Source organism: Ruegeria sp. AB8, assembly GCF_056542605.1.
Window position 1 is genome coordinate 1 of the sequence record NZ_JBQGAB010000016.1, and the last position, 112,128, is coordinate 112,128.

Annotated in this window: 113 protein-coding genes, 3 tRNA genes and 1 riboswitch (1 of these 117 only partly in view); of the genes, 54 read left to right on the plus strand and 62 right to left on the minus strand. The window is 58.5% G+C overall.

Features of this window, described 5'->3' with window-relative positions; translation table 11 throughout:
* The 5 genes from glyA to ACR0CG_RS16425 form a co-directional block, all read right to left on the minus strand.
* On the minus strand, positions 1-751 hold a 751-nt coding region (gene glyA, locus ACR0CG_RS16405), incomplete at its 3' end, for a serine hydroxymethyltransferase (protein WP_480526309.1).
* A gap of 62 nt (positions 752-813) precedes the next feature.
* Complete coding sequence (locus tag ACR0CG_RS16410) at positions 814-1,785, minus strand: 2-hydroxyacid dehydrogenase (protein WP_480526311.1); 972 nt, start codon at positions 1,783-1,785, stop codon at positions 814-816.
* The gene (gene sucD / locus ACR0CG_RS16415) at positions 1,785-2,675 is read right to left on the minus strand and encodes a succinate--CoA ligase subunit alpha (RefSeq protein ID WP_170616669.1); all 891 of its coding nucleotides are present in this window, start codon (positions 2,673-2,675) and stop codon (positions 1,785-1,787) included. The genes ACR0CG_RS16410 and sucD overlap by 1 nt, the downstream gene beginning before the upstream one ends.
* Complete coding sequence (locus tag ACR0CG_RS16420; RefSeq protein ID WP_170677652.1) at positions 2,675-3,871, minus strand: malate--CoA ligase subunit beta; 1,197 nt, start codon at positions 3,869-3,871, stop codon at positions 2,675-2,677. The genes sucD and ACR0CG_RS16420 overlap by 1 nt, the downstream gene beginning before the upstream one ends.
* A gap of 28 nt (positions 3,872-3,899) precedes the next feature.
* Complete coding sequence (locus ACR0CG_RS16425) at positions 3,900-5,141, minus strand: pyridoxal-phosphate-dependent aminotransferase family protein (protein ID WP_480526314.1); 1,242 nt, start codon at positions 5,139-5,141, stop codon at positions 3,900-3,902.
* 221 nt (positions 5,142-5,362) lie between these two features.
* On the opposite strand from ACR0CG_RS16425, the gene ACR0CG_RS16430 reads away from it, so the two are divergent.
* Positions 5,363-5,992: a response regulator transcription factor gene (locus ACR0CG_RS16430; protein ID WP_321253760.1), complete on the plus strand. Its 630-nt coding sequence runs from the start codon at positions 5,363-5,365 to the stop codon at positions 5,990-5,992.
* A gap of 154 nt (positions 5,993-6,146) precedes the next feature.
* Here the strand turns inward: ACR0CG_RS16430 and ACR0CG_RS16435 are convergent, their stop codons facing one another.
* Together ACR0CG_RS16435 and ACR0CG_RS16440 are read right to left on the minus strand one after the other, a co-directional pair.
* On the minus strand, positions 6,147-8,615 hold the full coding sequence (locus tag ACR0CG_RS16435; protein WP_480526316.1) for a GcvT family protein: 2,469 nt from the start codon (positions 8,613-8,615) through the stop codon (positions 6,147-6,149).
* 134 nt (positions 8,616-8,749) lie between these two features.
* Positions 8,750-10,270, minus strand: a complete 1,521-nt coding sequence (locus tag ACR0CG_RS16440; protein ID WP_480526318.1) for a trimethylamine methyltransferase family protein — start codon at positions 10,268-10,270, stop codon at positions 8,750-8,752.
* 94 nt (positions 10,271-10,364) lie between these two features.
* Between ACR0CG_RS16440 and ACR0CG_RS16445 the strand changes: the two genes are divergently transcribed.
* Positions 10,365-11,273, plus strand: coding sequence for a LysR substrate-binding domain-containing protein (locus ACR0CG_RS16445; RefSeq protein ID WP_480526320.1), 909 nt, complete (start codon positions 10,365-10,367; stop codon positions 11,271-11,273).
* A 184-nt stretch (positions 11,274-11,457) separates the two neighbouring features.
* Entirely contained in the window at positions 11,458-12,861 is a 1,404-nt protein-coding gene (locus ACR0CG_RS16450; RefSeq protein WP_480526322.1) for an MATE family efflux transporter, read from the plus strand.
* A gap of 9 nt (positions 12,862-12,870) precedes the next feature.
* Here the strand turns inward: ACR0CG_RS16450 and ACR0CG_RS16455 are convergent, their stop codons facing one another.
* The 14 genes from ACR0CG_RS16455 to ACR0CG_RS16520 form a co-directional block, all read right to left on the minus strand.
* Complete coding sequence (locus tag ACR0CG_RS16455; protein ID WP_170616656.1) at positions 12,871-13,968, minus strand: M56 family metallopeptidase; 1,098 nt, start codon at positions 13,966-13,968, stop codon at positions 12,871-12,873.
* Positions 13,955-14,350, minus strand: a complete 396-nt coding sequence (locus ACR0CG_RS16460) for a BlaI/MecI/CopY family transcriptional regulator (protein WP_170616654.1) — start codon at positions 14,348-14,350, stop codon at positions 13,955-13,957. Before ACR0CG_RS16460 ends, ACR0CG_RS16455 begins: the two co-directional genes overlap by 14 nt.
* A 66-nt stretch (positions 14,351-14,416) precedes the next feature.
* A complete protein-coding gene (locus ACR0CG_RS16465; RefSeq protein ID WP_480491731.1) occupies positions 14,417-14,686 on the minus strand; it encodes a DUF2160 domain-containing protein in 270 nt (89 codons plus the stop codon).
* Positions 14,687-14,829: 143 nt separating this feature from the next.
* Positions 14,830-15,627, minus strand: coding sequence for a carbohydrate ABC transporter permease (locus tag ACR0CG_RS16470; RefSeq protein WP_170616650.1), 798 nt, complete (start codon positions 15,625-15,627; stop codon positions 14,830-14,832).
* Positions 15,624-16,487 (minus strand): carbohydrate ABC transporter permease, encoded by an 864-nt coding sequence (locus ACR0CG_RS16475; RefSeq protein WP_170677640.1) that lies wholly within the window; start codon positions 16,485-16,487, stop codon positions 15,624-15,626. The genes ACR0CG_RS16470 and ACR0CG_RS16475 overlap by 4 nt, the downstream gene beginning before the upstream one ends.
* A complete protein-coding gene (locus tag ACR0CG_RS16480) occupies positions 16,484-17,560 on the minus strand; it encodes an ABC transporter ATP-binding protein (RefSeq protein WP_480526325.1) in 1,077 nt (358 codons plus the stop codon). Before ACR0CG_RS16480 ends, ACR0CG_RS16475 begins: the two co-directional genes overlap by 4 nt.
* A gap of 1 nt (position 17,561) precedes the next feature.
* Entirely contained in the window at positions 17,562-18,611 is a 1,050-nt protein-coding gene (locus ACR0CG_RS16485; RefSeq protein ID WP_480526326.1) for an ABC transporter ATP-binding protein, read from the minus strand.
* A gap of 62 nt (positions 18,612-18,673) precedes the next feature.
* Positions 18,674-20,413, minus strand: coding sequence for an ABC transporter substrate-binding protein (locus ACR0CG_RS16490; protein ID WP_170806074.1), 1,740 nt, complete (start codon positions 20,411-20,413; stop codon positions 18,674-18,676).
* Between the two features lie 296 nt (positions 20,414-20,709).
* Positions 20,710-20,784, minus strand: a tRNA-Glu gene (locus tag ACR0CG_RS16495).
* A 22-nt stretch (positions 20,785-20,806) separates the two neighbouring features.
* Positions 20,807-20,881: transfer RNA gene (locus ACR0CG_RS16500), tRNA-Glu, on the minus strand.
* Positions 20,882-20,990: 109 nt separating this feature from the next.
* On the minus strand, positions 20,991-22,733 hold the full coding sequence (gene recJ / locus ACR0CG_RS16505) for a single-stranded-DNA-specific exonuclease RecJ (RefSeq protein ID WP_480526328.1): 1,743 nt from the start codon (positions 22,731-22,733) through the stop codon (positions 20,991-20,993).
* Between the two features lie 93 nt (positions 22,734-22,826).
* On the minus strand, positions 22,827-23,810 hold the full coding sequence (glpX, locus tag ACR0CG_RS16510) for a class II fructose-bisphosphatase (protein ID WP_170616638.1): 984 nt from the start codon (positions 23,808-23,810) through the stop codon (positions 22,827-22,829).
* 70 nt (positions 23,811-23,880) lie between these two features.
* Positions 23,881-25,167, minus strand: coding sequence for a homoserine dehydrogenase (locus ACR0CG_RS16515; RefSeq protein ID WP_480526330.1), 1,287 nt, complete (start codon positions 25,165-25,167; stop codon positions 23,881-23,883).
* A 124-nt stretch (positions 25,168-25,291) separates the two neighbouring features.
* Positions 25,292-25,540: a hypothetical protein gene (locus ACR0CG_RS16520; protein WP_480526332.1), complete on the minus strand. Its 249-nt coding sequence runs from the start codon at positions 25,538-25,540 to the stop codon at positions 25,292-25,294.
* Positions 25,541-25,640: 100 nt separating this feature from the next.
* Here ACR0CG_RS16520 and ACR0CG_RS16525 point away from each other — a divergent pair, with 100 nt between their 5' ends.
* Entirely contained in the window at positions 25,641-26,228 is a 588-nt protein-coding gene (locus ACR0CG_RS16525; RefSeq protein WP_170616632.1) for a TetR/AcrR family transcriptional regulator, read from the plus strand.
* Between the two features lie 15 nt (positions 26,229-26,243).
* Here the strand turns inward: ACR0CG_RS16525 and ACR0CG_RS16530 are convergent, their stop codons facing one another.
* On the minus strand, positions 26,244-27,155 hold the full coding sequence (locus ACR0CG_RS16530; RefSeq protein ID WP_170806078.1) for a pirin family protein: 912 nt from the start codon (positions 27,153-27,155) through the stop codon (positions 26,244-26,246).
* A 159-nt stretch (positions 27,156-27,314) separates the two neighbouring features.
* Here ACR0CG_RS16530 and ACR0CG_RS16535 point away from each other — a divergent pair, with 159 nt between their 5' ends.
* Positions 27,315-27,785 (plus strand): hypothetical protein, encoded by a 471-nt coding sequence (locus ACR0CG_RS16535; RefSeq protein ID WP_480526334.1) that lies wholly within the window; start codon positions 27,315-27,317, stop codon positions 27,783-27,785.
* Position 27,786: 1 nt separating this feature from the next.
* Here ACR0CG_RS16535 and ACR0CG_RS16540 read toward each other — a convergent pair whose 3' ends face one another.
* The 3 genes from ACR0CG_RS16540 to ACR0CG_RS16550 are packed head-to-tail and all read right to left on the minus strand — an operon-like array spanning position 27,787 to position 30,522.
* A complete protein-coding gene (locus tag ACR0CG_RS16540; RefSeq protein WP_170616626.1) occupies positions 27,787-28,341 on the minus strand; it encodes a pilus assembly protein in 555 nt (184 codons plus the stop codon).
* 13 nt (positions 28,342-28,354) lie between these two features.
* The gene (locus ACR0CG_RS16545) at positions 28,355-28,888 is read right to left on the minus strand and encodes a TadE/TadG family type IV pilus assembly protein (protein ID WP_480526336.1); all 534 of its coding nucleotides are present in this window, start codon (positions 28,886-28,888) and stop codon (positions 28,355-28,357) included.
* A complete protein-coding gene (locus ACR0CG_RS16550) occupies positions 28,885-30,522 on the minus strand; it encodes a Tad domain-containing protein (protein ID WP_480526338.1) in 1,638 nt (545 codons plus the stop codon). Before ACR0CG_RS16550 ends, ACR0CG_RS16545 begins: the two co-directional genes overlap by 4 nt.
* Before the next feature lie 330 nt (positions 30,523-30,852).
* On the opposite strand from ACR0CG_RS16550, the gene ACR0CG_RS16555 reads away from it, so the two are divergent.
* From ACR0CG_RS16555 to rpoD, 4 genes are all read left to right on the plus strand, one after another.
* Positions 30,853-32,283 (plus strand): Glu/Leu/Phe/Val family dehydrogenase, encoded by a 1,431-nt coding sequence (locus tag ACR0CG_RS16555; protein WP_170806083.1) that lies wholly within the window; start codon positions 30,853-30,855, stop codon positions 32,281-32,283.
* 136 nt (positions 32,284-32,419) lie between these two features.
* Entirely contained in the window at positions 32,420-32,716 is a 297-nt protein-coding gene (locus ACR0CG_RS16560) for a hypothetical protein (RefSeq protein ID WP_170616618.1), read from the plus strand.
* Positions 32,717-32,794: 78 nt separating this feature from the next.
* Complete coding sequence (gene dnaG, locus ACR0CG_RS16565) at positions 32,795-34,744, plus strand: DNA primase (RefSeq protein ID WP_480526341.1); 1,950 nt, start codon at positions 32,795-32,797, stop codon at positions 34,742-34,744.
* A gap of 114 nt (positions 34,745-34,858) precedes the next feature.
* On the plus strand, positions 34,859-36,847 hold the full coding sequence (gene rpoD, locus ACR0CG_RS16570) for an RNA polymerase sigma factor RpoD (RefSeq protein WP_480526343.1): 1,989 nt from the start codon (positions 34,859-34,861) through the stop codon (positions 36,845-36,847).
* Between the two features lie 185 nt (positions 36,848-37,032).
* Here the strand turns inward: rpoD and ACR0CG_RS16575 are convergent, their stop codons facing one another.
* Positions 37,033-38,055: a helix-turn-helix domain-containing protein gene (locus tag ACR0CG_RS16575; RefSeq protein ID WP_480526344.1), complete on the minus strand. Its 1,023-nt coding sequence runs from the start codon at positions 38,053-38,055 to the stop codon at positions 37,033-37,035.
* 447 nt (positions 38,056-38,502) lie between these two features.
* Here ACR0CG_RS16575 and ACR0CG_RS16580 point away from each other — a divergent pair, with 447 nt between their 5' ends.
* The 4 genes from ACR0CG_RS16580 to ribD all read left to right on the plus strand — a co-directional run bounded on the left by ACR0CG_RS16580 (position 38,503) and on the right by ribD (position 41,022).
* The gene (locus tag ACR0CG_RS16580) at positions 38,503-38,901 is read left to right on the plus strand and encodes a hypothetical protein (RefSeq protein ID WP_480441964.1); all 399 of its coding nucleotides are present in this window, start codon (positions 38,503-38,505) and stop codon (positions 38,899-38,901) included.
* An 18-nt stretch (positions 38,902-38,919) separates the two neighbouring features.
* A complete protein-coding gene (locus tag ACR0CG_RS16585) occupies positions 38,920-39,333 on the plus strand; it encodes a secondary thiamine-phosphate synthase enzyme YjbQ (protein ID WP_480526468.1) in 414 nt (137 codons plus the stop codon).
* 121 nt (positions 39,334-39,454) lie between these two features.
* Entirely contained in the window at positions 39,455-39,925 is a 471-nt protein-coding gene (nrdR, locus tag ACR0CG_RS16590; protein ID WP_039525240.1) for a transcriptional regulator NrdR, read from the plus strand.
* Complete coding sequence (gene ribD, locus ACR0CG_RS16595) at positions 39,922-41,022, plus strand: bifunctional diaminohydroxyphosphoribosylaminopyrimidine deaminase/5-amino-6-(5-phosphoribosylamino)uracil reductase RibD (protein ID WP_480526346.1); 1,101 nt, start codon at positions 39,922-39,924, stop codon at positions 41,020-41,022. Before nrdR ends, ribD begins: the two co-directional genes overlap by 4 nt.
* On the opposite strand, the gene ACR0CG_RS16600 is transcribed toward ribD, so the two are convergent.
* The 3 genes from ACR0CG_RS16600 to ACR0CG_RS16610 all read right to left on the minus strand — a co-directional run bounded on the left by ACR0CG_RS16600 (position 41,019) and on the right by ACR0CG_RS16610 (position 45,538).
* Entirely contained in the window at positions 41,019-43,025 is a 2,007-nt protein-coding gene (locus ACR0CG_RS16600; RefSeq protein ID WP_480526348.1) for a capsular polysaccharide biosynthesis protein, read from the minus strand. The two genes, ribD and ACR0CG_RS16600, sit on opposite strands and share 4 nt — an antisense overlap.
* Before the next feature lie 3 nt (positions 43,026-43,028).
* Complete coding sequence (locus ACR0CG_RS16605; RefSeq protein WP_480526350.1) at positions 43,029-44,162, minus strand: polysaccharide biosynthesis/export family protein; 1,134 nt, start codon at positions 44,160-44,162, stop codon at positions 43,029-43,031.
* 80 nt (positions 44,163-44,242) lie between these two features.
* Positions 44,243-45,538, minus strand: a complete 1,296-nt coding sequence (locus ACR0CG_RS16610; RefSeq protein WP_480526352.1) for a capsule biosynthesis protein — start codon at positions 45,536-45,538, stop codon at positions 44,243-44,245.
* A 142-nt stretch (positions 45,539-45,680) separates the two neighbouring features.
* On the opposite strand from ACR0CG_RS16610, the gene ACR0CG_RS16615 reads away from it, so the two are divergent.
* The 5 genes from ACR0CG_RS16615 to ACR0CG_RS16635 all read left to right on the plus strand — a co-directional run bounded on the left by ACR0CG_RS16615 (position 45,681) and on the right by ACR0CG_RS16635 (position 48,903).
* Positions 45,681-46,268: a riboflavin synthase gene (locus ACR0CG_RS16615; protein WP_480526354.1), complete on the plus strand. Its 588-nt coding sequence runs from the start codon at positions 45,681-45,683 to the stop codon at positions 46,266-46,268.
* A 115-nt stretch (positions 46,269-46,383) separates the two neighbouring features.
* Positions 46,384-47,505, plus strand: a complete 1,122-nt coding sequence (ribB, locus tag ACR0CG_RS16620; protein ID WP_321253721.1) for a 3,4-dihydroxy-2-butanone-4-phosphate synthase — start codon at positions 46,384-46,386, stop codon at positions 47,503-47,505.
* 2 nt (positions 47,506-47,507) lie between these two features.
* Complete coding sequence (locus tag ACR0CG_RS16625; RefSeq protein WP_170616594.1) at positions 47,508-48,059, plus strand: 6,7-dimethyl-8-ribityllumazine synthase; 552 nt, start codon at positions 47,508-47,510, stop codon at positions 48,057-48,059.
* Positions 48,056-48,538 (plus strand): transcription antitermination factor NusB, encoded by a 483-nt coding sequence (nusB, locus tag ACR0CG_RS16630; protein WP_170677597.1) that lies wholly within the window; start codon positions 48,056-48,058, stop codon positions 48,536-48,538. Before ACR0CG_RS16625 ends, nusB begins: the two co-directional genes overlap by 4 nt.
* Positions 48,539-48,597: 59 nt before the next feature.
* Positions 48,598-48,903: a hypothetical protein gene (locus ACR0CG_RS16635; protein WP_480526357.1), complete on the plus strand. Its 306-nt coding sequence runs from the start codon at positions 48,598-48,600 to the stop codon at positions 48,901-48,903.
* A 215-nt stretch (positions 48,904-49,118) separates the two neighbouring features.
* Here ACR0CG_RS16635 and ACR0CG_RS16640 read toward each other — a convergent pair whose 3' ends face one another.
* A complete protein-coding gene (locus ACR0CG_RS16640) occupies positions 49,119-49,544 on the minus strand; it encodes an SRPBCC family protein (protein WP_480526359.1) in 426 nt (141 codons plus the stop codon).
* Positions 49,541-49,861 carry a metalloregulator ArsR/SmtB family transcription factor gene (locus ACR0CG_RS16645; RefSeq protein ID WP_170616585.1) on the minus strand — a complete coding sequence of 107 codons (321 nt, stop codon included), beginning with the start codon at positions 49,859-49,861 and terminating at the stop codon, positions 49,541-49,543. The genes ACR0CG_RS16640 and ACR0CG_RS16645 overlap by 4 nt, the downstream gene beginning before the upstream one ends.
* A 113-nt stretch (positions 49,862-49,974) precedes the next feature.
* On the opposite strand from ACR0CG_RS16645, the gene ACR0CG_RS16650 reads away from it, so the two are divergent.
* Positions 49,975-50,406 (plus strand): MmcB family DNA repair protein, encoded by a 432-nt coding sequence (locus tag ACR0CG_RS16650; protein WP_170619748.1) that lies wholly within the window; start codon positions 49,975-49,977, stop codon positions 50,404-50,406.
* A gap of 4 nt (positions 50,407-50,410) precedes the next feature.
* Here ACR0CG_RS16650 and ACR0CG_RS16655 read toward each other — a convergent pair whose 3' ends face one another.
* Positions 50,411-50,599 (minus strand): DUF6324 family protein, encoded by a 189-nt coding sequence (locus tag ACR0CG_RS16655; RefSeq protein ID WP_170616580.1) that lies wholly within the window; start codon positions 50,597-50,599, stop codon positions 50,411-50,413.
* A gap of 77 nt (positions 50,600-50,676) precedes the next feature.
* On the opposite strand from ACR0CG_RS16655, the gene ACR0CG_RS16660 reads away from it, so the two are divergent.
* Complete coding sequence (locus ACR0CG_RS16660; protein WP_480526361.1) at positions 50,677-51,159, plus strand: N-acetyltransferase family protein; 483 nt, start codon at positions 50,677-50,679, stop codon at positions 51,157-51,159.
* Positions 51,160-51,206: 47 nt separating this feature from the next.
* Positions 51,207-51,283, plus strand: a tRNA-His gene (locus ACR0CG_RS16665).
* Between the two features lie 113 nt (positions 51,284-51,396).
* Here ACR0CG_RS16665 and ACR0CG_RS16670 read toward each other — a convergent pair.
* The 8 genes from ACR0CG_RS16670 to ACR0CG_RS16705 all read right to left on the minus strand — a co-directional run bounded on the left by ACR0CG_RS16670 (position 51,397) and on the right by ACR0CG_RS16705 (position 56,847).
* Positions 51,397-52,203 carry an ABC transporter permease gene (locus ACR0CG_RS16670; protein ID WP_170677588.1) on the minus strand — a complete coding sequence of 269 codons (807 nt, stop codon included), beginning with the start codon at positions 52,201-52,203 and terminating at the stop codon, positions 51,397-51,399.
* Positions 52,200-53,087 carry an ABC transporter permease gene (locus ACR0CG_RS16675; protein WP_480526364.1) on the minus strand — a complete coding sequence of 296 codons (888 nt, stop codon included), beginning with the start codon at positions 53,085-53,087 and terminating at the stop codon, positions 52,200-52,202. The genes ACR0CG_RS16670 and ACR0CG_RS16675 overlap by 4 nt, the downstream gene beginning before the upstream one ends.
* Positions 53,088-53,169: 82 nt before the next feature.
* Positions 53,170-53,919, minus strand: a complete 750-nt coding sequence (locus ACR0CG_RS16680) for a transporter substrate-binding domain-containing protein (protein WP_170616571.1) — start codon at positions 53,917-53,919, stop codon at positions 53,170-53,172.
* 33 nt (positions 53,920-53,952) lie between these two features.
* Positions 53,953-54,729 (minus strand): ABC transporter ATP-binding protein, encoded by a 777-nt coding sequence (locus ACR0CG_RS16685; protein WP_170677584.1) that lies wholly within the window; start codon positions 54,727-54,729, stop codon positions 53,953-53,955.
* A gap of 125 nt (positions 54,730-54,854) precedes the next feature.
* Entirely contained in the window at positions 54,855-55,607 is a 753-nt protein-coding gene (locus ACR0CG_RS16690) for a phosphate/phosphite/phosphonate ABC transporter substrate-binding protein (protein WP_480526367.1), read from the minus strand.
* Positions 55,604-56,041, minus strand: coding sequence for a tellurite resistance TerB family protein (locus ACR0CG_RS16695; protein WP_170677580.1), 438 nt, complete (start codon positions 56,039-56,041; stop codon positions 55,604-55,606). The genes ACR0CG_RS16690 and ACR0CG_RS16695 overlap by 4 nt, the downstream gene beginning before the upstream one ends.
* Before the next feature lie 20 nt (positions 56,042-56,061).
* Positions 56,062-56,511: a tellurite resistance TerB family protein gene (locus ACR0CG_RS16700; RefSeq protein WP_170616560.1), complete on the minus strand. Its 450-nt coding sequence runs from the start codon at positions 56,509-56,511 to the stop codon at positions 56,062-56,064.
* A gap of 42 nt (positions 56,512-56,553) precedes the next feature.
* Positions 56,554-56,847 carry a DUF1330 domain-containing protein gene (locus ACR0CG_RS16705; protein ID WP_170677578.1) on the minus strand — a complete coding sequence of 98 codons (294 nt, stop codon included), beginning with the start codon at positions 56,845-56,847 and terminating at the stop codon, positions 56,554-56,556.
* 262 nt (positions 56,848-57,109) lie between these two features.
* Here ACR0CG_RS16705 and ACR0CG_RS16710 point away from each other — a divergent pair, with 262 nt between their 5' ends.
* A complete protein-coding gene (locus ACR0CG_RS16710; protein ID WP_480526369.1) occupies positions 57,110-57,907 on the plus strand; it encodes a peptidoglycan-binding protein in 798 nt (265 codons plus the stop codon).
* 47 nt (positions 57,908-57,954) lie between these two features.
* Here the strand turns inward: ACR0CG_RS16710 and ACR0CG_RS16715 are convergent, their stop codons facing one another.
* Both ACR0CG_RS16715 and secG read right to left on the minus strand, forming a co-directional pair.
* Entirely contained in the window at positions 57,955-59,598 is a 1,644-nt protein-coding gene (locus tag ACR0CG_RS16715) for a CTP synthase (RefSeq protein ID WP_480526371.1), read from the minus strand.
* Positions 59,599-59,758: 160 nt separating this feature from the next.
* The gene (gene secG / locus ACR0CG_RS16720) at positions 59,759-60,124 is read right to left on the minus strand and encodes a preprotein translocase subunit SecG (RefSeq protein ID WP_170616550.1); all 366 of its coding nucleotides are present in this window, start codon (positions 60,122-60,124) and stop codon (positions 59,759-59,761) included.
* 150 nt (positions 60,125-60,274) lie between these two features.
* Here secG and nthA point away from each other — a divergent pair, with 150 nt between their 5' ends.
* From nthA to ACR0CG_RS16745, 5 genes are all read left to right on the plus strand, one after another.
* Positions 60,275-60,889, plus strand: a complete 615-nt coding sequence (gene nthA / locus ACR0CG_RS16725; protein ID WP_480526373.1) for a nitrile hydratase subunit alpha — start codon at positions 60,275-60,277, stop codon at positions 60,887-60,889.
* On the plus strand, positions 60,886-61,563 hold the full coding sequence (gene nthB / locus ACR0CG_RS16730) for a nitrile hydratase subunit beta (RefSeq protein ID WP_480526375.1): 678 nt from the start codon (positions 60,886-60,888) through the stop codon (positions 61,561-61,563). The genes nthA and nthB overlap by 4 nt, the downstream gene beginning before the upstream one ends.
* A complete protein-coding gene (locus tag ACR0CG_RS16735) occupies positions 61,560-61,889 on the plus strand; it encodes a nitrile hydratase accessory protein (RefSeq protein ID WP_170616543.1) in 330 nt (109 codons plus the stop codon). The genes nthB and ACR0CG_RS16735 overlap by 4 nt, the downstream gene beginning before the upstream one ends.
* Positions 61,890-62,107: 218 nt before the next feature.
* Positions 62,108-63,403, plus strand: a complete 1,296-nt coding sequence (locus tag ACR0CG_RS16740; protein ID WP_170616541.1) for an adenylosuccinate synthase — start codon at positions 62,108-62,110, stop codon at positions 63,401-63,403.
* Positions 63,403-63,645: a DUF2842 domain-containing protein gene (locus tag ACR0CG_RS16745; protein WP_170806099.1), complete on the plus strand. Its 243-nt coding sequence runs from the start codon at positions 63,403-63,405 to the stop codon at positions 63,643-63,645. The genes ACR0CG_RS16740 and ACR0CG_RS16745 overlap by 1 nt, the downstream gene beginning before the upstream one ends.
* A 128-nt stretch (positions 63,646-63,773) precedes the next feature.
* On the opposite strand, the gene ACR0CG_RS16750 is transcribed toward ACR0CG_RS16745, so the two are convergent.
* On the minus strand, positions 63,774-65,399 hold the full coding sequence (locus tag ACR0CG_RS16750) for a hypothetical protein (protein WP_480526376.1): 1,626 nt from the start codon (positions 65,397-65,399) through the stop codon (positions 63,774-63,776).
* Between the two features lie 123 nt (positions 65,400-65,522).
* Here ACR0CG_RS16750 and ACR0CG_RS16755 point away from each other — a divergent pair, with 123 nt between their 5' ends.
* Positions 65,523-66,230 carry a thiamine diphosphokinase gene (locus ACR0CG_RS16755; RefSeq protein WP_480526377.1) on the plus strand — a complete coding sequence of 236 codons (708 nt, stop codon included), beginning with the start codon at positions 65,523-65,525 and terminating at the stop codon, positions 66,228-66,230.
* On the opposite strand, the gene ACR0CG_RS16760 is transcribed toward ACR0CG_RS16755, so the two are convergent.
* The 4 genes from ACR0CG_RS16760 to ACR0CG_RS16775 all read right to left on the minus strand — a co-directional run bounded on the left by ACR0CG_RS16760 (position 66,175) and on the right by ACR0CG_RS16775 (position 69,720).
* On the minus strand, positions 66,175-67,089 hold the full coding sequence (locus ACR0CG_RS16760) for a DMT family transporter (RefSeq protein ID WP_480526379.1): 915 nt from the start codon (positions 67,087-67,089) through the stop codon (positions 66,175-66,177). The two genes, ACR0CG_RS16755 and ACR0CG_RS16760, sit on opposite strands and share 56 nt — an antisense overlap.
* Before the next feature lie 38 nt (positions 67,090-67,127).
* Positions 67,128-67,544: a GFA family protein gene (locus tag ACR0CG_RS16765; protein WP_480526380.1), complete on the minus strand. Its 417-nt coding sequence runs from the start codon at positions 67,542-67,544 to the stop codon at positions 67,128-67,130.
* A 99-nt stretch (positions 67,545-67,643) separates the two neighbouring features.
* Positions 67,644-69,017 carry an L-serine ammonia-lyase gene (locus ACR0CG_RS16770; protein ID WP_480526382.1) on the minus strand — a complete coding sequence of 458 codons (1,374 nt, stop codon included), beginning with the start codon at positions 69,015-69,017 and terminating at the stop codon, positions 67,644-67,646.
* Position 69,018: 1 nt separating this feature from the next.
* Positions 69,019-69,720, minus strand: coding sequence for a glutathione S-transferase family protein (locus tag ACR0CG_RS16775; protein WP_480526384.1), 702 nt, complete (start codon positions 69,718-69,720; stop codon positions 69,019-69,021).
* 167 nt (positions 69,721-69,887) lie between these two features.
* Between ACR0CG_RS16775 and rpiA the strand changes: the two genes are divergently transcribed.
* The 6 genes from rpiA to ACR0CG_RS16805 all read left to right on the plus strand — a co-directional run bounded on the left by rpiA (position 69,888) and on the right by ACR0CG_RS16805 (position 76,078).
* Positions 69,888-70,676, plus strand: a complete 789-nt coding sequence (rpiA, locus tag ACR0CG_RS16780) for a ribose-5-phosphate isomerase RpiA (protein ID WP_480526386.1) — start codon at positions 69,888-69,890, stop codon at positions 70,674-70,676.
* Positions 70,677-70,805: 129 nt separating this feature from the next.
* A complete protein-coding gene (gor, locus tag ACR0CG_RS16785) occupies positions 70,806-72,164 on the plus strand; it encodes a glutathione-disulfide reductase (RefSeq protein ID WP_480526387.1) in 1,359 nt (452 codons plus the stop codon).
* 72 nt (positions 72,165-72,236) lie between these two features.
* The gene (hflK, locus tag ACR0CG_RS16790) at positions 72,237-73,382 is read left to right on the plus strand and encodes an FtsH protease activity modulator HflK (protein WP_480526389.1); all 1,146 of its coding nucleotides are present in this window, start codon (positions 72,237-72,239) and stop codon (positions 73,380-73,382) included.
* Positions 73,382-74,260 (plus strand): protease modulator HflC, encoded by an 879-nt coding sequence (hflC, locus tag ACR0CG_RS16795; protein ID WP_480526391.1) that lies wholly within the window; start codon positions 73,382-73,384, stop codon positions 74,258-74,260. The genes hflK and hflC overlap by 1 nt, the downstream gene beginning before the upstream one ends.
* Positions 74,260-74,454, plus strand: a complete 195-nt coding sequence (locus ACR0CG_RS16800; RefSeq protein ID WP_170616506.1) for a DUF2065 domain-containing protein — start codon at positions 74,260-74,262, stop codon at positions 74,452-74,454. Before hflC ends, ACR0CG_RS16800 begins: the two co-directional genes overlap by 1 nt.
* Positions 74,455-74,635: 181 nt before the next feature.
* Positions 74,636-76,078: a Do family serine endopeptidase gene (locus ACR0CG_RS16805; protein ID WP_480526470.1), complete on the plus strand. Its 1,443-nt coding sequence runs from the start codon at positions 74,636-74,638 to the stop codon at positions 76,076-76,078.
* 223 nt (positions 76,079-76,301) lie between these two features.
* Here ACR0CG_RS16805 and ACR0CG_RS16810 read toward each other — a convergent pair whose 3' ends face one another.
* From ACR0CG_RS16810 to ACR0CG_RS16830, 5 genes are all read right to left on the minus strand, one after another.
* Positions 76,302-76,970, minus strand: a complete 669-nt coding sequence (locus ACR0CG_RS16810) for a Crp/Fnr family transcriptional regulator (RefSeq protein WP_480526392.1) — start codon at positions 76,968-76,970, stop codon at positions 76,302-76,304.
* Between the two features lie 159 nt (positions 76,971-77,129).
* Positions 77,130-77,735 carry an inner membrane-spanning protein YciB gene (locus ACR0CG_RS16815; protein ID WP_170616502.1) on the minus strand — a complete coding sequence of 202 codons (606 nt, stop codon included), beginning with the start codon at positions 77,733-77,735 and terminating at the stop codon, positions 77,130-77,132.
* A 16-nt stretch (positions 77,736-77,751) separates the two neighbouring features.
* Entirely contained in the window at positions 77,752-78,654 is a 903-nt protein-coding gene (locus tag ACR0CG_RS16820) for an EamA family transporter (protein ID WP_480526395.1), read from the minus strand.
* Positions 78,655-78,742: 88 nt separating this feature from the next.
* Positions 78,743-79,897, minus strand: coding sequence for a signal recognition particle-docking protein FtsY (gene ftsY / locus ACR0CG_RS16825; protein WP_480526397.1), 1,155 nt, complete (start codon positions 79,895-79,897; stop codon positions 78,743-78,745).
* A gap of 58 nt (positions 79,898-79,955) precedes the next feature.
* Positions 79,956-80,594 (minus strand): lysoplasmalogenase family protein, encoded by a 639-nt coding sequence (locus tag ACR0CG_RS16830; protein ID WP_480526399.1) that lies wholly within the window; start codon positions 80,592-80,594, stop codon positions 79,956-79,958.
* 142 nt (positions 80,595-80,736) lie between these two features.
* Here ACR0CG_RS16830 and ACR0CG_RS16835 point away from each other — a divergent pair, with 142 nt between their 5' ends.
* Positions 80,737-81,132: a hypothetical protein gene (locus ACR0CG_RS16835; protein WP_480489670.1), complete on the plus strand. Its 396-nt coding sequence runs from the start codon at positions 80,737-80,739 to the stop codon at positions 81,130-81,132.
* A gap of 8 nt (positions 81,133-81,140) precedes the next feature.
* Here the strand turns inward: ACR0CG_RS16835 and ACR0CG_RS16840 are convergent, their stop codons facing one another.
* Entirely contained in the window at positions 81,141-81,782 is a 642-nt protein-coding gene (locus ACR0CG_RS16840) for a glutathione S-transferase family protein (protein ID WP_480526401.1), read from the minus strand.
* Between the two features lie 3 nt (positions 81,783-81,785).
* Positions 81,786-83,270 carry an exodeoxyribonuclease VII large subunit gene (xseA, locus tag ACR0CG_RS16845; protein ID WP_480526403.1) on the minus strand — a complete coding sequence of 495 codons (1,485 nt, stop codon included), beginning with the start codon at positions 83,268-83,270 and terminating at the stop codon, positions 81,786-81,788.
* A 75-nt stretch (positions 83,271-83,345) separates the two neighbouring features.
* On the opposite strand from xseA, the gene purD reads away from it, so the two are divergent.
* Positions 83,346-84,608: a phosphoribosylamine--glycine ligase gene (gene purD, locus ACR0CG_RS16850; protein ID WP_480526405.1), complete on the plus strand. Its 1,263-nt coding sequence runs from the start codon at positions 83,346-83,348 to the stop codon at positions 84,606-84,608.
* A gap of 117 nt (positions 84,609-84,725) precedes the next feature.
* On the opposite strand, the gene ACR0CG_RS16855 is transcribed toward purD, so the two are convergent.
* Both ACR0CG_RS16855 and ACR0CG_RS16860 read right to left on the minus strand, forming a co-directional pair.
* Entirely contained in the window at positions 84,726-85,448 is a 723-nt protein-coding gene (locus ACR0CG_RS16855) for an FG-GAP repeat domain-containing protein (RefSeq protein WP_480526407.1), read from the minus strand.
* Positions 85,448-85,771, minus strand: coding sequence for a 2Fe-2S iron-sulfur cluster-binding protein (locus tag ACR0CG_RS16860; protein ID WP_480526409.1), 324 nt, complete (start codon positions 85,769-85,771; stop codon positions 85,448-85,450). Before ACR0CG_RS16860 ends, ACR0CG_RS16855 begins: the two co-directional genes overlap by 1 nt.
* A gap of 127 nt (positions 85,772-85,898) precedes the next feature.
* Here ACR0CG_RS16860 and ACR0CG_RS16865 point away from each other — a divergent pair, with 127 nt between their 5' ends.
* On the plus strand, positions 85,899-86,270 hold the full coding sequence (locus ACR0CG_RS16865; protein ID WP_480526411.1) for an OB-fold nucleic acid binding domain-containing protein: 372 nt from the start codon (positions 85,899-85,901) through the stop codon (positions 86,268-86,270).
* A gap of 257 nt (positions 86,271-86,527) precedes the next feature.
* Positions 86,528-87,019, plus strand: a complete 492-nt coding sequence (locus ACR0CG_RS16870) for a hypothetical protein (RefSeq protein ID WP_480526413.1) — start codon at positions 86,528-86,530, stop codon at positions 87,017-87,019.
* Between the two features lie 69 nt (positions 87,020-87,088).
* On the opposite strand, the gene ACR0CG_RS16875 is transcribed toward ACR0CG_RS16870, so the two are convergent.
* Positions 87,089-87,787: a glutathione S-transferase N-terminal domain-containing protein gene (locus ACR0CG_RS16875; protein WP_480526415.1), complete on the minus strand. Its 699-nt coding sequence runs from the start codon at positions 87,785-87,787 to the stop codon at positions 87,089-87,091.
* A gap of 118 nt (positions 87,788-87,905) precedes the next feature.
* Positions 87,906-87,983, plus strand: a riboswitch (SAM riboswitch).
* A gap of 64 nt (positions 87,984-88,047) precedes the next feature.
* Here ACR0CG_RS16875 and metZ point away from each other — a divergent pair.
* Positions 88,048-89,238, plus strand: a complete 1,191-nt coding sequence (gene metZ, locus ACR0CG_RS16880; protein WP_480526417.1) for an O-succinylhomoserine sulfhydrylase — start codon at positions 88,048-88,050, stop codon at positions 89,236-89,238.
* Positions 89,239-89,283: 45 nt separating this feature from the next.
* Here the strand turns inward: metZ and ACR0CG_RS16885 are convergent, their stop codons facing one another.
* Positions 89,284-90,066, minus strand: coding sequence for a HalD/BesD family halogenase (locus tag ACR0CG_RS16885; protein WP_480526418.1), 783 nt, complete (start codon positions 90,064-90,066; stop codon positions 89,284-89,286).
* Between the two features lie 286 nt (positions 90,067-90,352).
* Between ACR0CG_RS16885 and folE2 the strand changes: the two genes are divergently transcribed.
* The 4 genes from folE2 (at position 90,353) to ACR0CG_RS16905 (ending at position 95,509) form a co-directional block, all read left to right on the plus strand.
* Positions 90,353-91,456, plus strand: a complete 1,104-nt coding sequence (gene folE2, locus ACR0CG_RS16890; protein WP_480526420.1) for a GTP cyclohydrolase FolE2 — start codon at positions 90,353-90,355, stop codon at positions 91,454-91,456.
* Positions 91,457-91,731: 275 nt separating this feature from the next.
* Positions 91,732-92,436 (plus strand): hypothetical protein, encoded by a 705-nt coding sequence (locus tag ACR0CG_RS16895; RefSeq protein ID WP_480526422.1) that lies wholly within the window; start codon positions 91,732-91,734, stop codon positions 92,434-92,436.
* 50 nt (positions 92,437-92,486) lie between these two features.
* Positions 92,487-93,935: a TrkH family potassium uptake protein gene (locus ACR0CG_RS16900; protein WP_170616471.1), complete on the plus strand. Its 1,449-nt coding sequence runs from the start codon at positions 92,487-92,489 to the stop codon at positions 93,933-93,935.
* On the plus strand, positions 93,935-95,509 hold the full coding sequence (locus ACR0CG_RS16905; RefSeq protein ID WP_480526424.1) for a thiamine pyrophosphate-binding protein: 1,575 nt from the start codon (positions 93,935-93,937) through the stop codon (positions 95,507-95,509). The genes ACR0CG_RS16900 and ACR0CG_RS16905 overlap by 1 nt, the downstream gene beginning before the upstream one ends.
* A 65-nt stretch (positions 95,510-95,574) precedes the next feature.
* On the opposite strand, the gene ACR0CG_RS16910 is transcribed toward ACR0CG_RS16905, so the two are convergent.
* Positions 95,575-97,314, minus strand: coding sequence for a serine protease (locus tag ACR0CG_RS16910; protein ID WP_480526426.1), 1,740 nt, complete (start codon positions 97,312-97,314; stop codon positions 95,575-95,577).
* A 205-nt stretch (positions 97,315-97,519) separates the two neighbouring features.
* On the opposite strand from ACR0CG_RS16910, the gene ACR0CG_RS16915 reads away from it, so the two are divergent.
* On the plus strand, positions 97,520-98,449 hold the full coding sequence (locus ACR0CG_RS16915) for a glycine--tRNA ligase subunit alpha (protein ID WP_480526428.1): 930 nt from the start codon (positions 97,520-97,522) through the stop codon (positions 98,447-98,449).
* A gap of 8 nt (positions 98,450-98,457) precedes the next feature.
* Here ACR0CG_RS16915 and ACR0CG_RS16920 read toward each other — a convergent pair whose 3' ends face one another.
* Complete coding sequence (locus ACR0CG_RS16920) at positions 98,458-99,090, minus strand: MarC family protein (RefSeq protein WP_170616463.1); 633 nt, start codon at positions 99,088-99,090, stop codon at positions 98,458-98,460.
* A gap of 71 nt (positions 99,091-99,161) precedes the next feature.
* On the opposite strand from ACR0CG_RS16920, the gene ACR0CG_RS16925 reads away from it, so the two are divergent.
* From ACR0CG_RS16925 to glmM, 8 genes are all read left to right on the plus strand, one after another.
* Positions 99,162-99,707, plus strand: a complete 546-nt coding sequence (locus ACR0CG_RS16925; RefSeq protein ID WP_480526430.1) for a DUF6446 family protein — start codon at positions 99,162-99,164, stop codon at positions 99,705-99,707.
* 10 nt (positions 99,708-99,717) lie between these two features.
* The gene (gene gltS / locus ACR0CG_RS16930) at positions 99,718-100,929 is read left to right on the plus strand and encodes a sodium/glutamate symporter (protein ID WP_480526432.1); all 1,212 of its coding nucleotides are present in this window, start codon (positions 99,718-99,720) and stop codon (positions 100,927-100,929) included.
* A gap of 9 nt (positions 100,930-100,938) precedes the next feature.
* Entirely contained in the window at positions 100,939-103,158 is a 2,220-nt protein-coding gene (glyS, locus tag ACR0CG_RS16935; RefSeq protein ID WP_480526434.1) for a glycine--tRNA ligase subunit beta, read from the plus strand.
* 43 nt (positions 103,159-103,201) lie between these two features.
* On the plus strand, positions 103,202-105,763 hold the full coding sequence (locus tag ACR0CG_RS16940; RefSeq protein ID WP_170616455.1) for a pyruvate, phosphate dikinase: 2,562 nt from the start codon (positions 103,202-103,204) through the stop codon (positions 105,761-105,763).
* A 186-nt stretch (positions 105,764-105,949) separates the two neighbouring features.
* Positions 105,950-106,591 (plus strand): cell wall hydrolase, encoded by a 642-nt coding sequence (locus tag ACR0CG_RS16945; protein WP_170619755.1) that lies wholly within the window; start codon positions 105,950-105,952, stop codon positions 106,589-106,591.
* Between the two features lie 196 nt (positions 106,592-106,787).
* Positions 106,788-107,708, plus strand: a complete 921-nt coding sequence (locus ACR0CG_RS16950; protein ID WP_480526437.1) for a dihydroneopterin aldolase — start codon at positions 106,788-106,790, stop codon at positions 107,706-107,708.
* Positions 107,705-108,703 (plus strand): dihydropteroate synthase, encoded by a 999-nt coding sequence (gene folP / locus ACR0CG_RS16955; RefSeq protein ID WP_480526438.1) that lies wholly within the window; start codon positions 107,705-107,707, stop codon positions 108,701-108,703. Before ACR0CG_RS16950 ends, folP begins: the two co-directional genes overlap by 4 nt.
* A gap of 36 nt (positions 108,704-108,739) precedes the next feature.
* Complete coding sequence (gene glmM, locus ACR0CG_RS16960) at positions 108,740-110,083, plus strand: phosphoglucosamine mutase (RefSeq protein WP_480526440.1); 1,344 nt, start codon at positions 108,740-108,742, stop codon at positions 110,081-110,083.
* Here the strand turns inward: glmM and ACR0CG_RS16965 are convergent.
* Complete coding sequence (locus ACR0CG_RS16965; RefSeq protein WP_480526443.1) at positions 110,080-110,982, minus strand: DMT family transporter; 903 nt, start codon at positions 110,980-110,982, stop codon at positions 110,080-110,082. The genes glmM and ACR0CG_RS16965 overlap by 4 nt on opposite strands.
* Before the next feature lie 79 nt (positions 110,983-111,061).
* On the opposite strand from ACR0CG_RS16965, the gene ACR0CG_RS16970 reads away from it, so the two are divergent.
* Complete coding sequence (locus ACR0CG_RS16970; protein ID WP_170806132.1) at positions 111,062-111,376, plus strand: metalloregulator ArsR/SmtB family transcription factor; 315 nt, start codon at positions 111,062-111,064, stop codon at positions 111,374-111,376.
* The gene (locus tag ACR0CG_RS16975) at positions 111,369-111,824 is read left to right on the plus strand and encodes an SRPBCC domain-containing protein (protein WP_480526445.1); all 456 of its coding nucleotides are present in this window, start codon (positions 111,369-111,371) and stop codon (positions 111,822-111,824) included. Before ACR0CG_RS16970 ends, ACR0CG_RS16975 begins: the two co-directional genes overlap by 8 nt.
* 45 nt (positions 111,825-111,869) lie before the next feature.
* On the opposite strand, the gene ilvC is transcribed toward ACR0CG_RS16975, so the two are convergent.
* Positions 111,870-112,128, minus strand: the end of a protein-coding gene (gene ilvC, locus ACR0CG_RS16980; protein ID WP_170616439.1) for a ketol-acid reductoisomerase. 764 nt of this gene lie beyond the right edge of the window; only the last 259 of its 1,023 coding nucleotides appear in the window; its start codon lies off the right edge, out of view; it ends in the stop codon at positions 111,870-111,872.

The window sequence follows — 112,128 nt, forward strand, 5'->3', positions numbered from 1 at the left end:
CATTGGTCAGGATCATGCCGCCACGCGGACCGCGCAGGGTCTTGTGCGTGGTGGTGGTTGCCACATGCGCATGCGGGAAGGGGCTGGGGTGTTCACCTGCCGCCACCAGACCGGCGAAATGCGCCATGTCCACGTGCAGGTAGGCGCCGACCATGTCGGCGATCTCGCGCATGCGGGCAAAGTCGATCTGGCGCGGGATGGCCGAGCCGCCGGCGATGATCAGCTTGGGCTGATGCTCTTTCGCCAGCGCCTCGACCTGATCGTAGTCCAGCATGTTGTCTTCCTTGCGGACGCCGTACTGCACCGCGTTGAACCACTTGCCCGACTGGTTCGGGCGCGCGCCATGGGTCAGGTGACCACCGGCATCCAGGCTCATGCCCAGAATGGTGTCACCGGGTTTGATCAGCGCCTGGAACACGCCCTGGTTGGCCTGAGAGCCCGAGTTCGGCTGCACGTTGGCGAAACCGCAGCCAAACAGCTGCTTGGCGCGGTCGATGGCCAGATTCTCGGCAATGTCCACGAACTGGCAGCCGCCATAATAGCGCCGCCCGGGATAGCCTTCGGCGTATTTGTTGGTCATCACCGAGCCCTGCGCCTCCATCACTGCGGCGCTGACGATGTTTTCGGACGCAATCAGCTCGATTTCATCGCGCTGGCGCCCCAACTCGGACCGGATCGAGCCGAAAAGCTCAGGATCACGATCCGAAAGAGACTGGGTGAAAAAACCATTTGTGCGGTGGGGGGCGTTCACGTGGAAACCTCCTGAAAAGGCCTCCCGACGGGATCACCGGCGGGAGGAAGTGAGGGAAAAGGTCAGATTACACGGTCCCGGGGCGGGCGGCCGGCAAAGAAGTCACTGAGATTGTCGAGAACCCTGAACCCCATGGCTTCACGCGCTTCGCGGGTGGCGCTGCCAAGGTGCGGCAGCATCACCAGATTGTCGCATTGCAGAAGGTCCGGGCTGATACGTGGTTCGCCGTCGAACACATCCAGCGCAGCACCGCCGATTATGTCGAACATCAGGGCCTGAATAAGCGCCCATTCGTCAATCACTTCGCCGCGCGCGGTGTTGATCAGGAAGGCGTCCTGTTTCATCAGGCTCAGCCTGCGCGAGTTGATCAGGTGGCGGTTCGCCGCGCCGCCAGGGCAGTGCAGTGAGACGAAATCGCATTGCGGCAGCAGTTCGTCCACCGTGTCCACCTGAACGGCGTTGCATTGGCCCAGAACGTCCGGCGGTACCTGGCTGCGGTTCTGCACGATGATCTTCATGCCGAAGCCATGATGGGCGCGGCGCGCCATTTCCTGACCGATGCGGCCAAAACCGATAATGCCCAGTGTCTTGCCACTGACCTTGGTGCCAACCAGATGGGTAGGGCGCCAGCCGGACCAACCTCCGGCGCGCAGTTCCCGTTCGCCTTCACCTGCACGACGGGCCACCATCAGCAGCAACGTCATGGCCAGATCGGCGGTGCATTCGGACAGCACGTCGGGCGTGTTGGTGACAGTCATACCCAGATCGCGGGCTGCAGGTTCGCAGATGTGACTGTAGCCGACACCATAATTGGCCAAGATCCTGGTCTGCGCGGCAGGCACATCCAGCGCCTCGGCGCTGAGTGTGTCGGTCACGGTCGGCAACACCGCGTCATACCGTTTCAGCGCATCGCGGATTTCGGCCGGAGACATGGGTTTGTCTCCGGTGTTCAGCACGGTGTCATAGCTCTCGGCCAGTTGCGCCTCGACCGCGGCAGGCCAGCGGCGTGTTACAAGGACTGAAGGTTTAACCATCACGCGGCCTTTCCCATGACGCGGGCGATCGTTTCGCCGATGACTGCGGGGTTTTCTGCCACGGTCACGCCTGCGGCAGAAAGGATTTCAACCTTTTCCGAGGCACTTTCGCCAAAGGCCGAAATGATCGCACCTGCATGGCCCATGGTCCGGCCCTTGGGGGCTGTCAGACCCGCGACATAAGCCACCACGGGCTTGGTGATGTGGTCACGGATATACTCCGCCGCTTCGGCCTCTTGCGGGCCGCCGATCTCTCCGATCATGGCAATGACCTCGGTGTCTTCGTCCTGTTCGAACCGTTCAAGGATGTCACGGAAGGACGAACCGTTGATCGGGTCGCCACCGATGCCGACGCTGGTAGACACACCGATTCCGCGTTCTTTGAGCTGCGCTGCAGCCTCGTAGCCCAGCGTGCCCGAGCGCCCGATGATTCCCACGTTGCCCGGCAGGTAGATATGGCCGGGCATGATACCCAGCAGCGCCTTGCCCGGGCTGATTGTTCCGGCGCAGTTCGGCCCGGTCAGCACCATGCGCTTGTCGCGCGGGTAGCGGTACATGTAGCGTTTGACCCGGATCATGTCCTGCGCGGGGATGCCGTCTGTGATGCAGACGCAATAGCGGATGCCGGCATCCGCCGCTTCCATGATCGAATCCGCTGCAAACGGTGGCGGAACGAAGACAAGGCTGGCATCGGCACCTGTGGCCTCGACGGCCTGTTTGACGGTGTCAAAAACTGGCACACCTTCGACGGTTTCGCCACCTTTGCCGGGGACCACGCCGCCGACAACATTGGTGCCGTATTCCAACATGTCCTTGGTGTGAAAACGCGCCATGCGTCCGGTGATACCCTGAACGATAACGCGGCTGTCGCGGTCGAGAAGAATGCTCATTACACAGCCCTCATCTTGGTGTTTTGGGACAGGTCGTTGCGCCATGCGCCAACGGCGCGTTCGGCGGCTTCCATCAGGGTGGTTGCACGGATGATCGGCAAACCGGATTTGGCCAGAATCTTCTGACCCTCTTCGACATTCGTACCGGCCAGACGCACGATGACAGGAATGTCGATGTCCAGTTCGCGCAATGCCTGCACGACACCTTCTGCAACCCAGTCACAGCGGTTGATTCCAGCAAAGATGTTGACCAGAACCGCCTGAACATTGCTGTCCGACAAAACCAGGCGGAAGGCCTTGGCGACCCGCTCGGGTGAAGCACCGCCGCCGATATCGAGGAAGTTCGCAGGCTCCCCACCGGCCAGCTTAATGGTGTCCATCGTGGCCATGGCCAGACCGGCACCGTTCACGATGCAGCCGATATTGCCTTCGAGGCCGACATAGGACAGGCCACGATCAGCCGCGCGGCTTTCACGGGGGTCTTCCTGGCTTTTGTCGCGCAGTTCAGCAATCTGCGGGTGACGGAACAGGGCGTTGTCGTCAAAGCTCATCTTGGCGTCCAGCGCCAGAACGCGATCATCGCCGGTTATGACCAGAGGGTTGATCTCGACCATGGTTGCGTCCAACTCACTGAATGCGGCATAGCAGCCCTGCAGGGTGCGGACCATTTGCTGCACCAGTCGCGGCTCAAGCCCCAGTTCGAAGGCGATCTCGCGCGCCTGGAATTCCTGCAACCCCACAGCCGGTTCCACGATTGAGCGTACGATGCTGTCCGGGCGTTCGGCCGAGATCTCCTCGATCTCCATTCCGCCTTCGGACGACGCGACAATCATCACCCGCTGGCTGGAGCGATCAAGTACGAAACCCAGGTAAATCTCGCGGTCGATGGGCACGGCGGCTTCTACATATACGCGGTAGACGCCTTTGCCTTCCGGGCCGGTCTGATGCGTAACCAGCTTGCGCCCGAACAGGTTGTCACAGGCCTCGTAGATCTCGCTTTCAGTGTTGCACAGCTTGACGCCGCCAGCCTTGCCGCGCCCGCCTGCATGCACCTGCGCCTTGACGATCCACTTGTCGCCGCCAAGCTCGCGAGCGCGGTAGGCGGCTTGCTCGGGGCTGTAGGCCAATGCACCCGGCGGGACATCGACCCCAAACTTCGAAAGGACCTCTTTGGCCTGGTATTCATGAATATCCATCTGCATTCCTCCCGTTCATGCAGTGCGATTACGCGGCAATTGATGTGCCGTAACGGCTTTCCAGCAGCGCCTCGATTTCTTCGAAATCGACGGTGCCTCCCAACTCATACAGAGCCTCGGCGAACAGGCGCACGATGCGGCTGACGGCCTGATGGTTGAGCTGGTTCAGAATGCCGATGCGAACCTGCACCGGGGCGCTGAGCGTGGGCCAGATGCCAAACCCGCGCGCCCGGCAATTCTGAACAAGTTCCATTTCACGACCTGCCAGCTCTGTCGGCAGATTGAGCACGACAAGGCTGGGCATGTCCGAGGTCACTTCGCAGCCAAGCGCGGTCACAGCGTCGCGCAGAACGCATTCGTGTGTGCGATATGACGCGGATCGCTTGGCCAGCCCCTCCTGAAGGGTCAGGCGCAGCGACTCGTGAAACGCGGCAACGGCGTAGCCCGAATGTGTGCGGTGATAGGTTCCCTTTTCGACATCCTGCCCGTCGACGATGCCCCAGTGGCGGGCTTCGAAAATCGGGTTGTGGACATAGGTATATGCACCCGTCGCCTTCAGCGAATTGATATACGAGTCGGTGAAGCTGACTGGCGCGTAGGTCAGTGGCAGGCAGCACAGGCCTTTCTGCGGGCAGGATGCCCAGCCTGCGATTCCGGGAAAATCATCAATCCGGAAATCCTCGACGCCCAAGGAAGAAACCGCGTCGATCAGGCCCATGGCCCCATGACGTTCGCAGGCATCCGAGAAACCGCGCGGATCGTTGATGCGCCCCGATCCGGTTTCCCAATGCGCCATGAAGGCCCATTTCGGTTTATGGCGAGCCAGGGCCTTTTCGACCATTTCACCCGTAACCGGTTGCCCATGAGGCACTTCGATCACGACAACGCTTGCCGCCTGCGGGTCCAGCGGGCTGGCGGCGTGTTCCTGCGGTGTCGCGGCCTTGATCCGCAGGGTCAGCGAGTCGATGCCCGAAAACGTACCGTTCGAAAAGGCGACCACCTTGTCGCCCGGCATCACGGCCGAGAACATGGTGTCCAGCGCGCTCCAACCGGTGCCGGCGACGGCGAAGGTATAGGCGTTGTCGGTACCCCAGATTTCGCGCAGCATGTATTTGCATTCGACCATTCCGCGCAAAACATCGCCTTGCATGTGGTCTGCAACGCCAGCGCTGGAAAACGCCTGCAGGACGCGGGCGTCTGTATTGCCGGGGCCGGGTCCGGCCGCCAGGGTCTCGGGGATTTCCAGCGGGGGATAAACCTGGAACGTCATTTGTGATCCTCCTCAGCTACGGGATGATTGGCAGAGCCCGTGTGTCGCGTTGGCGATCAGCAAAACTGCAACTTGCCCGAACGCGCAACGTAACTTAATACTGCTTTTGGGCATCTAATTGGGTGGGAAAAAACCTACCCATTAGTGTAAGAATACAAAGGTGTACTGAGATAGAACCTACCGGAATGGGTAGTTATTGAGAATTTTGGGCGGAAAATCAAATGACTGAAAAACCCCGATACCCGATTGACGTCATGCTGGCCGACAACAATCCGCTCGTCCTGTCTGCGATGTCGGAGATTTTTGAACGTGATCCGCGATTCTCTTTGGTGGCCACGTCCGCCACAGCCGAGGGGTTTCTGGGCGCGGTGATGCGGGTGCCTGTGCAGGTCTGCGTCGTGGCGTGGAATCTGCCGATTTTGGGTGCTGCCAAACTGATCGAGGTGCTGCGTGAACAGCAAAACGCACCCCGTTTCATTGTGTATGGCGACGAGGCCGGCGACGTTCCCAGGTTGGCCATGCAGGCCGGGGCCGCAGGGTTTGCCCCACGGTCAGGTGAAGTGGAGGGTTTGCTTGAAACCTGCGCCGACGTTGCCGCCGGCAAGATGGTGTTTCCCTTCATCGATGTCCGGAAGATGCATCAGGATCCGATTCATGGCCTGTCACGCAAAGAACGCGCGATCCTGGAGGCTTTGGCCAAAGGACTGTCAAATCGTGACCTGTCGAAAGAGCTGCAAATATCGACGAATACGGTCAAATTTCATCTGTCCAATATTTATGAAAAACTGTCCGTCAAAAACCGCGCTCAGGCGATCGCATATTACTATTCTTCGAAGTCAGCGCCTGAATGAGTGAGGCTCGTTTTGCGGCTGATCGTATGGCGTTCGCCGGATAATCCGGCGACGAAACACAGCCATTGCTGCGACGGAGTTCAGGGACCACCTGAACTCCGCTGATTCCGTCAGAATTGCGAAGGGCGCCCAGGCGGGCGCCCCGTACAAAATTTCAGCATCGCATATTGGCGCCGTTGGGATCGTAAAGCGGGCCGCCAAGCACTTCGGCATCGTAGAACTCGCCGAGGATTTCAACCTGAAGGACCGTTCCGGGCGCTGCGTGCTCCGACGCGACATAGCCCATCGCCATGGAATAACCCATCCGGTGCGCATATCCGCCTGAGCTGACGTAACCTACCGCCGCGCCATCCTTCAGGATTGCTTCGTCGCTGGAGACATCGATCCCTTCGACGTCGATTGTCATGGTCACAAGCTTTTGTTTCACACCCTCGGCACGGAAAGCTTCGGTCGCCTGCTTGCCGACGAAATCTTTCTTCCAGTTGATGAAGACATCCATTCCGCTTTCCACTGCATTGAAATCCGGCCGGAATTCCGTGGTCCAAACACCCCAGCCTTTTTCAAGCCGCATCGACATGAGCGCACGAGCGCCATACCAGCGATAGCCCAGATCAGCCCCGGCACCCTCGATCGTTTCGGCAAGCCGCAACAGGTATTGGGGGCGGCAGTAGATTTCAAAACCAAGCTCGCCCGAGAAACTGATACGGTTCAAAATGACCGGAGCCCCGCCCACGAAGGTTTGTCGCAGATCGCGGAATTTCATGGCGTCGGCGCTGACATCGGTGCGGGTGATACGCGACAACAGCTCTCGTGACTTGGGACCGGACAGCGCTATCCCGTGCCAGTCGTCTGAAACATTGGCATAAGCGACATCGTCCGGCAGATCCGTTTCGAACCAGCGGCGGTGCGCTTCCTGCATCGCGCCCGACCCAAACAGCATAAAGTGATCCTCGGCCAGGCAGGCAACGGTCAGGTCACCGTACAGCTTGCCTTTTGGGGTCAGCATCGGTGTCAGGGTCAGGCGGCCGGGTTTTGGAACATAGCCTGCGAGAATACGGTCCAAATATGCGCGCACGCCTTTGCCCTTGAACTCGTGCTTGGCGAAGTTGGCAATCTCGATGCCGCCGACGGCATTCTGCACGGCGTTCACCTCGCGTTTGACATAATCGAACGAGCGGTTGCGCTCGAAAGTCGGATCCTCGTGGGCGTCCTCGGGACCGTCCGCAAACCACTGGGCGTTTTCAAGTCCAAAGCCCTGATCCATCAAGGCACCCTTCGCGACCAAACGATCGTAAAGCGCGGTGGTTTTCTGCATCCGGCCCTTGGGAAGGGTCTCGTTGGGGAAGGTCATGACAAAGCGGCGTTCGTAGTTTTCAGCCGATTTGACGGTTCCCCAATCCGGCGTCGCAAACTCGCCAAACCGCGCGACGTCCATGGCCCAGACATCGATCGAGGGTTCTCCGTCGATCATCCATTCCGCCATGGTCAGACCAACGCCGCCGCCCTGACAGAACCCCGCCATGACACCCACCGCGACCCAATAGTTCTTCATCCCCGGAACCGGGCCGATCATCGGGTTGCCGTCCGGGCCGAAAGTGAATGGCCCGTTAATCATGTCCTTGATGCCAGCCTCGCCGATTGCCGGTATCCGTTCGAACGACATTTCGAGTCGTTCGGCGATGCGGTCGAGATCGGGCTGCAGCAACTCGTGGCCGAAATCCCACGGGGTCCCGTCGACTTTCCAGGGGGTCGACTTTGGCTCATAGGTGCCCAGCAACATGCCCTGCCGTTCCTGCCGGAAATAGATGTTGGCCTCATAATCGATACCCGCGGGCAGGCGACCGGCTTCGCCCATGCTTTCCATGCGCTCGGCGATCATCGGGATCTTGTCGGTGATCAGGTAGTGATGCTCCATCGGCTGTACCGGAAGGTGAATGCCGGACATCTGGCCGACTTCGCGGGCCCAGAGGCCACCGCAATTGACCACCTGTTCCGCATTGATCGTGCCTTTCGGTGTCGTCAGATCCCAGCTTCCGTCCGGGCGCTGGCTCATCGCGGTCACACCGCAATGGGTAAAGTACTGCGCGCCGTGTACACGGGCCGATTTGGCAAAGGCATAGGTCGCGCCCGAAGGGTCAAGATCACCGTCCTGATCGTCCCAAAGGGCTGCGTGGTAATGCTTGGGGTCGATCAGCGGATGACGCTCGGCCAGTTCCCTTGGACTTATGAATTCCTGATTGAGCCCCATGTACCGCGCCTTTGAACGTTCGCGTTTGAGGTAATCGTACCATTCCTTGGTCGACGCGGCGTAGAAGCCCCCAGTGATATGCAGGCCAACCGAGTGGCCCGATGTCTCTTCGATTTCTTTGTACAGATCAATCGTATAGCTTTGCAGGCGGCTTATGTTGGGGTCCGAACTGATCGTGTGTATCTGCCCGGCGGCGTGCCAGCTGGACCCGGATGTCAGTTCATCGCGTTCCAGCAGTACGACATCCTTCCACCCGAACTTGGCAAGGTGAAAAAGGATCGAACATCCGACGACGCCGCCGCCAATGACGACAACCTTGGCGTGGGAAGGAAGCGGTTTGCCTGTGGCTGTATCGTCTTTTTGAATTTCGGGCATTGAAGGTGTCCTTGGTTAAGCTTTCAGCGTTTCAAGAAAGGCCGGGTTGGGTCCGAAGTGTTCTTTGCGTTGCCCACGCGATCATTGCGGTTCCGGTCACGACGTTGGCAGGGGGCGTCGCGTTGGCTGTTTTCCTAGTACCAGGCATCGGGCAATTCCTCTTTGCGTCTGGCGACAAATGCCTCCAGTTCTTCGCGCAGCGGGGCGTCGATCGGAGGTTCCTCATATTCTTTCAGCATCTGTTTCCAGCGACTGTGGGCGCGCTGGCGCATGTCTTCCGAGCCGTTTTCTTCCCAGCTTTCGACATTCTCGCTGTCGCTGAGCCTGGGTTCGTAGAATGCTGTCTGGTAGTGGCGCATCGTGTGACCGCATCCCAGAAAGTGCCCGCCTGGGGCGACTTCGTCGTATGCGTCCCGGGCCAATGCGTCGTCTGAAGTGTCCAGCCCCTGGCACAAGACTTTCTGATAGGATCCAAGCCGGTCCGCATCCATGATCAGCTTCTCGAAACCGGTGCACAATCCGCCTTCCAGCCAGCCTGCCGAGTGCAAGACAAAATTTGCCCCTGCCAGCATAGTGGAATGCATGGAATCCGCGCTTTCGTATGCCGCTTGGGCGTCCTCGATCTTCGATGCTGTCAGGGACCCGCCGCACCGCAACGGCAACCCGGCGCGGCGCGCCAGTTGACCTATTGCATAGTTCGACATGACAGGTTCGGGCATTCCAAAAGTGGGTGCGCCCGATTTCAACGACATCGACGACAGGAAGTTGCCCAGCACAAAAGGCGCGCCCGGGCGGATTAGCTGAATATACGCACAGACCATCATCGCTTCGGCCATGGCCTGTGCCACGGACGCCGCGGTTGAGACCGGCCCCATTGCCCCCGAAAGGATAAAGGGCACCACGACCATGCCTTGCCCGCGGGTTGAATACACCCGTGCCGCTTCGGTCACCACACGGTCCACCAAAAGTGGAGAGTTCGTGTTCACGTTCCCCATGATGACGCAGTTATCGGCCATTACGTCGGCACCGAACACGATTTCGGCCATGTCGACGCTGTCCTGCGCGCGGCTCATTTCCGTAATCGCGCCCAGATGCGGTTTGTCGCTGAGGGTCATGTGCGCGAACAGCATGTCGAGATGCCGTTTGCTGACCGGAACGTCACAAGGCTCACAGGTGACGAAGCCACCGTGATGCAGGTTCGGGTGAAGATAAGTTAGTCGCACGAGATCCCGGAAGGCGGCCATATCGCCATATCGGCGCCCACCTTCGAGATCGCGTACAAAAGGGGCGCCGTAAATCGGCGCGAAGACCTGATGCTTGCCGCCAATAATGACTGATCGGTCCGGGTTTCGGGCCAGTTGTGTGAACTCGGCCGGAGCCTGAGAGCACAGATTGCGAATCCAATCGGCCGGCGCGCGCACGATGTCGCCGTCGACCTTTGCACCTTCGCGCTTCCAAAGCGCAAGCGCCTCGGGGTCGTCGCGAAAGGCGATGCCCACGTCTTGCAGGATCCAGTCGACCTGTTCCTCAAGCCGAACGATCAGATCCTCATCAAGCACATCGAAATGCGGGATGATGCGGCGAATATAGGGTGAGGGCGGTGCGCCATTCTGCGCATTTCCTCTTGTTCTTGAACTGCGTGCCCGGCGCACCATGAATGCCCTTTCTGAATCTGCCTATCCTGAAATTATCGTCTGGGTGGGCCTTTGTGACGTTTGAAAATTTCGATGAATTAGATAAACACAGCTTATGCAAAAGCTTTGGTCACATCTGTCCTCACCGCGCCACCTCGTCTTTTTCGAGGCTGCAGCAAGGACTGGATCGTTCACACGTGCGGCGCAGGAATTGAACGTTCAACAACCAGCGGTCAGTATGGCGATCAAGCAACTTGAAAGCTCGCTTGGTGTTCTTCTGTTCCAGCGTAGTCACCGTAAGATCAGCCTGACAAATGCTGGAAGCAAGCTGTTCGCCGACGTGACACGTGCGTTTGAACAGCTTGCGCAGTCCGCCGAATCCATCCGGCAGTTTGCCAGCAATGATCACGTGACACTCAGCGCGTCTTCGGCATTCAACAACTATTGGCTTCTGCCGCGCATCGGGTCCTTTCAGCGCATCCATCCGGATATCGACCTGCGCCTGCAATCCAGCGATCGAGAGCCTGATCTGAATGTTGAAACGATCAGCCTGGCCATTCGACTTGGGGCCGGAGACTGGCCGGACTGCGAATGTGCGTTGATCGCCGAGGAAGTGATCTATCCAGTCTCGTCGCCCCGGGTGATGGCGGCAGCGGTAAATCTCCGAAATGTGCCGGGGCTTCTCAGCCAGCGCTTGATCCATCTTGAGGAACCAATTCGCGAACGCCCTTCGTGGCGGCAATGGTTCTGGGAGTTCGGAGTGACGGAAATACCCCCGCGCAGCGGACTGCGCCTGAATGACTACGCGCTGGTGCTTCAGGCCGCGATTGCGGGCGAGGGGTTCGCCTTTGGGTGGGACCATCTTGTTGCCCCTTTGGTTCAGCAAGGCCTGCTTGCCGCGCGGCCAGAGTGGACCTGGAAAACAGGGAAGGGGATCTACCTGGTTTGGTCGAAGTCCCGGGAGCTGACACCCAAGGCCGAAATCGTGCGGGATTGGATATTGTCTGTGAAGCAAGGTGCCTGACGAGAGGGTCGCTGGCGGCCATCGAGAGTTTTTTCGTTTCTTGCGACGGGCCAAGGAGTGGCCGCCGTCTGAACCCTATCGCAACTGTTCCTGATCTGCGCGACCTCAGGTGAATTGGGGTTGCCGCCCCTTCCCAAACGGCGGCAAGGTGACACAAAGCGCCTGAACAGGAGCAAAGAACAACATGGCAGGTCAGTCCGGCAACGACGCCGTTTTTTTGAACGGCAGCCTGATGCGGCACGTGACGCGCATGTCCTTGACCACCAGCATTGGTCTGATGGCAATTTTCGCGGTCGACTTTGTGGACATGATATTCATCTCGATGCTGGGCAATGACGCGCTGGCTGCGGCGGTCGGCTATGCGGGGACATTGTTGTTCTTTACCAACGCCATCAATATCGGGCTGTCGATCTCCGCCGGGGCGCTCGTTGCACGTGAACTGGGCGCGGGCAGGCCAGAGCAGGCGCGCCACTATGCATCCAGCGTCGCGGTTCTGGGGCTGATTGGTGGTATCCTGATTTCGGCTTTGGTTCTGATGAACCTGACCTTTCTACTGTCGCTTCTGGGCGCCGAGGGCGAGGTGCTGAGGCTTTCGGTCCGCTATGTTTCGATCATCCTGCCGACAATGTGCGTCATGTCCGTTGCCATGACGGCGATGGCTGTATTGCGCGCGCATGGTGATGCGCGACGTTCGATGATTGCAACGATCTACGGCGGTGTGGTGAATGCCGTCCTGGATCCTGTGCTGATCTTCGCGGTGGGGCTTGGACTGGATGGCGCCGCAATTGCATCGGTTTTGGCAAGGCTTTGTATGCTGGCAGCCGCGATACTGCCCGCGTTGCGCGTGCACCGGGGCTTTATGCGGCCATCGCTGTCACAGGTTGCGCACGATCTGCGCCCTGTGCGAACCATCGCAATTCCAGCGGTTCTGACCAATGTCGCCACGCCGATTGGAAATGCCATCGTGGTTCGGGAAATTGCCCAATATGGAACCGACGCGGTGGCGGGGATGGCCGTGATCGGCCGCCTGACGCCGGTGGCGTTTTCTGTGGTGTTTGCTTTGTCAGGCTCAATCGGTCCGATCATCGGGCAGAACTTCGGGGCCGAACGATATGATCGTGTGCGGGGCGCCTTTTGGGCCGGTATCCGGTTTACCGGGGTATACGTCGTGGCAATGTCGGCTATCCTGTTTCTTCTGCGAGCACCAATCGCGGATTTGTTTGCAGCGCAAGGCGAAACACGGACGCTGATCTACCTGTTTTGCGGACCGCTGGCGCTGGCTTCGTTTTTTAACGGAGTGATTTTTGTCGCAAACGCCAGTTTCAACAATCTTGGGCACCCGGTTTATTCCACCTGGATCAACTGGGGGCGACATACCGTTGGAACTTGGGTCTTTGTCGTTATCGGATCCAAGCTGGCGGGCGCTTCTGGCGTGTTGCTGGGACAGGCCTTTGGTGGGGTAATCTTTGCCCTGGTGGGATGGGTTCTGGTCGAGCGCGTCGTCGCAGGGCTGGCACACCCGCAGAAGATCGACCCGTTTACAGGGCAAAACCGTATCCACTCGCTGTTCGGGCGTCGCGGCTGGTGATCTGAGGGATCAGTTACCCTGGTTACGGGCCTCCAGCCGTTCCAGATTGACAACCGTTGACAGCATCAGCCGATCATGGCTCCAGTCATGTGTCTGCCGAAGCGAGGCTGATCCAAGCGCGAGCAAGGTTGCAAAAGTCAGCGTCAGACCCAAAAACAGAACCGGCAGCGGAGCCGTGGCCACCTGCGTGTCGGTCAGCGCGATCACCCGCTGCTGCAAAACCCGCTTGGCCTTTCCACCAGAAACCAGCGCTACATTCAGAACCTTCGGGTTCCGCATCGCGACTGTACGGGCGCAATAATCAAGCAAGCAGGACGTGTAGTCCCGCGCGTCGATCCCTTTGCGGGCAACAACCGACTGATCACAGGCCAGTTCCCGCAACCGGTCGAACTGATATTTCAGAAGCTGATAGGCCGGGTTCCAGAAAAGAACGGGGCGCAACAGTTCGAATCCCAGTTCCCATTCCACGTCACCCGCGCGGATGTGCTGAAACTCATGTGCCAGAGCAAACCGCATTTCACGCGGCGTATTCAGCAAGTGACTGGGTAGAACAACGTGACGGCGGCGCAGACCGCGCACCGCGAAGGGCACCGTGATGCGGTCCGACAGGCGAATGTCCACTTTGCGCGAGCGGCGCCACAGAAAACTTGTCCCGATCGTGTTGCGAATGGAAATCGCATCACGCACAGCGCGGACAAGATACAGCGCCGAGATCATCGCCAGAGCTATCAGGACAATAATCAAAGCCAGAGACTCACCCGAAACGATATGATCGATCCAGCGTTCGCGGGTGTTGAGCAATGCCTCGAACTGGACCGCTGGCATCGCGATTTCGCCGCGCAGATAAGCGGCAACCGCAATGTCACCCAGCGCCACTGCGCGACCGGGCCATGCCAGCCCCGCCAATGCCGAAGCCCCTAGCGCCAGCAGAGGACTGAGTACCACGCAAACGCACAGCGTTTTGAGCGCGCGCAACTGCGCGACAAAGCTGTTTCGCATCGGAGTCTTCGCCAATGTCGCGCGAGCCAGCAGCCAGATAAGGGCGGACAGGCCAAGCACGATGTTCAATTCGAGATACGTATCGAGAACCGGTTTAACCGCTGTCATTTTGCAGTCTCCTCTCTACCAGTGCCCGAATTTCCTCCAGATCGGCTTCGCTCAGCCCCGCGTCATCGACCAGACGCGCCACCAACGTGGCGGGTGTGTCGTCGAACAATGTGCGGGACAGGTTCTGAAGCGAACGCGCCTGATACCTGTCTTTTTCCAGAAGTGGTCTGTAGATCAGCGTTTTTCCGTCCTTGCGGCTTTCGACGAAACCTTTCTCGTCGAGAATGCGCAGAATGGTCGCGCCGGACGTATAGGCCAGATTGCGTTCTGGTGGCAGACAATCAAGCACGTCACGGACCGAGCCCTGACCCAGCGCCCAGAGTTCGTTCATGAACTCGAGTTCTACTTCGGTCAGGAGGTTTGTTGTTTTTTTCTTTCGCATCGGTCTTTCGTGTCGCATTTATTAGTATGCCTGACAGACAAGCATCCTTTCGCTGTTTCGCAAAGCTTAAACTTTCCAGAAGACGAAAATGCCCCATCCGACGGACAGGAAAAGTGGTGTCCAGACGGGCTGACCCACCAGGCCCAGCCAGGCAAGGAAGATATAGGCCGAGCCCAGCAGGGTAATAAACAGCCTGTCGCCCAGCGTGGTGGTCAGCCCCAGCACGCCGCGCCGTTCGATGCCGTCCCGGAATTTGAACCCTTCCAGCAGGCCAATCAGTGCAATGGCCGAGAAGATGCCGACGAACACGGCCAGCGTGGCTGGGGTCCAGGCCATCCAGAAGTCGGGCCACAAGGGGTCAGTCCACGAGAACCCTTTTTCCTCTTGCTGGCCGACATTGCCCCAACCGGCTTGCGCCTGTGCAAGGGCCGACGACGGCAGGAAGGGAAGGGTGAGAAGAAGTTTACGCATATCGAACCTCACACACGACCCATCGCGAAACCGCGCGCGATGTAGTTGCGGACAAACCAGATGACGATGGCACCGGGGATGATTGTAAGCGTCCCGGCTGCCGCCAGCAGGCCCAGTTCATACCCGGCACTTGAGGCAGTGCGCGTCATCACGGCGGCGATGGGTTTGGCCTCGACCGCAGTCAGGGTCTTGGCCAGCAGCATTTCAACCCACGAGAACATGAAGCAGAAGAACGCAGCAACGCCCACGCCTGCCTTGATGTTGGGCAGAAAGATCGTGACGAAAAAGCGCGGGAAGGAATAGCCGTCGACATAAGCGGTCTCATCCAGCTCTTTCGGGATGCCGCGCATGAACCCTTCCAGAATCCACACGGCCAGCGGCACGTTGAATAGCGTATGCGCCAGCGCCACGGCCAGGTGCGTATCGAACAGACCGATCGAGGAGTAGAGCTGGAAGAACGGCAGCGCAAAGACCGCAGCCGGTGCCATCCGGTTGGTCAGCAGCCAGAAAAACAACTGCTTGTCGCCCAGAAAGCGATAGCGCGAAAAAGCATAAGCGGCTGGCAGGGCAACGCAGACCGAAAGCACTGTGTTCAGAGTCACATAAGTGATCGAGTTGATGTAGCCCCAGTACCATGTCGGATCGGTGAAGATGGTGATGTAATTCTCCAGCGTAAAGGTCTGGGGAAACAGGGAAAAGCCCGACAGGATCTCGTTCGTGGTCTTGAAGGACATTGCCACCAGCCAGTAGATCGGCAGCATCAGGAACGCGATATAAAGGATCGGGATGATGGACCGCTTCTTCATTGCGCGTCATCCTTTGTCATCAGAGTGTAGAAGACCCAAGAGACCAGTAGCGTGATGGCGAAATAGATCAGGCTCATCGCGGCCGCAGGGCCAAGGTCGAACTGTCCCAGCGCGATTTTCACAAGGTCGATCGACAGCAGGGTGGTTGAGTTGCCGGGGCCGCCACCAGTCAGAACGAACGGTTCGGTGTAGATGTTGAAACTGTCCATGAAGCGCAGCAGCACGGCGATGGTCAGGACGGTTTTCATCTTGGGCAGCTGGATATAACGGAACACAGACCAGGGGCTGGCGCCGTCGATCTTCGCAGCTTGATAGTAGGCGTCCGGGATCGACACCAAACCCGCGTAGCACAGCAGAACCACCAGCGAGGTCCAGTGCCAGACATCCATGACGATGACAGTGATCCAGGCCGATAGCGGCTGTTGCGTCATGTCATAGTTGATGCCCAGAACGTCATTCAGAAAATACCCCAGCAGACCGATCTTTGGCAGGGTGAAGATGTTCCACATCGACCCGACCACGTTCCAAGGGATCAGCATCGGAAGGGCCATCAGCACCAGGCAGACCGGCACCCAGAACCCCTTGCGTGGCATCGACAGGGCCACGATGATGCCCAGCGGAACCTCGATCAGCAGGATCAGCGCGGTGAACAGGAATTGCCGTCCAAGCGCGGCCTGAAACCGGTCGGACCGCAGGATTTGTTCAAACCAACCAAGGCCTTCCCAGAAGAACTGGTTGTTGCCGAATGTTTCCTGCACCGAGTAGTTGACCACCGTCATCATCGGAACCAGCGCGTTGAACGCGACCAGCGCCAGCACCGGAAGGACAAAGAACCAAGCCTTTTGATTTTCCGTTCTCATTGCGCCCGCTCCTGAGTTGCGATCCAGCCGTCGCGATAGACGCGGGATTGTTCGGGTTTGAATTGCAGGAAAACCTGTGACCCGGGTTCGGGCACACTATGTTCGGTCACCGCCTTTAGGGCAGTATTGCCGACCATCGCACTGATCACATAGTGACGGCCGATGTCGGCGACTTTCGTTACGTGCGCGGGAATGCCGGTGTCGCCAAAGCCAACATACTCGGGCCGGATACCCAGATCGGTGCGGCCCCCATCACCATGAGTTGGGCCTTCCAGCATAACCTCGTGGCCTTCAAAGATAGCTCGGTCGCCTTTCGCCTCGCAGGGCAGGACATTCATGCCGGGTGAGCCAATGAAGTGGCCGACGAATGTGTGCTGAGGACGCTCGAACAGTTCAACCGGGGTACCGATCTGAACCACTTCGCCTTCCTGCATCACTACGACCTCATCGGCGAAAGTCAGCGCCTCGGTCTGGTCGTGAGTCACGTAGATCATCGTCGCTTTGACGCGCTGGTGCAGTTCTTTCAGCTTTGACCGCAGCTTCCATTTCAGATGCGGATCGATCACGGTCAGGGGCTCGTCGAACATCACCGCATTCACGTCGTCGCGAACCAGCCCGCGGCCCATCGAAATCTTCTGCTTGTTGTCCGGGCTCAGGCCTGAGGCCTTGGTGCCGAGCATATTCGTGACGTCCAGCATTTCGGCAATCTCATCGACGCGTCGCTTAATCGTGGCGGCATCGACGCCCCGATTCTTCAGAGGGAAGGCCAGGTTCTCTCCCACGGTCATCGTGTCGTAGATCACCGGGAACTGGAACACCTGCGCGATGTTGCGCTGATCAGGGGGCAGGGCGGTCACGTCGCGGTCGTCGAACAAAATCTGCCCCTCGGACGGCGTCAGAAGGCCCGAGATAATGTTCAGCAACGTAGACTTGCCGCAGCCTGACGGACCGAGCAGCGCGTAGGCTCCGCCATCGCGCCATGTCACGTCAATTTCCTTCAGCGCATAGTCTTCCGGGCCTTTCGGCGCGGGCATATAGCTGTGTCGAAGGTTTGAAAGTTTGATCTGTGCCATGTCAGGCTACCCTTTTGCCGTCTTGGCCGAAATACCGGCAATGGGCCGGGTTCATGTAGAAACTGTGATCCTCGCCCACCCGATAAGGGTGCACACCGGCGGCCAGCGAAACCCAAGCGTCGTTCCCATGTTGGAAATGCGCGCTGGAATCCGAGCCCGACAGCTCTGTCACGATCACGCGCCCGGTCAGTTCCACATCCGCGTCTGTGGTGCGGAACGGGGTCACACGGTGCGGGCGCACGGCGACCATGTAATCTCCGTCGGCAATGTCAGTGACCGGCCAGCCGCCACCGCCCGCCAGATGTGCCTGGGCACCGGAAACCGAAATGCGCGCCACATTGATCGGCGGGTCCGAGAAGACACGCGCCGCGGCGATGTTTTCCGGGTTGCGATAGATGTCGGCGGTCGGCCCAAACTGGGTCACGCGGCCGTCTTCCATCAGGGCGGTGTAGCCGCCCAGCAGCAACGCCTCTTCGGGTTCCGAGGTGGCATAGACCACGACCGCACCGCGCCCTGCAAACAGGTCGGGCAGCTGCTCGCGCAATTCTTCGCGCAACTTGTAGTCCAGGTTTGCCAGCGGTTCGTCGAGGAAGACGGCGCGGCTTTCTTTCGCAATGGCACGCGCCAGTGCGGTCCGTTGTTGTTGTCCACCCGACAACTCATGTGGGCGGCGGTGCAGCATCGGGCGCAGCTGCAGCAGGTCGGCCGCTTCTTCAACGCGGCCTTCGATTTCGCTTTTCGCCATACCCGCCACGCGCAGCGGCGAGGCGATGTTGTCGAAAACGGTCATATGCGGATAGTTCACGAAGAACTGGTGCACCAGGCTGATCTGACGTTTCTGTGTATTCAGTCGCGTGACATCCTGCCCATCCATCAGGACCCTGCCCGAGGCGATCGGGTCCAGCCCGGCCATCATCTTGATCAGAGAGGTCTTGCCCGAGCCGGTTGCACCCAACAGTACATTGAAGTGGCCTGTATGAAGGGTCAGGTTTGTGGATTTGATATGGATGACGTTGCCGACCCGTTTGGTGGCATGTTGAAGTTCGATCATCTGGGAAACTCGCGGGGCATTTTAGGGTAGGCCGGGCTTGAGCCCGACCTACGATGTTGCTGTTACTGGGACTGCCAGCGCTTAACCAGTTCGTCATAGTTGACGGTCTGGCCCTGCGGCTTTTCGTTCTCCAGCTTGGCCTTGGGCGAACCCGCTTTTTCCAGCCAGAAGGACGCATCCTGCGGCTCGTTCAAGCGCGGGCCGCAGCCACCGTAGACACCGGCGCTTTCATCCGCGGCCTGCATACGGGCCATGGTGATGTCCATCTCTTCAGCCAGACGGTCCATCGCCTCTTGTGGGGTGAAGGCGCCCGAGTTCACGTCACCGATTTGCTGCCACCAGATCTGGGCCAGCTTCGGATAATCCGGAACGTTGATGCCGGTCGGCGACCATGCCACACGGTCAGGCGAGCGGTAGAACTCGACCAAACCACCCAGCTTGGGTGCGCGCTCGGTGAACGACTCGTGGTTAACCGAGCTGTCGCGGATGAAAGTCAGACCCACATGGGACTTCTTCACATCGACAGTCTTGGAGGTCACGAACTGGGCATAGAGCCACGCTGCCTGAGCACGATCCTCGGGGGTCGACTTCAGGAAAGTCCAGGAACCCACGTCCTGATACCCAACCTTCTGGCCTTCTTCCCAGTAGGGGCCATGCGGGCTGGGCGCCATCCGCCACAGCGGTGTGCCTTCGTCATCCACCGTGTTGTTGCCTTCGGACTTCGGTTTCACCATGTCGGCGGTGAAGGCGGTGTACCAGAAGATCTGCTGGGCCACGTTGCCCTGGCTCAGCGCCGGCAGCGACTGGTAGAAGTCATAGGACGCCGCACCCGGAGGCGCATAGTTGCGCAGCCATTCGTCCCATTTGCGGATCGCGTAGACCGCAGCCGGACCGTTGGCAGCACCACCGCGCGACACCGAAGCGCCAACTGGGTTACAGGTGCCCGCTTCCATGCGGATGCCCCATTCGTCGACCGGAATACCGTTGGGCTCACCGACGTCGCCTGCGCCCGCCATCGACAGCCAGGCGTCTGTCATACGCCAGCCCAAGTCAGGCGCGCGTTTGCCGTAGTCCATGTGGCCGTAGATCGCGACGCCATCGACTTCTTTTACGTCGTTGGTGAAGAATTCGGCGATGTCTTCGTAGGCCGACCAGTTGACCGGAACACCCAGGTCATAGCCGTACTTTTCCTTGAACGCAGCCTTGTTGGCTTCATCGTCGAACCAGTCTTTGCGGAACCAATAAAGGTTCGCGAACTGCTGGTCGGGCAGCTGATACAGCTTGCCATCCGGACCGGTGGTAAACTGAATGCCCATGAAGTCATCCAGATCCAGCGTCGGCGAGGTTGTCGCCGCCCAGTCGCCGCCCATCATGTCGGTCAGCGGATAGGCCAGTTGCAAGCGGGAATGGGTGCCGATCAGGTCACTGTCGTTGACGTAGCCGTCATAGAGGTTCCGGCCGGTCTGCATCTGAGTCTGAACGGCCTGAACCACTTCGCCTTCACCAAGGATCTGGTGATTGACCTTGATGCCGGTGATCTCTTCGAACGCCTTGGTCAGAACCTCGGATTCATACGAGTGAGTGGGGATGCCTTCAGACAGGACGTTGATTTCCATGCCCGCGTAAGGCTGTGCAGCTTCGATGAACCACTGCATTTCAGCCATCTGTTCGTCTTTCGACAGGGTCGATGGCTGGAATTCGTCGTCGATCCAGCGTTGTGCTGCGGCTTCGTCGGCCCAAGCAGGACCGTGCCCCGCAATGACGGCAGCCGCCGCCACTGCGGAAAGTAGATGTCTCCGCATCTGTCTCCTCCCAAAAATTTATGGTTCTCCGGTGGGAACCGGATGTCAGATACCATCAGCGATTTTTCGCGCGCCTGTCAAACTAATTTTTTAGTAAATGAAATTGCAGATGCGTAACTCGTTGTTTTTATTATATTGAAAGAGGAATTCGGGAGGGGTCACGGCAAGGATTGCTGACTTCGCCGGAATCGGGAAAGAGCACTCAAAGTCCGGAGAACAACTGACCTAACCTCAAGTAAACCAGCGACCAGGCGCCAGATATTTGGTTCTGAAACTTTGATTTAGGAAAGTGCAAATGGCAGCCCGTAGGGGAATCGAACCCCTCTTTCCAGGTTGAAAACCTGGCGTCCTAACCGATAGACGAACGGGCCACTTGGTCCAGTCAAGCACAAGTGGCAGCCCGTAGGGGAATCGAACCCCTCTTTCCAGGTTGAAAACCTGGCGTCCTAACCGATAGACGAACGGGCCACGCTGGCTTGTGGAGGGCCTTTTACGGTTTACGTCCCACCCCCGCAAGCCGAAAAACGCAGGGATGTGAAACTTTTTTGGCGGTGCTTTCAGGGTCAGGAAACAGCCTTCAATTTACCTCGGCAGCATCCTCAAGCCGAAGCTGAACGTTTTGACGTCCGCCCCATGTGTTGACCTCAAGTCGGCCCGCGAAATGTAAGCGGGCTCCTCCGTGATTCAACAGCTTCTCGCCCATGGGGCCGTCGAACGCACCAAATGCAATGGCGTCCAGGCCGCCGTTCAACCCATCGGACAATGAAAGCTTGAGGTGCGTCTCGCCAACGCGTTTGGCAAACCGCACCTGAAGCTCAGGCAGGGCATAACGCGGAGCAGGGGCGCTGGCGCCGAACGGACCGGCCTTTTCGATCTGTTCGATCAGCTCGACCGAGGCCGCTCCGGGCATCAACGCACCGTCCAGCTTCAGATCCGCCGGGCCGCCCTGACCGGCCCCCTGTTTGGCCAGCAATTCACTCAACCGTTCCATCGCCGCGTCCAGTTTATCGCGCATGACCGTCAGACCCGCCGCCATCTTGTGGCCACCGCCCTTGACCAGCAGACCCTCGGCGGCAAGCTTCTGGATCGAAGCACCCAGATCGATGCCCGATATGGATCGACCAGACCCTTTGCCCTCATCCCCGTCAAAGCCGATGACAATGGCAGGGCGGTTCGCCATTTCCTTAAGGCGAGAGGCAACGATACCCACGACGCCGGGGTGCCAGCCTTCACCCGCTGCCCAGACCAGCGGCGCATCCAGACCGCGTTCTTCCGCCTGATCAAGCGCAGCGGCACGCACCGCGTTTTCAATATCACGCCGTTCGGTGTTCAACTCATCCAACCGCTGCGCCAAAGCCTCGGCTTCAGCTGTCGATTCCGTGCTCAGCAGGCGGGCACCCAGATCGGCCTGACCAATGCGACCACCGGCGTTGACACGAGGCCCCAGCAGAAAACCAAGATGATAGGAATTGGGCGCCGCGTCCATGCGGGACACATCCGACAGTGCAACAAGCCCGGGGCGTTGACGTCTGGCCATGACCTTGAGTCCCTGACGAACAAGGGCCCGGTTGGCACCGATCAAAGGTGCTACATCCGCAACCGTCGCCAGGGCGACCAGATCCAGCATCGACATCAGGTCCGGACCTTTGATACCGGCGTCGCGCAATTGCCGCCCGGCCTCGACCAGCATCAGGAAAACGACACCCGCCGCGCAAAGATACCCCAGATCGCCACTTTCATCCTGCCGGTTCGGGTTCACGATCGCGGCGCAGTCGGGCAGGGTCTCTCCGCCAAGGTGGTGGTCCAGAACGATCACATCCGCGCCGTTGGCTGCCGCGATGGGCTCATGGCTCAGCGTTCCGCAATCGACACAAATGATCAGGTCGTGTTCAGCAGCCAGCGTCTGCATGGCAGGAACATTTGGCCCATAGCCTTCGTCGATGCGGTCCGGGACATAAAGCGTGGCGCTGATCCCCATCTGTCGCAACCAGACCAGCAACAATGCGGCCGAACTTCCGCCGTCCACATCGTAATCCGCGAACACGGCGATCCGTTGCCGCGCCCTGACGGCCTGTAAGAACCGCGTTGCTGCCTTCTCCATATCCAGCATCGAACGCGGGTCCGGCAGCAGTTCTTTCAGCTTGGGCTCAAGAAATCCTGCTGCTTCCATCGCTGGCACGCCGCGCCGTGCCAGCACCTGACAGACAGCGCGGGGCAACCCGGCCTGCTGCACCAGCATTTCTGTTGCCCGCTCGATGTCCGGCGTAGGTCCGATCCAGCGGCGTCCGGTCAATGACTGCTCGACCCCAAGAAAGCTCATCCCATGCCCCTTATGCGCCAAGGCCGGACCCTCGCGGATCCGGCCTCTTCATCTTTTTACAAATACTCCCGCCGGAGGCAGCGGCGCAAGCCGCTATGCGTCGCTATGTGGCCACATCGGTGTGCGATAGGACATACGCCGCACCGAACCGGTTTTCGACCGCATCAGCAAAGTGGTCGTTTCAACCCAGCCCGGCTCGCGTTTGATACGCGGCAGCAGCGAGCCGCCGGTTACGCCGGTCGCAGCAAAAATCACGTCCGCCGTCACCATTTCGTCCCTCGCATAGACGCGATCCAAATCGGTAATACCTGCCTTGGCGGCGCGGCCGCGCTCGTCATCGTTGCGGAACAGCAGGCGGCCAAAGATCTGCCCGCCCATGCATTTCAGCGCAGCTGCTGCCAGAACGCCCTCGGGTGCGCCGCCCTGGCCCATATACATATCGATGCCGGTTTCTTCGCTTTCTGCGCAGTGCATGACACCGGCCACATCACCGTCAGTGATCAGCCGGATCGAGGCTCCGGTATCACGAACTTCGGCAATCATGGCCTCATGACGCGGGCGCTCCAGAATGCAGACGGTGATGTCCGCCGGATCACAGCCTTTGGCCTTTGCCAGCGCTTCGACGCGTTCCCGCGGGCTCATGTCCAGATTGACGACGCCTTCCGGGAACCCTGGGCCAATGGCCAGCTTATCCATGTATACGTCCGGGGCATGCAGCATCGACCCGCGCGGGCCCATTGCGATCACGGTCAGCGCGTTGGGCATGTCCTTGGCGGTCAGGGTCGTGCCCTCAAGCGGGTCCAGCGCAATGTCGACGCCGGGGCCGTTTCCAGTGCCGACTTCTTCGCCGATAAAAAGCATCGGCGCTTCGTCACGCTCACCTTCGCCGATCACGACGACACCTGCGATGTCCAACAGATTCAACTGCTCACGCATTGCGTTGACGGCGGCCTGATCGGCAGCCTTCTCATCGCCTCGTCCGACAAGCGAGGCGGATGCAAGCGCGGCCTGTTCAGCCACACGGGCAAGGCCCAAAGAAAGCATTCGGTCGTTGAAATCGGTCTTGGCAGCGTTCATGTGTCGGTATCCTTGGGTCAATAAAGGCGTTCTGTCCGGCATAGCCTGCGTCTGGCACAGGCCGCAAGGGTCAAACCTCTTCGACGCGCAGCGCGACAGGTTCCCCCGAAACCACGTCAGTGGACCTGAACCCCTCCAGCGCCACATCAAGTGTCGCGCGCGTGGTCTTGTGAGTTACAATCAGGACGGGTGCCGTGTTTTCAGAATGGGCATACTGGCGCATCCGGTCGATTGACACTCCGGCATCACCCAGAATGGCCGCAACTTTCGCCAGCGCACCGGGTTTGTCCAATAGGGCAAGGCGAAGGTAATAGGGCGCGGGCAATCCGGTTCGCGCAGGCGTAGCCTCTTGCAGCGTCGAGGCCGGTCGGCCGAATGTCGGAATATGAAATCCACGGGCCAGATCACAAACGTCACCCATGACAGCACTGGCAGTTGGGCCTTCACCGGCACCGGGACCGCGCAGAACAACTTGCTCGATCGAGTCACCCTCGATCACCACCATGTTGGTGCCGCCTTCCAGTTGCCCCAGAGGTGAGCCGCTTGGCACCAGGCAGGGCTGCATGCGCTGTTCCAGCCCGCGCCGGGTACGCTGTGCCACGCCCAGCAACTTGATCCGGTATCCCATGTCGTCCGCCTGATGAATGTCATCCAGGCTGATATGCTGAATACCCTCGATCTCGATCCCGTCGAAATTCGGCTTGGTTCCAAAGGCAATCGAGGACAGAAGCGCCAGTTTATGGGCCGCGTCAATGCCACCCACATCCAGGTTAGGGTCAGCTTCCAAATACCCCAGTTGGGCGCATTCTTCGAACAGCGCATTGTATCCCAATTCCTGGGACTGCATCCGGGTCAGAATGTAATTGCAGGTTCCGTTCATCACGCCCATGACACGGGTGATGTCGTTCCCGGCAAGCCCTTCGGTCAGGGACTTGATCACAGGGATGCCACCCGCGACGGCCGCCTCGAACCGGATGACACGGCCTGCAGCTTCGGCCTGCTCCGCCAGTTTCTGACCATGGACGGCCAGCAGCGCCTTGTTGGCGGTTACCACGTCTTTACCGGTTTCCAGCGCCGCCTCGACCGAAGCCAGAGCCGGGCCGTTTTCGCCCCCCATAAGCTCGACATAAACGTCAATGTCGTCTCGGCGGGCCAGCGCGACGGGATCACTTTCCCAAGCGTAGTCGGACAGGTTGACACCGCGATCCTTGCCGGAGTCCCGGGCGGAAACGGCCACGATTTCAATTGGCCTACCGGTCCGGGCTTGCAACAGATCCGCATGTTTGCGGACGATCCGAATCACACCCACGCCGACGGTCCCCAAGCCAGCAATTCCCAGCCGCAGCGCCTGTGTCATTCGGTGGATTCCTTTCCGCTCGTATTCGCCAGTCTGGATTTTTCATCCGTCAGGCGCTGCCTTAGCGGGTTCATGGGGACGGTGCAATGCGTCAGAGGACAGCGCGGCCAATGAAATCCGGCAATCAGTCGATTTCTGCGTTCTGAAGTGCCTGCGCTTTATTCGCCAGCGCTTCGGCACGCGCATTCAGGTCCTCTTCGACCTCGGCCGCTTCGCTTACGGGATCAACCGGTGGGCCCAACGCTTCGCTCAGTGGGATCAAGCGGGGAAACGTGGACTTGCGCACGGTTGGCGACTCGCTGCCTTCCAGTTCAGGAATGTCCGCGCATGCGGCGCAGACAAGCATCAAAAACAGCAGGGGCACGGGTTTCATGACAAGCCGGTTGTTGTTGCAGTCGCCATTGTGATGCACCTTTTGCCCGTTCGGTTCAAGCGGGGTTCTATTTGAACAAACGTTCAGATACTGTCGGCCTATGGCTCGTACCCAAGGTTCACACTCTGACATAACCGGCCCGCGGATCCGCAAGGCAGCGTTGGCTCTGTTCGCCCGACATGGGTATGCGGCGGTTTCAATGCGCCAGATCGCGTCCGAGGTCGGTGTGCAGGCCGGTGCTTTGTATAACTACACCCCAGACAAGCAAAGTCTGCTTTTCCGTCTGATGCGCGACCATATGCAGGAGCTTCTGTCGGCATATGAGGCACAGGACAAATCCGAAGATCCACGCGATGCCTTGCGCCGCTTTGTCGGATTTCACATTCGCTTTCACCTGGAACGCCCGGACGAGGTGTTCATAGCGTATATGGAGTTGCGAAACCTGACGCCCGAGAATTTCACGGAAATCGAAGATCTGCGCCGCAGGTACGAGGATTCACTGGAAGGTATTCTGCGTGACGGTCATGTCGCCGGCCTGTTCAAAGTACCCGACACCAGGATCGCAAGCTTTGCTGTGATCGCAATGCTGAATGGTGTGATGACCTGGTATCGGGCAGGCGGGAGGTTGTCACTGGATCAGGTCGAGCAGATCTACTGGGACATGGTATGTCGCGCCGTTGCGACGTGATCTGCCCGCCCGTCCTTAGTGGGCTGGCCGGATGAAGGTTCCGTTTCGAAGCTCTTCAAAGGCTTGTTTCAGCTCGGCCCGGGTGTTCATGACGATTGGCCCATGCCAGGCGACCGGTTCGTTGATCGGCGCACCGGAGATCAGCAGGAACCGAACTCCTTGCGGCCCCGCCTGTACCGTAATTTCGTCGCCAGACCCAAAGCGGACCAGCGTCCGGTTGCCTGACATGTCGCGAATGTTGACCTCTTGCCCCGCCACCTCTTTTTCCAGCAGAACGCCGGTGGGTTGTGACGCGTCGGCAAACGCGGCCTGACCATCGAAAACATAAGCGAAGGCCCGGCGATAAGTGTCTATGGGAAAAGTTTTTTTGACGCCTGCCGGGATGCGGATATCCAGGTATTGCGGATCAGCCGCAATGCCGTCGACAGGGCCGGTTTTCCCCCAGAACGTACCCACGATCACACGAACCGTGGTGCCGTCATCATCCGTGATCTCGGGGATTTCCCGGCTTTGAACGTCCTGATACCGGGGTGCAGTCATCTTCTGGTCAGAAGGCAGGTTCCCCCACAACTGAAAGCCGTGCATCTGACCACTGGTGTTTCCATGTGGCATTTCCTGATGCAATATCCCCGAACCTGCCGTCATCCATTGCACGTCACCGGCGCCAAGCGTTCCGGTGTTGCCCAGTGAATCCGAGTGTTCAACGGTCCCGGACAGAACATAAGTAATGGTCTCAATTCCACGATGCGGATGCCACGGAAACCCTGCTTCATAGTCTTGCGGGTTCTCATTCCTGAAATCGTCGAAAAGTAGAAATGGGTCGAGTTCGGACGGGTCCTGAAACCCGAAGGCACGATGCAAATGCACACCGGCGCCTTCCCGTGTTGGAACGGATTGTCTGGTTTCCAAAGTAGGCCTGAGGGACATTTTTGCCTCCTGATTTACATGACAATCATGTAATGTGTGCGCCTGCGCGGTCAATTGACAAAAACGCGCGCGGATTGTGCGACGCCGCGCAGGTCGGGACCCCCTGTCCATTATTTCGCAAAGCAGGTAAGGGAAGTCGAGGCAAACAAAGAGGGCCCCATGCAGGACGAAGTGCTGGCAACAGTTCAGGCATCATCACCCAGACGATGGGCAGGTGTAGGAATGCTGGGCACAGTTGGCGCAATTGTACTTTACGTCGCCTTAGCGGCACCACCTGCTTTGGGATGGCAGGTTTTCCTTTTCGTGATCGCGGGCGGGGCGTTCTGGCTGGCACATCGCATGTGGCATGCCACAACAGACCGTATCGAACTGACTCGAGCTGAGTTGCGCACCGGAGCGGGGCAGGTCATTGCCAATGTCGAAGATATTGAAACTGTTGATCGCGGCGTGTTTGCCTTCAAACCATCAAACGGGTTTCTTGTTCGCACGACCGGCAAGGGAAAAAACACCTGGGCGCCCGGCCTTTGGTGGCGATTGGGTCATCGCGTGGGAGTCGGCGGCATGACTGCCGCCGCCGAGACCAAGTTCATGTCCGAAATGTTGTCCGCGCTTCTGGCTGAAATGGATTGACCTAGACCGAGGCCGCAATTTCGTTGGTGAAACGCGGGCGAGTAAAGACAAAGTTTTCGAAAGTAACTCCGGTTGCGAATTTAAATCCCGTGTAAAAAATCGGAACATATTCATTTGACGTTTCAACCAGAATCAAAGTGTCTTGGTTGGGCATCGGCGGAAGCTGGGACCGAATTTCGTGAATGCTGTCATCTGTCCACTTGACGTCATAGCCGCGAGTCGACGACCACCGCACATAGTGGCGATCATCTTCTTCATCGAAAACAATCAGCGAAACACGCAAATTCATTTGCGAATTATTGTTGACCATCTTCTCCATCAATTCGTGCAGAGAATCTATGTAAACATCTGTAATAGTTTGAGTTTCACGAGAGATAAGATCGCTTACGGTAAATGCGGCCTTCAGATTTGACGCGCTTTGACGGAAGCCTTCGAACGCGACGAAGGTCATCGATACCGTCCAGAACAGTAGGGGAAAGACCATGATGGCCTCTACGGTAATAATACCACGTTCATCCCGCCGAAACGATTTCAGACACTTTGCCATTTTTGTCATGATCGACGTCATCTTACAAAGGTTCCTGTACGAAGGCTGTCGTAGCCGTTAGCGCATATTGACCGGTTTCATCCACGAGGGTTTTGCCGATTGTCGAGGTCGGAAACACCGGATCAATCCGCGCGCATGCCCGCAGGATCATCAATTCATTGGATTGACCATTGGTGAAGTTCAGAACAGGATCTACCTGTTCGGAGTTGTCCGTGCAGTCAGGTGTATCGGACAGCACGACCCCGTTGAAGGCACTCTGACGGATCATCTCTAGCCGAAGGTTGGAGGAGCAGTTTTTGATGAACTGAGCCCGTGAACAAATGGTGTCTTTTAGTTCGTCGTGCTGCGGATTATTCCCTGTTCCAAGTCGAATGTCGCGAACGGTCTGGTCAACAGCACGTTCCAACATACCCTGTTGTGTCGTCAATAATGTCAGTTCTGCGCCTGCTAGGATGAAAAACATGAACGCCGGAAAGATAATAGCGAATTCAATCGTGGCGTTTCCATCTTCAGACCCAAATAACCGGTGCATCAGCGGCAAAATACTCTGAGTCATTGTGTCAACCTCAGTTTGCGGATCGATGATGCGATCGAAGAAAAGGCGTCTTCAAGCGACAGTCCGCTCACGTCGTAGACATGGCTGTGCGAGCTAGCGCAGTCCCGAAGAACCCGATAGCCACTTCTTGGTGCTTCGAAGGCGATACCATATACGATAATGCCCTCGTCTTTTGCTGCGTCACAGATGTGTTTGGTGTGCTGGTTCTTGGCAGCGGTTTCTACTTTGGAGAACGCTGCAGAGTACCACTCAGCCCAGGCACTGGACTGCCAGTAGTAGTTGTAATTGGCGTTCCAAGCCAAAGACACACGGTTGAACAGTTGCGGGTATGTCAGGCGGAAAGCCGTACCTACCTCTTCGTTGTCGGCAGTTTCCGGCTCAGGGTTGCCGAACGGATGGTCTGCCCACTGGTCTTGCTGAGGCCAGAAAAAGTTCGGCTGTCCCTGCGAGTGATAAACGGTGTATTCTTCTGCTTCGGGGTTGTACCATACGTCCGACATACCTTCCCTCAGTGACGGATTCAGCATGTACTGATCGGTGTTCTTTCCATCGGTCATAACGATCACAATTTTCAGAACGTCCGAGTCATAGTTTGTCGGACGATTCGCAAACTTGGAAGGGACTATTGTCTTCGGCGCATATGCCGCATCCGTTTCAAGGGACAGATCGGAGACAATACCGCTCATGCCGGGATCAAGAAGCGCAACGCCCCATTTCATTCCAACATCAATCGACGTGTTTCCGCCGGGTGAAAGAAGTGCGATCTGGTCAAGCAATTTGCCCAGGTCATCCGTGACAGGTGTGATCGCGCTGCCGGCGCGGACAGGGCAAACAGGCAGAGTGATCGAACCCTCAGAATAAGTGAACGGGTCAAAATGCGCTGTCCGTTCCAGCCTGTCACCCCGCAGGAGATCGGAATCACTGTATTGCTCAGGGATAAAATTCACGCAGTGCGAATAGCTATGCTCCTGCGTGACATTCGTGAATTGGTCCAGCAGGGAAGCGCCCGCATTAACCTGCGTCGCATAGGGTATAAGCGAGATCGATATCTGGCTTTCACCTGGTTTGTCGAGCATCAGTTTAACGAAATCAGATGCTGCTTCTTTCAGAACATCGATTTTGCTGATCCCCGGGGTGGCCGAATTTTCGGACATTGAACCCGAAATATCGAGAACCAGCGAAATTTCAACGGCTCCGATTGATTCTTCAGCGGCGCTGGCTGCGGTCGCGGTCAAAGTTTTGATACCTGACAGGGCCATGAAATTTGTCGGTATCACTGCTTCGGCCGTCGCATAAACTCTTCGCGTACCAAAACTGTCTTGTACGTCGACGGTCTTGAGATTTTCCAAAAGCCCTGCCTTGTCGAGATAGGACTCAACAACGGTCTTCGGGCTTTCTTTCTGATCCAAATCGGCTGCGGCGAGAACGGCGCGGTCCAGAGTGGCCTGTAGTTTGGCTCTGTCGCGTTCATGGTTCATTAAATCGACGCCGACACCCGCTGCGGCCAACATTCCCAAAAAAACAAACAGCACAAAATATGAAAATGTACCGTCTTCATTTTCGACGAACTGCCGCAACGTGGAAGGTTTGCGTTTCTGCAAAATGCTACCGGCAATAAGCGAGAACTTTTTCATTTTGATGCCTCCGCTTCGCACATAACGTGTGCGACATAGGAAAATAAAATTGGGTTAAAGCTAGCTTTGAAACATGGCGTCAATTGGGCAAAAAAAGCCTGGTTTTGACCTTTTCGCCACTCAAGTGAGGATAATATAGGTATGCCAAAGGGTCTGTTTGTGTTTTGGCGACAATCTCCTGCAACTCGGCCAAACCAAACGACTCAGTAACAGTTGCGCATACGCCTTGAGGGCATTCTTATTAAAAAAGTGCAGTTGGGCGTTGCGGCTTTCCATGAAGGGTGCGACAAAAAGTCGTGACATATGTCAGTTTCCGGTACGGAGGAATTTATGACCGGCATTATTGAACCGAGCTTTCGTAAAAGTGTTGACCTGATGTTCAACAGGGCCGCGTCCCTGATGGATCTGCCGCCGGGACTTGAAGAGAAGATCCGGGTGTGCAACGCCACATATACCGTCCGTTTCGGTGTGCGCCTGCGCGGTGATATCCATACATTTACCGGATACAGGTCGGTCCATTCCGAACACATGGAGCCGGTCAAAGGCGGTATTCGCTATGCCATGGAAGTCAATCAGGACGAGGTCGAGGCGCTGGCTGCCTTGATGACGTACAAGTGCGCGCTGGTAGAGACGCCGTTCGGGGGCTCCAAAGGCGGCTTGTGTATTGACCCGCGTCAGTATGAGGAACACGAACTGGAACAGATCACCCGACGGTTTGCCTATGAACTGGCAAAACGCGACCTGATCAACCCATCGCAGAACGTGCCCGCCCCGGACATGGGAACCGGCGAGCGTGAGATGGCCTGGATGGCCGACCAATACGCGCGCATGAATACGACGGATATCAATGCGCGTGCTTGTGTGACGGGCAAGCCTCTCAACGCGGGTGGTATCGCGGGGCGCGTCGAGGCAACCGGTCGCGGAATTCAGTATGCGCTGCGTGAATTCTTCCGGCACCCGGACGACATCGAGAAGGCCGGCTTGTCCGGAAGTCTGGATGGCAAGCGCGTGATCGTTCAGGGGCTTGGAAACGTGGGCTATCACGCCGCAAAGTTCCTGAGCGAGGAAGATGGCGCGCGCGTTATCGGGATCATTGAGCGGGACGGTGCCCTGCACAATCCGGATGGCATCGACGTTGAATCGGTGCGGAACTGGATTGTGAAACATGGCGGCGTCAGCGGCTATCCGGATGCGGCGCATACCGCAGAGGGCGCTGCCGTCCTTGAGGCCGAATGTGACATTCTGATCCCGGCGGCACTGGAAGGTGTCATCAACCTTTCCAACGCAGAAAGGATCAAGGCGCCGTTGATTATCGAGGCCGCGAATGGTCCGGTGACTGCCGGTGCGGACGATATCCTTCGGAAAAAGGGCGTCGTTATCATTCCGGACATGTATGCCAACGCGGGCGGTGTGACCGTTTCGTATTTCGAATGGGTCAAGAACCTGAGCCATATCCGGTTTGGACGGATGCAGCGCCGTCAGGAGGAAGCCCGCCACGAACTGATTGTCAGCGAACTTGAGCGGCTGGACAGATATCTGGGCGATGCGTGGTCAATGTCCCCGAACTTCAAGTCCAAGTACCTCAGGGGCGCGGACGAACTGGAACTGGTCCGCTCGGGTCTGGATGACACGATGCGTATCGCCTATCAGTCGATGCGCGAGGTCTGGCACAGCCGCGATGATGTCGAAGACCTGCGGACTGCGGCATATATCGTCGCCATCGACAGAGTTGCCAAAAGCTATCGGGCCAAGGGCCTTTGATTCAGTAAGGCGATCCGGGTGCAAGGTAACCCGGGTCGCCTCCGATCATTTCAACGAATTCGGGAAATCGGTTGTGGCGGGCGCAATGGCGCACAGGTAAGTTGCCGCGAGTGAAACGAATCCCGGGGGACTTTCAATGTTGCGCATCGCCATCGCCGCCATTCTTTTGGCAACGCCTCTGGCCGCGGCTGAGACCAAAGAACAAAGCTGCAAGTATCAGGCCGACGTGGTGGCCGCTATTCAGAACGCCCGCCTGGATCGCGTCAAGGAACGCGATGTCGCGAAGGCGGTCGCTGACAGCGGCCCGACCTGGCCCGAAAACTACAATGCCGCGATTCCGTTGATCACCCCCTGGGTGTATGAGCAAAAGATGCGCGACGTTCGCAAAAAGGATCTGGGCGCGGCCTGGCTCGAGCTGTGTCTACAGCAATAATCCACAGCTGGCTCAATTCCTTGTGGATAAGCGCGCCATCCCCTTGGCGCGCGTTTTCATTTCTGGCAGGTTCGACACATGTCATTGCCCCCCGGTTTCCTGGATGAATTGCGCACCCGGCTAAGCCTGTCTCAGGTCGTCGGACGCAAAGTCATGTGGGATCAGCGCAAGTCCAATCAGGGCAAGGGCGACATGTGGGCGCCATGCCCGTTTCACCATGAAAAGACGGCATCGTTCCATGTCGATGACCAGAAGGGGTTCTACTACTGCTTCGGATGCCACGCCAAAGGCGACGCGATCAGCTTTGTGAAAGAGACCGAGAATGTCTCGTTCATCGAAGCAGTCGAGATTCTGGCGCGTGAGGCGGGTATGCCCATGCCGCAACGCGACCCGAAAGCACAGGAAAAACAGGATCGCCGCGCGCAACTGGCTGATGTGATGGAGCAGGCCGCCCAGTTTTTTCGCCTGCAACTCAAGACCGGGGCAGGTGGGGCTGCGCGGGAGTATCTGGCGCGTCGCGGGCTTAACGAACAGGCGTTGGACCGGTGGGAAATCGGCTTTGCCCCGGATGGCTGGCAAGCGCTGTGGGATCATCTGCGGGGCAAGAAAGTGGCCGAGGATCTGATCCTCGGGGCCGGGCTTGCCAAACCCTCGAACAAGAGCAAGAAGCCCTATGACACATTCCGCAACCGGATCATGTACCCGATCCGTGATCCGCGCGGGCGCTGCATTGCATTTGGTGGCCGCGCGATGGACCCCAATGACAACGCGAAGTACCTGAACTCGCCCGAGACGGAGTTGTTCGACAAAGGCCGAAGCCTTTACAATCAAGGCCCCGCACGACAGGCGGCCGGGAAGGGGCAGCCGCTGATCGTGGCCGAAGGCTACATGGATGTGATCGCCCTGGCCGAGGCTGGTTTTGAGGCGGCGGTTGCGCCGCTGGGAACCGCAATTACCGAACACCAGCTGCAGCTGCTGTGGCGTATTTCGGATGAACCGATCATTGCATTGGATGGCGACACGGCAGGCCTGCGGGCGGCGATGCGGGCCGTTGATCTGGCTTTGCCGCTTCTGGAAGCCGGCAAATCTCTGCGCTTTGCACTGATGCCCCAAGGCAAAGACCCCGACGATCTTTTGCGCGCCGAAGGGCCTGCGGCTGTGCAGACCGTGTTGGAAGGCGCCATACCCATGGTCAAGCTGCTGTGGCAGCGTGAGACCGAGGGTAAGGTTTTCGACAGCCCGGAGCGTAGAGCGGCTTTGGAGCGTGCTCTGAAGGACAGGACGGCGTTGATCCGAGATGCATCAATACGCTCTCATTATGAACGGGAAGTCAAAGACCTGTGCTGGCAGCTTTTCCGTCCGCAACGCCAACCGCAAAACCGCCAATGGCAGCCGGGCGGCAATTGGAAGCCACAAAAACAGCCTGCTTCGCCGGGCGCGCGCGCCTCGTTTCTGGCCTCGTCCGAGAATGCAGATATCCAGATGCGCGAAGCGGTCATTCTGGCCATCGCCATTCTGAACCCCAAGGTTGTCGTGCAGTTCGAACACCAGTTGGAAGAAATGGACTGCCACGATCCAGACCACTCGGCGCTGCGCGAGGTCATCCTGCGCCACGCAATTGATGACCCGGACAATCTGAAAGATCACATAGTGGGAATTTTGGGGGCCGAACCCCTTGAAAACCTTCTGGCCCTTCGCCATGTCGCAGTCATCCCCTGCGTGCACAAACCGGGCGACGTGGAAAAGGCCGAGATGACGCTGGCCGAGGAACTCGCAAAAATCAAAGCGCTCCGGGGGTTGGATGCCGAGATTGCCGAAGCTGCGGAGGAACTGTCCGAACTGGCAGATGAGGCGCTGACCTATCGGCTGGCGCAAGCCGCCGAAGAGCGCAACCGTACAAGCCGCAGCCAGAATGAGGACAGGGCCGTTTTTGACATCGCCGACAACGGCGCGCGGATCAACCGAGACGAGAAAGACGCGTTCGAGGCCATCATGTCCGGCATCAAATTCGAACGGAAACGCCGCTAAAGTGATGTTTTCGTAAGGCACTGGAAAAGAAAAACGGGTAAACGGGTGGCCGAATCACTTCTACGCGCTAATGATTCGGTTCAAACGAATCACCCATCCCTGCAGGAGCATTGAATGGCCGCCAAAGACACGTCCGAAGATCGCAAATCAGACGAGCAGGAACAGGAAATCTCGCTGGACATGAGCCAGGCCCAGGTCAAGAAGATGATCGCCGAGGCCCGCGAAAAAGGCTACATCACCTACGACCAGCTCAATCAGGTATTGCCGCCTGATCAGGTCAGTTCGGAGCAGATCGAAGACGTTATGTCGATGCTGTCCGAAATGGGCATCAACATCATCGAAGATGAAGAGGCCGAAGAAGAAGAGAACAAAGGTTCGACCGAGCTAACCACAACGGAAAGCAACCGTGAGGTTGCGCTTTCGGGTGCCGCGACCGAGAAACTGGATCGCACCGACGACCCCGTGCGCATGTATCTGCGCGAGATGGGCAGCGTCGAACTGCTGAGCCGGGAAGGTGAGATTGCAATCGCCAAGCGGATCGAAGCCGGCCGCAACACGATGATTGCTGGTCTGTGCGAAAGCCCGTTGACCTTCCAGGCCATCACCATCTGGCATGACGAACTTTTGTCCGAAGACATTCTGCTGCGCGACGTCATCGATCTGGAAACCACGTTCGGCAATCAGATGGACGAAGAAGGCGATGTCGAGGAACCGGTGGTGGACACGTCAGCGGTTCAGGCCGCCAAACCCGCCAAGGACACCGGGCCCGAGCTGGATGCGGATGGCAACCCAATCGCCACCGACGACGACGACGATGAAGACGAACAGGCCAACATGTCGCTGGCCGCGATGGAGACAGCGCTTAAAGAGCAGGTTCTGACCACGCTCGAGCGGATTTCGTCTGATTTCGCGATGCTGTCCGAAATGCAGGACAGCCGTATTTCTGCAACTTTGAATGAAGATAGATCTTTCACCGCCAAGGATGAAGAGACCTACCAGAAGTTACGGGCCGAGATCGTAGAGCTTGTGAATGGTCTGCACCTGCACAACAACCGGATCGATGCGCTGATCGACCAGCTTTACGGCATCAACCGCCGCGTCATGTCGCTGGACAGCTCGATGGTGAAACTGGCGGACCAGGCGCGTATCAACCGCCGTGAGTTTATTGATGAGTACCGTGGTCGCGAACTGGATCCGAACTGGTTGGCCGAGATGGCCGAAAAGCCGGGCCGGGGCTGGCAGATGTTCATCGAACGCTCGACCGACAAGGTCGAGGAACTGCGCAACGATATGGCTCAGGTCGGGCAATATGTCGGTCTGGACATCAGCGAATTCCGCCGCATCGTTCAGCAGGTTCAAAAGGGCGAGAAAGAGGCCCGTCAGGCAAAGAAGGAAATGGTCGAGGCCAACCTGCGCCTGGTGATCTCGATTGCCAAGAAGTACACGAACCGTGGCCTGCAATTCCTTGATCTTATTCAGGAAGGGAATATCGGCCTGATGAAGGCGGTCGACAAGTTCGAATACCGTCGCGGCTACAAGTTCTCGACTTATGCGACATGGTGGATCCGTCAGGCGATCACGCGTTCCATCGCGGACCAGGCCCGGACCATCCGTATTCCGGTTCACATGATCGAAACGATCAACAAGCTGGTTCGGACCGGTCGTCAGATGCTGCACGAGATCGGTCGCGAGCCGACGCCGGAAGAATTGGCCGAAAAGCTGCAGATGCCGCTGGAAAAGGTTCGCAAGGTGATGAAGATCGCCAAGGAACCGATCAGCCTCGAGACGCCGATCGGTGACGAGGAAGACAGCCAGTTGGGCGATTTCATCGAGGACAAGAATGCCGTGCTGCCGCTGGACAGCGCCATTCAGGAAAACCTCAAGGAAACGACCACCCGGGTTCTGGCTTCGCTTACCCCGCGTGAGGAACGCGTTCTGCGGATGCGCTTTGGCATTGGTATGAACACGGACCACACGCTGGAGGAGGTTGGCCAGCAGTTCAGCGTGACGCGCGAACGGATTCGCCAGATCGAGGCGAAAGCGCTGCGCAAGCTGAAGCATCCCAGCCGGTCAAGAAAACTGCGGTCCTTCCTGGATCAATAACTACAAAGGCGCCCCGATCGAGGCGCCTTTTTCTTTTCCTGGGGCGTTCACATCTTGTTGTCCTGTCTGAAAGTCAAATTGGCGAGAACTCACAAGAAGAGGGACAGCGGGATTTCTATATCCGTCTGGTCCACTCATGGGACGGGCCGGGGCGAGATGGTCTCATCGATGACCCCCGGCTACGCTCAAACGCGGTTCAGCGGGCGATCGACGCGGCCGCGAAATGTGGTCGGAGGCTGGCCGGTCCAACGTTTGAACGCCGTCGAAAACGCTGCCTGATCGGCATACCCCAGAGAATAAGAAATCTCGGACAGGTTCATCCCGTTTCGCAGAAAGGTCTGCGCAAGATCACATCGCAGGTCTTCAACGATGTTGCGATAGCTGGTCCCTTCATCGGCCAGCCTGCGGGCCAGTGTGCGAGGGCTAAGACCCAAATCGGCAGCTGCCTGATCTGCCTGGATAATGGTTCCGGGCAGGGACCGGGTGATCAGCCCTTCGACCCTTGCGCGTGTTTCTTGCCTTGGCGATTGCCGGTCGGCCAGCAAACGCTCGGCATAGTCAAGCAGATGGGCGCGCAGCGTAGGGTCGTAAGTTGGAATTGGAAGATCAAGCGAGGACAGCGACAGGACGATACACATCCGTTCGGCGCCGAAAACTACTGGAAACCCTCCTATTTTCTCATATTCCGACGCACGTTGACCGATTTCATGCTGAAAGCGCATCTCGACGGGGTGAAAATCTGACTGGGTCAGGGCGCGCAGTCGGGCTATGGCCGCAAATAGCAGGAACTCGGTGCGTCTGTGATAGCGGGAATAACTGGCGTCCTTCCAGTCGATTTCAAACACTGCCGAGTCGTCTGAAAGGCGCAGATTGAAAATCAGCGCAGGATCAATCATCCAGTGAAAGTAACACGTGTTTTCAACGGCTTGTCGTAAGTTTCGGGAGTATTTACTGATATAGGCCGTAAGAGTAGATGACTCATCAAATCGGATGCCTGCCCGGGCGGCAAAAGTGATGTCATTGACCGCATCGCAGGCATACCGGACAAACTGGGCCTCTTTTGTTGCATGGTAAGTGGTTGTCGGCGGGGCAATTCCAGCCCGACTGAGCCCGCTTTGCCGCAGGACGTGATCCGTCAGCGCAGATTGTCCGGTTTCTTCGTCCAGCGTCTTGGCCAATCGCTGAATGCGACAAATATCAACTTCCATGGCTCGGCGTAATCCATTCTCAAATCTGAAGCTGATCTTAATACCAAAGATCCGGCGCGCACCAACTTTTGTGGCGGAAGCCGAGTGCTGAGGGGCGGCTTTCGGTGCGATTGGCAAATTCACACAAGGATTTGACTGGTGTGCACATGACCGAGTTTTGACAATTCTTATGTACATATTGCTGTCGGGTCCGCGCCTTTTGGGGAAGAGGTCAGAGCCCAGAGAACCGGACTACCACCCCGGTTCAAAGGGTTCCCCGACACGCTGCACCCACAAGATCGTTTTCTTTTTATTGAGTTTTTTGGCTTGGCCGGAATATGCTTGGGCAGGTCCGGGGGCACCGGTTCACAGATTTTGACTGCGCGTCTGAATAGATCGTGAGGACCACTGTTCCGCCGATGCTGGCATACTAGTCTATGCGGCAGTCAGAAACAGGAAAGGTCGAAAATGATGAAACGGGTCATGACTTCAATGGTTCTTGCCACTGTGGCGATCTCCGCTCCGATGACAGCCGGGGCCGCGCCCAACGGGTTTCAGACGGTTGCCGTCAACAATTCGGTTTTTGAGGTGATCCCAAGAGCACGCCAGGATGTAGACGGTTATTGGTGCGCCGCGGCCGATTTCGCGCGTCGGACGCTTGGCGCCGGTTGGCAGCAAAGGGTGTATGTTGTTCGGGGTTATGGCCCAAGCGAGGCGACAGGTCGCCGAACGGCTGTTCAGTTTTCCCTGACACCACCGAAAAACGCACCTCAGCAAAGCAGTGTGTCACTTGGCTTTCAGGTTGGTGAAAGTATGTCGGTACAGGGCGCAAATGGACGGTGCAACCGCCGGCAGTTCATAAACTAGGTAATGGTAAGCAGAGCTTTGCAGGTCGAATTCACCATCTCAACACGCGGCGCCGGTCTCTATGAAATTACAGGCGACGTTTGCCGATGGATGAGTTCGGTTGCAGGCGACGGTTTGCTTACGCTGTTCGTCAGGCATACATCCTGCTCTCTGCTTATTCAGGAAAACGCGGATCCCGAGGTTCAGACCGATCTGCATGCGTTCTTTGAACGGCTCGTGCCTCCGTCGGATCATCCTTCGATGGCGTATTTGAGGCACACCTATGAAGGCCCCGACGATATGCCCGCACATATCAAGGCTGCCCTTTTGCCGGTTTCACTTTCCATACCTGTTGCGGCGGGGCGGCCTGTGCTTGGGACGTGGCAGGGGATCTATCTGTTCGAACATCGCACTGCACCGCATGTACGTCGGGTCGCTGCACATTTTGCATGACCCCTTTATATTGCGGTGATAAATTCCGACTACCCAAACCCTAGCGGCTGCCCTATAGTTGTGGATAAGTAAGCCGCAGTGCTTACAAAAAGAGGCGGAACAAGGGACGAGGAGACGGCGGATGCGCTGCCCGTTTTGCGGAAATATCGATACTCAGGTCAAGGATTCACGCCCGGCAGAGGATCACGTCGCGATCCGCAGGCGACGGTTCTGTCCGGCCTGTGGCGGACGCTTTACCACCTATGAACGGGTACAGTTGCGCGATCTTGTGGTGATCAAGACCAACGGCAAGCGCGAGGATTTTGACCGGGATAAACTGGAGCGTTCGATCCGGATCTCGATGCAGAAACGCCCCATCGATCCGGACCGGATCGATCAGATGATCTCGGGTATCGTGCGGCGCCTGGAAAGCATGGGCGACACGGATATCCCGTCCAACAAAATCGGTGAAATCGTCATGGAAGCGCTGGCCCGGATTGATACGGTGGCGTATGTTCGCTTTGCGAGCGTTTACAAGAATTTCCAGGCGGCCGATGATTTCGAGGAGTTTGTCCACGAACTGCGCCCGCCGCAGCCTTCGACGGACGAGTGAGCGAAACAGATAAGCGATATATGGCGCTGGCTTTGTCGTTGGGTCAGCGCGGACAGGGCACGTGTTGGCCCAACCCTTCCGTAGGGTGTGTCATCGTGCGTGATGGCCGGATCGTCGGTCGCGGGTGGACGCAGCCGGGCGGGCGCCCTCATGCCGAGACCGAAGCCCTGAAACAGGCCGGAGATGCCGCGCAGGGCGCAACGGCCTATGTTTCGCTGGAACCTTGTGCCCATCATGGCAAAACACCCCCTTGCGCGCAGGCCCTGATTGACGCCGATGTGGCGCGGGTCGTTTCAGCCATCGAAGACAGCGACCCGCGTGTAGCCGGGCAGGGCCTGGCCATGCTGCGTGAGGCCGGTATCAAAGTGACTACCGGTGTGCTGGATGAACAGGCTGCCAAGGCCCATGCGGGTTTTTTTCTGAAGACCGAACAGGGCCGCCCATTTGTAACTTTGAAACTGGCCAGCAGTTTTGACGGGCGGATTGCAACGTCCAGCGGTCATAGCCAGTGGATTACTGGACCCGAAGCGCGGCGTCTGGTCCACGCCATGCGGGCGCAACACGACGCGGTACTGATCGGCGCAGGCACCGCGCGTGCGGATGACCCATCCCTGACAGTGCGTGATCTGGGCATTGCGTCACAGCCGGTTCGGGTCGTTGTATCGCGCCATCTGGACCTGCCGCTGATGGGGCAGCTTGCGCGCACGGCCTCTGACGTTCCTGTCTGGATATGTCACGGCCCGCATCCGGATCCGGATCGTGCCAATGCCTGGCAGGGCATGGGTGCGCGCCTGATCCCGTGTGCATTGCAGGAACACCACATTGATCCGACGGACCTGTTGCAGCAGCTTGGACATGCCGGCCTGACACGTATCTTTTGCGAAGGCGGTTCCGCTCTGGCCGCATCGTTACTGGCGGCGGATCTGGTCGATGAACTGGTCGGGTTCAGTGCCGGGCTGACCATCGGTGCGGAAGGCCTGTCTGCGATTGGGGCGCTGGGTCTTGATAAACTGAACGAAGCGCCTCGGTTCGACCTGATCGAAACACGCGCTGTTGGCGGCGATATTTTGCATCGCTGGTCGCGGGCCTTGCGCTAGCGCCCGCGCCACAGGTGAGCATGGGTTGCGAATGCACCCTGAAGCTTTGACAGCAGACGATTCAAAGGCCCGTGTGGAGCGTCATACCCCTCGGCCAGTCGTTGCAGTACGACCTCAACCGGGCAGGGCAGGCCCGTTTTCGGATCCAGATAGCGGGGGTAGTCGATAAGGACCGCATGAACCAGGCCCGACAGACTGGGTCGCGCGCCTCGCCGGGCGGGAACTGTGCCCAGATCCTGCGTCAAACCCCATCCAGCATAGAATGGCGCGCCGAGCGTTGTCACCGGGACACCACGCAAAAGGGCCTCGAACCCCATGAGTGACGTCATGGTCCAGACCTCATGTACCTGTGGCAACAGAATGCCCGGGTTTGTGTGCGGAACAATGATATCTGCCAGACCTTCGGCTTCGATTGCGCCTTCCCGAAGCCCCGCCTCGACATCTGGATGAGGTTTGTAAACCAGGATCGCGTCCGGGTTTGCTTCACGCGCAGCCCTTAGCAGGTCCATATTCGTGCGCACGGCTCCACAGCCCAGCAGGATGGAGGCGTCGTCCTCGACCTGACCCGGGATCAGGATGCGGTGCCCGTCCGGCAAATCGGGCGGGTGGGTGCCGGTATTGTATTTGCTCAGACTGTTCGAGATGATTTGGGTAACCAGCCGCTCGGCCCGGAGCGCCTGATCGGGCCGCAGGTTTCCCCGGGCCGTGATCAGGTTTTCCAGTTGGCTGGGGCGCGTCGGGTCATAGTAAATTCCCAGATCGTCCGTCACCAGCGACAGCGGAGGCACAAGATTGGCGCCCAGCCCCCGTGATCGCAAAAAACCGTCTTCAACCCTGGTAACGCCGTCTAGATCCCGCGCCTGATTGGCCCACACCATATGAGGCCGTTGCGAAGCGCCAGGAGGATCGGCAGTGAAACGAATTTTGCGCTGTTGGCCGAACATCCGCTGCAGGTGCGGTCGTTTCCACAGCCGCATGCCCGATGCGGTCCAGCCCGCATGATCCTGCCGCCAGGCGCGTGACTGCGCCTCGAGCGTGTTTAACAGGGTCTCAAGCTCGCACAACTGGTCGCGGTACGGATCGTACCATGTTGGATAAAGCAGCATCGCAGCGGCGAACAACTGAGCGCGTGTCAGGTTTCTCTGGCGTCTTGCAAGAGGTGTTTCATCCTGAGTGAGCCCCCATCCGGCGTAAAAGGGTTGCCCGAACACCCGGGGCTTGTGACCGGCGAGAATGGCTTCGAACCCCAATTGTGAAGACAGCGTGTAGACCCCAATCGCGCCTTCCAGCAGGGTCCAGGGGCTGACCGGATCATTGAAAAACCGCACCCTGCCAGACAGGTCCTGATCGGTAAAGTGGCCGGGCCGGTGCCCTGACTGCGTTTCCGGATGTGTCTTTATCAGGATTTCGGCACCCGGGTTTTCCTCTTGCGCGATGACCAGCATCTCGCGGAAGCGGGCCGTGTCCCCCTTGCTGGCAGTTACGGCGGCGTCGCCCATGGTCTGGTCGACAACCAGAACATAGCCGGGGTCTGGGGCTTGGATGTTTGGATCAAAGGCTGAATACTTGCTCAGGTGCAGTTCCTGCATTCGCGCCATCGCGCCGCGCGCACGGTCCAGCAGGGCCGTGTCGTCCAGCGGATGTCTGGCCAGCAGGGTTTCCAGATCCGAGGGTTGATCAGGGTCGAAGTGCAGACCTGAACGGTCCAGCAGCAAACCCAGCGGCGGTTCGCCTGAGCGACCGGGGTGCAAGGACCGAAGAAAGGCATCCTCGACCCGCAATACCGGTGTCTGGTGCTTCGACGCGATCTTCAGCCCGCGATGCGCGGTCGGGCTGTTGCCCCAGACACCAACTAGATCACCGGGCTTCGGCAGGCCCAGACGAATATCAAACCCGGCCAGAGACAGTATCCGCCAGATGCGCCGTGATGTGAGAAACCCGCCGTTGTAGACAAACAGCCGGGTGCGTTCAGCCCCGGCTGCGGTGTCCTCTTGCGGCAACATACATCAGTAGCCGGTCAGTGTTGCGACATTGGCGATCGGGGTCAGTCCACCCGCAATCAACGAAATAGACTTACTCCACTGCGCATAGGGCGCTTCGGTCACGTAAATCGTGTCATCGTCGCGGATTACGAAGTCCCGCGCAATGAACAGGCCATTCGGGGCCGTCAGATTAAGCAGGTAGATCAACCTTTGATCCCCTTGCAGATCTGCCCGGCCCATCACATTGCGCGCCACATCCTGACGTTCTCTGCGAAGAACGAATATGCCGGTCGGGTCCGACGACAGCGACTGAAGACCGCCAACCTGCGCCAGGGCTTCCAGCGCGGACAGGTCCTGACTGTCAAATGCAACGCGGGATTGTCCTCCGGTTGCACCCAGCGCGATATAGGAGCGGCTGTCTTCTTCAACCAGAATGCGGTCGCCACCGCGCAGGGCGACGTCCAGCTTGGGGTTGCGGAACAGATCATCGTACCAGATGGTCCCGCGCTGATCACCTCGGATCAGCGTGACCAGCGCAATGTCGGACGAGACAGTGACGCCGCCGGCCTGCGCCAGCATCCCGGACAATGAGCGGGTCGGGCGCTGGATCGCGTAGATCCCCGGTGCGCCAATGGTTCCGGTCAGGGACACGGTCGAGCCGTCACCGGCAGCACGACGAACTTCGACCTGCGGATCCGGGGTCTGGTCCTGCAGTTTGCTGGTGATCAGGGTGCGCAATTCTTCCGGTGTGTTGCCGGCAGCCCGCAAACGACCGGCATAGGGAACAAAGATGAAGCCTTCGCTGTCGACCTGAACTTCTTCGAGTGTCGTGGCCGGTCCCGTCTCGCTGGCCAACAAGCCGTCATCCACGTTTTCCCAGATTGTCAGCCCCAGAACATCGCCGGGGCGAACGGTGTCTGCGGTCAGGTTCGGGGCAGTGCTGAAGGCGGCAGAGAAGCCGTATTGGGGCACGGCAGATGTTGCCTTGGCGACGCGGTCATCCACTTCCACGACAAATGCATTCCCGCCATTCTGCACAGAACCTGCAAGGATTTCAGATTTGTTCGGGCCGGACTTGGGAAGCTGGCACGCAGCCAGAAAGCCGCAAGCCGCCACGAGAGTTACCCCCCGTATCCACCGGATTGGAAAGCGCTTCACTGCCGATATACCTCAATTATCTTTCTTTCAGCGCAGGCTACCCGCAATGTGGTGTGACTTCCAGAAACAACCGTCCAGATTCACTGAACGATTCTCAACTGTGGCGTCAGCGCCGCTTTGCCTGACAGAACTGTTTGATATGGATCTTGCGGCCGCAACATCATGTCGACAGCCCGTCGCAACAATTGCCGCCGCCCCCGGCATGAATAGAACCCACCGGGCACCTGGCTGGTTTCCAGAAGAAACCGGCGATAGATCCGATAGGCACCGCTGTCAGGGGCGACCGGGTTCGCGAAGAAAGCAGTCAGGGCCTGCCCGGAAACGAATTCGGGTTTGTCATAGACGGACTTGCCGAAAATTCGCAGGGGAATGCCGCGCCATAACACTTGCTGGCCGGCGGTCGAATTGATCGTGACCGCAGAATTCGCATCATCCAGAAGTCCGGCAAGCTTGCCACCGGGAACATAGTAGACGCGATCGTCAATCCCGTACCGGGCCGACAGTTCACGCACGCGTCGTCGCAATGGTTCGCGATGATTTTCCAGCGGATGTTCCTTGATCACCAGCCGATGATGTCTTGGCGCGCCCTTTGCGAAACCTTCGAGAATTTGATCCAGAAAATCGCTCATGCAGGAATACCCGGAATGCGCCTGTACCGAGCTGTCATGACCCAGTTGCAGCAGGACCATGTGATAGGGGTGACCGCCCAGCCGAACGCGGGTCGTTGCCCAGATCCGCTGTAGCCGGTGAAATGGCATAAGGGACAAACGCTTGAAGTACAGACGAAACTCCTTCGATACCGGCAGGTCCCGATGAGGTCTGAAATTGCGATAGCGGCGGTTCAGGAACAGCACAAACCAGTGATACAGGGCACCGTAAAAGATATGTTGCCTCATATCGCCCCAATGGGACGGTGGTGGTGATTGCGTATCTGACTGGGCTAGGGCCTGCTGCATCTGGTCAACGTTCAGGTCCATCAGCCGGGAATTTCCGTTCGAGCCCGTGCGTTCATATGTGACCCACCAGGGGCGCAGATAGCCTTCTTCGAACACGTGGACGGTGATGCCCCTTTCCCTTGCGATTTCGACTGCCTGAGCATGGATCGGACGCGTGTCGCCATAGAGTACGATGTCTGTGATATCGAGGTCGTTGATCAACCCGGTCAGGGTTTCCGGCCAATGCTCTGGTTTGTCCAGGAACGGAATGTAGGATGAGCGATCGAACCAGAACGCGTGGTCGCCGGCATTGAAGCCGACGCGCCAGACCTGCGCGCCGGATGCGCGCAACATGCGCCCAAGGGCGTTGAAAAACGGGCCATGAGGTCCCTGCAGAAACAGGAACACACGGCGATCCGGGGCATAGGGCAGGTGGGTCATCGGGACTGCTGTATTCGTGTTAAATTGTCAAAACTATGCCCGTTTTGCGATTTCCCGGCAAGCCGGGGCTTGCCCGAGAAGCCGCTTGGGCTTACCTCGGCTGTGGAAGCGAGACACAGGTTAGGAACTGAGGGTTAACAGAATGTTCACAGGGATCGTCACCGATGTTGGCACTGTCACCGAGCTGGAACAGCAAGGCGATCTGCGGGCCCGGATCAGCACCGGCTATGATACTGCGGGCATCGATCTTGGCGCTTCGATTGCCAGCGACGGGGTCTGCCTGACCGTTATCGCGCTGGGCGACGACTGGTACGATGTCCAGATCAGTGCTGAAACCGTGTCAAAAACCAACCTCGACGCCTGGCAGGTTGGCAAGCGTGTCAACCTTGAACGCGCCTTGAAGGTTGGAGACGAACTGGGCGGGCATATCGTCTCGGGCCACGTGGACGGGGTCGCTGAGGTGGTTGGCATTGAAGACGAGGGCGACAGCACTCGTGTTACACTGCGCGCACCCAAGCATCTGGCCAAGTTCATTGCGCCCAAGGGATCGGTCGCTCTGAACGGCACCTCGCTGACTGTCAACGCGGTGGAAGGTTGCGACTTTGGGATCAATTTCATCCCGCACACCAAAGAGGTCACGACCTGGGGTGATGTTCGAATGGGCGACCGCGTCAATCTTGAGATCGACACGTTGGCCCGATATGTTGCGCGGCTGGCGGAAATGTCCTGAACTTTAAGGCCGAACAACGCCGCGTTCTGGTCCGCTGACGCCGCATGTGGTCTGGCCTTTGGGCGAATGGTGGTCTATCCAGCCGCTCATACGTGCTCTTGCGAAAGGCTGCCCCATGAGCTTTGAAACCCCCGGCCCGGTCGAGGCCCAGTTGCGTGACGCGATAAGTCCGATCGAAGAAATCATCGAAGAGGCGCGCAAAGGCCGGATGTATATTCTGGTGGATCACGAAGATCGCGAGAACGAAGGCGATCTGGTCATCGCCGCCGAATTCGCGGATGCCGAGGCAATCAATTTCATGGCCACCCACGGGCGCGGCCTGATCTGCCTGCCGATGACCGCCGAACGGGTCGACGCGCTGGGCCTGCCGATGATGGCGGTGAACAACTCGTCCCGGCATGAAACCGCCTTCACCGTGTCTATCGAGGCGCGTGAAGGTGTATCAACCGGTATTTCCGCAGCTGACCGCGCATTGACTGTGTCGACCGCAATCAATGAGCAAAACACGATGGCGCAAATCGCCACCCCCGGTCACATCTTCCCGCTGCGGGCCAAGCGGGGCGGGGTGCTGGTGCGTGCCGGTCATACCGAGGCTGCCGTGGACATTTCGCGTCTGGCGGGGCTGAACCCCTCGGGCGTGATCTGCGAGATCATGAAACCGGACGGCACCATGGCACGCCTGCCTGATCTGGTCGCCTTTGCTAAAGAGCACAACATGAAGATCGGCACGATCAGCGATCTGATCGCGTACCGGTCCCGCAATGACAATCTGGTGGTCGAAACCTCACGCGAAACGGTGATGTCGGAATATGGTGGCGAGTGGGAGATGCGTCTGTTCACGGACCAGACCCACGGCATTGAACATGTGGTCATGACCAAGGGCGACATTACCACGCCCGAGCCTGTCCTGACCCGAACCCACGCCCTGCACGAAGCGCCGGACATCCTGGGCCTAGGCCCGAAATCGTCGCGGGAACTGCCCCGCGCGATGGAAAAAATCGCCGAGGAAGGGCGCGGGGTCGTGTGCTTGTTCCGCCAGCCGCGCAACTCGCTGTATGCGGCCGAGGACGAAGGCCCGCGCACCATCAAGCAAACCGGTCTGGGCGCTCAAATCCTGTCCAAAATGGGCGTTCAGCAACTGGTGTTGCTGACGGACTCGCCGGAAACCGTTTATCTGGGGCTCGATGCGTTTGGCCTGTCCATCGTTGGCACCCGCTCCATACTCAAGGATGACTGATCGTGGCTGAACAAGACAAACATGGCGTTCTGCCGACGCCGACATTCGATGAACCGGTGAAACTGCTGATCGTGGCCGCGCCTTTCTATCGCGCGATTGCCGACAACCTGATCGCCGGAGCCAAGGCCGAGATCAAAGCGGCAGGTGGCACTTGCGAGGTTGTCGAGGTGCCCGGTGCGCTGGAAATCCCAACCGCCATCGCCATGGCCGATCGTCAGTGCAACTTTGATGGCTATGTCGCGCTGGGCTGCGTTATCCGCGGTGAGACCACGCATTACGAAACGGTATGCAACGATTCCAGCCGGGCCATTCAGCTCATGGGCTTGCAGGGCTTGTGCATCGGTAACGGTATCCTGACTGTCGAGAATGACGATCAGGCAGAAGTCCGCGCAAACCCTGAAAAGATGAATAAAGGTGGCGGAGCGGCCGCTGCGGCCTTGCATCTGATCGCGCTCAGCCGTAAGTGGGGCTCTTCCAAAAAGGGCGTCGGCTTCAAGCCTCCGTCCGAGTCCATCCTTGTGGCGGGCGACAGCAACGGACCCACGACAGCATGACCCAGACAGACGCGCCGAAACCGGCCAATCAGAAACGCTTGATGAAATCCGCAGCCCGGCTTTACGCCGTGCAGGCGTTGTTCCAGATGGAGCAGTCGGGACAAACGACCGAACAGGTTGTTAATGAGTTTCTGGATCACCGGTTTGGCGCAGTTTACGAGGGCGAAGAAATGCTGGATGGCGACATCAGCGTTTTTCGCAAGCTCGTGGATGATGCCGTGAACTATCAGGCGCCGATCGACCAGATGACCGATCGCGCATTGGTCGCAAAATGGCCCATCGCGCGCATCGACCCAACTTTGCGTGCAACCTTCCGTGCTGCAGGTGCCGAACTGACCCAAAGCGACACGCCGCCCAAAGTGGTCATCACCGAATTCGTCGATGTCGCACGGGCCTTTTTCCCGGAAGGCAAGGAGCCGAAATTCGTGAACGCCGTTCTAGATCACATGGCGCGTGAGGCCAGGCCCGAGGCGTTCTGACGCCTTTACCGGCGACCGACAAGCGCTAGACTGAATGTCAGAGCGCAAGGAGGCCCGCCATGCCCAAACTGATACGGTTATACATCACTCAGGTTGCCTGGGGATTTGTCATCTCGGCGGCTTTCGTTGCGGTGCTTTTGGTTTTCAACGTCGCCAATCTGCGCAATCTGATCACCGGGTCGGAACTTGGCCTGATTGCATTGCTGATGATCTGGTTCATGAATGGAATCGTTTTTGCCGGGGTGCAATTTGCCTATGCCGTCATGAGCATGGCGGAAAAGCCGCAGGGGCCACGCCGGGGAACCCCGGTTATCCACAAATTTGAACCCGCCTTGGTGAAGCAGGAAACTGGCGCAGAGCGCTGATTTTTTAGCGGAAAATGTGGCGGGACCACCAGTCAACCGTGCGGTGTGATTCCCGAGGACCTGTATGTACAGGTGGGCGCCAGGTAATCAGGCCAGGACCTGAACAGAGCCAGCCCCCTCGGAATTGCTTAAGGCCACCAGAATGCTACCAGTCACAAGAAGGGCAGAACCCGCCACGCGCCTAAGTAGGGGTTGCAGCGGGTTTGCACAAGGGGTCAGGCATCAACAGTTTCGTGCAATGCGGTGCGCATCTTGCCGAAATGCTCATCCCAACCGTTATCCAGCGCCAGGATCAGGCCAAAGGCCTCGGCGCCCTGTGGCAGGCCTTCGTGCAGCAGGCCAAGCTTCGTGCCCCCGGCAACGGGTTCCAGGGTCCATTTTACTATACTGACGGCTTCTCCCATCGGCTTCACGGTGAACGTGTATTCAAGGTATTCGAAAGGGTGTGCCTTTTTGACTTCACCCCAGATCAGCAGATCGCCGCTGGTGGTTCCAAACATCGCCAGCTTGCCGCCCTCGGTCAGGGGGTGTTTGGGTTTGTGAAACCACTCTGCCAAGCGGTCAGGGTCGGTCAGATAAGCCCAAACCGTTTCAGGTTCGGCACGCAGGAAGATTGTTTTCTGCAAAACAGCGTTGGTCATTTCTTTTTCCCTTCAATAGCTTCCTTCAGATTGTTCAGACGGTCATCCCAGAACTGATCAAAATAGCTGAACCAGTCCAGAACGGGTGCCATGCCTTGGGGTTCCAGGCGGTTGATGCGCTCTCGCCCGCGAGCCTCGACCGTAATCAGACCGCCATCGGACAGAACGGTCAGGTGTTTCTTGACGGCAGCTCGGGTCATGTCGAAACGGTCCGTCAACTGGCCTATCGTCAGATCCTCCGATGCCAGCATTCTTACAATGTCTCTGCGGGTAGGGTCGGCCAGCGCCCGGAATGCAAATTGTGTTTGTGTGTTCATTGGTCACCTCAAAGAGATACCGATTGGTATCACGTTATTATGATACTGAATGGTATCATGTCAACATGTTTGAGGGGCTTGATATTTGTTCATGAATTGTTCACATATTTTGAATGACACTGGAAATGCAGCCCGGCCAGAAACTGGCCCGCGGGGTTTCACGCCACCTTCTGACCCACGGGTATGTTTCAATTGAAGAATTTGTTCCCGCGCGTGGATTGCGGGTGGACGTGATGGGGCTTGGCCCCAAGGGCGAGCTTTGGGTTGTGGAATGCAAATCCAGTTGGGTGGACTATCAATCAGATTCCAAGTGGCACGGCTACCTGGAGTGGTGCGACCGGTTCTTTTGGGCCGTCGATACCGAATTTCCGACCGAGATGCTGCCGCCGGAAACCGGCCTGATCATTGCCGATGCCTATGATGCAGAAATCGTCCGAATGGCGCCAGAGGACAAGGTTGCCCCGGCGCGGAGAAAAAAGATGATCCAGAAATTTGCCATGGACAGCGCCCGCAGGCTGCACGCTTTTCGCGACCCCAGGCTGTAAACGCTCAGCCCTGAACCGCGCGGGCAGCCTGTGCTGCGGCGAGAATTTCTTCCGCGATTTCTTCAGCTTCTTCCGGGTCAAAATCCATCGGAATCTCGACGCCATCGGCTTCGATGAACAGGCGGACCATGCCGTGATCGGTCGGACCGATCTGCAGGTTAGCCTGAATGTCGCGTTCGGTATTGATGCCCATAAGTGCCTCCGGGACTGAGCATTCGTGCTAGCGCGCAAAGGGTTGAGAATCAAGTCGCCTTTGCGGTCAGATGGCTTATGGAAGATGCGCTTATCAGACCGTTTCGTTCCGACGATGCATCGTGGCTGGTTGACCAACACGACCGTCACTACACGCGCGACGAAGGCTTTGACCACACATTTGCGCCGCTTGTTGCCAGTATTCTGGACGCATTTACTGCATCGCATGATCCGGCCAGGGAACGCGGCTGGATTGTTGAACAGGCGGGCGAAAGGCTGGGAAGTATTTTTTGCGTGTCGCTGGACCGTGACACGGCAAAGCTGCGGCTGTTTCTGCTTGTGCCGCAAGCAAGAGGGCAGGGGCTGGGCAAACGGCTACTGGACACCTGCATGAGCTTTGCGCGCACTGCCGGTTACAAGGAAATGGTCTTGTGGACGCATGAAAGCCACAAGGCCGCGTGCGCGCTTTACAAGGCGAACGGTTGGCAGCTGACGGGCAGCAAACCGGTACACTCATTCGGCGTCGATCTGGTTGAACAAAGCTGGAGAATTCAGCTTTAATCCTCTTGCAATCCCGCTGCGCGTTCGGTACATCGCCCCTCACGAGTGCCGCCTTAGCTCAGTTGGTTAGAGCGCTGGATTGTGGATCCAGAGGTCCCCTGTTCAAGCCAGGGAGGCGGTACCACTTCTCCCTATTATCTCAGGTACGGATTTTCGCAACCTAACCCGCATTGGGCTAGGGCAAAAAGACGTTCGGGCCTGGTTGTCCAGACCCGGTCATTGATTCAAAAGCGTTTGTTAACGCGCCAGATTCAGGCGAAGCCGCATTTTGGACCGTTTGGCCTGCGGCAGGTGCCGGTTCAGGTGCTTGTTCACCCTGCCGAACCCCCAGACGATCACCAGTGTCAGCAGGATGAAATAAAAGGCCAGAATCGGATAGGGGACAAACGGGTTGAATGTTTTGTCCGCAAAATAGCTGGCGTAGTACAACGCGTCTCCGCGTTGTTGCCAGGCCGGAAAGGCCGAGAAAAACACCAGCGTGGTTGCGTGGAACAAAAAGATCGCCTCGTTTGTGTAGGCAGGCCATGCTAGGCGCAGCATCGTAGGCCAGACAACGCGGCGGAAACGGGACCACCCGGTCAGACCGTAGGCGTCGGCCGCCTCGATATCGCCCTTTGGGATCGAGCGCAGGGCGCCATAGAAGATTTCGCCCGTGTAGGCGGCCGTGTTCAGGAACAGAACGATCAGCGCCCCAAGCCATGCCGAGGTCAAGGCGTCGAACATGGGGTAGGATTTCTTCAGCGACAGGAAGAAGAAATAGGCAAAGAAGAACTGGATGAACAGCGGCGATCCCCGGAAGATGAAGATGAACCATTCAGACGGTTTGCGCAGCCATTTGTTGGCGGACGACTTGCCGACGGCCAGCGCGGTGGCCAGAAAGAACCCGGTCGCCAGCGCCATCAGGCCGAAATAGACGTTCCAGATCATCCCCGATCCGATCAGGGTGAACTGTTCGCACAAGGTAAAATCGTTGCGCGGCAGCAGGCGCTCGCCGAGGCCGATGGAACGCAGGGCATAGTCCTGGATGGTTTGCAGGCAGCTCATGCGGTGGTCTCCTTGCGCAGCAATTCTCCGCCGGATGTTGCCTGACCGTGCGACAGTCGCCGCATCAGTCGTTCAAGCCCGATTTCGGATACTCGGGTCATGCCCAGATAGAAAAGCAGGAGGAACAGGAAATACCACATGCGCCAGTCACCATGCGGGTATTGCGTGAATTTCGACGTCTTGGTGCCACCCAGCTCACGCGCCCAGTAGACGATATCCTCAATCCCCAGCAGGAACAGCAGGGGCGTGGCTTTGATCAGCACCATCCACAGGTTCGACAATCCGGGCACGGCATAGACCCACATTTGCGGAACAAGCACGCGCCAGAAGGTCTGACGGCGGGTCATGCCATAGGCCTCGGCGGTCTCAAGCTGGGCGTGCGGCACGGCGCGCATCCCCCCAAACAGAACGTTGGCGGCGAATGCACCGAATACGATCGAGAATGTGATGATGGCCAGAAAGAACCCATAGGTTTCGTGCACCCATTCCGGCGAAGTGCCCAACGGCAGCTTGGCGGCCTGACAGACGATGAAATCATTGCCCTGTCGAATCGGATCGGTCCAGTCGGGGCAGAGGACTTTGTGGCGGGTCCATTCGAACGCCTGATCCAGTGCAATCACGAAGAACAGGAAAAACGCGATGTCGGGTACGCCTCGAACGATGGCGATATACCCCTTGCCCAGCCAGCTGAGCGGTGGGAAATGTGACCGGGCGGCCATGGCTCCTGCGAAACCAAAGCTCAGCGCGACAGGGGCGGTGACAGCCAGAAGGGCCAGTACCTTGACGAACGAAAGATAAAACGACCAATGCACGCCATTGGTCAGATAGCAGGAAAACCAGCGGAAAGTGCCGAGCGTGTCGGGATCGGTACAGTAGGAGAACATAAGGCGTCTTTCGAACGTCGGATCCGGCGCGGGGCCAAGACAGGTTCGGCGCCAAGAGGCGCCGAACCATCAGACAGAGTTTTTAGTTGGTAACGACTGAGCCGTCAGCGTTGTATGTCGGAACGCCTTCGCCGAACCACTTGATGATCAGCTCGTTCAGGCTGCCATCCGCCTTCATCGAAGTAATGGCTTCGTCGAACTTGCCGCGCAGCTCGCCGTCGGATTCACGGATACCGAGACCGATGCCGCCGCCAAGCGGAACATCGTCGCCGACAAATACCAGTTCACCGCTGGATTCTTCGACGATCGGCACCAGGAAGTCCTTGTCTGCAAATACAGCGTCAGCCTCGCCGTTGCGAACCGCAGCGATGGTTTCTTCAGGGGTTGCAAACTCGACGAGGGTCGCGCCGGATTCGGCCACGTGGCCGGCCTGGATCGTTGCGGTTTGCGCCGCGACGATGCCGCTGCTTACGTCAACACCTTCGGATGCCCCGACATAAGCCGATGCCGCCGGAGGGAAGTAGTTCTGGGTGAAGTCGATAACCTCATCACGCTCATCGGTGATCGACATGCCCGCGATGATGGTGTCGTAGTTGCCCGAAACCAGGTTCGGAATGATCGAATCCCAGTCGTTCTTGACCCATTCGCATTCCAGACCGGCGCGCTTGCACAGCTCGTCGCCGACTTCGCGCTCGAACCCGTCGATTTCGCCTGAGTCATTGATGAAGTTATACGGAGGGTAGGCGCCCTCGGTCCCCATGCGGACGGTATCGGCCATTGCCATGCCAGCGGTCAACGCCAGTGCTGCAGTGGTCAGAATCAGGTTTTTCATTGGTTACTCCCCATTAGTGATTCTGTGGATCAGTTAAGCCGCCTTGGTGGCGGAGAGAAAGCCCCGAAGCCGTTCGGATTCCGGGGTGGTAAAGATATCTTCGGGCAGGCCTTCTTCTTCGATAAGGCCCTGATGAAGAAAGACAACGTGGCTGGAGATGTCAGCAGCCATCTTCATGTCGTGGGTTACGATGATCATGGTGCGGCCCTCGGCGGCCAGATCCTTGATCACCTTGATGACTTCCTGCTCCAACTCGGGGTCCAGTGCCGAAGTGGGTTCGTCAAACAGCAGCGCCTCGGGTTCCATGCACAGCCCGCGCGCGATAGCTGCGCGCTGTTGCTGACCGCCCGACAGTTGTGCCGGATAGACGTCACATTTGTCGCCGATACCCACTTTTTCCAGGTATTTGCGCGCGCTGTCTTCAACCTCGGCCTTGTCGCGGCCCAGAACGGTTACGGGTGCTTCCATCACGTTTTGCAGAATGGTCATGTGGGACCAAAGGTTGAACTGCTGGAATACCATCGACAGGTTGGTCCGGATGCGCAGGACCTGTTTGGGGTCTGCGGGCCGGCGATGATGACTGTCACCACTCCAGCGAACCGGCTCACCCTTGAACAGGATTTCGCCCTCCTGACTGTCTTCCAGAAGGTTGCAGCACCGCAGCAGGGTCGACTTTCCGGAGCCGGAGGATCCGATGAGCGATACAACATCCCCTCGCCTGGCTGTAATATCCACCCCCTTCAGCACCTCCAGATGCCCGAAGCTTTTGTGAAGGTTCTTGATCTCGATAACGGGAGTGGAATCTGTCACGGGTCGTCCAGTTGTTGTGATTGTTAGTGCGGTAATAGGGCGCAAAATGTTGAGCAATGCAATGCGCAAATAACATGTTCCCATCGGGAAACGACCAAATTGAACAATTCAGCTGTTCAATTTGTTCAGTCGTGCGACCCGAACGCTTGCGGGGCCGGGGGCGTGGAAACCGCCAGGTAGCGCTCGGCCGGGATGTTGACCAAACCGTTGATGTGCAGTGCCTGGCAGTCGGCATCCGACAAACGGGTAATGGCCCTTCTGACGGCCCCGGCGATGCGGCCGGCGTCTTGCCCAAGGGCAGTTATGTAGGGCAGCGTCGGTGTCGGTTCCGTTCTTGCGACTTCGCGCAGTTGCGATCCCAGTTCTGTGTGTTCCCTGAGCAGCGTCCAGGTCAGCAGGTCGAGCGAGGCATAGTCGGCCCGTCCGTCCGCGACCGCGTTTGCGGAGCGCGCGTGGCCGCCGGTTTCAAGCAACTTACCCGGGCGCAGGCCCAAAGCGGACAGATGAGTAACAGGTGCGGACCACCCAGATTGGGACAACGCCTCGTTATAAGCGAAGATGCCGGTCGCCAATTCGGACAAGGGGCGTGTGTCATCGGTGCGGGCCACAAACACAGAGCAGTAATAGCCGGTTGGGCAGTCGGGCAGGCCATAATCGGGCGTGCCGACCAGTTGCACTTTTCCGTGCAGGCTTGTGCGGTAGGGCATTCCGCAGGTTTGCGACAAAACCAGATCGGGGTCTTGCCAGACCTCCCAGAAATCCTGGTCTCGGGTCAGGTGCGTCGGGCCGAACCCAAGTTCCACACGAATCAAGCTCCAGAACCGGTCATTGGCCGCGTGAAGCGCGGGCATGTCGTACATGCCCAGCATCGCCGTCACGATTTGGCAGCCTTTTGTCTGGCTAGCGCGGAGTCCACGTCGCTGACACCCAGAAGACTGACCACTAATCGCAGAAGCGAATCCTCTTCTCCCGAGCGCTGCCCATCGGCAAGAGCCACAGACCACATTGCCTGAACGACGGCCAGTCGGTCGTCATAGGCGACGGCTTCCTTGATGGCGCGGGTAAAGCGCACGGTGTCCGGTGCCTCGCTTTCAAGGTCTTCCGCGCGGGCACGAAGACCGGCGGCCTCGAAAGGGGACAGACCGTAGCGTTCTGCCGAAATCCGGTCGATCCGCGCCATTTCAGAGTCTGCATAGTCGTTGTCGGACCGCGCGATACGAACCATCAAGGCGGTCAGCGCCAATCGGGCATCGTCTTCGGCAAGCGGGTCGGGCTGAGGCTGGGAAAGCCGTGACAGAAAATCCTTGAACATGAGAGAGATATAGATCCGGTTTATTCAGCTTCCAAGCGTGACAGCACCCGTTCGCGGGCAATCTGGCTGTCCTTGAAGCTAAGGCCCATGGCAATCCGGGCCTCTTCCACGATTTTCATTTCACCTTCGTCAGAGTTGCCATCGGCCAGCACGATCTCCCACAAGGCATCCAAAGCCGCCAACCGTTCTTTCAGGTCTGTTGTTTCGCGGATCAGCTTGCCGAATGTGTCGGTGTCGGGGGCCGCCGCGTGCAGCTTTTCGCAAGTTGCCCGCACTTTTGCAGCCTCGATCGCGTTGTGCTGGTAGAGGCGGGCCAAAATCCTGTCGATCAGGCTGATTTCTTCAAGCTTATAATCCCGATCCGCCTGTGCCACCCGCACCATCAGGGCCCCAAGAGCCAGTTCGGCATCCGGGTCGGGCAGTGTCGTCTGCTGGGGTGGGCGAAAGGCCTGAAAAAGCTTTTTTAGCATGAGCGCAGCTTATCCCATATTTTGTAGGTCGCCAAGCGTGGACTACCCGTCATAGCCCTGAACAATCACCAGATCGCTAGTCGCGACCGGGTCACGCAAAGCCTTGGCACGTTGATAGGCGTCGCTATCATAACAGGCCAGCGCATCCTCATAGCTTGGAAATTCAATCACGACCGTACGCGACCGCGAGGTGCCTTCCTTGATTTCGTATTCACCACCGCGGACCATGAACTTTGCCCCATAGGCGTGAAAAGGTTCGGCGTTTGCCGCAATATAGTTTTTGTAGGTTTCAATGTCGTCCACATCGACGTGAGCGATCCAGTATCCTTTGGTCATAACTTGCCCTCTGATTCACGCTATACGTGGCCTGATTGTGTGGCACATGGCAATCCCGCAAATGACGAAAACCGCCCTTCGGAGTTTATTCGCCGGATTTGCCCGATTTGCGGAAATCGTGTATGCATAATGATTAATTAGACAAAGCAATTTTCGCCTCACGTATTCAGCGGTGCCTTGGTGCGATTGATTTTTGTCCAGGACGTGGACGCACCCTAAACGCGCTTTGATGTTGTGAGATGCGGTATTTTCGGAGGTCAAAATGGTTAAGCCCAAGAAAGTTGTCGACATACCGAAAAAGATCAACAAAGGGTTAAGCTCTGCCAAGCGGTCCACAATGTTGGCTATCCTTGGCATGCCGCGGCCTGTGTTGGACAACAAGTGCCGAGGAATTGCAGGAAACGACAAGCTCAAATCGCTGATGGTCACAGACGACGTGGGGCCGTTCAAAGCGACCGGCCTGAAACCCGCTATTGCTTCGCTGCGCGGCGTTATGGCGGATGTGAAAGATGCTCATCCAGAAGTGTTCAAAACCCTTGGGAGTTCGGGGATGCTGTGTGTCCGAAAAATCAAAAACAGCAACAATCCGTCCAATCATTCATGGGGTTGCGCAATCGACATCAATATCGAAGGTGCATTGGATGGTATCGGTGTCAAAGGGGGAACCGATGGTAAGGACGGCAAGACACTGGCGGGCCTTGCCGCGATGGCACCGTTTTTCAACGCGGCTGGCTGGTTCTGGGGCGTGGGTTTCAGCAGTTTTGAAGATGGAATGCACTTCGAGATTGCTGACGAGACCATACGCAAGTGGCACAAGGACGGTGTTTTGGGAGAGGCGATTTCAAACCGGACCGTCCCCAACGCAAACCTTTCCATTGGCGATATCGGGGCCGAAGTTCAGGAACTGCAAAAGCGGCTGGCGGAATTGGGCTACGACATTATCGCGGATGGTGAATTCGGCCAGATCACGCATGCAATTGTGATTGATTTCCAGGCGGAAAACGGTCTGGAACCGGACGGTATCGTCGGGCCCAAGACCCGCAAAGCACTGAAGCTCTGACTGGTGCAGTAGCCGGGCGCTGTTCAGCGCCCGGTCAGTCTGTTGGGTCAGACCAGGCGCGACGTATCTTTGGCCGCGCGCACGAAATCGCGGAACAGCGGATGCGGGTCAAACGGCTTGGATTTGAGTTCCGGGTGGTATTGCACCCCGATGAACCACGGGTGATCCGACCATTCGACAATTTCCGGAAGGCGGCCGTCAGGTGACATGCCCGAGAAGTTCAGGCCCGCCTTTTCAAGCTTGTCCCGGTACTTGATGTCCACTTCATAGCGGTGACGGTGGCGTTCTTCGATATTGGTGTTGCCGTAGACCTCGGCCACTTTCGATCCTTCGGCCAGCACTGCGTTGTATGCGCCCAGACGCATGGTACCGCCTTTGTCGTCACCGACTTTGCGTTCGATCTTGTGGTTGCCCTGCACCCACTCTTTCAGGTGGTAAACCACGGGTTCAAAACGTTTTTTCCCGGCCTCGTGGTCGAACTCCTCAGAGCCCGCCTCGGTGATGCCGGCGGCGTTCCGCGCTGCTTCGATGACGGCCATCTGCATGCCCAGACAAATACCCAGATAGGGCACCTTGTGCTCGCGGGCATATTGCGCGGCCTTGATCTTGCCTTCTGTCCCGCGCTCTCCAAATCCGCCGGGGACAAGGATGGCATGGTAGCCTTCCAGATAGGGCGCGGCATCCTCGGTGTCGAAGATTTCCGCATCAACCCATTCAATCTTCACCTTCACCCGGTTCGCCATTCCGCCATGGGTCAGTGCTTCGGCGATGGACTTATAGGCATCTTCCAACTGAGTGTACTTGCCGACGATGGCGACCTTCACTTCACCTTCGGCGTTGTGGATGCGATCGCTGACATCTTCCCATTTCGCGAGATCCGGTTTGGGGGCCGGGCTGATCTGGAACGCATCCAGAACGGCCTGATCCAGCCCTTCATGGTGATAGGCCAATGGCGCGTCGTAGATCGTGGACAGGTCTTGCGCCGCGATCACGCTGTCCGGGCGCACGTTGCAGAACAGGGCCAGCTTCTCGCGCTCTTTTTGGGGGATCGGACCTTCGGAGCGGCAGACCAGGATGTCAGGGGCCAGCCCGATGGAACGAAGTTCCTTCACCGAGTGCTGGGTTGGCTTTGTTTTCAGCTCACCCGAGGCCTTAATATAGGGCAGCAGCGTCAGGTGCATAAAAATGCACTGGCCGCGTGGTTTGTCCTGGCTGAACTGGCGGATGGCTTCAAAAAAGGGCAGGCCCTCGATATCGCCGACGGTGCCGCCGATCTCACACAGCATGAAATCGACCTCATCCTCGCCGATGGAGATGAAATCCTTGATCTCGTTGGTAACGTGCGGAATGACCTGAATGGTCTTGCCAAGGTAGTCGCCACGGCGCTCTCTCTCGAGCACATTGGAATAAATTCGCCCCGAACTGACCGAGTCGGTTTTTCGGGCGGCAACACCGGTGAAACGCTCATAGTGGCCAAGGTCCAGATCCGTTTCGGCCCCGTCATCGGTGACGAAAACTTCGCCATGTTCAAATGGTGACATCGTGCCGGGATCGACGTTCAGATAGGGATCCAGCTTGCGCAGACGCACCGAATATCCCCGGGCCTGCAACAGCGCGCCCAAGGCCGCCGACGCCAGTCCTTTGCCCAAGGACGAAACCACACCACCAGTGATGAAAATAAATCGCGCCATGTTTTTTCGGCTGCTCCCGTGAGACGTCAAAATCAGCTGCCCGGCGGTTCCGAAAAACCGCTGCATCACGGGACTTCACGTATAAAGGATTCGCGCCAATAGCGCAAGAGAACCGCAAGATGCTGTTGCAGTTCTCTTTCAGGTTTCTAGGTCTAGTGAATCAGTCGGCTTGCGGAATCAGCGGCGCGTTGTCGCCCTGCGCCGGTGGCAGAAGATCATCCGCCGACGGAACCGCTGGTGTGCTGTCTTCTGTTGCGGCCGGTGCCGGAACGCCCAGACGATCGATCACCGAACTGCCCGAGGATTTCTGAGCCGCCAGAATGGTCAGCGTGATCGAGGTTACGATAAAGCATGCCGCCAGGATCCATGTCAGCTTGCCCAGCGCGGTTGCAGCCGCACGACCGGTCATGGCGCCACCACCACCCCCGCCCATGCCAAGGCCGCCGCCTTCGGACCGCTGCATCAGGACGACGGCGATCAGGCCCAGAGCCAAAAGAAGATGGATGATGAGAACGACGTTTTCCATGGTGGTCCTGTACAGCGTGGCGTGTATCGCGTGGTATCTATGCAAGTTTGATGCTGGGGGCAAGGGAGGAGTTGGCATCAAGAACCCTGATGCCTCAGATCACGTCAAAGGGACTGGACAGCAGGGCTTTTCCTCGCGCAGGCTGCGGCCATGCCACATGATGATCACGATCACCCGCACGCCCTTTTGCCGCCTGAACCCGCGCTTCGCGTTAAGGCACTTGAGACTATTCTGACACGCAAGGGTTTGATTGATCCAGCCGCGCTGGATGAGATCATAGATACGTATCAGAACAGGATCGGCCCTCAGAATGGTGCCCGCGTTGTCGCCAAGGCCTGGAGCGATCCGGCCTTCAAGGCCGCGTTGCTGGAAGATGCCACGCCGGTTGTGGCCGAACTGGGATACTACGGACGGCAGGGTGAACATATGGTGGTGGTGGAAAACACGCCCGATCAGCACAATATGGTCGTCTGTACATTGTGCAGCTGTTACCCTTGGCCGCTGCTTGGAATACCGCCGGGCTGGTACAAGTCGGATGCCTACCGGGCGCGTGCAGTGCGAGAACCTCGCAAGGTACTGGCGGATTTTGGCGTGACGCTGCCCGATAACACGTCGGTCCGGGTTTGGGATTCCACGGCCGAGGTTCGATACCTTGTACTGCCGATGCGTCCGCATGGAACGGAGGGGTTAGGCGAAGACGAACTCGCCACGCTTGTCACGCGGGACAGTATGATCGGGACCGGATTGCCGAAGGTGCCGGCATGACTCGCGTGCACGACATGGGTGGACGTTTCGGCGACGGACCGGTTCGCCCCGAGCCCGAGGACGGCCCTGTATTTCCCGAAGGCTGGCACGCCCGGGCGCTGGCGCTGACCCTGGCAGCCGGATCACTGGGACAGTGGAACATCGACATTTCCCGCCACGCACGGGAACGCCTGTCGCCCAAGGATTACACCCGGTTCTCGTACTATGAAAAGTGGATCTCCGCCCTTGCCGATTTGTTGGTGGAACGCGGCGTCCTGACGCCCGATGACCTGGAGGGGAACCTGTCCAAAGGCCCACATCCGTTGGCAGGCAAGGCCATGAAGGCCGAAGCAGTGGCCCGTGTACTATCCAGTGGTGGTCCCGCCGATCGTCCGTCGGATATTCCGGCCAGGTTCGTGGCAGGCCAGGACGTCGTTACCTCGCATCTGGCGGCCAATCGTCTTGTGGACGGCGGTCACACGCGTCTGCCCATCTATGCCGCCGGTGCAAAGGGGCGCATTCTGAGACTGCACGGAACGCATGTTTTTCCCGATTCAAACGCACACGGTCTGGGAGAAGCCCCTGAACCGCTTTACGCAGTGGTCTTCCCCGCATCTGAACTCTGGGCCAACCCGGAACACCCGAGGGATGAGGTGGTTTTGGACGTCTGGCAGAGCCATCTGGAACCCGCATGAGCACCTGTCTGACACATTCGGCACCTCAGCCCGTTTTTGACCAGCCATGGCACGCACAGGTCTTTGCGATAACCATGGCCCTGAACGAAACCGGTCGGTTCGGTTGGTCAGATTGGGTCGCCAGGTTTTCGGCGACCTTAAGAAAACATGGGCTGAGCAAAGAGTTGGATGGCGGAGATGATTATTTTCACGCCTGGCTCGAAACGCTGGAGGCGCTGTTGGCAGAGCATGGTGATGCTGCCCCGGATGAACTCCTGTTGCTGCGGCACGCTTGGGAAGACGCCTATCTGACGACGCCTCATGGTGAGCCCGTTTGCCTCAGGTAAGGGTGAGGGGGCGCTGCCCCCGCCGCCCACCGGGCGACTCCCCCGGGATATTTCGGGCCAGATGAACAAGGGATCCGGACTTCATCTGGCCCAAAAATATCCCCGCCGGAGGCATCGCGCGCAGCGCGATTTGCGGATGCGTCGAATTACCTGTTTCCCTGCTGCTGTCACCTCGCTATACGAGCCGGGTTTGGTAAATCAGCACAAAAGGACCTGGTATGGCCAATGTGGTTGTTGTCGGAGCCCAGTGGGGCGACGAGGGAAAAGGCAAGATCGTCGACTGGCTCAGCGAACGGGCGGACGTGATCGCGCGTTTTCAGGGCGGGCATAACGCCGGTCATACTTTGGTTATCGATGGCGAAGTCTACAAGCTTCATGCGCTGCCATCCGGTGTTGTGCGCGGCGGCAAGCTGAGTGTCATCGGCAATGGCGTGGTTCTGGATCCGTGGCATCTGGTCAAAGAGATCGAAACGGTCCGGGCACAGGGTGTCGATATCACGCCCGATACACTGATGATCGCAGAAAACACACCGCTGATCCTGCCGATTCACGGCGAACTGGACCGCGCGCGCGAAGAGGCTGCAAGCAAGGGTACCAAGATCGGCACAACCGGGCGCGGCATCGGGCCGGCATATGAAGACAAGGTCGGTCGCCGTTCGGTCCGTGTTGCGGACCTGGCGGACGAGGCAACTCTTGAAGCTCGGGTTGACCGGGCGTTGCAGCATCACGACCCGCTGCGCAAAGGCTTAGGGATCGAGCCGGTTGACCGCGACGGTCTGATCGCGCAGCTCAAGGAGATTGCGTCGCAGATTCTGCCGTTTGCCGCCCCGGTCTGGAAGGTGCTGAATGAAAAGCGCAAAGCGGGCAAACGTATTCTGTTCGAAGGGGCGCAGGGCGCCTTGCTGGACATTGATTTCGGAACCTATCCCTTTGTGACCTCGTCCAACGTGATCGCAGGGCAGGCTGCAACCGGGGTCGGCATCGGCCCGGGGTCCATCGATTTTGTGCTGGGTATCGTCAAAGCCTATACGACGCGCGTGGGCGAGGGGCCGTTCCCCACGGAACTGGAGGATGATGACGGTCAGCGCCTTGGTGAGCGTGGTCACGAATTCGGCACGACCACTGGTCGTAAGCGCCGGTGCGGTTGGTTTGACGCCTGCCTGGTGCGCCAGACCTGCGCGACCAGCGGTGTGAACGGTATTTCGCTGACCAAGCTGGATGTTCTGGATGGTTTCGAGACGCTCAAGATTTGCGTGGGTTACGAACTGGATGGCGAGCGCCTGGATTATCTGCCCACGGCGGCAGATCAACAGGCGCGTTGCAAGCCGATTTATGAGGAAATGCAGGGGTGGAGTGAATCGACCGAAGGCGCGCGCAGTTGGGCGGACTTGCCAGCCAATGCGATCAAATACGTTCGCCGTGTCGAAGAACTGATCGAATGCCCTGTCGCCCTGTTGTCCACCAGCCCGGAGCGGGAAGACACCATTCTGGTGACAGACCCGTTTGCCGACTGATGAGCGACGAACAAAAAACCGGCCTGAGCTACAAAGCGCGCCGCCGCTGGTCGCTGATTATTCTGCTGGTTGGCTTGCCCGTTTACGTCGTTGCCGTGGTGACGGTTGTGAACTGGCTGGATCGCCCGCCAATCTGGCTGGAACTGCTGGTCTACATCGTGCTTGGCATCTTGTGGGCATTGCCGTTCAAGTTCGTTTTCCGTGGTGTTGGCAAAGAAGACCCTGACCAGGGATCACGTTAGCCACGCCGGCGAAAGCGAGTGTGTTGGAACGACGGAAACGTACGCGTCTTCCGGTTCGTTCCCAGATACGCAAACAGAAAAAGGCCGGAGTTGTCCTCCGGCCTTTTTCTGACTAAACCTTTTGCGGATCAGCCCGCTGCGCGCTCGTCGCTGGGGCGAAAACCGATCTGGTTCGAGGCGGCAAAGCGGCCTCCGCCAGCCTTTTCGATTTTTCCATCCCGCAACAATTGACCGAACGAACGCAGGCTTTCTTCGCGGTTGAATTCGTCCTGCTTGAGGGACCGGACCTTGTTCATCAATTGCGGACGCGAGAACTGTTCCTGACCCTCGATAAAGGACAGGTATGCAGCGGCGGCTTCCAGCAGATCAGGCAATGACTGAGCGCCCTGTTCCTGGGCGAACGTCGCGAAACCACCTTCGTCAGCGGATTTCTCCTCTTGCGGGGTGGTGACGCGGCGGGGCGTGACAGGGCCAGATTCGCTTTGCTGATTGTCGATGCGCTGTTCCGCCACCAGTTTGAGCGGTGCAGCGGCATCGGATTCCGGACGCATGCTGGTGACCTGAATTTCCGGGCGGCGCGGGCTGACGACCGACGCCAGATCCCCCCGGTATTCCTGATCCTGAGCTTTCTCGGCCGAGTCACCCTTTTCTTTACGCTCGGCTTCGGTGGCCGCAACCGCGGTGCGCAGGTGCGAATATGTCTCGCGCTGATCATTTGCAGCCGGGTCATCAAGTTGTTCGTCGGCTTTGTCCATCAGGCGGGACACGTCCAGATCAAGGCTCGAATGATCCTTCGGTTTTTGGTCTTCGGCCCGCTGCGCCAGTTCTGCCTCGACGGCCGAGATCTCATCCAGCAGTGCAACTTCATCTTCGGCAGTCAGGAGAAGCTTGTTGTCTTCCGCTGCTTCCTCTTGCGACTCGGCTGCTTCGGATTCCTCTTCCTGCTCTGCCACGTCTTCTTCGCTGAGGATGTTTACGATCTCGTCTTCTTCGGCTTCCGCTTCCGGCTGTTCGTCTTCCGTCAGATCATCAAGGTCCGAAAACAGCGCGTCCGCTGCCGGAGCTTCAGCCTCGTCTTCAAACTCTTCGGATACAACAGGCTCCGGTGCGGAAACAGGTTCTGGAGCGGCGGGTGGGGTTGCCGCTTCGGGTGCAGGCATCGAGACGGGGGTCACAGGCTCGATGTCTGCCGGGTTCAGCGCACCCGCCTCAAAGGCTGCGGCCACGGCGTCAACCGGGGCGGCACCACCTGTCAGCAAGGTGCTGTCTTCGTCTTCCGAGTATTCAACAGGATTGTCAGCCGAGTGCGAAACTACCGCGCGTATCCGCTGAAGTTTGGCGGCGATGCTGTCAGCAGGGGGGGCTGGCGCAGCATCGAAGGGTTCGGCAGTGGCAACGGGTTGCGCTGGTTGCGGTGTATTGACGACGTTCAGATCGGGGGCACTGATGGTTGGTTCCTGTGCTGGCGGCGTTGCGGGCGTGGCGATCGTGGCTGAACTTTCGGTTGCGCGCAGCAGCAGGCCAGTGTCGCTCTGTCTGGCTTCCACGCGTTTCGAGGCGTCCCGCTGTGCGATCCGGGTCAGCATTTCGGCGTCAGGCTGTGGCGGTTCCGAGCCGAAGTATCGATCATCTGCTGCAAGGTCGCGAAAGTACTCGGCAATCGCTTTCATCGTTTCAAACGAATCGTCAAAGCCTTCTAATGTGCAGGAGAAGGTTCCATAAGAAACGGTCAATACCTTGTTATTCTGTACCATCAGACGCACGTCCTTTACAAACTACCTGAACCAATTCGCCCGGAATCAGGCACACGTATTGGTTCGAAACTCTCTATATGAACCTATCATTTTGTGGTCTGAATGTGTCCAAATCCGGGAAAAATGATCAATCTTAGAAAAAATGCGCCGATTGTGCGGTCGTCCGAGCCAATCTTACTGGTTGGCGGAGGGCAAATCGGGCCCGATGATCTGAATCTGGCGCTGAATCGCGCCAATTTGGCCGTTGCAGCGGATGGTGGTGCGACGGTTCTCAGGGAATCGGGGCGTATTCCGGATGCCGTCATCGGTGATTTCGATTCGCTCTCCGCAACTGACTTCGACGAAATACCGGCGGACCGCCTGTTTCCCATACCTGAACAGAATAGCACGGATTTCGACAAGGCGCTGCGCAATATCGAAGCCCCCGTGGTTTTGGGCGTTGGCTTTCTGGGCGGGCGTCTGGATCATCAATTGGCGGTTCTCAGCGTGCTGATCAAGCGTCAGAACCAATCATGCATCCTGCTGGGAGAGCACGAGGTCGTGTTTCACGCGCCGCCCAAGGTTTCCCTGAACTTGCCGAAAGGGAGCGTGGTATCCCTGTTTCCCCTGCAAAGAGTGACAGGACGCTCGCAAGGGCTGGAGTGGCCGATCGATGATCTGGTTCTGCAGCCGGACGGTCAGATCGGCACGTCCAACCGGGCGGTATCCGAAGTCACGTTGCAGATGAATGGCCCGGGTCTGGTTGCAATGGCTCCCCGCTGCGCGCTGGATCAGGTCATGCAGGCGTTTCTGTCGGAGCAGACCGGGCGCTGGCCCGCTCGCGCAGAATGACGTAAAGACCTGCCGCCATCGTGATGCCGATCCCCAATGCGGCGATGCCGTTGGGCAGGTCGTGAAAGATCAGCCAGCCGAACACGGTCGCAACCGGGATTTCCAGATACTGCATCGGCGCCAGCGTTGCTGATGGGGCATAGCGCAACGACCAGGTCATCAACAGGTGGGCAACGGTGCCCAGAACGCCGATACCCAAAAGCAGCCAAACCGCGTCTTTATCAGGCAGGCTGAACGTCAGTTCCGAAACGTCAATGGCGCTTCCTAGGGTCAGCACAGGCAGCAGGATCAGCGTTGCCATCGCGCCCGAGACAGCCTGGAGCGAAACCGGATCGGTTTCCTTGGCGATCTGCCGCGTGACAAGCATGAACAGCGCAAACACCACGGCCACGATCAGCGGCAGCAGGGCAGGCGCTCCGACCTGAGCGAAGCTGGGCTGAATGACGAGAAGCGTACCGGAAAACCCCACGACGCAGGCCAACAATCGCCTTATGCCAACCTCTTCATCCAGAACGAACCTGCCCAGAAGCAGCATGATGAAGGGCATGACGAAGGCGATAGCGATGGCATCGGCCAGCGGCAGGAATTGCAAGGCGCTGAACATCGCGGTGATGCCAAGGATGTGCAGACCGGTCCGGATCACGGTCAGTTTCAGAATACGCCCCCGCAGTCGCCAAGGACGACCCGTGAGGGCGACCAGAGGGATCAGGATCAGTGCCTGCACGGCAAACCGGGTGAAGACCAGTATGCCGATCGGAGTTGTCTCACCCAACAGTTTGGCCATTGCATCGCCCAGCGGGGCGAGCATGCAAAAGCCAAGCATCAGAATGATGCCGAGTACGGGGCGGTCCTGAGTCATGTCCGCGACGCTAACGATTTGCTGCGGACGGGGAAAGGTCAGCTTTCAGCAGGCGGTTGATATTTAGTGTAGTCGGGGCCGATGCAGCAGGGCAGGCCGTCATCAAGCTTGAGCCAGCCAAGCTTCTCTTCATGGGCGACGTGCAGGGTAGGCTGCAAAGCCTCGGGGTCCTCAAGGGCGGCGACGTAAAGATGCATTACGTCGGACATAGACTGCGAGCGAAAGGACATTGGTGTGCCGCAATGCGGGCAAAAGCTGCGTTCAACGCCCGGAGAGGAACGAAACGTCTTTGGTGTTTCACCTGTCCAGCGCCATTGGTTGTCCCGGATGCCGAAATAGGCGGTCATCGGGGCCGAGCATTGCCTGCGGCAGCTTTCGCAGTGGCAGGTGACGCAGGACAGAACAGGTGGATTGACTTCAAAGCCGACCTTTCCGCAAAGACATCGTCCACGCATGAAACACCTTCCTTTCAGGAACAGATTTGCACCGCTTTTGGTGCAAATCCATCCAGAAAACGCAAGAATACGGATGCGTTGCGACGTCGCCCGTTTGCCTCAGCAGTTCGGAACATTGACGGCCAGGCCGCCCAGAGACGTTTCCTTGTAGCGTTCGTGCATGTCGTGCCCGGTCTGGCGCATGGTTTCAATGACCGAATCCAGAGGGACGAAATGTTTACCATCGCCGCGCAGCGCCAGCGAGGCCGCTGAAACCGCCTTGATCGCACCCAGACCGTTCCGTTCGATACAAGGCACCTGAACAAGTCCGGCAACCGGGTCGCATGTCATTCCCAGGTGATGCTCCAGCGCGATCTCCGCAGCGTTTTCGACCTGTTCGGGCGTGCCGCCCATCACTGCGCACAAACCGGCGGCTGCCATCGCCGAGGCGCTGCCAACCTCGGCCTGGCATCCGGCTTCTGCGCCCGAGATTGAGGCATTGAACTTGACCAACCCGCCAATCGCGGCCGCCGTCAAAAGGAAATCTTCCACATGGCTTTCGGACGCGCCGGGTACGTGATCCAGATAGTACCGCAAAACGGCCGGCAGAACACCTGCGGCCCCATTGGTGGGCGCCGTGACCACCTGGCCCCCGGCAGCGTTCTCTTCGTTGACGGCCATGGCGTAAACGCTCATCCAGTCGTTGATCGTGTGCGGAGCGTTCAGATTCATGCCACGCTCGGCCACCAGTGCGTCATGGATGCCTTTGGCACGGCGGCGAACCTTGAGGCCACCGGGCAGAATGCCATCTGTGACCAGTCCACGTTCGATACAGTCATTCATTACCTGCCACAGGCGCGCGGTGCCCTTGGCAAAACTGTCCGCGCATCCACGCGCGATTTCATTCGCGCGTTTCATGTCCGCGATGCTTTTGCCGCTGGAACTGGCCATCTCAAGCATCTCGACCGCAGTTTTGAACGGAAACGGCACCGGATCACCTTCATCCGTTGCCTTGCCCTCGGCCAGTTCTTCTTCGGTCAGGACAAACCCGCCACCGATCGAGTAGTAGACCTGCCTGAGGATCACATCGCCCTGCGCGTCTGTGGCCATCAGGATCATACCATTGGCGTGACCCGGCAGGTTTTTTTCATAGTCGAACACCAGATCCGATTTTGGATCGAACTTCAGCGTCGGCAGCCCTTCCGGCGTGACAGTATGGGACTCGGAAATGGCGGCCAGCGCTTCTTCGGCCTTGTTGTTGTCATAGGTGTCCGGAACAAACCCGGCCAGCCCGAGGATCGTGGCGCGGTCGGTCGCGTGGCCCACACCTGTGAACGCCAGTGAGCCATGCAATGACCCCCGAAGCCCCGAGAAGTCGAACGGCGAGGCGCGCATCAGGTCCAGAAAGCGGGCCGCGGCAACCATTGGTCCCATGGTGTGGGACGAGGACGGGCCGATGCCCACTTTGAACATATCGAAGACAGATAGAAACATATCAGGTAGCTGAGCCTTCTGGTGGTGTAGCGTATGATGGTGCAGTGAACGGTGCAACTCCCAGCCCTTCCGCTGCGATTGCTGCGCGCGTTGCGGGGCGGGCTTCCAGTTGCAGCAAAAGCTGCCTCAGATGAGGAGTGTTAGTCAGTTGAAACCAGCTGCGATCGGCCTGGGCCGGATACAACGCCATCCATCGCATCATGCAGGCGATGTAGTATGACAGGGCCGACGGTTGGTCTGATCCAAACCAGCCCGGCGTGTCCTTCGCCTGCTTTTCGAGGATTGAAAGATGTCGTTTCAGGCGGGTCCGGATACCAGCCCGCAGCGCTTCTGTCTGCGCCGCCTCGATGTACTTCTCGGCATAGAACAAAATGCGCAGGTCGGCGTGCAGCGTGTTCGACGCAAAAAAAAGCCATTTCAGATACGCCGCGCGGTCCGGATGTTGCGGAGCTGGCGCGAGTTGCCCGTGTGTATCGGTCAGCCACAGCAAAATGGCTGCGGTTTCAAAGATCGGTCCCTGCGGCGTCTCCAAAACAGGGATAAGGCCGTTGGGGTTCAGTTGCTTATAGGCAGCACTGTTTTGTGCATCACGGGTCCGATCGACCAATGCGGTCTCATAAGGCAAACCCATCTCTTCCAACGCCAGTCGGATCACCAGCGAGGCGTTGTCAGGGGCGTAATGCAGGCGGTAGCGCGGTTCCATAATGCATATCTATTACGCACCTTTCCCGCAGGACGCGCCGATTGCGACGTTTCCAATAGGAAACGCGTATTTTCGCGACAAGACGCCCAGTTGAATTGGCGTTTTGGGTCTCGAAGTTGAGTGTGGCATTTCGTATAAGGCCCGCAGCAACTTGGGGGAAAGCTGCCATGACAGGGGATCTGTCGCCCATCGACAAGGCGAAATATGTAGCCGCGCACCGTGCCGCGGAAATGGTTCAGGATAGCATGCGTGTCGGATTGGGAACCGGATCAACGGCCGCCTGGCTTGTGCGTCGGCTCGGCGAACGGGTGCAAGAGGAAGGGTTGCGGATCAAGGGCGTGCCCACTTCAACCCGCACGGCACAGCTGGCACGTGAAGTCGGGATCGAAGTCGTCTCTCTGGATCAGGCGGGGTGGCTGGACCTGACCATAGACGGCGCAGATGAATTTGACGGCGAATTGAACCTGATCAAGGGCGGCGGCGGTGCGCATCTTCAGGAAAAGATCGTGGCAACGGCCAGCGATCAGATGGTGGTCATTGCCGATGCAGGCAAAGAGGTTGAAACCCTGGGGGCATTTCCATTGCCGGTCGAGGTGATCCCATTTGGCTGGCAAACCACGCGAACCCTGATCGAGGAAGCACTGGATACGATGGATGTGCTTGGCACCTCGGCCGCGCTGCGAATGAACGGCCAGGCCCCTTTTGTCACTGATGAGGGCAACCACATTCTGGATCTGCACCTGCAACGCATCGGAAATGCCCGTCAGTTGGCGCTGGTGCTGAACCAGGTTCCCGGAGTTGTCGAGAACGGGTTGTTCATCGATATTTGCGACAAGGTCGTAATTGGCCACGGTGACGGGCGGGTCGAACTGCGCGACATCAACGAAGGAACCCTGGAACTGGACCAGTTGGCCGATGGCGACAGGGACAATCTGTTTACGGACCTCTCTGATTGAAAATTGCGGCTGGATTTTCTGCAAATGGCCAGAGAGAAACCCGAAATCCTGATCCTAAGGGGTTGGCAGACGATTTTCCGCGCCCAGATATCCAGAACCCTTCAGGCAAACTGAACAAAGGAACCCGGTATGAGCTTTGACTATGATCTTTTCGTTATCGGTGGCGGCTCGGGCGGGGTCCGTGCAGCGCGCGTGGCCGCTGGTGAGACCGGCGCCAAGGTGGCGCTGGCGGAAGAGGATCGGTATGGCGGAACCTGTGTGATCCGGGGCTGTGTTCCAAAAAAGCTGATGGTTTTCGCCAGCGAGTTTTCCGGCATGGTTGACGATGCGCAGGCCTATGGATGGGATGTTCAGCCGGGTGCGCTGGACTGGAATACATTCCATGGCAAACTGGTGGCGGAACTGGACCGGCTGGAAGGTATCTATCGCAACATTCTGAAAAACAACGGTGTCGAAAGCTTTGACCAGCGCGCCACTGTGGTCGATTCCCACACGGTTGAGCTGGCGGATGGGACACGCAAGACGGCCAAGCACATCCTGATCGCCACCGGCGGACGCCCTGTGGTGCCCGAATTTCCGGGCTCTGACCTGGCGATCACATCTAACGAAATCTTCCACCTTGAGAAGCTGCCTGAATCTATCCTGATCGTTGGCGGCGGCTATATCGCCAGCGAGTTTGCCGGGATCATGAACGGGATGGGGGTCAAGACCACTCAGTTCTATCGCGGTGCGCAAATCCTGCGTGGGTTCGACGAAGAAGCGCGTGGCCTGATCTGCGAAGAAATGCGCCAGAACGGCATCGATGTGCGCCTTGGCACCAACGTGCTGGAGATGATCAAGGAAGATGACAAGATCCGGGTAAAGGCCACTGACGGCACTGAAGATCGGTTCGATGTTGTCATGTACGCAACTGGCCGGGCTCCGAATGCGGACAATCTGGGGCTTGAGGCGCTGGGCGTCGAACGAGGTCGCAAGGGCGAGATTGTGGTGGATGAGTACAGCCAGACTGGCGTGCCCTCGATCTATGCCATCGGTGATGTGACTGATCGCGTGAACCTTACGCCGGTCGCCATTCGCGAGGGCATGGCTTTTGTGGAAACCGTGTTCAAGGGCAACCCGACCCCGGTTGATCATGAACTGATCCCGACGGCGATCTTCACGCAGCCGGAATTCGGGACCGTCGGACTAAGCGAGGAAGAGGCTGCGGCACAGGAGCCGGTCGAAGTTTACGCGACGTCCTTCAAGCCGATGCAGAAAGCCTTCGCCGGCGGCACGCAGCGGGTGCTGATGAAACTGATCGTCAGCCAGGCGACCCGCAAGGTGCTGGGCTGTCACATCGTCGCGCCGGGTGCGGGCGAGATGATACAACTGGCCGGGATCGCCGTCAAAATGGGCGCGACCAAAGAAGATTTCGACCGCACGGTTGCGGTTCATCCGGTAATGGCGGAAGAACTTGTTACAATGCGGCAACCTGTGCGCACTGCTTGATTTGCAACCGCGCGCACACAAGTTACAAGGGATCCCGTGATCACACGGGCCTAAACGAAGGAATAGACACATATGGCGGGCAACAGCGGCGGCCCCTGGGGGGGCGGAGGCTCCTCGGGCGGCGGAGGAAATCGGGGTAACAACGGTGATGGGCGCAAGCCCCCCGAAGGAGATGGCCCGCAGATCCCCGAGATCGACGAGCTGATGAAGAAAGGTCAGGAGCAGCTGCGCGTGCTGATGGGTGGTCGTGGTGGCGGTGGCCGTGGCGGTAACGGTCAGGGCGCAGGTGGCGGTGGCCCGGTCTTTACCAAAGGCACAGTGGTCATCGGCGCTCTGGTCGCAGTGGGCCTTTGGGCAGCTGCCAGCTTCTATACCGTAAAACCGGAAGAACAGTCGGTTGAGTTGTTCCTGGGTGAGTTTTCGGCCGTTGGGAACCCGGGTCTGAACTTTGCACCCTGGCCGGTTGTGACCGCCGAGGTTATCCCCGTCACCCGCGAACAGACCGAGGATATGGGCGGTGCGCGCGGCAGCGACGATGGCCTGATGCTGACCGGTGACGAGAACGTGGTCGATATCGACTATCAGGTTGTGTGGAACATCAACGATCCCGCGAAATTCCTGTTCAATCTCCGCGACCCGCGCCAGACGATCCGCGCCGTGTCGGAATCGGCGATGCGTGAGATCATCGCCCAAAGCGAACTGGCCCCGATCCTGAACCGGGATCGCGGCATCATCGGTGAACGCCTGCAAGAGCTGATCCAGTCCACGATGGACAGCTACGATTCGGGCGTGAACATCATCCGCGTCAACTTTGACAAGGCCGACCCGCCGCAGGACGTGATTGCCGCGTTCCGCGATGTTCAGGCCGCCGCGCAGGAACGTGACCGCCTGCAGAACGTGGCTGACGCCTACGCAAACCGGGTTCTGGCCGAGGCGCGCGGTGAAGCGGCACAGGTTCTGGAAGAGGCCGAAGCCTATCGCGCCCAGCAGATCAACAGCGCGCAGGGTGAAGCCAGCCGTTTCAGCGCGGTTCTCGAGGAATATTCCAAAGCCCCTGACGTAACCCGCAAACGTCTGTACCTTGAACGGATGGAGCAGGTTCTGGGTGACGTGGACAAGATCATACTGGACGAGGGCTCGACCGGGCAGGGGCAGGGCGTCGTGCCTTATCTGCCGCTGAACGAACTGCGCCGCAATCAGGCCGAGGGGAGCAACTGATGCGTAAGTCACCCATTATTCTGATCGTTCTCGTCATACTGGTTGTTGCGGGGCTGTCATCCATCTTCATCGTCGACGAGCGGGAACGCGCCCTTGTTCTGCGTTTTGGACGGGTCGTAAACGTCAAGGAAGAACCCGGTTTGGCATTCAAGCTGCCGGTTTTCGACGAAGTGGTGCGTTATGACGACCGTATCCTCTCGATCGACGTGCAGCCTCTGGAAGTGACACCGCTGGACGATCGCCGCCTTGTGGTTGACGCCTTCGCCCGCTATCGGATTTCCGATCTGAACCGCTTCCGTCAGGCTGTTGGTACGGGCGGTGTCCCGGTTGCCGAGAATCGCCTGGACAGCATCCTGCGGGCCGAAACGCGCGAGGTACTGGGGTCGGTTTCGTCCCGTGACATCCTCAGTTCGGACCGTGCGGCGCTGATGCTGCGCATCCGCAACAGCGCGATTGCCGAGGCTCAGGCGCTGGGCGTCAGCGTCATCGACGTGCGTCTGAAAGCCACCGATCTGCCGCAAGCCAACCTTGAGGCAACCTTCGACCGGATGAAGGCCGAGCGGGAACGCGAAGCCACCGACGAACGCGCCCGCGGTAACGAGGCGGCGCAGCGTGTGCGCGCGCAGGCCGACCGGACCGTGGTCGAACTGGTCTCGGACGCCAACCGCGAGGCCGAGATCATTCGCGGTGAGGCCGACGCTGAGCGGAACGCGATCTTCGCCGAAGCCTTTGGCAAGGATCCGGAGTTTTTCGAGTTCTATCGCTCGCTCTCCGCATATGAGCGCGCGCTGCGCGGTGGCAACAGCTCGATGGTGCTGAGCCCGGACTCTGATTTCTTTAATTACCTGAAATCACCTACGGGTCAGGGCGGCCGGTAATGGGTATGATCCTTCTGGCCTTCGGGCTGGTGCTGATTGTCGAGGGGCTGGCCTATGCGCTGGCCCCTTCGCTTATCGAACGGATGCTGGAAACCCTGCGGACCCTGCCCGAGCAGGCACGGCGAATTACGGGTCTTTTGTGCGTGATCAGCGGGCTGATCCTTCTGTGGGGTGCCTATCAGTTGGGCTTTTGAGCAGGACATCTCACTTGCCGGTGATTTCCACGCGATCCTGAGTTGCGGGACAGGTCAAACTGACTACATTAGTCCGTAAGAAAGGCCGCGCTAGAGTGGCCACCTGAATAATTCGACAAGGAGACCACAGGTGCAGGCAAAAGCACGCAGTATTTCCCTCGGGCGCGAAGACGCGGTTTTTATGATGCGGTGGATGTGGTTGGCCTTTGCCGCAATGGTGTTGGTTCTGGCCCAGACCGTCGCTGTTCATGCCCGGGGCGAAAGCCTTGCGCCGCTGGCAGAAAAGATAAGCCCCGCGGTTGTCAACATCACGACCAGCACGCTGATCGAGGGACAGACCGGTCCACGCGGGATCGTGCCCGAAGGGTCTCCGTTCGAAGACTTCTTTCGCGAGTTTCAGGACCGTAATGGCGACGGCGATGAGAACCTCCCACGCCGCAGCAATGCGCTGGGTTCCGGGTTTGTGATTTCCGAAGACGGGTTCATTGTAACCAACAACCACGTCATCGCCGAAGCGGACGAAATCCTTGTCGAATTCTTTCCCGGTGACGGGCAACCCGTAAAGGAGTTGCCGGCCAAGGTGATCGGCACGGACGAAAAGACCGACATCGCACTGCTTAAGGTCGAAGCGACCGGTCCGCTCAAATATGTAAAGTTTGGCGACAGCGACACGGCGCGCGTTGGTGACTGGGTGATTGCCATGGGCAATCCGCTGGGGCAAGGGTTCTCGGTCTCGGCCGGTATTGTCTCGGCGCGCAACCGCGCGCTCAGCGGGTCTTACGACGACTACATTCAGACGGATGCAGCTATTAACCGGGGCAACTCGGGTGGGCCGCTGTTCAACATGGATGGTCAGGTCATAGGTGTGAACACCGCGATCCTGTCACCCAATGGCGGGTCCATCGGTATTGGCTTTTCCATGGCTTCGAATGTGGTGGTCAAGGTTGTCGATCAACTGCGCGAATTCGGCGAAACGCGTCGCGGCTGGCTGGGTGTGCGCATTCAGGACGTGACCGAAGACATGGCCGAAGCCATGGGGCTGGAGAAGCCCGGTGGCGCCCTGATCAGCGACGTTCCCGAGGGGCCGGCAAAAGAAGCCGGGCTGAAGGCGGGTGACGTGATCCTGAGTTTTGACGGTGTCGAAGTGGAAGACACGCGCGGGTTGGTGCGTCAGGTGGGGGAAACGACGGTCGGCAAATCCGTTCGCGTCGTTGTCCATCGAGATGGCGGCACCCAGACCGTTCTGGTCACTCTGGGGCGTCGCGAGGATGCTGAACGGGTGGAAAACGGAGATGAGCCCGCGCAAACGGACGACGAGGACGAAAACTCCGAGATTCTGGGCCTGACCATTTCCCCGCTGACCGACAAGCTACGGGAAGACCTTGGTCTGGACGCCGAAGCCGACGGGCTGGTCGTCAGCGAAGTTGATGAGGCGTCCGAAGCCTATGCCAAGGGATTGCGGGCCGGTGATCTGATTACCGAGGCCGGTCAGCAAAAAGTGACATCCGTCAGTGACCTCGAAACACGCATGGAAGAAGCACGAGAGGCCGGGCGCAAGTCCCTGCTGCTGTTGGTGCGTCGCGGAGGTGAACCCCGGTTTGTCGCACTCAGCCTTGGTGAATGACCCAAGGCGCAAAAAGGTAATCGGGCCGGAGTGTAAACTCCGGCCCTTTTTTGTCTGAAATTGCTGATGGAAAAGGTGAGCCATACGCCTGGGAAGGACGTATGGCTCTGGTACAGGGAGAGGTCAGTGGACAGATATCGGGGATGATTCTCTGACCTCCTACGGTAACAGTTATTAATTTAGTGTTAACGTCGCCGCTTGTATGTGAAGCAGGTCACAGGCGTCAGATCAGGTCGGATTCGGCCAGTTCCCGCAATGCATCGAAGTCCTGGATCAGCAACCCACCCCGCGACGCCTGAACGATATTGTCACGTTTCCAGGTGGATATGGTCTTGGACACCGCCTCGCGCGTGGCGCCTACGAATTCGGCAAGTTCGCTTTGCGACAGGGTTATCCTGTCTGCCGGATTGTCCTGAAGTTCCGAAAGGTGAAGCAGTTTGCGGGCCAGCCGGATCGGCATCGGCAGAAAGACCTGCTCGTTCAGCTGCGAGCCCATCCAGCGCATGCGCAGACCTGCCAGACGGATCATGTCCTCGGCCAGATCGGGGTGCTGTCGTATCTGACGCAGCACATCGTTGCGCAGCACGCGCAGGACACGCGAGGGTTCGGCAGCGGAAATGGTGGCGGTACGCGGGCCGTTGTCAAACAGGGCGATTTCGCCGAAGATCTCACCCGGACGCATCAGCGTCAGCGTAAGCTTTCGGCCGCTCATCGCCAAAAAGGACACTTCGAGTGTGCCTTCCAGAATGGCGTAGAGCGCGTTGCCCTCGTCACCCTGTTCGAAAAGGGTTTCTCCGTCGTTCAGTGAAATTTCGGTAGCCTGCGCGGTAAGCATGGCTTTCAGGCGATCAGATGCTTCGGCAAGAAAGCCGCTGTTTGGGAAGGCCGTCATGAGTGTACGGGGCTCCGGATGGGGGTGGTGAGTGGTTACCCCATTCTTCACAGCTTTGGCGCTTAGCCAAGCTGTTTGTGGGTAATTGCCGGATTTCAGACAGAATACTTGGCGCCAATGCGGGCATGTTCACGGTTTTGTGATGTCCGCTGTCGGAACCTATTGATGATCCGGGTCGTCCATATAGCTTTGCAGCAGGTTGAATTGCAGCATCAGAAAGACCATCAGGGCAATCGGAAACCCGAAGGTTTCGATTTTGACCCAGAGATCGGTCGACAAGGTCCGCCAGACAACTTCGTTGGCAACCGCCAAAACGGCGAAGCAGCCACAGAGGCGACGTGTCAAAATCATCCAGCCCTGATGGCGCATGGGCAACATCTCGTCCAGCACATAGGCGAGATAGGATTTCCCCTGCAAAAGACCGATGCCCAGGATGACCGAGAAGAAGCCGTAGACCAGCGTGGTTTTCATCTTGAAAAACCGCTCGTCATTGAACCAGGCCGTCAGACCGCCGAAGAAAATCACCATGAAGGCCGTGAAGATCTGCATCCGGCTGAGTTTTCCGGTCAGAAACCACAATATGCCCATGGCACCCAGCATCAGCGGTACAAAGATGATCGTCGCTATGATGAAGCCGGAATACTCGATGCCGCCGATCAGGAAACTGTCGTCACGCAGGCGCAGATAGATGAAGAAGAAGGCCAGAGGCGGGCCCAGTTCCAGCACCTGTTTCAGAAACGGGTTGATTTCTTTGTTACCTGTCATGATTCTGTCCTGCTGCTTACCCGCCCATTTCAACTATTACTGCACCCAATGCAATCAAGGCCATCAGGGCAATACGCCGGGGGCCGACGGTCTCTTTCAGCACCAGCCATCCGATCAGGGCCGCAAACACGGTCGAGGTTTCGCGAAGCACCGCGGCCTCGCCAACTTTGTCCAGCCGTGTGGCGAGCATGATGGCCCCGAAGGACAATGGGGCGATGATACCGCCCGCGAGCCCGCGCAGCATCAGTGGGCCAATCGCAGGGCGATGGATCATGGCCCGCCATCTGAGGAAGGCATAGATCGGCATTGCCGCCCCGTCGATCATGAAAAACCAGGCCAGGAATGTGAACGGATCGGCGGTCGCACGAATGCCATAGGCGTCATAGGTTGTGTAAAGCGCTACGAACAGCCCGGTTACGACGGCCAGAAACAAGGCGATACCCAGCGTTTCGCGGTTGGTCTCGAGATAGCGCAGATTGTATCCGGCCAATCCGAAGATACCGGCCAGCAACACCGCGACGCCGAACCACTGCGTGGCCGAAAATGTCTCGCCGAACAGCAGGTAGGCGCCAATGACGGTGAACAGGGGGCCGGTGCCGCGCACCACCGGGTAGACCACGGTGTAGGAGCCTTTGGTGTAGGCCAGGGCCTGCAAGGTCTTGTAGGCGATGTGGATCAGCCAGACGACTGCGAAGATGGGCCACATATAAGGTTCAGGCCAGGGCACGACGAAAAAGGCAAAGGGCGCGGCCATCAGGCAGTAGCAGATGTCGACCGCGCCGCGTGACAGCCAGGGGTCGTGACGCCCTTTCTGCAACGCTCCGAAGACCGCGTGCAGGAATGCCGCCATAAGCGCCAGTCCCAGCGCAAGTTGGTGGCCCGCTTCGGTGCCTTCGAGGGAAATCAGCCAGTCGCTCAACTATCGGCCTTTTGCTGGGTGGAAAGGGTGGGGGGCTGTCTGCCCTTCACACCCCCCGAGGATATTTTCAGCCAGATGAAGGGGTGGATCAGCCCTTGTCGAGGCCAGTGAGGGCGGCGGCGAATTCTTCCGGGTCGAATGGGGCCAGGTCGTCGATCTGTTCGCCGACACCAATGGCGTGGATGGGCAGACCGAACTTGTCAGCGAGCGCCACAAGAACACCACCCTTGGCCGTGCCGTCCAGCTTGGTCATCACAAGGCCGGAGACATCGGCCAGTTTGCGGAAGGTTTCAACCTGGCTCAGCGCGTTCTGGCCGGTGGTGGCGTCGAGGACCAGAAGGGTGTTGTGCGGGGCGGTGTCATCGACCTTGCGGATGACGCGGACGATCTTGGCCAGTTCCTCCATCAGGTCGGCGCGGTTTTGCAGACGGCCTGCTGTGTCGATCATCAGAAGGTCCGCCCCTTCATTCTGCGCACGGGTCAGGGCGTCGAAAGCCAGCGAAGCCGGGTCCGAGCCTTCGGGCGCGGTCAGGACGGGGACGCCAGCGCGGTCGCCCCAGACCTGAAGCTGTTCGACCGCGGCGGCGCGGAAGGTGTCGCCCGCTGCAATGACCACTTTCTTACCCGCGGATTTGAACTGGCTTGCCAGCTTGCCGATGGTTGTGGTTTTGCCGGATCCGTTGACGCCAACAACCAGAACCACCTGTGGGCGTTTGGGGTAGATGGGCAACGGCTTTGCAACAGGTTCCATCACTCGGGTGACTTCCTGCGCCAGAAGTTGCTTGATTTCCTGGGTCGACAATTTGCGGCCAAAACGACCTTCGGCCATGTTGGCGGTGACACGCAGTGCGGTATCCACCCCCATGTCCGAGGCGATCAGCAACTCTTCAAGCTGTTCAAGCATGTCATCGTCAAGCGTGCGTCGTACCACGACCTGAGTGTCGCCCCGATTGAACAGCCGTCCTAGAACACCCTTGCGCTGCGCCGGGGTTGCTTCGGGCGGAGGAGGGGCCGGTGTGGGGTCCGCCGGAGAAGGTGTTTCGACCGGTTGCGGGGCGGGGACTGGTTCGGGGGTCGGTTCGGGAACCTCGGGGACGGGCTGAGGCTCCGGTTCTGGCGCGGGGATGACCGGATCGGGGGCGGTCGTTTCTTCGCCGCCATCTTCGACAATCGCATCGAGCCCCTGTTCCAGCCGGGACGAGGATTTGAACAGCCGATCCTTGAGCTTTGAGAAAAACGCCATCTTTGGTCTCCGCAGGTGTTCCCTTCACCTAATGCGGATTTGCGGCAGTTGCAAAGGGTCAGAGAAACGCAAGCAGCAATGCAGCTTGTGCGCCCCAGTAAAGCGGCCAGACCAGATATGGGGTCAGGGCCGTTGCGGGATGCCGGGGCGGAAGCAGGAACTTTTCTGTGGCCAGGATCAGGTCGGATGCGATGAAGGCCAGCGCTCCGGGAAGGGCCCAGCGTAATGCTCCGGTCTCGGGCAGGCTCAGAACCGTAATCCCCATCCCCAGAATGATCGGGATATAGCAAAACACCGGGATTTTCAGATCACCAGCTCGTGGTGCCAGAAGTGTCGCCGCGACAATGCCCAGTAGAACCAGCGACCAGACATATCCTGGCCGGTCCAGGATCAGCGCCGGATCGCTGCTGGCGTGGGTCAGAAACAGGGCAATATAAGCCAGATGCCCGGCGGCAAAAGCACCGATCCCGGCCATGAACGTCGCCTCGGTCTCTTGCGACAGCAAAGCATCCCCGACGGCACACAACACCAGGGCCAGGATCAGCAGGGAAGGGGCGCCGGCAACCGCTGCGATCAGCGCCAGGATGGCAACCGATCCGGTCTTGAACGCCGTTCGCATTAGGCTGGCCGGTTTTGGAGCCATCGGAAGGTAGGCGACTGCAAACAATGCGGCGATCCAGAACAGAGCTGTTGTCATCCCTTACTCTCCTGCCAGTGTCGGCTGTTGGTTCTGATGCAGTGTCAGCCTGATGTGCCGGGCAACTCAACCGGTGACGTCAAGGAAACCGGTCGCAAAATGCTGGTTGGCGTCGGATTGCGGCATCTGACAATATGAAACCATGTTGAGGCATTTGGTGATTCTTCTGATTGCGTCCGCGCAGGCCGCAACCGCGCAGACTGCGCTATCGGCTGCAGAGTTCGACGAATACACACGCGGCAAGACCCTGTTTTATGGGTTCCAGGGGCAGGTATATGGGGTGGAACGCTATCTGCCCGGGCGCAGGGTCATCTGGTCGTTTCTGGATGGCGATTGCAAGGAAGGTGTCTGGTACGAGCAAAATCAACAGATATGTTTCGTCTATGAAGACCGACCGGATCCTCAATGCTGGTTGTTCACCAGATCGGGTGGAAGGCTGATTGCGCAGTTCGAGGGCGACCCTCAGGAGACTGAACTGTACGAGGCTGATGACCGTGGCGAAGAAATGGTGTGCTATGGTCCGGAAATCGGAGTTTGAGCCTTTGATTAACGCGCACGCAGGCTTTCGTAGTTTATCATGACGTGATCGCGATAGGCCGGTCTGGCCGACAGGGTTTCATAGTATCGCCGTAGGTGCCTGAATGGTGCGCGCGGGATGTCGATGTCAAAATACCTGTACAAAATGTGGCCCAACTGGATGTCGGCCAGCGTGAAACTGGTCCCTGCGATATAAGCGCTATGCGACAATTGTTGGTTGGCAATGGCCAGCTTGTCTTCCAGCACATGCAGGGCAGCGGTGATCGCTGTTTCATCCCGGTCGGAGGGCGCCGTTCTAACGACTCGCCAGAAGACCGGCACGGTAAAATTCATGGCGACGTTCAGCTTGGCCCATTCCGCCCATTTATCGACCGTTGCACGTCGCACCGGGTCGTCGGGCCAGAAACTGTCATCAGCATAGCGTGCAGCGAGGTATCGAAGGATCGCGCCCGTTTCCCAAATTGTTGTGTCGTCGTTGTCCTGTACCACCGGAATTGTCCGGTTTGGGTTGAGGGCCGCGAAGGCATCGCTGTCCAGCCCGCCAAATTCATGTCCGACGTCATGGCGGCGAAACAGCAGGCCCAGTTCGCCGACACACCACATCAACGCCTGGACGTTGGATGATGTTTTGCGACCCCAGATTGTCAGCATGAGTCAGAAAAGCGATCCCTGATCCGGGGCGTCGGGTTTGGTTTTTTTGGCCGCTGGTTTGGCCGATCCGCCGGTTGTCAGACGACCATCAGAAAATTCGATCTCAAGAACAGGATGCCCGGCTGCCTGCGACTTGGTGGTGACAACCGCACCTTCTGCGCGAACCACAGCGTACCCTCGTTCCAGCGTCGCTTTGTAACTGAGCGTTTCGCGCAGCCGGTCGGTCGCGTCCAATTGTTGACGAAGGCTGTCCAGCCGGGATTTTTGCGCTGTATTCAGACGCTCTGACAGTCGGTTCAGGTTTTCGGTGCGGTTTTTCAGTTCCTGTCTGATCGGGCGCAGAGACAGGCGGGACGTCAGGTTGTGCCATCGGTCGCGGCGGGTTTCGACAATCCCGCGCAGGGTTGACGGGCGTAAATGTGCGGATGTGTCCAGCAACTTGACGCGCCGGTTCTGAACACCGCGGATCAGGGCGTTGGGCAGGCGGTCTGAGACCTGATCCAGGCGTTGCCTTGGTGTGTCGAGCAGGCTGTCAGCCCTTGGCAGTGCACGTGACAAATCCCTTAAGCGCTGCGAACGGCGTTGCACGGCATCCGTTGCTGCCCGCGACAGACGCGCGCCTTGTTCGCCGGTCCAGGCCAGCAATTCCAGCCGCACGGGTACCGCCAGTTCGGCGGCGGCGGTTGGCGTAGGAGCCCGACGATCCGAGACGAAGTCGATCAGGGTCGTGTCCGTTTCATGCCCCACGGCTGAAATCAGTGGAATCGCGGATGCGGCGGCAGCCCGCGCGACGATTTCCTCGTTAAACCCCCAAAGGTCTTCGATTGAGCCACCACCGCGCGCAACGATGATCAGATCGGGGCGGGGTAAAGCGCCGCCGGGTTTCAGCCGATTGAACCCTTCGATTGCCCGCGCGACCTCGGGCGCGCAGTTGGCGCCCTGAACTGCAACCGGCCAGATCAGCACCTTTCGCGGGAACCGGTCGCGCAGCCGGTGCAGGATGTCGCGGATCACCGCGCCGGAAGGAGAGGTCACAACGCCGATGATCTGGGGCAGGTAGGGCAGGGGAGTCTTGCGTTCGGGCGCAAACAGGCCTTCCGACTCAAGCTGTTTCTTGCGTTTCTCCAGCAAGGCCATCAGCGCGCCTTGCCCGGCAACCGCAACTTCGTCGACGTTCAGATTGTATTTCGATTGCGCGCCGAAGGCGGTCAGCCGTCCGGTGACGACAACCTCAAGACCTTCTTCGGGCACAACGGAGAGGCCGGAAACCTGACCTTTCCAGGTTGTGCAAGCCAGGACGTTCCGGTCATCCTTGATGTCATAGTACAAATGCCCCGAACGTGCTTTGAAGACGCGACCGACCTCGCCGCGCACACGGATTCGGCCAAACGCACCTTCGAGGGTCCGTTTCACTTCGCCCGAGATGTCCGAAACAGTGTATTCAGGGGTATTCTGGCCGGGAATTGGGTCGTCTAGCAGGTCGGACATTTCAGCGCCTTGTTTCAAATGCTCACCCAGCTTAGAACGCCGCGCAGGCAAGGCCAAGCAGATCGGAGAGCATTCATGAACATCCTTATTCTCGGCAGCGGCGGGCGTGAGCACAGTCTGGCCTGGGCGGTGCTGCAGAACCCCAAATGCGACCGTCTGATCGTGGCACCCGGAAATGCCGGGATCGCGCAGATCGCCGATTGCGCGGCGCTGGATATCGAAAACGGTGGCGCGGTTGTCAGCTTTGCCGAAGAAAACGCGATAGATTTCGTGATCGTCGGGCCCGAAGCCCCTTTGGCGGCAGGTGTTGCCGACCGGTTGCGGGAAGCGGGCGTCCTGGTTTTTGGACCGTCGGCCGGTGCCGCACAACTTGAGGCATCAAAGAGCTTTACCAAGGAAATCTGCGATGCCGCGAGTGCCCCGACAGCGGCTTATGCCCGGTTCACCGAGGCCGGTCCGGCCAAGGACTACATCCGGACCCAGGGTGCGCCCATCGTCGTCAAGGCGGATGGTCTGGCCGCGGGCAAGGGCGTGATCGTGGCAATGGACGAGGACACCGCGCTGGCGGCCATCGACGACATGTTCGGTGGCGCTTTTGGCGGTGCCGGAGCCGAGGTCGTGATTGAAGAGTTCATGGAGGGCGAAGAGGCCTCGCTTTTCGTGCTGTGTGACGGTGAGGATATCCTGTCCATCGGTACTGCGCAGGACCACAAGCGTGTGGGAGAAGGCGATACCGGGCTGAATACCGGTGGCATGGGCGCATACTCTCCCGCACCGGTTTTGAACGCCGAAGTCGAAGCGCGTGCGATGGAAGAGATTGTGCGCCCGACCATGGCCGAGATGAAACGTCGCGGGATGCCGTTTCAGGGCGTGCTTTATGCTGGATTGATGATCCGGGACGGGCGGCCGAGGTTGGTCGAGTACAATGTTCGTTTCGGCGATCCGGAATGCCAGGTACTGATGATGCGACTTGGTGCGCAGGCGATGGACCTGATGCACGCAGCCGCCGAGGGACGTTTGCGCGATACACAAGTTAATTGGGCAGATGATCACGCGATAACGGTTGTCCTGGCTGCAGAGGGATATCCGGGGACCTATGAAAAAGGTTCGGTGATCCGGGGGTTGGATAACCTGCCGGAAGACAGCAAGAACATGGTGTTCCATGCCGGAACCAAGTCTTCTGAAGGGCGGACTACGGCGTCGGGCGGGCGGGTTCTGAATGTCACGGCACGTGGCGGATCGCTGCAGGACGCGCGTGACAGGGCTTATGCGATGATTGATGCGATAGACTGGCCCGAGGGCTTCTGTCGGCGGGATATCGGCTGGCGGGCACTGTAAGCTCTGGCAGAGGTCTCGTGGCGGGCTGCGCCCGTCACGGGTTCTTGATCAGGGGGCTTTGCCCCCTCGGCCTGCGGCCTCACCCCCAGGATACTTTTGGCCAGATGAAGGGGCGGATCAGCAAGTCAGGGCTTGGGCGAGGCTGTCGCGGCCTTGGAAGGGTCCCAGATCTGTAGATTGCCAGCCATTGTCATACGTGACGCTGACAATATGCGACCAGTTCCCGTCGGCCAGTATCAGCGAGGGAGTGTCCCCGCAGGAGCGCAGGCCGCCAGAGATGAAATCTTCGCCGATGCGATGGTTTGTCAGATTGGGAATTGTTGCGATCTCGGTCAGTTGGTTGTTTTCGAAACGCCAGATCCGTAGCGTTTTCGCCAGATGAGGGCGGTCGACATAGGCGATTTCGACATGGCCGTCGTTGTCCAGGTCCGCTGCGCCGACCGGTGCGAGCCAGCGGAAACGGGTGCCGATGTAGGGCGTGGCCGCGATCAGGCCGCCGCCGTTGTAGATTGCAAGCCGGGCACCCTTGTCGCGATGGCTTTCGACGACAAGGGCTTCGCGACGGCCGTCGTTGTCAACGTCGACCAGGCGCGGCCGGATGTCTTCGAAAACACGTTCTTCTGGCAGCCGTATAGTATACTGCGTCGATCCGGGTGCGTATTGCAGGACCAGCGCGCCGTATTCAATCTGATCACCCAGAACACCATGGGGGTATCGCGCCGTGGGTTCGGAGTATTCGGCCGAGCCCAGTGGTTCATACTGCCACGGTTGCTGCGATTGTGCCGTGACCGGACATACACCGAGTGCGATTGCGACGGCGACGACCGGTCTGGCTGGCATCAGATCTGTTTTTCCGGCATCTGCACGACCAGACCGTCCAGAGCATCCGTGACCTTGATCTGGCAGGTCAGGCGCGAGCGGGTCGGATCGGGTTCATAGGCAAAGTCCAGCATGTCTTCTTCCATGTCGTCCTTGGCCGGGATTTTCTCGACCCAGTCGGGGTGAATGTAGACATGGCAGGTCGAGCAGGCGCAGGCGCCGCCGCAATCGGCCTCGATGCCGGGGATGTTGTTGTCACGGGCCCCTTCCATGACGGTCAGTCCGTTGGCGACCTCGACAGTGTGTTCGGTACCGCCATGCTCGACATAGGTGATCTTTGCCATTGCGTGCGTCTTCCTTTTGCGATGTTCGAAACCTTCCTTAGTCAAGGCATTTAGCTCTTTCCAGCCTCATTTGCGACTCGGCGTGCCGCGACTGGACTTTCTTGTCATTTGTTCTATTTTTGTTCTCATGCTTATTGTCCCTGTTCGCCCCACAGATCAAAATAGCGATTGGCCACGCCCGCCCGCGTGCCTGCCCGCCTGCCAACTGAACGCCCCGCCCGAAGGTGCGCGCGTGACGGTGGCGGGGCTGGTGATCCTGCGGCAGAGACCGGGGACGGCCAAGGGGGTGATATTCGTCACGCTTGAGGATGAGACCGGCATCGTCAACGTGGTGGTCTGGCGCAAGATCTACGAACAATTCCGCCGCGCGGTGATCTCGGGGCGGTTGTTGCGAGTAACGGGCCGGATGCAGCGGGCGCATTCTGTGACACATGTGATCGCGGAAGAGATCGAGGATATCTCGGGGATGCTGGATGTGCTGGTGCGGGGGGAGGGATAGGTCTGCCTTACGGACAAAGTGGACGCTTACCGGTTGCAAGACTTGCGGTCCGGCGCTCATGGATACGTGCTTTATGATCCATGTGTGAGTATAAGGATGATCCATGTGTGAGTATAAGGCGCTTTTCCGCCGCTTTGACGCCGGTTGGTCGACTCTCCGATGCCGGAAGGGTACTTGCAAGCATCTTTGCGCGTCGGCCTTTGTCAAAGTCTGGGCTTGACTGTGCACCACTCAACGTCTTCTCGAAGTCAGTCCGGATGCCCAACGTAACACAAAATGGATCGCTCAAAAAAAATGTCCGACCGGATGAGAGCCAGATCCATGATCGTTTTGTCGAACTTTCAGAGTTCACGCGATCAAAAGGATATGTACACACCGCCAGAATGATCGAAGAGGCACTGAATGCTTACGCCTTCGAACGCAGGCACCTTGGGATTGCAACAACGTACCTCTCAGAATTGCAGCAGCAGAAGGGCGTTGAGTTGTCACGGTCGGAGGAAGAAACAGATCGGAAACAGCATTCGGTTCCAAACTTCCGCTCTGCGCGGTCGAAAAAACCGATTGGCGTGGATTTCAAAAAGACAGAGCGTTCAGTCGGCCCAGCTCAAACAACAGAGACAGGGCATGCGGCTTTTGTCCTGACCGCCCGGATGCGTACGGACGGCAGCAATGCTGCGCAAATGCGCAAGGGTCTCCGGAAAAAAAAGCTGATGCCTTTGCCGGCGGAGCCTGAATTCCTGTTTCGCTAGCGGTCTTTGGTATGGCCAAGGTAAAATCAGCGATGATCATTGAGAACCCAAAACGACTTCCAAAAACCATCACCGCTTGAATAGCACCCCTTGCGATTGCTTGTCCCGGTGATCGCCGCGCAAATCGGCATGCAGCGCGCGACCGGCCTGCACGCCGGGGCGGGCACTGACGATTTCCAGCCAGCGCGCAAAATGAGGCTTGTCCTCAAGCACTTGCTGTTGACCTTCCCACAGGCTGGCCCAGCCCCAGATCGACATGTCGGCGATGGAATAGAAGTCGCCCGCGACGTACTCGTTTTCCGCCAGCCGACGATCCAGTACGCCATACAGACGCCCAACCTCTGCCCGGTAGCGGTCCTTGGGATAGGGGTGGTCCTGCGGCGGGTCCATGTTCGGGGCGTATTTCAGGAAGTGGTGCGCCTGACCGGCCATGGGGCCGACGCCGCCCATTTGCCACATCAGCCATTCTTCGACGGCAATGCGATCACGCTCGGTTTCGCCATAGAACCGTCCCGTCTTGCGGGCCAGATACATCAGGATCGCTCCGCTTTCGAAGACCGAAACCGGGGCGCCGCCCGGGCCGTCGGGGTCGACAATTGCGGGCATGCGGTTGTTCGGCGAAATCTTCAGAAATTCGGGGTCGAACTGATCACCCTTGCCGATATTGATCAGATGGGTTGTGTAGGGCAGGCCCATCTCTTCCAGGGCAATGGAAACCTTCCAGCCATTCGGTGTTGGCCAGAAATACAGATCGATTGGGTTGGTCATGGCTCCTCCGTGTATCGGCGATCATGCGGCTTTCTGCCGGTTCGGCAAGAGGCGGTTACGAAAGCGTGACAGAACCAAGCGCAGCCTTGACGAATAGCGGCCCGAGGCGTATGGCAGCACAGAGCTACGTGGCGATTTGTTACCGGATTGCGGGCCACGCTAAACAACACCGCTAAAAGGTCAGGATGAAAGACCCCTTTCGCTTGGCCGCGTCTGGGGTTTTTTGTTTGCCTCCTGCGCCGGGGGCGGAAAGGAAAAAGATGAGCGAGACCTGGAACAAACGCACTCAAGCCGTTCATGGCGGTATTCGCCGCAGCCAGTACAACGAGGTCAGCGAAGCGATCTTTCTGACGCAGGGTTTCGTCTATGACACTGCCGAGCAGGCCGAGGCGCGATTCATCGAATCCGGCCCGGATGAGTTCATCTATGCCCGCTATGGCAACCCAACCGTGGCGATGTTTGAACAGCGCATCGCCGCTTTGGAAGGCGGTGAAGATGCGTTTGCCACCGCATCCGGCATGGCGGCCGTGAACGGCGCGCTGACGTCGATGCTGCAGGCCGGTGACCATGTTGTTTCGGCCAAGGCGTTGTTTGGCTCCTGTCTGTATATTCTTGAAAACATCCTGACGCGGTATGGCGTCGAGGTGACGTTTGTGGACGGAACCGATCTGGCCGCGTGGGAGGCTGCGATCCGGCCTGACACCAAGGCTGTTTTCTTCGAATCCATGTCGAACCCCACGCTTGAGGTCATTGATATTGCCGCAGTGTCCCGGCTTGCTCATGTGGTCGGTGCCGTGGTTGTCGTCGACAATGTGTTCTCGACCCCGGTCTTCTCGCGCGCGATCGAGCAGGGTGCCGACGTGGTTGTGTATTCAGCCACCAAACACATAGACGGGCAGGGGCGTGCTCTGGGTGGTGTGATCATCGGAACTAAGGAATTCATCCGTGGCACGGTCGAGCCGTATCTCAAGCATACAGGCGGCGCGCTGAGCCCGTTCAACGCCTGGATCATGCTGAAAGGGCTGGAAACGATGTCGTTGCGCGTAAACGCGCAGGCCGAGACGGCGCAGACAGTTGCAGAAGCGCTTGAGGGGCATCCTGCTCTGGTTCGCACATTGTATCCGGGGCTGAAAACCCATGCGCAGAACGCGCTTGTTCAGGATCAGTTGGGCGGCAAGGGCGGAACGGTTCTGTCGCTGGATATCCAAGGCGGAAAAGAAGCAGCCTTTGCATTCCTGAATGCCATGACCATTCCGGTGATCTCGAACAATTTGGGTGATGCGAAGTCGATCGCGACACACCCCGCCACAACCACGCACCAGCGCCTGAGTGAGAAGCAGCGGGATGAGTTGGGCATCACGCCGGGCCTGATCCGCCTTTCAATCGGGCTGGAAGACCCGACAGATCTTCTGGCGGACATTCAACAGGCACTTGCGGCATCGCAAAAATAGACAGATGCACCCTGTGGCTTGCAGTCGCCGCAGGGTGCACGTGCCTCAGGCCCGTCCGTAGAAACCCATCCGCTCGGTATCCGAAAACGTGACACCGGGACTCTCATAGTAGGAAAACACCGCAATTATCCGTGGCTTGCTTCCGGCTACGGGCGTCACCCGATGGGCGGTATTCTTGCCCTTGAACACGTTCAGGGTTCCGGGGCTGAGGGAAATAACCCGACTGTTTTCATCGTTGCCGCTCAGCAGTTTTGCAACGCCGTCATAGTTCGGGTCGGTTTCACTGCGCAGGTCTTTCCGGTACTCAAAAGCGCCACCCTGATCCGGTGCCTGTAACAGCATCGTTGTGGTAAACTCTGACCGGTCAAAATGCCAGTTCAGGGCCTGACCCTCGCGATAGGACATGACGTTCACCCGGGCCATCGGATCGTCCATCACATACAAAGTGGGTTTGTCCATCGTCGCCGCCAGAAATCGGGCGAATTCGGGCCATTCATAAAGTCTGAGCAAGGCAGAGTCAGGGATCTGGTCCGCGCAGAGCGTCCGGTTGGACGTCTGAAACTCCTGCAAAGCCGGGTGGTCGCCCGGCAGGCCGTCGATCCTTTTGAAGTAAATGTTGTGTCGGCGCTCGTGCAGAAATGCTTCGCTGTCAAATCGGGGGGCCATTTCCGCCACCGCCGCTGCCGCGACCTTGCTGTGCATCAACCCATCGAGGTTGAACATTCCGGTCGCTTCAAGGTCTCTGCGGCAAGTTTCGACAAGCGCGTCCCATTCCGGGCTGCCGGGTTTGTCGATTGGAAACCGGTCAAGATCAAGAATGTCTCTCATGCCCTCCCTTTCCTTTGCTGGGGTCCTGCACCCTTTGCACCTACTGAAAGGCTAGGTCGGGAAATTTGAATTAACTGTCCCGTTTGCGACAGACATCCAGTCCTGGGCTATCGCGACTTGCGAACCAATGCAGGAATTTCGCAAGGAACGGCGCATTCTTGTTGAAAATGACGGTTTTGCATTATTTTTTGCAGTGCGATCTGATACTGCGCGCCTATCGGGCAAGACTGGTAAAAGAACGACAGTCGTATATATTCCGACGACCAACCCCGAGGAAATCTGATTGATGAACGTTTACCCCGGCGACCTGAACGACGCACCCGACGACGAAGATGCTGCCGCGGCGCTGAAGCTTCTGCGCAAATGGGCAGAATCTGCTACAGAGGCCGAGATCAATCAGCTTGATCCTGCTGTTGCCCGGCTTGTTCCCGGCTTGATTGCGTCCAATTATCCCCCTTTGTCGCGGCAATACCCTCAGAACTTTCGCGTCGATGAGGCGTATCGCGCGACGTTGCCCGATCTGCAAAACGGTCCGTCCAGCCTGATCCGCGGCGCAAAGCAGCAAATTCAGCATGTGGGTATCTCGAATTTCCGCCTGCCGATCCGCTTTCACCGCAAAAATGATGAGGATCTGACGCTGGAAACCTCGGTCACGGGCACTGTCAGCCTTGAGGCCGGGAAAAAGGGCATCAACATGTCCCGGATCATGCGATCCTTCTACAAACACGCGGAACGCACCTTCAGTTTCGAGGTGATGGAAGCGGCACTGGACGACTATAAGACCGATCTGGACAGTTTCGATGCGCGTATTCAGATGCGGTTCTCGTTTCCAGATCGCGTTGAAAGCCTCCGCTCTGGCCTGGGTGGGTTCCAGTATTATGATATCGCGCTTGAACTGGTCGAACAAAATGGCGTGCGTCAGAAGATCATGCATCTGGACTACGTCTATTCTTCAACCTGCCCATGTTCGCTGGAATTGAGCGAGCACGCACGCGCATCGCGGGGGCAATTGGCGACACCGCATTCGCAGCGTTCGGTCGCGCGAATCTCGGTCGTTGTCGACAGCGCCGCAGATTGCTTGTGGTTCGAGGACCTGATTGCCCTGTGCCGTCGCGCGGTTCCGACCGAAACTCAGGTCATGGTCAAGCGCGAAGATGAGCAGGCGTTTGCCGAACTGAATGCCGCCAACCCGATTTTTGTCGAGGACGCCGCTCGGTTGTTCTGTGCCGAACTGCTGGCGGACCACCACATCGGCGATTTCCGGGTAGTTGCCAGCCATCAGGAAAGCCTGCACAGCCACGACGCGGTGTCCATTCTGACAGAAGGGCCGACCTTTGCGGCGGCCAGTCTGGATCCCCGGCTGTTCACCACATTGTTCCACGTCGGTTGATCTGCCTGATTTAAGGGCAGTTTTCCGAAAATAGGGTGCGTCTTGGCGATTTTTTGCCGCACTGCAGCAAAAATTCTGCACAAGCACAAATATCCGGGTAGTCTGCAAGACAATGCAGATGCAGCATGATCGCACCAGGTGGTGCGACACCTTGAGGGATGCCGGGACGTGCAACGCCTTGGATTGCAAATTCGGTCTGCCGCCCAAAGGGCCCGAGCCGGGGAATCCCCTTTGCTCTGTCTCTGCCTGCATCGCTTTCAGAGGAGAATTAGTAGATGAACCCGATTTCCGGACCATTGGAACTTCAGGCTGCTGCCGTGCGTGTGGCTGGCTATGCCATGGTCAATCAGATGAAGATCATGCAAATCATGACCCGCTCTGCGATCGAGTTGCCTTTAGTACCCTTGCAGGCACTACGTGCGGCAGCGTCTGAGTCCTCTGCGGTGGAACCTGCTAAGGAACCAGTCCGCGCAAAGCCAGCGGCAAAGCCAAAGGCAGCGGCAAAACCAAAGGCAGCGGTAAAACCAAAGAACCGGGCAAAACCTAAAGCGCAGGCAACGCCAAAGGCACCTGTTGTCAGAGCGTCGTCTGTCACGCCCAAACCGGTGGCAAAGAAAGTGGAATCTAAGACCACGCCGGTCGTCAACGCTGCCACGCCGAAACCGGCCAGCGCAAAATCGTCCGCTACTGTGGCCGAGGCGCCGACGCCCAAAAAGCCAGCGGTCAAGCCGGAAGCGGCGGCAAAGCCTGAAACCGTCAAAGTGGCGGCACCCAAATCTCAGGCAGGCAAGACGGCCGAAATAGTGACAACCAAACAGCCGGAGGCCGAGCCAAAGCCTGTCGCGCGTCAAGCAAGCAAGGCATCCGAGGCACCAGCGGCGGCAAAACCTAAAACCGCCGCCGAACAGCCGGTGCGGCGCACCCGGGCACCTTCCAAACCGCCCGCGATGCCAGTTCAGGCACCAAAATCGGACAGTTGATCCCGACATCCGCTTGACACAGTCGTGCAGGCGCGCCAACGCTGCGCCTCATGACGGATATGCGCCCGGTTGGATATGTGATTGGCCTGTTGGTCGCCATTCTAGGGGCGACCATGCTGCTGCCGTTGCTTGCTGACCTGATCGAAGGGCGGGGCGAATGGAATGTGTTTCTGGAAAGCGCCGTCATTACCGTTATGACCGGCGTGGTCCTGGCCATGAGCTGTTCGAACGGTGTGGGCGAGGGGCTGACAATCCGCCAGACCTTTCTGCTGACAACCGGCGTGTGGGTTGCCCTGCCGGTGTTTGGCGCCATTCCGTTCATGTTCGGCGAAACCGAACTGCGTTTCGTTGACGCCTATTTCGAGGCCATGTCCGGCCTGACTACGACAGGGTCCACGGTTCTATCGGGCCTGGACGGCATGCCCACTGGATTGCTGCTGTGGCGCGGAATCCTGCAATGGTTGGGCGGGATCGGAATCATCGTGGTTGCGATGGTGTTCCTACCCGAACTGCGCGTCGGGGGGATGCAGATCTTCCGCTCGGAAGGGTTTGAGACCATGGGAAAGATTCTGCCGCGCGCGCAAGAGATCGCCGGGCAGATTTCCATGATCTATGTTGTACTGACTCTGATTTGTGCCCTGGTCTATGCAGCCTTCGGGATGAGTTTTTTCGACGCCGCCGTGCATTCGATGACGACCATCGCGACCGGAGGATTTGCCAACTATGACAGCTCATTCGCCGTATTCTCGGGTCCTACAGAGTATGCCGCTGCCGTTTTCATGATTCTGGCTGCACTGCCATTCGTGCGGTATGTGCAACTGGCCAATGGCAACACCGGTTCGCTTTGGCAAGACAGCCAGATTCGCGCCTTTCTGGCGACCATTGCGGTGTTGGTCGTTGTCATGACCGTCTTTCTGACGACCGTGTTCCCGCACCATTGGGAAAGAGCTTTGCGGGAATCGCTGTTCAACATCACCTCGATCATTTCCGGCACGGGCTATGCCAGCGTCGACTACATGGGTTGGGGCAATTTTCCGATTATGCTGTTCTTTCTGATCGGTCTGATCGGTGGCTGCGCGGGTTCTACGGCCTGTTCGATCAAGGTATTCCGGTATCAGCTTTTGTTCGCGTCGATCAAAACCCAGATCAGCCGCATTCGTTCGCCACACGGCGTGTTCACACCGCAATATGACGGCCGCCCCATCAGCCGAGATGTTTTGACCTCGGTCATGAGCTTCTTCATGTTCTTCGTGCTGACGATGGGCGTCCTGTCCTGGGCGCTGGCTCTGACCGGGTTGGATTTCATTACATCCGTGTCCGGTGCTGCAACCGCACTTGCCAATGTCGGACCGGGCCTCGGCAATCAGATCGGACCGGCCGGCAATTTCGCGGGGTTGAGCGATACGGCGAAATGGCTGCTGATCACGGGTATGCTGGTCGGTCGGCTTGAACTGCTGGCGGTTTACGCGATCTTCACCGTTCAATTCTGGAGAAGTTGATGAAAAGAACCCTTGGTGCGCAGATCTCGCATATGCTTAGGGATCGTGGCGTAGATGTGATCTTTGGCATTCCGGGCGTACATAACCAGGAAATGTATCGCGGTATCGAAGAGGCGGGCATCAAGCATGTGCTGGCGCGGCACGAGCAGGGGGCGGGCTTTATGGCCGACGGCTATGCTCGTGCTACCGGGAAACCGGGCGTGGCTTATGTGATTTCCGGACCAGGATTGTGCAATATCATGACGCCGATGGGGCAGGCTTATTCCGATTCCGTCCCGATGCTGGTCCTGTCATCTTGTCTGGATGAGGTAAATGCCCAGCGGGGCCAATTGCATCAAATGAAGGATCAGCGCGCCGCCGCGGAAACCGTGGCGGACTGGTCCTGCCTGGCCAACACCGCCGACGCGGCCTTTGGCCTGGTCGAACGCGCGTTCGAAGAGTTTGAGCTGAAGCGCCCCCGCCCCAAACACATTCAGGTGCCGATCGCACAGCTTGAGGCCGAGGCTGACCCGGCGCCGTTCCCGAATCAGCCCGGGCTCAGAACAAAAGTGCTGCCACCTGATATCGCGCCGGTCCTGTCGATGCTGAATATCTCGCGCCGCCCCCTGTTCATTCTGGGCGGAGGGGCGCATTCAAATCTGTGGCGGCAGATATTAACGCAACTGGGGGCGGCGTGCTTCACCACCTTTGCTGGGCGGGGAATGGCGGGCACCGGCTATGCTCTGGATTTCGGGGCGATGCTGACACGACCGGGCAGCGCCGATGTGATCGCGTCAGCGGATCTGGTTGTCGCCGTTGGGGCAGAATTGGGGGAAGTCGATCTCTGGCGCGACAAACTTGGGCACACATCGCAACTGATCCGCGTCGATCTGGACCCCGAGGTTCTGTCAGACCGACATCGTGCAGCGATCAAGCTGCAGGCGGATGGTGAAAGCTTTGCGAAAACGCTTTGGGCGGTGTTGGATAAGGTGAAACCGGCAACTGGTTGGACTGCCGAGGAGGTGGCCAGTGCCCGTACCAAGTGGCGGGCCGAAATCGACGCCGAACGCCCCGGGATCGCCGCAGCGATTGATGTGATGCGCGCGGCTTTGCCCGCAGATTCGATGATTTATTCGGATATGACGCAGTTTGCCTATGTCGCAAAGGAACTCTGGGACATGGCCTATCCGTATCACTGGCATCACCCGACCGGGTTCGGCACGTTGGGATATGCGTTGCCTGCCGGCATTGGCGGCGCGATTGCCCGACGCGGCAAGCCCACGGCCGTGATCGCCGGGGACTATGGGTTCCAGTACACGATGCAGGAATTGGGCGTGGCGGTCGAACTGGGTTTGTCCCTGCCAATCATTCTGTGGGACAATGGCAAGCTGAAGGAAATTGAAGACAGCATGGTGCGCAGCCAGATTGCGCCGAATGCCGTTGAGGCTCGCAATCCAGATTTCTGCAAGCTGGCCGAAGCATTTGGCGCGTTGTCGTCCCAACCCAACTCGGGGGTCGACTTGCAATCCGCCATCCGTGCGGCGTTTGATGCGCCGGTGCCCACGCTGATCCGCGTCACACCGGACATATTCTGAAGCTTCGTAAAACAGATATGGCGCCGCCTGGTCAGGCGACGCCATTAGTGGAACCTAACGGTTTCTTAGTCCCAGCAGTGAACCAGAACAGTCATTCCGGTTGCGCGGCGGTTCAACTCGTTTGGTGAAATTTCACCGACTGCCTGCCCAGGCTGACCTGCAACACCGGCTTTATCCAGGACTGTACGCAGTCGATCAACCGAGGCGGCAAGACTGACCGAGTCGGGCAGGGTGCGACCGTCAGAGGCCTTAGGCAGAAGCATCCCGACCACGTTTCCGCTGTCGTCGAACACCGGACCGCCTGCATCGCCGGGCTGTGCGACCAGTGTAAGACGTTTTATTCCATCTTCGCCATTCAGGCCCCGCACATCGGCGACTTGACCGAAAGTCAGTGTTGGTGCACCCAATGCGCCCAGATAGGAAAAGCCAGATACGGCCACTTCGGATCGGATACGAGGCTCATCTGCGCTGAATTCGGCCACGCTCATGGGGGCAAGTGCCCGGCTTGGGCGCAACACGGCCACGCCTAGATCGGCATCGTCCCACGCCACCTGAACCTCCTGATCGTCGTCCAGGGTCATACGGGTGCAGTTGTTTGCCACTTCCGAAACCGTCAGAACCGTACCGTTGGCAGCGGCGAAGAAGCCCGAGCGGGACAAGCGCGGTTTACGCACCTGCAAGCCTGAAACCAGGTCGATCCGCTGTTCCGCATCCGCGCCGGCACCGGCGTCAAGGACGGCATCCGTTGTGGCAAAGCTGGCGTTGATGGAGGCCAGTACGCGTGCACGACGCGCCTCGTCCCCTTCCGGCCAGACCAGGGTGAAGCCCTTGATCTTGCCATCCTTCAATGCGGCCTGCGTATACGATACGATCCCTTTCCCGCGGCCTTCCAGCGTGAAGCGATCGCCCCGCAGGGTGCGCGGGCCGTTCAGCGGAACAATTTCCAACGACTGCATCACCTCGTACAAAGCGCGCAACGTCGCTTTGTCACCTTCCTGGCTGATCAACAGCACCTGTGCATTTAGATCTGAGGTCGCATTGAAATGCGCAAACGGTGCTTCGTAGCGGTCAAAGGCCACAACACCCAGCGGCAAGTCCAGTTCAATACCGGCCTGCGGGTCTGCATAACGCTTCATGCCAACGCTGATCAGCGGTGCATTGTAGTCATCCATCAAGGCCTTGCGCTGCAGCGTCGTCAGAACGCCGGTGGTTTCAAACCCATTGAAGCGCTGCCATTCGGCCATGGAACGGCGTGTACCCTGACCAAATGCCCCGTCGATCGTCGAGTTATAGAAACCCTCCGACTGCAATGCTGACTGCAGGTCTTTGCGTTCCTGCGCAGTCAGCAGACGTTCGCCCTGCAGAGCTTGCGATCGGGTTTCATCGGCATCTTGCGGAACCGCTGCAGCTTGCGGCTGTTCTGTTTGCGCCTGGGTTTGAACCGGCGGCGTTACCGCGCCCCGATCCAGAACGTTCGCACCAACTGGCCAGAATTGCGGCCCCAGTGCGTTCGAAAAGGCAATGAAACTGTCCGACGGGATTTGACCCTCAGCCCGGTAAACCTGCAGAACCTGATCCGCATCTGATCGTAAATAGGGTCCTATTACAATGGCATACCAGCCGCTGTTAAGGCGAAACCCATTCACGTCGGGCAGGGTATTTGCATAGATCTGCGCCCGATCCTGCGCCGCCTGCAAGGTCGGTTGTGCCTCGATCTGGACCCAGACACCCGTATCCTGTTGCGCAAAAACGGCGCGCACACCCAGTAGAAAAAGAAATGCAATTGAAGTGAATATGCGTGCCATTGTCCGCCTGTGTTTCGCAGAGTTTTTTCAGCCCGGAGAATACGCCAAATCAGCCTCGGAACGCCATGGCCAGATTACGGGGAATTTCCAGTGTGGCCGCACAGAGACATGACGAGCCCACTGGCCCGTTGACGCCCCCGGACCCCTTGCATAGGAAGGGCAAAACCGACCGGAAACGGATGCTGCGGCGTCCAGGGGAAATGTCATGACCGAACCGTCCAGCGCTCCACGTTCATTTCAGGAGATCATCCTGAGGCTTCAGACCTACTGGGCCACCAAAGGATGCGCCATTCTGCAGCCCTATGACATGGAAGTTGGAGCTGGCACGTTTCATCCTGCCACGACGCTCCGCTCGCTGGGGTCCAAACCCTGGGCTGCGGCCTATGTGCAGCCCTCGCGCCGTCCCACTGATGGTCGCTATGGCGAAAACCCGAACCGGTTGCAGCACTATTATCAGTATCAGGTGCTGATCAAACCCAGCCCGCCCGATCTGCAGGAGTTGTATCTGGGCAGCCTCGAGGCGATCGGCATCGACATGGAATTGCACGACATCCGATTTGTCGAAGATGACTGGGAAAGCCCAACTCTGGGCGCATGGGGTCTTGGCTGGGAAGTCTGGTGCGACGGGATGGAAGTCAGCCAGTTCACCTATTTCCAGCAGGTCGGCGGACATGATTGCGCGCCGGTCTCGGGTGAACTGACCTATGGGCTCGAGCGTCTGGCGATGTATGTGCTGGGCATTGATCACGTGATGGACATGCCGTTCAACGACCCGCAATCGTCCAGCCCTTTGACCTATGGCGACATCTTCAAACAGACCGAAGAGGAATACGCCCGCTGGAACTTCGATGTGGCCAATACCGAGGTATTGCTGCGTCAATTCGAAGAGGCCGAGGCAGAATGCGCCGCCATTCTGGCGCAGGAACATGACGATCCCAAGACCGGGAAGCGTATCATCATGGCGCACCCCGCTTATGACCAATGCATCAAGGCCTCGCACATCTTCAACCTGCTTGATGCCCGTGGCGTGATCTCGGTGACGGAGCGTCAGGCGTATATCGGGCGTGTGCGGGCGCTGGCCAAACAATGTGCGGATGCGTTTGTTCTGACCGGGGCCGCCGGTCACGCGGGCTGATGGGCCGGTCAGGCCAAACCGGGAAGCAATGCCTTCAGGCCGTCCGCGATCATGCCGATTGCGATGGCCGACAGGATCATGCCCATGAACCGGCTCATGATCACGCGCGCGTTGTCAGACAGCCGCTTTGCCAGGGCCGTGGCGTTCCAGAACGTGATCAGAAGCAACAGCACGACCGCAAGAAAAACACATGTGTACACAATGGCTTCGGTCGGGCTTTTGATGCGATGAGCATACAGGATCAGGGTTGTAATCGTTCCGGGACCCACGAGAATGGGAAATGCAAGCGGGTAAAAAGCGACCGCTTCAAGCGTCGCATAGGATTGCTTTTCATCCTGCGTGCCATGGTGCGAACTGCTTTCGTTACCGTTCAGCATGTTCAGCCCGAACATCAGAACGACAAGGCCCCCGGCAACGCGCAGGTCGTCGACGCTGATTCCAAAAAGACCCAATACCTGACTGCCGATGACGGCAAACCCTCCACCCAGGATCAGGCAATAGACAGCAGTCTTGATCGCAACTTTTCGCTGGTCGGCGACGGACAGGCTCTGTGTGACGCTCAGGAACACCGGCAGGTTGGTGACCGGGTTCATAATCGCGAAAAGCGCGCCAAAAAAGCCGATGGCAAGGGTCGTTTCCATTCAGTGTGCCTCGATCAGTTCTGCAATCTGCGCGAGGTTGTCCTATTTTCAACGATGAATGAAGGGGCAGCATGAGCGAAAAAAGAAAAAGTTCGGCCGGAAAGGTCCTTGTTGTCATTCTGTTGATGTGCGCGGCCATCGCGGGCATCAGCATGTATTATTTGCAGATTTACGGGTTCTACTATGATGTCGAAGCGAAACCGGGCAAGGATGTCGTTCTGACGGAAGTCAAAACGAACCAGCCGGTTGCTATCAAATACAGCGCATTTGAGGCGATTGACGCGGATAGTTCGCCGATCCGCTATCGCGCCTGTTTCGAAACAGAGCTGACATTGGAAGATTTGTCCGCAGCCTTCATGCCTGCCGACGATCCCGAACCGCTAACCGCGCCCGGCTGGTTTGACTGCTATGATGCCTTGGCCGTCGCCGATGCGCTGAAAACCGGACATGCGCGGGCGTATGTCGCCATTAAAAACGTCCATTTCGGGGTCGATCGCATTGTGGCCGTGACCGATGGCGGGCAGGGCTATGTCTGGCACAGGCTGAACAATTGCGGCGAAAAGGCTTATGACGGGACAGTTGTGGGCGAAGAATGTCCGCCGCGGCCACAGGAGTAAGAGGTTCATTTTGGTTGATACGGTCCAGATCCCCGATTTCCTGACAGCGACGCTGGGATTTGCGGTTTACCTGATCGGTGCCGAGATCAACGCCCGGGTCGCAACTCTGCGTCAGTTCAACATCCCCGAACCGGTAACAGGGGGGCTGCTGGCGTCGCTCGTTGTGCTTCTGCTGTATTTGGTGGCGGGTCTTGAACTGTCCTTTGGTTTGGCGGCGCGGGACTTCCTTCTGGTGCTGTTCTTTGCCGGGATCGGATTGAATGCCCGATTGTCGGATCTGATTGCGGGCGGCAAGCCCCTGTTTTTGCTTCTTGTCCTAACTCTGATCACAATTGTTGCGCAAAACGTCATTGGCGCGGTTGGGGCTGTCGTGTTCGGGTACCCGATGCAATCCGGAGTATTGTTTGGCTCTGCCGCGCTGATCGGCGGTCACGGTACTGCAATCGCATGGGCCCCGGAAGTGGGCCGGGCCACCGGTCTGGAAGGCGCGACCGAACTTGGTGTGGCCGTGGCCACGCTGGGTATTGTTCTGGCTGCGCTTGTCGGCGGCCCCGTCGCTCGGTTTCTGATCGAAGGGCGCAGCCTCAGCCCGGATCGGCCGGAAGAAGAGCACACCGTCGGTCTGCCGGACAATCCGGATGAAGCGAGCGCCGGAATAGATCACCTGACGGTGATGCGCGTTTTGCTTCATCTGAATCTGGCCATCATTCTTGGTTACGCACTCAGCGAAGTCATCACGGCAGCCGGGCTCAAACTGCCATTGTTCGTGCCCTGCCTGATCATGGGCATCGTGATCGCCAACGTCCGATCGGCCATCGCGCCCTCAGCCCCTCCGGTTGCGCGAACTCCGTCGCTGGCGCTGATCTCCGAGTTCGCGTTGGGTGCTTTTTTGGCCATGTCACTGATGAGCCTGCAATTGTGGACCATTGCGGAACTTGGAATTGCAATCGCCGCAATCATGACCGCGCAAACCCTGTTTGCGGTGGCATTCGTTATCTGGGTGCTGTTTCCGATCATGGGGTCGAATTACCGCGCTGCGGTGCTGGCTGCCGGGTTCGGAGGTTTTGCGCTGGGTGCCACTCCGACCGCCATCGCAAATATGACCGCCGTGACCAAGCGATATGGGCCGTCGCCTATTGCCTTTATCGTGCTGCCCCTTGTATCCGCATTCTTTGTGGATATCGCCAACGCCATCGTCATCCAGACGATCGTGAATTTCTAAGGACCGAAAATGCCCGACCTGCTGATCGAACTGTTTTCCGAGGAAATCCCCGCACGCATGCAGCGCCGTGCGGGTGAGGATCTGAAAAAGAAGGTGACAGATGGTCTGGTCGAGGCCGGTCTGACGTATGCCGGGGCCGCAGCGATGACCACTCCGCGCCGTCTGACATTGGCGGTCGAGGGGTTGCTGGCCGAAAGCCCCACCATCCGGGAAGAGCGTAAAGGCCCGAAGGTCGGCGCGCCGGACAAAGCCATCGAAGGGTTTTTGCGCGGCGCGGGCCTGACCCGCGATCAGTTGGAAGAACGCGAGACACCCAAAGGTGCGGTGTATTTCGCAACCATCGAAAAGTCAGGTCGGGCGGCTGCCGATATCGTGGCCGAGGTGCTTGAGGCTACCATCCGCAATTTCCCCTGGCCCAAATCGATGCGCTGGGGCAGTGGCCCGATGCGCTGGGTGCGCCCTTTGCATTCGATCCTGTGTATCCTGACCGACGAGGCCGGAGCGCAGGTGGTTCCGCTTGAGGCCGAGGGGATCACCGCCGGTGACAGAACCGCCGGCCATCGCTTCATGGCGCCGGATCGTTTCTCGGTTTCGTCTTTCGAGGACTATTCGGCCAAGTTGAAGCGAGCCTTTGTTGTACTGTCTCCCGAAGAACGCGCCGAGCATATCTGGAATGACGCCCAGAACCTTGCCTTCGCTGCCGGTCTTGAGGTGGTCGAGGATAACGGGCTGCTGGCCGAGGTCGCCGGTCTGGTCGAATGGCCGGTCGTTCTGATGGGCAAGATCGACAACGAATTCCTGGATTTGCCACCCGAGGTTCTGCAAACCTCGATGAAGGAACACCAGAAGTTCTTTTCGGTCCGCAATCCCAAAACGGGTCGGATCGAACAGTTCATTACCGTTGCAAACCGTGAAACCGCTGACAACGGGGCAACCATTCTGGCCGGGAACCAGAAGGTTCTGTCGGCGCGTCTGGCCGATGCCAAGTTTTTCTGGGAGAACGACCTGCGCGTTGCCAGATCGGACATCGCCCAATGGACCCGTGCGCTGGAGAATGTGACCTTCCACAACAAGCTGGGCACTCAGGCCGAACGGATCGACCGCATCGCAGCGCTGGCCCGCGAACTGGCCCCGGTGACGGGGGCGGATTCCGATCAGGCCGAGAAAGCCGCGCGTCTGGCCAAGGCTGACCTAAGCTCCGAGATGGTCTATGAATTCCCGGAACTTCAGGGGCTTATGGGTCGCTACTACATCGAAGCGGCAGGCGAAGACGCTGCCGTGGCCGCCGTGGCGCAGGAGCACTACTCGCCGCTGGGTCCGTCGGATGACGTGCCGACCGCGCCGCTGTCGGTGACCGTAGCGCTTGCCGACAAGCTGGACACACTGACCGGGTTCTGGGCGATTGATGAAAAGCCGACCGGATCGAAGGACCCATTTGCCCTTCGCCGCGCGGCGTTGGGCGTTATTCGGCTGGTGCTGGATAACAATCTGCGTGTTCGGATGGACCGTTTCTTCGACAGCCAATTGGTTCGAGCGGAAAGTGCTATCAACGACGCGCTGCCGGAAGCGAATACACGCGTTCTATTGGAAAAAATCGCCGAGCACGGCGTATTTGGTGCGGCCTTTCAGACAGTCAAAGAAGGGCTTGAAGGATCACCCGCGGCGGCGTTTCTTGAGCTGGAGAAAAAGGTTCCAGACGCATCTGACGACCTCCTCTCCTTCTTCCATGACCGCCTCAAAGTCTTCCTCCGCGACGAGGGTATCCGCCACGACATCATCGACGCCTGTATCGCGATGGAGGGGAATGACGACCTCAACCTGCTGGTCAAACGCGCCCGCGCGCTGAATGCGGTGATTGCGACCGAGGATGGCGAGAACCTCGTGCAGGGCTTCAAACGCGCCAACAACATCCTGACGCAAGCCGAGGAAAAGGACGGGGTGGAATACTCCTATGGCGCCGACATAAAATTTGCCGAGACTGACAGCGAAAAGGCGCTGTTTGCCGCGCTGGATCAGGCGCAGGCCGAAATCGAACCTGCGCTGAAGGCCGAGGACTTTCCAAAGGCGATGGCCACAATGGCCGCATTGCGCGGCCCTGTCGATGCGTTCTTTGACGAGGTTCAGGTGAATACCGACAATGATATTCTCCGTCGCAACCGTCTGAACCTGCTCAGCCAGATCCGCCGGGTTTGTGTGGGCGTCGCCGACCTGAGCAAGATCGAAGGCTGACCCAGAACTCACTTGCGCCAACAGTGTTTGCGCTTATGCTGCGGTGAAATCAAAAGGTGCCGCAGTGCAGAATAACCCGCATACAACGCTGATCACATCCGACGCGCCCGTCGCCGCCCATACCCATGGCGGCCGGGCGAAATGCCTGCAACGTCTGGTCCGGCTTGACCTCCCGGTCCCGCGCACGGTCGCCTTGTCATTCGATGCGGTCCACCGGATTGCCGAAGGTCATATCCCCGACATCGCCGCCATTCTAGAACAGTTCGAACCGACAGCATTGCTGTGTGTGCGTCCCAGCTCCGAGGACCCCGACTGGGGCGGGCCGGGCGCGGTTCTGAACATCGGCATGAACGACGCCCGCTATGTTGACCTGTCCGACAAGATGGGAGCTGAAGCAGCGGCCGCACTGTATCTGCGTTTTGTCCAGAGTTATGCCATCCATGTCGCCCGGCTGGACCCTGACCTGTTTGATGATATCGATCTCACCGGCCGCGAAGGTTTGCGCCAGTCTTTGCGGGCTTACGAAGATGAAGCCGAAGAGGCCTTTCCGCAGGATCGGGGCGAGCAACTGATCGGTGTTCTGCGTTCGATGGCCCGAGCCTGGGATGGCACTTCCGCGCGTTTGCTGCGTCAGGCCAAGGGCGCGCCGGCCGATGCCGGCCTTGGCCTTGTCATTCAGGAAATGATACCGGGCGTCGGGCAGGGGGAATGCGGTTCCGGAGTTCTGCAGCTTGTGGATTCCACGACCGGGCTGCCGCAGATCACGGGCCGTTACCTGAGTCAAAGCCAGGGTCGGGACGCTTTGGGCGAAGACGTGGCGGCGCTGTATCTCGAAAAAGACCCGCGCGGCTTGTCACTCGAGGAGCTGGCCCCCGATGCATTTAACGACCTGAAATCTCATGCCGCGCTGATGCGCGAAAAGCTGCGTGAGGAAATGCAGGTCGAATTCGTTATCGAAAACGGACACGTGCATATTCTGGACGGGGTACGCGTTCAGCGCAGTGCCCGCGCCGCGATGCGGATAGCCGTGCGTCTGGCCGAAGACGGTATTGTGCCGCCGCAGGACGCGGTGATGCGCGTTGACCCACACTCTCTGAACGAGCTGCTGCACCGGCAGGTACACCCCAAGGCAGAGCGGGACATCCTGACCACCGGGATCGCCGCCAGCCCGGGTGCGGCAACAGGCAAGATTGTTTTTACCTCCGCCGAGGCACAGGCCAGCGCGGCGCGTGGTGAACCCTGCATTCTGGTGCGGCGCGAAACTGCGCCCGAGGATGTGCGCGGTATGCATGCCGCAGTGGCAGTGCTGACGGAAAAGGGCGGCATGACCAGCCACGCAGCGGTTATCGGGCGCGGTTTGGGCCTGCCGTGTATCGTTGGCGCGTCGGAGATGCGGTTCCAGACAAAAAAGAAGCTGCTGACCGCTCCGGACGGGCGTGTCTTCCAAACCGGTGACGAACTGACAATTGATGGCAGTTCGGGTCAAGTTCTGGCCGGTCGGCCCGCGATGCTTGAGGCCGCGTTGGACGATTGTTTCCAGACACTGATGGGTTGGGCCGACGCCGAGCGCGATATTGCAATCCGCGCCAACGCAGACACGCCGGCGGACGCACAGACCGCGCGGAATTTCCAAGCCCAGGGCATCGGCTTGTGCCGAACCGAGCATATGTTTTTCGATCCCGGTCGGCTTATTGTCATGCGCGAGATGATATTTGCGCAGACCTCGTCGGGTCGTGCGGCTGTGCTGGAACGTTTGCTGCCGATGCAACGCGAAGATTTCGTGCAGCTTTTCCGGATCATGGAAGGGCAACCTGTCTGCATCCGCCTGTTCGACCCGCCATTGCACGAGTTCCTTCCAACCACTCGTACAGGGCAACGTGAACTGGCCGAAGCACTTGATCTGCCGGTGTCGGATGTCGAGCGGCAGGTCAATGCGATGACTGAATACAACCCGATGCTGGGCCTGCGCGGCGTGCGTCTGGGGGTTACGGTGCCTGAAATCTATGACATGCAGGCGCGGGCCATCTTCGAGGCCACGATCGAAGCCAGTATGGATGGTGCGGCCGTCGTGCCCGAAGTCATGATTCCGCTGGTTTCCGCCAGGCGCGAGGTCGAGCTGGTGAAGTCCCGTATCGACTCCGTGGCTGCGGCCGTCGCCTCGGAAAAGGGGCAGGAATTCGAATACAGACTGGGCGTCATGGTGGAAACACCGCGTGCGTGCCTGCGTGCGGATGAGATCGCGCCACAGACCTCGTTCCTCAGCTTCGGAACAAACGACCTGACCCAGATGACCTATGGGCTGTCACGCGACGACGCGGGAAGGTTCATGTCCGCCTATGTGCGCCAGGGCGTGTTTGTCGAAGATCCGTTTCATGTACTGGACCGCGACGGCGTCGGCGAGCTGCTGAAACTCGGGGCTGAACGCGGGCGTGCCGCGCAGCCGGATGTCACGCTTTCGGTCTGCGGCGAACATGGCGGAAACCCCGAATCAATCTCGATTTGCCGCGATCTGGGTTTTGACTATGTGTCCTGTTCGCCCTTCCGGGTGCCTGTCGCTCGGCTGGCTGCCGCTCAACTGGCGATTTCGTCCAGACTTGGGGGTTGACAAGGGTCGCAAGCCCTAGGAATAGTGGTTTTGGAAGGACCTGTGGTCGAAAAAACTCGACCCCGCAGGCAATTTTCCTCTTGCATTTTTTTCAGATGTAGACCTTTCGCCCTCAGTGCGTTAAGAGCCTCATCGCGCCCGCCGGGGGAGGGTATGGCGCGAGAAGTGCCTGTGCGAGGTTATCTGATGCTACGTTACATAATGGCTGTTGCCACTGTGGCAGCAACCGTGCTGCCGACTGTATCCTTCGCCGAGAAGGAAGAGACTCATTCCGCCAAGGCTGAGCTGGTGACTCGGAGTGAACTGCCGGGTCAGGTTTTTCGTGATTACCTGAAGCTATTTACGCCCCGAAAAGAAGCCAAACCGCTGGACGTATCCTATTCCAAGGAATGGTTGGACCAGCAGCCCAAGGCAACCGGCGATGAGCATTGGAAGTGTCTGGCCGAAGCGCTGTACTTCGAGGCACGCGGCGAAAGCGTCCGTGGTCAGTTTGCGGTGGCCGAGGTTATCTTGAACCGGGTTGAAAGCAGCCGCTTTCCGGATGATCTGTGCGGTGTCATCCAGCAGGGAACGGGCAAGAAGTACCAGTGTCAGTTCACCTACACCTGCGATGGCCGCAAAGAGGTCATTCACGAAAAGAAAGCCTATGAGCGTGTCGCTAAAGTTGCCCGCACGTCCATTGATGGGATTGCAGATCAACTGACCGAAGGGGCAACGCATTATCACACCAAAGCCGTACGCCCGTCTTGGTCGCGGGTGTACAAGGAAACCGCCCGGATCGGTGTGCACATCTTCTATCGTCACAATTACCGTACCGCGAGCAACTGACCTGCTTCCGATTGGTGACTAAGCACCGCGAATGCTGAACCGGCATTCGCACGCTCGGGTTTCGCAAGTTCTCGCCGGTGCAAATGGCCCAAGTGGCGTTTTAGGCGGTTGGAATGGCGTTTGTATGAATGTTATAGGCCTGCGCACCGCCTATGATAGGCAACCTGCACTGCCCGAGCCCGAAAAGGCCATACCCATGAGTTCTGAAATCCGCCTTGCCTTTGCGCACCCGTCCGAACGCTCGGAAGCGACAGCGTCCCGGGGTCCTCTGGACCGTATTTCACTGCGCGATCACATCGTCGAAGTGGAAATCGGCGCATTTCAGGCCGAGCGGGGAACAACGCAGCGCATCTGTTTCAACATCGTGGTCGAAGTGCGCCCGATCAGCGATCCGATTGATGATGATGTCGACCGGATTCTGTCCTACGACCGCGTCACAGAAGCCATTGCATTTGAACTGGCTGCTGAGCGGTTGAACCTTCTGGAAACTTTGGCGGACCGGATCGCCGAGCGTATCTTGCTTGAACCTCAGGCTGTAAGGGCTTTTGTCAGAATAGAAAAGCTGGACCGGGGTCCAGGTGCTTTGGGCGTCGAGATCGTTCGCGGCAAGGACACGGTCCATCATGACCTGATTGAAGAAGAGCGGCCGCATCCACGTCTGGTTTATTTGTCGAACGAGGCGATGCAGTCGAAAAATCTGACCGGTTGGATCGATCAGCTTGAAAGCCGTCAGCGCCCTCTGATCCTGTGTGTCGGGGCATCGGACCTGACTGTTCCGAAAACCGGTCATGCAATGACACAACGTCGGATCGACCTGCTGGCCATTGAACAAAATGCATGGGTATTGGCGGCGCGCGATCACCGGTGCGTGGTGGTTTCAACGCGGACAGAGCTGGAATGGGCCATGAAGAACGGCCAGATTTGTGTCTGGGCGCCGTCCAAGATCGTTCTGGATGCGGTGGATGGCCCGTCAGCGGCGCCGTCCGATTCGGTTGCGTTGGCAGCGTGGTTCGCGGCAACATTCGAAGCCAGCGAGATGTTGGTCATAGGCGGCGATCTTCCAGAGGCTCCCAAAACTCCCCTGCGGGCGGTGCCGGTGGATCAGGCCAAACTGTGACCGCGTATTTTCGTCCTCTTGTACAGCACGGACTGACGCGCCCGGCCCACGCGGTGTCGTTGGCTGGGCAGGATTTGTGGTTCACCCATGCGGAAAAACTGACACGCGACGGCGACCCGGTTTTGGTCGCCGTGAACGACATCCCGGAAGAAGTGATCAGCCGCCTGACCCGTAAAAGGGCGGCAGTTGCAGGTCTGGACATGGCGGTCCCGCAGATCATGGGCATTTTGAACGCAACGCCCGACAGCTTCTCGGACGGAGGTCTGCACAATTCGGTCGAAGCCGCTGTGTCTGCGGCCAAATCCATGGTCACGCATGGCGCCAGCATTCTGGACATCGGTGGGGAATCCACCCGCCCGGGTGCCGCATATGTTCCGGAAGCTGAAGAGATCGAGCGGACGCGCCCGCTGGTTTCCGCGATCTGCGCGGAAACGGATGCTTTGGTTTCAATCGATACGCGCAAGGCCAGCGTCGCCGAAGCCGCCTGGGCAGCCGGGGCTGGGCTGATCAACGACGTGTCAGGTTTTACTTTTGATCCGGATCTGGCCCCGTTTTGTGCTGGGGTCGCTGCCCCGGTTTGCGTCATGCACATGCAGGGTGATCCCGCGACGATGCAGGATGACCCGCAATATGATGACGTCCTGCTGGATGTATACGATTTCCTAAATGGACAGATCGAACACCTTGAGGGCCTTGGCCTGAACCGAAATCAGATCATTGCCGATCCGGGCATTGGGTTCGGCAAAACCGAGGCTCATAACTTGACCCTGTTGCGGAACCTCAGCCTGTTTCACGGGTTCGGCTGCCCGATCCTGTTGGGCGTGTCGCGCAAGGGATTCATCGGTCAGATCGGCAAGGAACCGCGCAAGGATGCGCGTGCGCCGGGATCAATTGCTGTTGCGTTGGCGGGATTGTCGCAAGGTGTGCAGATCATTCGGGTCCATGATGTGGCCGAGACGGCTCAGGCCTTGCGCTTGTGGACTGCCGTCCGGTAATCCGGTCCCAAAGCTGGTATTTTGGAGAAAACGCCGATGCGCAAATTGTTCGGAACCGACGGGGTGCGGGGCACTGCCAACACGCATCCGATGACGGCGGAAATGGCTTTGCGCATTGGTGCGGCAGTCGGGCGATACTTCCGGCGCGACGCCTCCGGCGTGCACCGCGTGGTCATCGGCAAGGATACGCGCCTTTCGGGCTATATGCTGGAAAACGCGCTGACGGCAGGTTTGACTTCGACCGGTATGAACGTGTTGCTGCTGGGCCCGGTGCCAACACCGGCGGTGGGTCTGATGACCCGGTCGATGCGCGCTGATCTGGGCGTGATGATTTCTGCCAGCCACAACCCGGCTGAAGACAACGGGATCAAGTTTTTTGGCCCCGACGGCTTCAAACTGTCAGATCAGGCCGAAATGGATATCGAAGACCTGATTGAACAAGGCGTCCACCCCGCTAAAGCTCAGAATATTGGAAGGGCGCGTCGCGTGGATGATGCGCGGTTCCGCTATGGCGAGCGTGTGAAATCCTCGTTGCCACGTGAATTGCGGCTCGATGGTCTGAAAGTTGTGATCGACTGCGCCAATGGCGCTGCGCACCGCACCGCCCCGGAGGTTCTGTGGGAGTTGGGTGCCGAGGTCATTCCGATTGGCATCGCGCCCAACGGCAAGAACATCAACCTTAACTGCGGGTCGACCAAACCGCAAATGGCGGCGGAAACCGTAGTGGCCCACGGTGCCGATGTAGGGATTTGCCTGGACGGTGATGCAGACCGGGTCGTGATTGTCGATGAACAGGGGCAAGTTGCCGATGGTGATCAGTTGATGGCGCTGCTCGCCAGCAGCTGGGCCCGTGCTGATCGGCTGACCGGCGGGGCGTTGGTGGCAACGGTCATGTCCAACCTCGGGCTCGAGCGGCACCTGGCTGCGCGGGGGCTGCGACTTGAACGCACAGCGGTAGGTGACCGCTATGTTGTAGAACGCATGCGCGAAGGCGGGTTCAATCTGGGCGGCGAGCAGTCGGGTCATATCGTGATGACGGACTACGCAACCACCGGGGACGGGCTGATGGCAGGGCTGCATTTCCTGGCGGAAATGGTTCGGGCTGACCGCAGCGCCTCCGAGATCTCGCAGCAGTTTGAGAAAGTTCCGCAATTGCTGAAAAACGTCCGTTACGAAGTTGGCCAGCATCCCCTGGAAGCTCAGAACGTCAAGACGGCGATAGCCGATGCCGAAGCGCGATTGAACGGGCAGGGGCGTTTGTTGATTCGCATGTCCGGGACTGAGCCGCTGATCCGTGTCATGGCCGAATGCGAAGATGATACCCTGTTGAATCAAGTCGTTGACCGCATCGTCTCCGAGGTCGAGGCGGCGGCTGGCTAGCGTCTGAAAAGCAGTTTCTGAAGGCTGAACCATTGGCTGATGGCCAGCCCCGTCAGGATCATTGCCAGCGCCAGATAGAACCGGAAAGGCAGCGCTTCGGACAGGATCCAAGCGCCAAACACCATTGACCAGATTGGAACCTGATAGTTCACCAGGGTAAGGAAAACGGATCCGGCGCTGCGAATGATGGAAACCCGCAGGAGCGTTGCAAAGGCAGTGGGGAACAGGCCCAGCACGATGATGGCAAGACCGGGCCGGGTGCCTTCCCAACGGGGAATACCTTCGTAAACCAACATGATCGGCAGCAACAGCACAGCACCGACCACAAGCGTCAAGGCGGCCAGGACAACCGGATCAACGGGCGGGCAGCGGCGGGTGAAGATCGAGGCCAGGGCGTAGGACAATGCTGCACCGACGCAGGCCAGTTGAGCCATGGGTTCAGCCCCCGACCCCAATTGTGCAAGACCTGGCCCGATCAGTATCAGCGCACCGGTGAACCCAAGGGTTACGCCGAACAGTCTGCGCGCATTCATCGGTTCATCGGAAAAGAAATGGGCAAGCGGCAAAACCATTAACGGGATTGCGGCCATGGAAAGCCCGGCAAAGGCTGACGGAACAAATTGCTGTCCCCAGCTTAGCAGGACAAAGGGCAGGGCTGTCGACAGGATGCCGATGATTATGATCGACCACCAGAGTGCCGGGTTTCCAGTGGGAATTTTTCGGCCCGTCGCCGCCATCATCAACAGCAAAGTCAGTGCACCCAGTGTCGTTCGGGCGGTTGCCACGGTGATCGGGCCGTAACCTTCCAGGGCCATGGCAACGACCATGAAAGTGCCGCCCCAGATCAGGCCAAGCGTTACAACACCGCTCCAGTCGCGTGAATTGGGGCTCTCTACCATGGCTTCCCCTTATCTTGCGCATCCGGGGATGTCACGCCGCCATATTTGACAATCAGTAAGTTCTTACTTACGGTAAGTGATGGCTAACCAATATGTATTCTCTGCTTTAAGTGATCCCACCCGGCGACAATTGTTCGAAGCGATTGCAATCAAGCCGCAGGCAGTTGGGGAATTGGCTGAAAACATGCCTGTCAGTCGTCCTGCCGTGTCCCAGCATCTTCGGGTTCTAACCGATGCGGGCCTCGTGGTGTGCCGTGCCGAAGGGACCCGGCGGATATATGCTGCCCGCCCCGAGGGGCTTGCCGAGTTGCGGGATTGGCTGGACCGGTATTGGTCCGAAGTGCTGGAAGGTTATGCGGCCGAATTTAATGAGAAGGGACAGAACCATGACTGATCCCATCGTCAAAACGGTGATTGTAAATGCGACGCGTGAACGGGCATTTGATGTATTTGTGAACCGGATTGGAAAATGGTGGCCGCTGCATGGCCATGCCGTGTCCGCCGCACACCGTAGACCGGCACTTTCTGTCTCGATCGAGCCGTTTGTAGGCGGCGCGATTTACGAAACCATGTTTGACGGCACACGTTCGGACTGGGGAGAGGTTCTGTCGTTTGCGCCCGGGCAAAAGGTGGCGTTTACCTGGCATCCCGGAACAGACGAAAAGCTTTCCACCCTGGTGACAGTCGAATTTGAAGACCACGGGCCGGGGCAAACAAAGGTAGTCCTTACCCATTCCGGCTGGCAGGTCTGGGCAACCGAAGCACCGGACAAACGCGGCAGTTACGACGGCGGCTGGGATTACGTTCTGGGCGAGTGCTATCGAAATGCGGTTGCAAACTGAAAAGGGCGGCCACCGGGGCCGCCCTTGTGCTGACAAAAGTCAGGCTCAGTTCTTTTCCTGATCGACCAGTTTGCCGGCCGAGATCCAGGGCATCATGTCACGCAGTTTCTTACCGACCTGCTCGATCTGATGTTCATCGTTGTGACGGCGGGCCGCTTTGATGGTCGGTTGGCCAACAGCGTTTTCCAGCATGAAGTCACGCACGAACTTACCGGTCTGGATGTCCGACAGGGTCTCTTTCATCGCCTTCTTGGTCTGCTCATAGGGCAGGATCCGCGGGCCGGTGACATATTGGCCATACTCG

Coding starts and splice junctions, on each gene's coding strand:
- ACR0CG_RS16410 (WP_480526311.1), bottom strand. CDS start 1,785: ATGGTTAAACCTTCAGTCCTTGTAACACGCCGCTGGCCTGCCGCGGTC.
- sucD (WP_170616669.1), bottom strand. CDS start 2,675: ATGAGCATTCTTCTCGACCGCGACAGCCGCGTTATCGTTCAGGGTATC.
- ACR0CG_RS16420 (WP_170677652.1), bottom strand. CDS start 3,871: ATGGATATTCATGAATACCAGGCCAAAGAGGTCCTTTCGAAGTTTGGG.
- ACR0CG_RS16425 (WP_480526314.1), bottom strand. CDS start 5,141: ATGACGTTCCAGGTTTATCCCCCGCTGGAAATCCCCGAGACCCTGGCG.
- ACR0CG_RS16430 (WP_321253760.1), top strand. CDS start 5,363: ATGACTGAAAAACCCCGATACCCGATTGACGTCATGCTGGCCGACAAC.
- ACR0CG_RS16435 (WP_480526316.1), bottom strand. CDS start 8,615: ATGCCCGAAATTCAAAAAGACGATACAGCCACAGGCAAACCGCTTCCT.
- ACR0CG_RS16440 (WP_480526318.1), bottom strand. CDS start 10,270: ATGGTGCGCCGGGCACGCAGTTCAAGAACAAGAGGAAATGCGCAGAAT.
- ACR0CG_RS16445 (WP_480526320.1), top strand. CDS start 10,365: ATGCAAAAGCTTTGGTCACATCTGTCCTCACCGCGCCACCTCGTCTTT.
- ACR0CG_RS16450 (WP_480526322.1), top strand. CDS start 11,458: ATGGCAGGTCAGTCCGGCAACGACGCCGTTTTTTTGAACGGCAGCCTG.
- ACR0CG_RS16455 (WP_170616656.1), bottom strand. CDS start 13,968: ATGACAGCGGTTAAACCGGTTCTCGATACGTATCTCGAATTGAACATC.
- ACR0CG_RS16460 (WP_170616654.1), bottom strand. CDS start 14,350: ATGCGAAAGAAAAAAACAACAAACCTCCTGACCGAAGTAGAACTCGAG.
- ACR0CG_RS16465 (WP_480491731.1), bottom strand. CDS start 14,686: ATGGCCTGGACCCCAGCCACGCTGGCCGTGTTCGTCGGCATCTTCTCG.
- ACR0CG_RS16470 (WP_170616650.1), bottom strand. CDS start 15,627: ATGAAGAAGCGGTCCATCATCCCGATCCTTTATATCGCGTTCCTGATG.
- ACR0CG_RS16475 (WP_170677640.1), bottom strand. CDS start 16,487: ATGAGAACGGAAAATCAAAAGGCTTGGTTCTTTGTCCTTCCGGTGCTG.
- ACR0CG_RS16480 (WP_480526325.1), bottom strand. CDS start 17,560: ATGGCACAGATCAAACTTTCAAACCTTCGACACAGCTATATGCCCGCG.
- ACR0CG_RS16485 (WP_480526326.1), bottom strand. CDS start 18,611: ATGATCGAACTTCAACATGCCACCAAACGGGTCGGCAACGTCATCCAT.
- ACR0CG_RS16490 (WP_170806074.1), bottom strand. CDS start 20,413: ATGCGGAGACATCTACTTTCCGCAGTGGCGGCGGCTGCCGTCATTGCG.
- recJ (WP_480526328.1), bottom strand. CDS start 22,733: ATGAGCTTTCTTGGGGTCGAGCAGTCATTGACCGGACGCCGCTGGATC.
- glpX (WP_170616638.1), bottom strand. CDS start 23,810: ATGAACGCTGCCAAGACCGATTTCAACGACCGAATGCTTTCTTTGGGC.
- ACR0CG_RS16515 (WP_480526330.1), bottom strand. CDS start 25,167: ATGACACAGGCGCTGCGGCTGGGAATTGCTGGCTTGGGGACCGTCGGC.
- ACR0CG_RS16520 (WP_480526332.1), bottom strand. CDS start 25,540: ATGAAACCCGTGCCCCTGCTGTTTTTGATGCTTGTCTGCGCCGCATGC.
- ACR0CG_RS16525 (WP_170616632.1), top strand. CDS start 25,641: ATGGCTCGTACCCAAGGTTCACACTCTGACATAACCGGCCCGCGGATC.
- ACR0CG_RS16530 (WP_170806078.1), bottom strand. CDS start 27,155: ATGTCCCTCAGGCCTACTTTGGAAACCAGACAATCCGTTCCAACACGG.
- ACR0CG_RS16535 (WP_480526334.1), top strand. CDS start 27,315: ATGCAGGACGAAGTGCTGGCAACAGTTCAGGCATCATCACCCAGACGA.
- ACR0CG_RS16540 (WP_170616626.1), bottom strand. CDS start 28,341: ATGACAAAAATGGCAAAGTGTCTGAAATCGTTTCGGCGGGATGAACGT.
- ACR0CG_RS16545 (WP_480526336.1), bottom strand. CDS start 28,888: ATGACTCAGAGTATTTTGCCGCTGATGCACCGGTTATTTGGGTCTGAA.
- ACR0CG_RS16550 (WP_480526338.1), bottom strand. CDS start 30,522: ATGAAAAAGTTCTCGCTTATTGCCGGTAGCATTTTGCAGAAACGCAAA.
- ACR0CG_RS16555 (WP_170806083.1), top strand. CDS start 30,853: ATGACCGGCATTATTGAACCGAGCTTTCGTAAAAGTGTTGACCTGATG.
- ACR0CG_RS16560 (WP_170616618.1), top strand. CDS start 32,420: ATGTTGCGCATCGCCATCGCCGCCATTCTTTTGGCAACGCCTCTGGCC.
- dnaG (WP_480526341.1), top strand. CDS start 32,795: ATGTCATTGCCCCCCGGTTTCCTGGATGAATTGCGCACCCGGCTAAGC.
- rpoD (WP_480526343.1), top strand. CDS start 34,859: ATGGCCGCCAAAGACACGTCCGAAGATCGCAAATCAGACGAGCAGGAA.
- ACR0CG_RS16575 (WP_480526344.1), bottom strand. CDS start 38,055: ATGGAAGTTGATATTTGTCGCATTCAGCGATTGGCCAAGACGCTGGAC.
- ACR0CG_RS16580 (WP_480441964.1), top strand. CDS start 38,503: ATGATGAAACGGGTCATGACTTCAATGGTTCTTGCCACTGTGGCGATC.
- nrdR (WP_039525240.1), top strand. CDS start 39,455: ATGCGCTGCCCGTTTTGCGGAAATATCGATACTCAGGTCAAGGATTCA.
- ACR0CG_RS16600 (WP_480526348.1), bottom strand. CDS start 43,025: ATGTTGCCGCAAGAGGACACCGCAGCCGGGGCTGAACGCACCCGGCTG.
- ACR0CG_RS16610 (WP_480526352.1), bottom strand. CDS start 45,538: ATGACCCACCTGCCCTATGCCCCGGATCGCCGTGTGTTCCTGTTTCTG.
- ACR0CG_RS16615 (WP_480526354.1), top strand. CDS start 45,681: ATGTTCACAGGGATCGTCACCGATGTTGGCACTGTCACCGAGCTGGAA.
- ribB (WP_321253721.1), top strand. CDS start 46,384: ATGAGCTTTGAAACCCCCGGCCCGGTCGAGGCCCAGTTGCGTGACGCG.
- nusB (WP_170677597.1), top strand. CDS start 48,056: ATGACCCAGACAGACGCGCCGAAACCGGCCAATCAGAAACGCTTGATG.
- ACR0CG_RS16635 (WP_480526357.1), top strand. CDS start 48,598: ATGCCCAAACTGATACGGTTATACATCACTCAGGTTGCCTGGGGATTT.
- ACR0CG_RS16640 (WP_480526359.1), bottom strand. CDS start 49,544: ATGACCAACGCTGTTTTGCAGAAAACAATCTTCCTGCGTGCCGAACCT.
- ACR0CG_RS16645 (WP_170616585.1), bottom strand. CDS start 49,861: ATGAACACACAAACACAATTTGCATTCCGGGCGCTGGCCGACCCTACC.
- ACR0CG_RS16650 (WP_170619748.1), top strand. CDS start 49,975: ATGACACTGGAAATGCAGCCCGGCCAGAAACTGGCCCGCGGGGTTTCA.
- ACR0CG_RS16655 (WP_170616580.1), bottom strand. CDS start 50,599: ATGGGCATCAATACCGAACGCGACATTCAGGCTAACCTGCAGATCGGT.
- ACR0CG_RS16660 (WP_480526361.1), top strand. CDS start 50,677: ATGGAAGATGCGCTTATCAGACCGTTTCGTTCCGACGATGCATCGTGG.
- ACR0CG_RS16670 (WP_170677588.1), bottom strand. CDS start 52,203: ATGAGCTGCCTGCAAACCATCCAGGACTATGCCCTGCGTTCCATCGGC.
- ACR0CG_RS16675 (WP_480526364.1), bottom strand. CDS start 53,087: ATGTTCTCCTACTGTACCGATCCCGACACGCTCGGCACTTTCCGCTGG.
- ACR0CG_RS16680 (WP_170616571.1), bottom strand. CDS start 53,919: ATGAAAAACCTGATTCTGACCACTGCAGCACTGGCGTTGACCGCTGGC.
- ACR0CG_RS16695 (WP_170677580.1), bottom strand. CDS start 56,041: ATGTTCAAGGATTTTCTGTCACGGCTTTCCCAGCCTCAGCCCGACCCG.
- ACR0CG_RS16700 (WP_170616560.1), bottom strand. CDS start 56,511: ATGCTAAAAAAGCTTTTTCAGGCCTTTCGCCCACCCCAGCAGACGACA.
- ACR0CG_RS16705 (WP_170677578.1), bottom strand. CDS start 56,847: ATGACCAAAGGATACTGGATCGCTCACGTCGATGTGGACGACATTGAA.
- ACR0CG_RS16710 (WP_480526369.1), top strand. CDS start 57,110: ATGGTTAAGCCCAAGAAAGTTGTCGACATACCGAAAAAGATCAACAAA.
- ACR0CG_RS16715 (WP_480526371.1), bottom strand. CDS start 59,598: ATGGCGCGATTTATTTTCATCACTGGTGGTGTGGTTTCGTCCTTGGGC.
- secG (WP_170616550.1), bottom strand. CDS start 60,124: ATGGAAAACGTCGTTCTCATCATCCATCTTCTTTTGGCTCTGGGCCTG.
- nthA (WP_480526373.1), top strand. CDS start 60,275: ATGCCACATGATGATCACGATCACCCGCACGCCCTTTTGCCGCCTGAA.
- nthB (WP_480526375.1), top strand. CDS start 60,886: ATGACTCGCGTGCACGACATGGGTGGACGTTTCGGCGACGGACCGGTT.
- ACR0CG_RS16735 (WP_170616543.1), top strand. CDS start 61,560: ATGAGCACCTGTCTGACACATTCGGCACCTCAGCCCGTTTTTGACCAG.
- ACR0CG_RS16740 (WP_170616541.1), top strand. CDS start 62,108: ATGGCCAATGTGGTTGTTGTCGGAGCCCAGTGGGGCGACGAGGGAAAA.
- ACR0CG_RS16745 (WP_170806099.1), top strand. CDS start 63,403: ATGAGCGACGAACAAAAAACCGGCCTGAGCTACAAAGCGCGCCGCCGC.
- ACR0CG_RS16750 (WP_480526376.1), bottom strand. CDS start 65,399: ATGGTACAGAATAACAAGGTATTGACCGTTTCTTATGGAACCTTCTCC.
- ACR0CG_RS16755 (WP_480526377.1), top strand. CDS start 65,523: ATGATCAATCTTAGAAAAAATGCGCCGATTGTGCGGTCGTCCGAGCCA.
- ACR0CG_RS16760 (WP_480526379.1), bottom strand. CDS start 67,089: ATGACTCAGGACCGCCCCGTACTCGGCATCATTCTGATGCTTGGCTTT.
- ACR0CG_RS16765 (WP_480526380.1), bottom strand. CDS start 67,544: ATGCGTGGACGATGTCTTTGCGGAAAGGTCGGCTTTGAAGTCAATCCA.
- ACR0CG_RS16770 (WP_480526382.1), bottom strand. CDS start 69,017: ATGTTTCTATCTGTCTTCGATATGTTCAAAGTGGGCATCGGCCCGTCC.
- ACR0CG_RS16775 (WP_480526384.1), bottom strand. CDS start 69,720: ATGGAACCGCGCTACCGCCTGCATTACGCCCCTGACAACGCCTCGCTG.
- rpiA (WP_480526386.1), top strand. CDS start 69,888: ATGACAGGGGATCTGTCGCCCATCGACAAGGCGAAATATGTAGCCGCG.
- gor (WP_480526387.1), top strand. CDS start 70,806: ATGAGCTTTGACTATGATCTTTTCGTTATCGGTGGCGGCTCGGGCGGG.
- hflK (WP_480526389.1), top strand. CDS start 72,237: ATGGCGGGCAACAGCGGCGGCCCCTGGGGGGGCGGAGGCTCCTCGGGC.
- hflC (WP_480526391.1), top strand. CDS start 73,382: ATGCGTAAGTCACCCATTATTCTGATCGTTCTCGTCATACTGGTTGTT.
- ACR0CG_RS16800 (WP_170616506.1), top strand. CDS start 74,260: ATGGGTATGATCCTTCTGGCCTTCGGGCTGGTGCTGATTGTCGAGGGG.
- ACR0CG_RS16805 (WP_480526470.1), top strand. CDS start 74,636: ATGATGCGGTGGATGTGGTTGGCCTTTGCCGCAATGGTGTTGGTTCTG.
- ACR0CG_RS16810 (WP_480526392.1), bottom strand. CDS start 76,970: ATGACGGCCTTCCCAAACAGCGGCTTTCTTGCCGAAGCATCTGATCGC.
- ACR0CG_RS16815 (WP_170616502.1), bottom strand. CDS start 77,735: ATGACAGGTAACAAAGAAATCAACCCGTTTCTGAAACAGGTGCTGGAA.
- ftsY (WP_480526397.1), bottom strand. CDS start 79,897: ATGGCGTTTTTCTCAAAGCTCAAGGATCGGCTGTTCAAATCCTCGTCC.
- ACR0CG_RS16830 (WP_480526399.1), bottom strand. CDS start 80,594: ATGACAACAGCTCTGTTCTGGATCGCCGCATTGTTTGCAGTCGCCTAC.
- ACR0CG_RS16835 (WP_480489670.1), top strand. CDS start 80,737: ATGTTGAGGCATTTGGTGATTCTTCTGATTGCGTCCGCGCAGGCCGCA.
- ACR0CG_RS16840 (WP_480526401.1), bottom strand. CDS start 81,782: ATGCTGACAATCTGGGGTCGCAAAACATCATCCAACGTCCAGGCGTTG.
- xseA (WP_480526403.1), bottom strand. CDS start 83,270: ATGTCCGACCTGCTAGACGACCCAATTCCCGGCCAGAATACCCCTGAA.
- purD (WP_480526405.1), top strand. CDS start 83,346: ATGAACATCCTTATTCTCGGCAGCGGCGGGCGTGAGCACAGTCTGGCC.
- ACR0CG_RS16855 (WP_480526407.1), bottom strand. CDS start 85,448: ATGCCAGCCAGACCGGTCGTCGCCGTCGCAATCGCACTCGGTGTATGT.
- ACR0CG_RS16860 (WP_480526409.1), bottom strand. CDS start 85,771: ATGGCAAAGATCACCTATGTCGAGCATGGCGGTACCGAACACACTGTC.
- ACR0CG_RS16865 (WP_480526411.1), top strand. CDS start 85,899: ATGCTTATTGTCCCTGTTCGCCCCACAGATCAAAATAGCGATTGGCCA.
- ACR0CG_RS16870 (WP_480526413.1), top strand. CDS start 86,528: ATGCCCAACGTAACACAAAATGGATCGCTCAAAAAAAATGTCCGACCG.
- ACR0CG_RS16875 (WP_480526415.1), bottom strand. CDS start 87,787: ATGACCAACCCAATCGATCTGTATTTCTGGCCAACACCGAATGGCTGG.
- metZ (WP_480526417.1), top strand. CDS start 88,048: ATGAGCGAGACCTGGAACAAACGCACTCAAGCCGTTCATGGCGGTATT.
- ACR0CG_RS16885 (WP_480526418.1), bottom strand. CDS start 90,066: ATGAGAGACATTCTTGATCTTGACCGGTTTCCAATCGACAAACCCGGC.
- folE2 (WP_480526420.1), top strand. CDS start 90,353: ATGAACGTTTACCCCGGCGACCTGAACGACGCACCCGACGACGAAGAT.
- ACR0CG_RS16895 (WP_480526422.1), top strand. CDS start 91,732: ATGAACCCGATTTCCGGACCATTGGAACTTCAGGCTGCTGCCGTGCGT.
- ACR0CG_RS16900 (WP_170616471.1), top strand. CDS start 92,487: ATGACGGATATGCGCCCGGTTGGATATGTGATTGGCCTGTTGGTCGCC.
- ACR0CG_RS16905 (WP_480526424.1), top strand. CDS start 93,935: ATGAAAAGAACCCTTGGTGCGCAGATCTCGCATATGCTTAGGGATCGT.
- ACR0CG_RS16910 (WP_480526426.1), bottom strand. CDS start 97,314: ATGGCACGCATATTCACTTCAATTGCATTTCTTTTTCTACTGGGTGTG.
- ACR0CG_RS16915 (WP_480526428.1), top strand. CDS start 97,520: ATGACCGAACCGTCCAGCGCTCCACGTTCATTTCAGGAGATCATCCTG.
- ACR0CG_RS16920 (WP_170616463.1), bottom strand. CDS start 99,090: ATGGAAACGACCCTTGCCATCGGCTTTTTTGGCGCGCTTTTCGCGATT.
- ACR0CG_RS16925 (WP_480526430.1), top strand. CDS start 99,162: ATGAGCGAAAAAAGAAAAAGTTCGGCCGGAAAGGTCCTTGTTGTCATT.
- glyS (WP_480526434.1), top strand. CDS start 100,939: ATGCCCGACCTGCTGATCGAACTGTTTTCCGAGGAAATCCCCGCACGC.
- ACR0CG_RS16945 (WP_170619755.1), top strand. CDS start 105,950: ATGCTACGTTACATAATGGCTGTTGCCACTGTGGCAGCAACCGTGCTG.
- ACR0CG_RS16950 (WP_480526437.1), top strand. CDS start 106,788: ATGAGTTCTGAAATCCGCCTTGCCTTTGCGCACCCGTCCGAACGCTCG.
- glmM (WP_480526440.1), top strand. CDS start 108,740: ATGCGCAAATTGTTCGGAACCGACGGGGTGCGGGGCACTGCCAACACG.
- ACR0CG_RS16965 (WP_480526443.1), bottom strand. CDS start 110,982: ATGGTAGAGAGCCCCAATTCACGCGACTGGAGCGGTGTTGTAACGCTT.
- ACR0CG_RS16970 (WP_170806132.1), top strand. CDS start 111,062: ATGGCTAACCAATATGTATTCTCTGCTTTAAGTGATCCCACCCGGCGA.
- ACR0CG_RS16975 (WP_480526445.1), top strand. CDS start 111,369: ATGACTGATCCCATCGTCAAAACGGTGATTGTAAATGCGACGCGTGAA.